The 112,212-nt window shown below is 65.3% G+C and carries 106 protein-coding genes and 1 riboswitch (2 of these 107 only partly in view); of the genes, 41 read left to right on the forward strand and 65 right to left on the reverse strand.

Annotated elements, in window-relative coordinates:
• Positions 1–603, forward strand: the end of a protein-coding gene (locus U1R88_RS08010) for a PAS domain-containing sensor histidine kinase (protein ID WP_322430770.1). The gene continues 2,430 nt to the left of window position 1, outside the view; the window shows 603 of its 3,033 coding nt (coding positions 2,431–3,033); its start codon lies off the left edge, out of view; its stop codon occupies positions 601–603.
• A gap of 7 nt (positions 604–610) precedes the next feature.
• On the opposite strand, the gene U1R88_RS08015 is transcribed toward U1R88_RS08010, so the two are convergent.
• The 11 genes from U1R88_RS08015 to U1R88_RS08065 form a co-directional block, all read right to left on the reverse strand.
• Positions 611–922, reverse strand: coding sequence for a type II toxin-antitoxin system RelE/ParE family toxin (locus tag U1R88_RS08015; protein WP_322430771.1), 312 nt, complete (start codon positions 920–922; stop codon positions 611–613).
• On the reverse strand, positions 922–1,200 hold the full coding sequence (locus U1R88_RS08020; RefSeq protein ID WP_322430772.1) for a ribbon-helix-helix domain-containing protein: 279 nt from the start codon (positions 1,198–1,200) through the stop codon (positions 922–924). The genes U1R88_RS08015 and U1R88_RS08020 overlap by 1 nt, the downstream gene beginning before the upstream one ends.
• Before the next feature lie 91 nt (positions 1,201–1,291).
• On the reverse strand, positions 1,292–2,563 hold the full coding sequence (locus tag U1R88_RS08025; RefSeq protein WP_322430773.1) for a Zn-dependent hydrolase: 1,272 nt from the start codon (positions 2,561–2,563) through the stop codon (positions 1,292–1,294).
• Positions 2,560–3,402, reverse strand: a complete 843-nt coding sequence (locus tag U1R88_RS08030) for a BtpA/SgcQ family protein (protein WP_322430774.1) — start codon at positions 3,400–3,402, stop codon at positions 2,560–2,562. Before U1R88_RS08030 ends, U1R88_RS08025 begins: the two co-directional genes overlap by 4 nt.
• A complete protein-coding gene (locus tag U1R88_RS08035) occupies positions 3,399–4,313 on the reverse strand; it encodes a PfkB family carbohydrate kinase (RefSeq protein ID WP_322430775.1) in 915 nt (304 codons plus the stop codon). Before U1R88_RS08035 ends, U1R88_RS08030 begins: the two co-directional genes overlap by 4 nt.
• Before the next feature lie 3 nt (positions 4,314–4,316).
• Positions 4,317–5,105: a glutamine amidotransferase gene (locus tag U1R88_RS08040; RefSeq protein WP_322430776.1), complete on the reverse strand. Its 789-nt coding sequence runs from the start codon at positions 5,103–5,105 to the stop codon at positions 4,317–4,319.
• A 32-nt stretch (positions 5,106–5,137) separates the two neighbouring features.
• Positions 5,138–6,226: a phosphotriesterase family protein gene (locus U1R88_RS08045; RefSeq protein ID WP_322430777.1), complete on the reverse strand. Its 1,089-nt coding sequence runs from the start codon at positions 6,224–6,226 to the stop codon at positions 5,138–5,140.
• Positions 6,227–6,242: 16 nt separating this feature from the next.
• Positions 6,243–7,250: an ABC transporter permease gene (locus U1R88_RS08050; RefSeq protein WP_322430778.1), complete on the reverse strand. Its 1,008-nt coding sequence runs from the start codon at positions 7,248–7,250 to the stop codon at positions 6,243–6,245.
• On the reverse strand, positions 7,247–8,047 hold the full coding sequence (locus U1R88_RS08055; protein ID WP_322430779.1) for an ATP-binding cassette domain-containing protein: 801 nt from the start codon (positions 8,045–8,047) through the stop codon (positions 7,247–7,249). Before U1R88_RS08055 ends, U1R88_RS08050 begins: the two co-directional genes overlap by 4 nt.
• 85 nt (positions 8,048–8,132) lie before the next feature.
• Positions 8,133–9,074: an ABC transporter substrate-binding protein gene (locus U1R88_RS08060; protein WP_322430780.1), complete on the reverse strand. Its 942-nt coding sequence runs from the start codon at positions 9,072–9,074 to the stop codon at positions 8,133–8,135.
• A 302-nt stretch (positions 9,075–9,376) separates the two neighbouring features.
• Entirely contained in the window at positions 9,377–9,997 is a 621-nt protein-coding gene (locus U1R88_RS08065; protein ID WP_068286621.1) for a cupin domain-containing protein, read from the reverse strand.
• A 137-nt stretch (positions 9,998–10,134) separates the two neighbouring features.
• Positions 10,135–10,315, forward strand: a riboswitch (cobalamin riboswitch).
• A gap of 43 nt (positions 10,316–10,358) precedes the next feature.
• On the opposite strand from U1R88_RS08065, the gene bluB reads away from it, so the two are divergent.
• Both bluB and U1R88_RS08075 read left to right on the forward strand, forming a co-directional pair.
• The gene (gene bluB, locus U1R88_RS08070; RefSeq protein ID WP_322430781.1) at positions 10,359–11,096 is read left to right on the forward strand and encodes a 5,6-dimethylbenzimidazole synthase; all 738 of its coding nucleotides are present in this window, start codon (positions 10,359–10,361) and stop codon (positions 11,094–11,096) included.
• Between the two features lie 68 nt (positions 11,097–11,164).
• Positions 11,165–11,800: a TerB family tellurite resistance protein gene (locus tag U1R88_RS08075; protein WP_322430782.1), complete on the forward strand. Its 636-nt coding sequence runs from the start codon at positions 11,165–11,167 to the stop codon at positions 11,798–11,800.
• Here the strand turns inward: U1R88_RS08075 and U1R88_RS08080 are convergent.
• Together U1R88_RS08080 and U1R88_RS08085 are read right to left on the reverse strand one after the other, a co-directional pair.
• Entirely contained in the window at positions 11,793–13,052 is a 1,260-nt protein-coding gene (locus U1R88_RS08080) for a hypothetical protein (protein ID WP_322430783.1), read from the reverse strand. The two genes, U1R88_RS08075 and U1R88_RS08080, sit on opposite strands and share 8 nt — an antisense overlap.
• A 134-nt stretch (positions 13,053–13,186) precedes the next feature.
• A complete protein-coding gene (locus U1R88_RS08085; RefSeq protein ID WP_322430784.1) occupies positions 13,187–14,047 on the reverse strand; it encodes a DUF975 family protein in 861 nt (286 codons plus the stop codon).
• A gap of 383 nt (positions 14,048–14,430) precedes the next feature.
• On the opposite strand from U1R88_RS08085, the gene U1R88_RS08090 reads away from it, so the two are divergent.
• Complete coding sequence (locus tag U1R88_RS08090; protein ID WP_322430785.1) at positions 14,431–15,084, forward strand: tetratricopeptide repeat protein; 654 nt, start codon at positions 14,431–14,433, stop codon at positions 15,082–15,084.
• Between the two features lie 61 nt (positions 15,085–15,145).
• Here U1R88_RS08090 and U1R88_RS08095 read toward each other — a convergent pair whose 3' ends face one another.
• Both U1R88_RS08095 and U1R88_RS08100 read right to left on the reverse strand, forming a co-directional pair.
• The gene (locus tag U1R88_RS08095; RefSeq protein ID WP_322430786.1) at positions 15,146–17,323 is read right to left on the reverse strand and encodes a malate synthase G; all 2,178 of its coding nucleotides are present in this window, start codon (positions 17,321–17,323) and stop codon (positions 15,146–15,148) included.
• Positions 17,324–17,586: 263 nt separating this feature from the next.
• Positions 17,587–19,035, reverse strand: a complete 1,449-nt coding sequence (locus tag U1R88_RS08100) for a DHA2 family efflux MFS transporter permease subunit (protein WP_322430787.1) — start codon at positions 19,033–19,035, stop codon at positions 17,587–17,589.
• A 196-nt stretch (positions 19,036–19,231) separates the two neighbouring features.
• Between U1R88_RS08100 and U1R88_RS08105 the strand changes: the two genes are divergently transcribed.
• On the forward strand, positions 19,232–19,504 hold the full coding sequence (locus tag U1R88_RS08105; protein ID WP_245314682.1) for an ArsR family transcriptional regulator: 273 nt from the start codon (positions 19,232–19,234) through the stop codon (positions 19,502–19,504).
• Between the two features lie 137 nt (positions 19,505–19,641).
• Here U1R88_RS08105 and U1R88_RS08110 read toward each other — a convergent pair whose 3' ends face one another.
• From U1R88_RS08110 to U1R88_RS08160, 11 genes are all read right to left on the reverse strand, one after another.
• Positions 19,642–20,679: an alpha/beta hydrolase gene (locus tag U1R88_RS08110; protein ID WP_322430788.1), complete on the reverse strand. Its 1,038-nt coding sequence runs from the start codon at positions 20,677–20,679 to the stop codon at positions 19,642–19,644.
• Positions 20,680–20,756: 77 nt separating this feature from the next.
• Positions 20,757–22,052 carry a glycolate oxidase subunit GlcF gene (gene glcF, locus U1R88_RS08115; protein WP_322430789.1) on the reverse strand — a complete coding sequence of 432 codons (1,296 nt, stop codon included), beginning with the start codon at positions 22,050–22,052 and terminating at the stop codon, positions 20,757–20,759.
• 2 nt (positions 22,053–22,054) lie between these two features.
• Positions 22,055–23,233: a glycolate oxidase subunit GlcE gene (glcE, locus tag U1R88_RS08120; protein ID WP_322430790.1), complete on the reverse strand. Its 1,179-nt coding sequence runs from the start codon at positions 23,231–23,233 to the stop codon at positions 22,055–22,057.
• Positions 23,230–24,696, reverse strand: coding sequence for an FAD-linked oxidase C-terminal domain-containing protein (locus tag U1R88_RS08125; RefSeq protein ID WP_322430791.1), 1,467 nt, complete (start codon positions 24,694–24,696; stop codon positions 23,230–23,232). The genes glcE and U1R88_RS08125 overlap by 4 nt, the downstream gene beginning before the upstream one ends.
• A 221-nt stretch (positions 24,697–24,917) precedes the next feature.
• A complete protein-coding gene (locus U1R88_RS08130) occupies positions 24,918–25,631 on the reverse strand; it encodes a type 1 glutamine amidotransferase (RefSeq protein WP_322430792.1) in 714 nt (237 codons plus the stop codon).
• 90 nt (positions 25,632–25,721) lie between these two features.
• On the reverse strand, positions 25,722–26,381 hold the full coding sequence (locus U1R88_RS08135; protein WP_322430793.1) for a hypothetical protein: 660 nt from the start codon (positions 26,379–26,381) through the stop codon (positions 25,722–25,724).
• 73 nt (positions 26,382–26,454) lie between these two features.
• Entirely contained in the window at positions 26,455–27,336 is an 882-nt protein-coding gene (copD, locus tag U1R88_RS08140) for a copper homeostasis membrane protein CopD (RefSeq protein ID WP_322430794.1), read from the reverse strand.
• A complete protein-coding gene (copC, locus tag U1R88_RS08145) occupies positions 27,336–27,725 on the reverse strand; it encodes a copper homeostasis periplasmic binding protein CopC (protein WP_322430795.1) in 390 nt (129 codons plus the stop codon). Before copC ends, copD begins: the two co-directional genes overlap by 1 nt.
• 90 nt (positions 27,726–27,815) lie before the next feature.
• The gene (locus U1R88_RS08150) at positions 27,816–29,186 is read right to left on the reverse strand and encodes a PepSY-associated TM helix domain-containing protein (protein WP_322430796.1); all 1,371 of its coding nucleotides are present in this window, start codon (positions 29,184–29,186) and stop codon (positions 27,816–27,818) included.
• Between the two features lie 87 nt (positions 29,187–29,273).
• Entirely contained in the window at positions 29,274–29,675 is a 402-nt protein-coding gene (locus U1R88_RS08155; protein ID WP_068286580.1) for a DUF2946 family protein, read from the reverse strand.
• A 156-nt stretch (positions 29,676–29,831) separates the two neighbouring features.
• Positions 29,832–31,904: an acetoacetate--CoA ligase gene (locus U1R88_RS08160; protein ID WP_322430797.1), complete on the reverse strand. Its 2,073-nt coding sequence runs from the start codon at positions 31,902–31,904 to the stop codon at positions 29,832–29,834.
• 254 nt (positions 31,905–32,158) lie between these two features.
• Here U1R88_RS08160 and U1R88_RS08165 point away from each other — a divergent pair, with 254 nt between their 5' ends.
• Both U1R88_RS08165 and U1R88_RS08170 read left to right on the forward strand, forming a co-directional pair.
• On the forward strand, positions 32,159–32,833 hold the full coding sequence (locus U1R88_RS08165) for a polyamine aminopropyltransferase (protein WP_322430798.1): 675 nt from the start codon (positions 32,159–32,161) through the stop codon (positions 32,831–32,833).
• 278 nt (positions 32,834–33,111) lie between these two features.
• The gene (locus U1R88_RS08170) at positions 33,112–34,977 is read left to right on the forward strand and encodes an AsmA family protein (RefSeq protein WP_322430799.1); all 1,866 of its coding nucleotides are present in this window, start codon (positions 33,112–33,114) and stop codon (positions 34,975–34,977) included.
• Between the two features lie 6 nt (positions 34,978–34,983).
• Here the strand turns inward: U1R88_RS08170 and U1R88_RS08175 are convergent, their stop codons facing one another.
• The 7 genes from U1R88_RS08175 to U1R88_RS08205 form a co-directional block, all read right to left on the reverse strand.
• The gene (locus U1R88_RS08175) at positions 34,984–35,889 is read right to left on the reverse strand and encodes a carbohydrate ABC transporter permease (RefSeq protein ID WP_322431355.1); all 906 of its coding nucleotides are present in this window, start codon (positions 35,887–35,889) and stop codon (positions 34,984–34,986) included.
• A 62-nt stretch (positions 35,890–35,951) separates the two neighbouring features.
• Positions 35,952–37,247 carry an ABC transporter substrate-binding protein gene (locus tag U1R88_RS08180; protein ID WP_322430800.1) on the reverse strand — a complete coding sequence of 432 codons (1,296 nt, stop codon included), beginning with the start codon at positions 37,245–37,247 and terminating at the stop codon, positions 35,952–35,954.
• A gap of 56 nt (positions 37,248–37,303) precedes the next feature.
• Positions 37,304–38,128 (reverse strand): carbohydrate ABC transporter permease, encoded by an 825-nt coding sequence (locus U1R88_RS08185; RefSeq protein ID WP_322430801.1) that lies wholly within the window; start codon positions 38,126–38,128, stop codon positions 37,304–37,306.
• A gap of 5 nt (positions 38,129–38,133) precedes the next feature.
• Positions 38,134–39,282: an ABC transporter ATP-binding protein gene (locus U1R88_RS08190; protein ID WP_322430802.1), complete on the reverse strand. Its 1,149-nt coding sequence runs from the start codon at positions 39,280–39,282 to the stop codon at positions 38,134–38,136.
• Positions 39,283–39,732: 450 nt separating this feature from the next.
• On the reverse strand, positions 39,733–40,551 hold the full coding sequence (locus U1R88_RS08195; protein WP_068286557.1) for an ABC transporter permease: 819 nt from the start codon (positions 40,549–40,551) through the stop codon (positions 39,733–39,735).
• A complete protein-coding gene (locus U1R88_RS08200) occupies positions 40,548–41,486 on the reverse strand; it encodes an ABC transporter permease subunit (RefSeq protein WP_322430803.1) in 939 nt (312 codons plus the stop codon). Before U1R88_RS08200 ends, U1R88_RS08195 begins: the two co-directional genes overlap by 4 nt.
• 9 nt (positions 41,487–41,495) lie before the next feature.
• Complete coding sequence (locus U1R88_RS08205; protein WP_322430804.1) at positions 41,496–42,683, reverse strand: ABC transporter ATP-binding protein; 1,188 nt, start codon at positions 42,681–42,683, stop codon at positions 41,496–41,498.
• Positions 42,684–43,152: 469 nt separating this feature from the next.
• Here U1R88_RS08205 and U1R88_RS08210 point away from each other — a divergent pair, with 469 nt between their 5' ends.
• From U1R88_RS08210 to U1R88_RS08220, 3 genes are all read left to right on the forward strand, one after another.
• A complete protein-coding gene (locus tag U1R88_RS08210; protein WP_322430805.1) occupies positions 43,153–44,586 on the forward strand; it encodes a glutamine synthetase family protein in 1,434 nt (477 codons plus the stop codon).
• A gap of 91 nt (positions 44,587–44,677) precedes the next feature.
• Positions 44,678–45,967, forward strand: coding sequence for an NAD(P)/FAD-dependent oxidoreductase (locus U1R88_RS08215; RefSeq protein WP_322430806.1), 1,290 nt, complete (start codon positions 44,678–44,680; stop codon positions 45,965–45,967).
• Positions 45,968–46,356: 389 nt separating this feature from the next.
• A complete protein-coding gene (locus U1R88_RS08220; RefSeq protein WP_322430808.1) occupies positions 46,357–47,574 on the forward strand; it encodes an SGNH/GDSL hydrolase family protein in 1,218 nt (405 codons plus the stop codon).
• A gap of 67 nt (positions 47,575–47,641) precedes the next feature.
• Here U1R88_RS08220 and U1R88_RS08225 read toward each other — a convergent pair whose 3' ends face one another.
• Genes U1R88_RS08225 through U1R88_RS08235 form a run of 3 tightly spaced genes read right to left on the reverse strand, consistent with a single transcriptional unit; the run spans position 47,642 to position 50,161 of the window.
• Positions 47,642–48,889: a Zn-dependent hydrolase gene (locus tag U1R88_RS08225; RefSeq protein ID WP_322430809.1), complete on the reverse strand. Its 1,248-nt coding sequence runs from the start codon at positions 48,887–48,889 to the stop codon at positions 47,642–47,644.
• Complete coding sequence (locus U1R88_RS08230) at positions 48,886–49,416, reverse strand: L-2-amino-thiazoline-4-carboxylic acid hydrolase (RefSeq protein ID WP_322430810.1); 531 nt, start codon at positions 49,414–49,416, stop codon at positions 48,886–48,888. The genes U1R88_RS08225 and U1R88_RS08230 overlap by 4 nt, the downstream gene beginning before the upstream one ends.
• Before the next feature lie 25 nt (positions 49,417–49,441).
• The gene (locus tag U1R88_RS08235) at positions 49,442–50,161 is read right to left on the reverse strand and encodes an aspartate/glutamate racemase family protein (protein WP_322430811.1); all 720 of its coding nucleotides are present in this window, start codon (positions 50,159–50,161) and stop codon (positions 49,442–49,444) included.
• A gap of 184 nt (positions 50,162–50,345) precedes the next feature.
• Here U1R88_RS08235 and U1R88_RS08240 point away from each other — a divergent pair, with 184 nt between their 5' ends.
• Entirely contained in the window at positions 50,346–50,810 is a 465-nt protein-coding gene (locus tag U1R88_RS08240) for an Lrp/AsnC family transcriptional regulator (RefSeq protein WP_068286529.1), read from the forward strand.
• Between the two features lie 9 nt (positions 50,811–50,819).
• Here the strand turns inward: U1R88_RS08240 and U1R88_RS08245 are convergent, their stop codons facing one another.
• From U1R88_RS08245 to U1R88_RS08265, 5 genes are all read right to left on the reverse strand, one after another.
• Entirely contained in the window at positions 50,820–51,377 is a 558-nt protein-coding gene (locus U1R88_RS08245; RefSeq protein ID WP_322430812.1) for a TetR/AcrR family transcriptional regulator, read from the reverse strand.
• On the reverse strand, positions 51,378–51,851 hold the full coding sequence (locus U1R88_RS08250; protein WP_068286526.1) for a nuclear transport factor 2 family protein: 474 nt from the start codon (positions 51,849–51,851) through the stop codon (positions 51,378–51,380).
• Between the two features lie 171 nt (positions 51,852–52,022).
• Positions 52,023–53,093 carry an Ldh family oxidoreductase gene (locus tag U1R88_RS08255; protein WP_322430813.1) on the reverse strand — a complete coding sequence of 357 codons (1,071 nt, stop codon included), beginning with the start codon at positions 53,091–53,093 and terminating at the stop codon, positions 52,023–52,025.
• Positions 53,090–53,305, reverse strand: coding sequence for a DNA gyrase inhibitor YacG (gene yacG / locus U1R88_RS08260; protein ID WP_322430814.1), 216 nt, complete (start codon positions 53,303–53,305; stop codon positions 53,090–53,092). The genes U1R88_RS08255 and yacG overlap by 4 nt, the downstream gene beginning before the upstream one ends.
• The gene (locus tag U1R88_RS08265) at positions 53,302–53,925 is read right to left on the reverse strand and encodes a Maf family nucleotide pyrophosphatase (protein ID WP_322430815.1); all 624 of its coding nucleotides are present in this window, start codon (positions 53,923–53,925) and stop codon (positions 53,302–53,304) included. Before U1R88_RS08265 ends, yacG begins: the two co-directional genes overlap by 4 nt.
• Before the next feature lie 301 nt (positions 53,926–54,226).
• On the opposite strand from U1R88_RS08265, the gene U1R88_RS08270 reads away from it, so the two are divergent.
• On the forward strand, positions 54,227–54,721 hold the full coding sequence (locus U1R88_RS08270) for a hypothetical protein (RefSeq protein ID WP_322430816.1): 495 nt from the start codon (positions 54,227–54,229) through the stop codon (positions 54,719–54,721).
• Positions 54,722–54,800: 79 nt separating this feature from the next.
• On the opposite strand, the gene U1R88_RS08275 is transcribed toward U1R88_RS08270, so the two are convergent.
• The 4 genes from U1R88_RS08275 to U1R88_RS08290 form a co-directional block, all read right to left on the reverse strand.
• Positions 54,801–55,652 (reverse strand): oxidoreductase, encoded by an 852-nt coding sequence (locus tag U1R88_RS08275; protein WP_068286510.1) that lies wholly within the window; start codon positions 55,650–55,652, stop codon positions 54,801–54,803.
• A gap of 127 nt (positions 55,653–55,779) precedes the next feature.
• Positions 55,780–56,775 (reverse strand): Gfo/Idh/MocA family protein, encoded by a 996-nt coding sequence (locus tag U1R88_RS08280; RefSeq protein WP_322430817.1) that lies wholly within the window; start codon positions 56,773–56,775, stop codon positions 55,780–55,782.
• Positions 56,772–57,062, reverse strand: a complete 291-nt coding sequence (locus U1R88_RS08285; RefSeq protein ID WP_322430818.1) for a hypothetical protein — start codon at positions 57,060–57,062, stop codon at positions 56,772–56,774. The genes U1R88_RS08280 and U1R88_RS08285 overlap by 4 nt, the downstream gene beginning before the upstream one ends.
• 108 nt (positions 57,063–57,170) lie before the next feature.
• Positions 57,171–57,740, reverse strand: coding sequence for a Gfo/Idh/MocA family protein (locus U1R88_RS08290; RefSeq protein WP_322430819.1), 570 nt, complete (start codon positions 57,738–57,740; stop codon positions 57,171–57,173).
• Between the two features lie 89 nt (positions 57,741–57,829).
• Between U1R88_RS08290 and U1R88_RS08295 the strand changes: the two genes are divergently transcribed.
• From U1R88_RS08295 to U1R88_RS08330, 8 genes are all read left to right on the forward strand, one after another.
• Positions 57,830–58,570 carry a FadR/GntR family transcriptional regulator gene (locus U1R88_RS08295; protein ID WP_322431356.1) on the forward strand — a complete coding sequence of 247 codons (741 nt, stop codon included), beginning with the start codon at positions 57,830–57,832 and terminating at the stop codon, positions 58,568–58,570.
• A gap of 49 nt (positions 58,571–58,619) precedes the next feature.
• Positions 58,620–60,197: an ABC transporter substrate-binding protein gene (locus U1R88_RS08300; RefSeq protein ID WP_322430820.1), complete on the forward strand. Its 1,578-nt coding sequence runs from the start codon at positions 58,620–58,622 to the stop codon at positions 60,195–60,197.
• Positions 60,198–60,415: 218 nt separating this feature from the next.
• Entirely contained in the window at positions 60,416–61,375 is a 960-nt protein-coding gene (locus U1R88_RS08305; RefSeq protein WP_322430821.1) for an ABC transporter permease, read from the forward strand.
• 1 nt (position 61,376) lies between these two features.
• Positions 61,377–62,258: an ABC transporter permease gene (locus U1R88_RS08310; protein WP_322430822.1), complete on the forward strand. Its 882-nt coding sequence runs from the start codon at positions 61,377–61,379 to the stop codon at positions 62,256–62,258.
• A gap of 18 nt (positions 62,259–62,276) precedes the next feature.
• On the forward strand, positions 62,277–63,206 hold the full coding sequence (locus U1R88_RS08315; RefSeq protein WP_322430823.1) for a dihydrodipicolinate synthase family protein: 930 nt from the start codon (positions 62,277–62,279) through the stop codon (positions 63,204–63,206).
• An 8-nt stretch (positions 63,207–63,214) separates the two neighbouring features.
• Entirely contained in the window at positions 63,215–64,225 is a 1,011-nt protein-coding gene (locus U1R88_RS08320; RefSeq protein WP_322431357.1) for an ABC transporter ATP-binding protein, read from the forward strand.
• A 1-nt stretch (position 64,226) separates the two neighbouring features.
• Positions 64,227–65,207, forward strand: a complete 981-nt coding sequence (locus tag U1R88_RS08325; protein ID WP_322430824.1) for an ABC transporter ATP-binding protein — start codon at positions 64,227–64,229, stop codon at positions 65,205–65,207.
• Positions 65,204–66,121: a dihydrodipicolinate synthase family protein gene (locus tag U1R88_RS08330; protein ID WP_322430825.1), complete on the forward strand. Its 918-nt coding sequence runs from the start codon at positions 65,204–65,206 to the stop codon at positions 66,119–66,121. Before U1R88_RS08325 ends, U1R88_RS08330 begins: the two co-directional genes overlap by 4 nt.
• 149 nt (positions 66,122–66,270) lie before the next feature.
• Here the strand turns inward: U1R88_RS08330 and hisG are convergent, their stop codons facing one another.
• The 3 genes from hisG to hisS form a co-directional block, all read right to left on the reverse strand.
• Positions 66,271–67,257, reverse strand: coding sequence for an ATP phosphoribosyltransferase (hisG, locus tag U1R88_RS08335; protein WP_322431358.1), 987 nt, complete (start codon positions 67,255–67,257; stop codon positions 66,271–66,273).
• Positions 67,257–68,372: an ATP phosphoribosyltransferase regulatory subunit gene (locus U1R88_RS08340; protein ID WP_322430826.1), complete on the reverse strand. Its 1,116-nt coding sequence runs from the start codon at positions 68,370–68,372 to the stop codon at positions 67,257–67,259. Before U1R88_RS08340 ends, hisG begins: the two co-directional genes overlap by 1 nt.
• Positions 68,373–68,541: 169 nt before the next feature.
• The gene (hisS, locus tag U1R88_RS08345) at positions 68,542–70,017 is read right to left on the reverse strand and encodes a histidine--tRNA ligase (protein WP_322430827.1); all 1,476 of its coding nucleotides are present in this window, start codon (positions 70,015–70,017) and stop codon (positions 68,542–68,544) included.
• Between the two features lie 193 nt (positions 70,018–70,210).
• On the opposite strand from hisS, the gene U1R88_RS08350 reads away from it, so the two are divergent.
• The 3 genes from U1R88_RS08350 (at position 70,211) to U1R88_RS08360 (ending at position 73,098) form a co-directional block, all read left to right on the forward strand.
• Positions 70,211–71,212: an ABC transporter substrate-binding protein gene (locus U1R88_RS08350; RefSeq protein ID WP_322430828.1), complete on the forward strand. Its 1,002-nt coding sequence runs from the start codon at positions 70,211–70,213 to the stop codon at positions 71,210–71,212.
• A gap of 166 nt (positions 71,213–71,378) precedes the next feature.
• Positions 71,379–72,209: an ABC transporter ATP-binding protein gene (locus U1R88_RS08355; RefSeq protein WP_322430829.1), complete on the forward strand. Its 831-nt coding sequence runs from the start codon at positions 71,379–71,381 to the stop codon at positions 72,207–72,209.
• Between the two features lie 13 nt (positions 72,210–72,222).
• A complete protein-coding gene (locus tag U1R88_RS08360) occupies positions 72,223–73,098 on the forward strand; it encodes an ABC transporter permease (RefSeq protein ID WP_068296404.1) in 876 nt (291 codons plus the stop codon).
• Between the two features lie 101 nt (positions 73,099–73,199).
• On the opposite strand, the gene U1R88_RS08365 is transcribed toward U1R88_RS08360, so the two are convergent.
• Both U1R88_RS08365 and U1R88_RS08370 read right to left on the reverse strand, forming a co-directional pair.
• Entirely contained in the window at positions 73,200–74,594 is a 1,395-nt protein-coding gene (locus tag U1R88_RS08365; protein WP_322430830.1) for a sensor histidine kinase, read from the reverse strand.
• Positions 74,584–75,258, reverse strand: a complete 675-nt coding sequence (locus U1R88_RS08370; RefSeq protein ID WP_068296399.1) for a response regulator — start codon at positions 75,256–75,258, stop codon at positions 74,584–74,586. Before U1R88_RS08370 ends, U1R88_RS08365 begins: the two co-directional genes overlap by 11 nt.
• 202 nt (positions 75,259–75,460) lie before the next feature.
• Between U1R88_RS08370 and U1R88_RS08375 the strand changes: the two genes are divergently transcribed.
• The gene (locus U1R88_RS08375; protein WP_322430831.1) at positions 75,461–76,372 is read left to right on the forward strand and encodes an arginase family protein; all 912 of its coding nucleotides are present in this window, start codon (positions 75,461–75,463) and stop codon (positions 76,370–76,372) included.
• 548 nt (positions 76,373–76,920) lie between these two features.
• Positions 76,921–78,402, forward strand: coding sequence for a sulfatase-like hydrolase/transferase (locus tag U1R88_RS08380; protein ID WP_322430832.1), 1,482 nt, complete (start codon positions 76,921–76,923; stop codon positions 78,400–78,402).
• Between the two features lie 38 nt (positions 78,403–78,440).
• On the opposite strand, the gene U1R88_RS08385 is transcribed toward U1R88_RS08380, so the two are convergent.
• Positions 78,441–78,884 (reverse strand): nucleoside deaminase, encoded by a 444-nt coding sequence (locus U1R88_RS08385; protein ID WP_322430833.1) that lies wholly within the window; start codon positions 78,882–78,884, stop codon positions 78,441–78,443.
• A gap of 131 nt (positions 78,885–79,015) precedes the next feature.
• Here U1R88_RS08385 and U1R88_RS08390 point away from each other — a divergent pair, with 131 nt between their 5' ends.
• The 8 genes from U1R88_RS08390 to mutL all read left to right on the forward strand — a co-directional run bounded on the left by U1R88_RS08390 (position 79,016) and on the right by mutL (position 88,357).
• Positions 79,016–81,352 (forward strand): pseudouridine synthase, encoded by a 2,337-nt coding sequence (locus tag U1R88_RS08390; protein ID WP_322430834.1) that lies wholly within the window; start codon positions 79,016–79,018, stop codon positions 81,350–81,352.
• Positions 81,353–81,362: 10 nt separating this feature from the next.
• Positions 81,363–81,920 (forward strand): 16S rRNA (guanine(966)-N(2))-methyltransferase RsmD, encoded by a 558-nt coding sequence (gene rsmD / locus U1R88_RS08395; protein WP_322430835.1) that lies wholly within the window; start codon positions 81,363–81,365, stop codon positions 81,918–81,920.
• A gap of 114 nt (positions 81,921–82,034) precedes the next feature.
• The gene (locus U1R88_RS08400) at positions 82,035–82,442 is read left to right on the forward strand and encodes an OsmC family protein (RefSeq protein ID WP_322430836.1); all 408 of its coding nucleotides are present in this window, start codon (positions 82,035–82,037) and stop codon (positions 82,440–82,442) included.
• Positions 82,439–82,699 carry a TfoX/Sxy family protein gene (locus tag U1R88_RS08405; RefSeq protein ID WP_322430837.1) on the forward strand — a complete coding sequence of 87 codons (261 nt, stop codon included), beginning with the start codon at positions 82,439–82,441 and terminating at the stop codon, positions 82,697–82,699. Before U1R88_RS08400 ends, U1R88_RS08405 begins: the two co-directional genes overlap by 4 nt.
• Before the next feature lie 125 nt (positions 82,700–82,824).
• On the forward strand, positions 82,825–84,132 hold the full coding sequence (locus U1R88_RS08410) for a M16 family metallopeptidase (protein ID WP_322430838.1): 1,308 nt from the start codon (positions 82,825–82,827) through the stop codon (positions 84,130–84,132).
• A gap of 176 nt (positions 84,133–84,308) precedes the next feature.
• Entirely contained in the window at positions 84,309–85,550 is a 1,242-nt protein-coding gene (locus U1R88_RS08415) for a M16 family metallopeptidase (protein ID WP_322430839.1), read from the forward strand.
• Positions 85,551–85,802: 252 nt separating this feature from the next.
• Positions 85,803–86,228, forward strand: a complete 426-nt coding sequence (locus tag U1R88_RS08420; protein WP_322430840.1) for a hypothetical protein — start codon at positions 85,803–85,805, stop codon at positions 86,226–86,228.
• Between the two features lie 290 nt (positions 86,229–86,518).
• Complete coding sequence (gene mutL / locus U1R88_RS08425; RefSeq protein WP_322430841.1) at positions 86,519–88,357, forward strand: DNA mismatch repair endonuclease MutL; 1,839 nt, start codon at positions 86,519–86,521, stop codon at positions 88,355–88,357.
• Between the two features lie 80 nt (positions 88,358–88,437).
• Here mutL and U1R88_RS08430 read toward each other — a convergent pair whose 3' ends face one another.
• The 3 genes from U1R88_RS08430 to ileS all read right to left on the reverse strand — a co-directional run bounded on the left by U1R88_RS08430 (position 88,438) and on the right by ileS (position 92,829).
• The gene (locus tag U1R88_RS08430) at positions 88,438–89,067 is read right to left on the reverse strand and encodes a hypothetical protein (protein ID WP_311944690.1); all 630 of its coding nucleotides are present in this window, start codon (positions 89,065–89,067) and stop codon (positions 88,438–88,440) included.
• 123 nt (positions 89,068–89,190) lie between these two features.
• Complete coding sequence (gene lspA, locus U1R88_RS08435; protein ID WP_068286387.1) at positions 89,191–89,745, reverse strand: signal peptidase II; 555 nt, start codon at positions 89,743–89,745, stop codon at positions 89,191–89,193.
• 3 nt (positions 89,746–89,748) lie between these two features.
• Positions 89,749–92,829, reverse strand: a complete 3,081-nt coding sequence (gene ileS / locus U1R88_RS08440; protein ID WP_322430842.1) for an isoleucine--tRNA ligase — start codon at positions 92,827–92,829, stop codon at positions 89,749–89,751.
• 310 nt (positions 92,830–93,139) lie between these two features.
• On the opposite strand from ileS, the gene yghU reads away from it, so the two are divergent.
• The gene (yghU, locus tag U1R88_RS08445) at positions 93,140–94,015 is read left to right on the forward strand and encodes a glutathione-dependent disulfide-bond oxidoreductase (protein ID WP_322430843.1); all 876 of its coding nucleotides are present in this window, start codon (positions 93,140–93,142) and stop codon (positions 94,013–94,015) included.
• A 217-nt stretch (positions 94,016–94,232) separates the two neighbouring features.
• Here yghU and U1R88_RS08450 read toward each other — a convergent pair whose 3' ends face one another.
• The 8 genes from U1R88_RS08450 to U1R88_RS08485 form a co-directional block, all read right to left on the reverse strand.
• On the reverse strand, positions 94,233–95,138 hold the full coding sequence (locus U1R88_RS08450; protein WP_322430844.1) for a S1C family serine protease: 906 nt from the start codon (positions 95,136–95,138) through the stop codon (positions 94,233–94,235).
• 161 nt (positions 95,139–95,299) lie between these two features.
• Entirely contained in the window at positions 95,300–95,971 is a 672-nt protein-coding gene (locus tag U1R88_RS08455; protein WP_322430845.1) for a spermidine synthase, read from the reverse strand.
• Between the two features lie 51 nt (positions 95,972–96,022).
• Positions 96,023–97,747, reverse strand: a complete 1,725-nt coding sequence (locus tag U1R88_RS08460; RefSeq protein ID WP_322431359.1) for an acetyl/propionyl/methylcrotonyl-CoA carboxylase subunit alpha — start codon at positions 97,745–97,747, stop codon at positions 96,023–96,025.
• A gap of 5 nt (positions 97,748–97,752) precedes the next feature.
• Positions 97,753–99,390, reverse strand: a complete 1,638-nt coding sequence (locus tag U1R88_RS08465) for a 5-oxoprolinase subunit B/C family protein (protein WP_322430846.1) — start codon at positions 99,388–99,390, stop codon at positions 97,753–97,755.
• The gene (locus tag U1R88_RS08470) at positions 99,390–100,166 is read right to left on the reverse strand and encodes a LamB/YcsF family protein (protein WP_322430847.1); all 777 of its coding nucleotides are present in this window, start codon (positions 100,164–100,166) and stop codon (positions 99,390–99,392) included. Before U1R88_RS08470 ends, U1R88_RS08465 begins: the two co-directional genes overlap by 1 nt.
• 47 nt (positions 100,167–100,213) lie before the next feature.
• Positions 100,214–100,897, reverse strand: coding sequence for a pyroglutamyl-peptidase I (gene pcp, locus U1R88_RS08475; protein WP_322430848.1), 684 nt, complete (start codon positions 100,895–100,897; stop codon positions 100,214–100,216).
• 124 nt (positions 100,898–101,021) lie between these two features.
• A complete protein-coding gene (locus U1R88_RS08480; RefSeq protein WP_322430849.1) occupies positions 101,022–101,975 on the reverse strand; it encodes a DUF979 domain-containing protein in 954 nt (317 codons plus the stop codon).
• Between the two features lies 1 nt (position 101,976).
• A complete protein-coding gene (locus U1R88_RS08485; protein WP_322430850.1) occupies positions 101,977–102,711 on the reverse strand; it encodes a DUF969 domain-containing protein in 735 nt (244 codons plus the stop codon).
• 420 nt (positions 102,712–103,131) lie between these two features.
• Here U1R88_RS08485 and U1R88_RS08490 point away from each other — a divergent pair, with 420 nt between their 5' ends.
• Positions 103,132–103,827 (forward strand): GntR family transcriptional regulator, encoded by a 696-nt coding sequence (locus U1R88_RS08490; protein WP_322430851.1) that lies wholly within the window; start codon positions 103,132–103,134, stop codon positions 103,825–103,827.
• Between the two features lie 25 nt (positions 103,828–103,852).
• On the opposite strand, the gene U1R88_RS08495 is transcribed toward U1R88_RS08490, so the two are convergent.
• Together U1R88_RS08495 and U1R88_RS08500 are read right to left on the reverse strand one after the other, a co-directional pair.
• Positions 103,853–104,167, reverse strand: a complete 315-nt coding sequence (locus U1R88_RS08495; RefSeq protein WP_322430852.1) for a DUF6665 family protein — start codon at positions 104,165–104,167, stop codon at positions 103,853–103,855.
• An 82-nt stretch (positions 104,168–104,249) separates the two neighbouring features.
• Complete coding sequence (locus U1R88_RS08500) at positions 104,250–105,902, reverse strand: FAD-binding dehydrogenase (protein ID WP_322430853.1); 1,653 nt, start codon at positions 105,900–105,902, stop codon at positions 104,250–104,252.
• A 173-nt stretch (positions 105,903–106,075) separates the two neighbouring features.
• Here U1R88_RS08500 and U1R88_RS08505 point away from each other — a divergent pair, with 173 nt between their 5' ends.
• From U1R88_RS08505 to U1R88_RS08515, 3 genes are read left to right on the forward strand one after another with little or no spacing between them, the layout of a single operon-like run.
• The gene (locus tag U1R88_RS08505; RefSeq protein WP_322430854.1) at positions 106,076–106,684 is read left to right on the forward strand and encodes a hypothetical protein; all 609 of its coding nucleotides are present in this window, start codon (positions 106,076–106,078) and stop codon (positions 106,682–106,684) included.
• On the forward strand, positions 106,681–107,244 hold the full coding sequence (locus U1R88_RS08510; RefSeq protein ID WP_322430855.1) for a hypothetical protein: 564 nt from the start codon (positions 106,681–106,683) through the stop codon (positions 107,242–107,244). Before U1R88_RS08505 ends, U1R88_RS08510 begins: the two co-directional genes overlap by 4 nt.
• On the forward strand, positions 107,231–107,851 hold the full coding sequence (locus tag U1R88_RS08515; RefSeq protein ID WP_322430856.1) for a hypothetical protein: 621 nt from the start codon (positions 107,231–107,233) through the stop codon (positions 107,849–107,851). The genes U1R88_RS08510 and U1R88_RS08515 overlap by 14 nt, the downstream gene beginning before the upstream one ends.
• Here U1R88_RS08515 and U1R88_RS08520 read toward each other — a convergent pair.
• Entirely contained in the window at positions 107,826–109,091 is a 1,266-nt protein-coding gene (locus U1R88_RS08520; RefSeq protein ID WP_322430857.1) for a hypothetical protein, read from the reverse strand. The two genes, U1R88_RS08515 and U1R88_RS08520, sit on opposite strands and share 26 nt — an antisense overlap.
• 307 nt (positions 109,092–109,398) lie before the next feature.
• Here U1R88_RS08520 and U1R88_RS08525 point away from each other — a divergent pair, with 307 nt between their 5' ends.
• From U1R88_RS08525 to U1R88_RS08535, 3 genes are all read left to right on the forward strand, one after another.
• On the forward strand, positions 109,399–111,228 hold the full coding sequence (locus U1R88_RS08525) for a glycoside hydrolase family 15 protein (RefSeq protein ID WP_322430858.1): 1,830 nt from the start codon (positions 109,399–109,401) through the stop codon (positions 111,226–111,228).
• Between the two features lie 45 nt (positions 111,229–111,273).
• A complete protein-coding gene (locus tag U1R88_RS08530) occupies positions 111,274–111,672 on the forward strand; it encodes a VOC family protein (RefSeq protein ID WP_322430859.1) in 399 nt (132 codons plus the stop codon).
• Between the two features lie 92 nt (positions 111,673–111,764).
• Positions 111,765–112,212: the 5' portion of a TetR/AcrR family transcriptional regulator gene (locus tag U1R88_RS08535; protein WP_322430860.1), read on the forward strand. It continues 128 nt past the right edge of the window; only the first 448 of its 576 coding nucleotides appear in the window; the start codon lies at positions 111,765–111,767; its stop codon lies beyond the right edge, outside the window.

Genomic DNA, 112,212 nt, shown 5'->3' on the forward strand with positions numbered 1-112,212 from the left:
CGCTTCGGCCCGATGGGCAACGAGCGCTATCGCTCCTATGCTCGCGACATCCACACCTCCGGCGAGCATGTCATCAGCCTGGTCAACGACCTGCTCGATCTGTCCAAGATCGAGGCCGGCAAGCTCGACCTCAGCTTCTCCAGCGTCAATCTCAACGAGGTCGTGCAGCAATCCGTCAGCCTGATGCAGCCCCAGGCCAGCCGCGATCGCATCATCATCCGCATGGCGTTGGCTGGCAACCTGCCCAATGTGGTGGCCGATGGCCGCAGCATGCGCCAGATCGTGCTGAACCTGTTGTCGAACTCGATCAAATTTACCCAGGCCGGCGGCCAAGCGATCATCTCCACCACGCTGTCGGAGCGCGGTGAGGCCGTCTTGCGGGTGCGCGATACCGGCGTCGGCATGACCGAGCGCGAACTCGCCATCGCCATGGAGCCCTTCCGCCAGGTCGCCTCGACCACTTTGGGCGGCACCGGCCTCGGCCTGCCGCTGACCAAGGCGCTGGTGGAAGCCAACCGGGCCGCCTTCACCATCCAGTCCACCAAGAATTCGGGAACGCTGGTCGAGGTTACCTTCCCGTCGACGCGGGTACTGGCGGAGTAGGGCTACGTCAAAACAGTGCCGCCAGGTCGCGCCTTCCGTCGACGCCGCGGACAATCTCGACTTCGCTAACCGGCGCAATCTCGTCATCCGGCTTGAGCCGATAGATGATGAGATAGGGTGCAACGACGAGAATTCTCGCAGACTCTCGGATGTCCGGGCGTGCAGTGCCAAGGCGCGGGTTGTCGCGCAGCAATTGCGCCACATCCTTCAAGCGGTCATAGGCCTTGTCTGCTGCGGCTGGACTGTCGAGCCCGATAGCCACATAGATATCGAGCAGATCCTCTTCCGATTGCGGCGTCCAGATCAACGCCGCAGGCATCAGGACTTGGCTTTGATTGCCGCGAGACGGCGACGTCCTTCGGCCCTTACAGCCTCAAAATCGATGCTTCGACCAGGGCCGCTGGCGACACCATCGTCCCAGGCCCGGCGCAGGCGCTCGATCTCGTTGCGACGAGTCTCTCTCTTGGCCTCCCAGTCGCGCAGGGCTTCTCGGACGATTTCCGATGTCGAGGCATATTCGCCGGCTTCGACTGCCCCTCGAAGGCTGGAAATCTGCTTAACCGTCAGGGCAATGCTGACTTTTTCCACGGCGGCCATCAGGCGCGTCCCTCTGTTGGAAACCATGATCTTACTACTTCTTCCTACCATGGGGCCAATAAAGGTGCAAATTTGGCTACCAGTTGCAGATTTACGGTCGCTTTCCTCGCGCTATCATCGCAGCCCCATTCGCCGCCGCGATCGTGGCTTCGAGCAGGAGGCGGGCGCCGTCCCTTATGCTCGCGGGCTCGACATGTTCGGCCTCGTTATGGCTGACGCCGTCCCGGCAGGGCACGAAGATCATCGCCGTCGGCGCCACCTTGGAGACGAACAGGGCGTCGTGGAAGGCGCCCGAGACCATCCTCTTGCCGGGCAGGGACAGGCGGCGTGCGGCGGCCTCGATGATGTCGATCATCCCAGGTGCGAAGACACCGGGCGGCATGTCGAAGGCGGTGGTGATCTCGACCGAGCAGCCCTGCTTCCCGCCCTCGGCACGGCAGATCGCCAGCACCTCGTCGACGATGGCATCGAGCCGGGCAGCCGAGGGGTGGCGAATGTCGAGGCTGAAGGTCACGGCCTTGGGGATGGCATTGACCGAACCGGGGATGGTGGCGATCCGCCCCACCGTCAGCCTTGCATCGGCGTCGGAGGGCATCACGCTGGTTTGGAGTTGATGCATCATGCCGACAGCCGCCACCATCGGATCGCGGCGATAGGGCAGGGGCGTGGTGCCGGCATGGCCAGCCTCGCCGGTGACGGTGACCTTGAGCCAGCGCGTGCCCTGGACCCCCGTCACCACGCCGATGGCAAGGCCCTCTTTTTCCAGGGATGGTCCCTGCTCGATATGGAGTTCGATATAGCCGGAGACGGGTGTGCCGAGCGGGCGCATCACCGCTTGGGGCAGGGCTGCGAGCGTTGCCGCCAGCTCGTCCGCGAAGGAGGCGCCGTCGCTGCCGGCCAGGGATCGCCATTGCGCCGGATCCACCACGCCCGCAAAGGCCATCGATCCCATCACGCCGGGCGCGAAGCGGCTGCCTTCCTCGTTGGTCCAGGCCACCATCTCGATGGGCCCCGGCGTCTGCACGCCCGCATCCTCCAGCGCCTCGAGCACCTCGAAGGCCGAGAGCGTACCGAGGGCCCCATCGAAGCGCCCGCCGGTCGGCTGGCTGTCGAGATGACTGCCGATCAGCAGGGGCGGCAGGTTGTCGTCACGGCCGTTGCGGCGGACGAAGAGATTGGCCATGGCGTCCTGGAAGACTTGGAAACCGCGAGCCAGCGCCAGTTCGGCGAGCAGGCGCCGCGCCGCCCGGTCTTCCGGGCTGAGGGCCTGGCGGTTGACGCCGCCCCCAGGCGTGGCGCCGATGCGGGCGAAGGCTTCCAGGCGCTGCTGCAAACGCTCGGCCTTGATTGCCGTAGATGTCATCGCGCCAGCCCGGCGATGAAGGCGGTCACGCGGGCGGGATCGACTGGATTCCACCACACGCCGTCATGCTTGAGCGCGCTGGCGATGATCACGCCGTCGACGATGCCGAGGATGTCATTGGCATTGTCGGGCGTGACGCCGCTGCCCACCAGGGTCGGCAAGCCGGCTGCCTCCTTGATCATCTGGATATAGCCGAGATCCGCGGCATGGCCGGTGCGCTGGCCGGTGGCGATGATGGCATCGGCATCGAAGAAGACGAGATCCTTGACCAATTCCTCCACAGGCCGGTCGGCGACGATGGCGTGGGCGCCGTGCTTGACATGGGCGTCGGCGAAGATGCGGATGCCATGGGCGCGCAATTTGGCCCGGAAGCGCATGGCGCGGGCGGCCTCGCCCTCAATGAAGCCTTCATTGGCGACATAGGCATTGGCCCATTGATTGACCCGGATGAAACCGGCGCCGGCGGCGCTGGCGATGGAAAGGGCGGGGATGGCGGCGTTGGCCAGCACGTTGATGCCGATGGGACGGCCGAGTTCGCGCCGGATGCGGTCGGAGATCACCGACATGTAGGCCGAGGTTTCCGGGCCGATGTCATCGGGCTTGGCGAAGGGAACGTCGCCGTGATTCTCGACGATCACGCCGTCGCAGCCGCCATGCAGATAGGCCTTCGCATCGTCGAGGCCGCGCTGGTAGATCGCCTCGACGGCCTCGCCCTGATAGCGCGGTGAACCGGGAAGGGGGGCAAGATGCACCACGCCGATGACGACCTTGGATCTGCCATAGAGGCTCGTCAGCGCGTCGCCGGCAGCCTGGCCGATGGGTTTGGAGGAGGTTGTCATGGCTTTTCCATTTCCAATGTCCTGATGAGGTCCCCGATCTCCGCCGTGCTGGGGCAGGAATCCGAGGTGCCGTTGCGGCTGACAGCGATGGCAGCCGCGGCGATGGCGAGACTGGCAGCCTCCGTCGGCGTCATGCCGAGGTCGATGCACCCGGTGAAGATGCCGCAGAAGACATCCCCCGCGCCGCTGGTATCGACGGCGGTCACCACTGGGGCCGGCAGGTGGCGAATGCTTCCCGTCCTGCCCTCGGCAATGAGGCAGCCCCGGCGGCCGAGGGTGACGAGAACGATGCCGGCTCCCTGGCGGAGAAGTTCAGCGGAGGCCTGCTCAGGGTCCTCGCAGCGGGTCAGCGCCCGGGCTTCCCCCTCATTGACGATGACGATATCGGCCGGCGGCAGTGCGGGGCCTGCTGCGGCGGGCAGCGGGCTGGGGTTGAGAATGGTGCGGGCGCCGCGATGCCGGGCCAGATCCAGGCAGGCCGCGGTGGCCCGGGGCGACAAATTGCCCTGCATCACCAGGATGTCGCCTGCAGCGATCCTGCCGGCAATATCCGTTTCCGCGAGCGGATCGAAGGCTTCCGCACACAGGCTTCCGGTGACGATGATGTTCTCGCCGCCGGCGTCGACCAGTACCGCCGAGCGATCCGTCGGCAGGGGCTTGGCCGTGAGGCGGCAGGCAAGACTTTCCGCCGCGAGGCGGTCGGCGATCCAGCCTCCCGCGGCGTCACCGCCCACAGCCGCCCACAGCGTCACGTCCGTGCCGGTGCGGGAGGCGGCAATGGCCTGGTTGGCGCCTTTGCCGCCGATGCCGTCGGCGTGACCGGAGGCATTGAGCGTCTCGCCGGGAACCGGGAAGCGCTCCAGCCGGAAGGTCGTGTCGACACAGACATTGCCGACGACATGCACCGCCATGGTTCAGCCCTTCGTGGTCGCCCAATTCTTCTCTGTCGCCCAAGCCAGCATCTGCTCGAACAGCGTCTTGTAGCCGTCCCAGGCGATGAAGCCCGGCGGCAGCCAATGCGGGCCGACATCGGAGGTCCAGGCCACGGTGCGGCCCTTGCCAAAGGTGCTGGTCACCAGCAGCGGCTGGGAGCCGTAGTCGGTCGAGACGGTGGCGAGCACCTCGGCACCCGGCTTGAGCGTCACCTCGTTATAGCCGAGCAGGATGGGCCATTGCGTGCCTAGGCCCTGCAGGATCGGGTGATCGGCTGCGCCCGTGACGACGGGAGCATAGCCCTCCGGCACTTCCACGCGGTCGTCGAAGGCGAGGCATTCGACCGGCAGCACGTCTTCGACCGGCGTCTTGCGGTAGCGGGCGCCGCCATTGATGCCCTGGAAGCTGAAATAGCCGCCGAACATCAACAGGCCGCCGCCGTTCCGGACATAGTCGCGCAGGAGGCGCAGGCGGTTCGGCGTGGGCTTGGAGTGGATCCAGGTATCGGGATGCAGCAACAGCGTGTTGGCGCCGATATCGGACAGGACCACGGCGTCATAGGCCGAAAGCGCCTCGATATCCTGCGGAAAATGGCGCTGCGCCTCATGCGCGGGCATGAAGGTGATGTCGAAGGCGCTGTCCTTCAGGGCGGCGAGAAGCTCGTCGGCGCCGGTGTGATAAGTCGCGGTCGGGAACTGGTCGAAGCCCTTGATATGGGTCGAGGTCGAGACCCAGGATTCGCCGGCGAGCAGGATCTTCTTCTTGGACATGGTCACTCCTTGGAAAAGTGGGAGGCGTGGGCTCACGCTGCAGCGGAGAACACGGATTTGGGATTGTCGACGAGCATGCGGTCGATGGCTGCCTGCTCCACGCCGTGGCGCAGGAGGCGGGGCACGAAATGCTTGAGGATGAAGCCGTAGCCGAAGCCGCCATAGCGGGTGAGCATGATCTTCAGGAAGACGTCCTGCGACAGCAGCAGGCGATCGGTGAAGCCCATGTCGACCAGCGCGCGGATCGCCGTGGCGTTCTGTTCGTCGGAAGGGGATTGGGCGTCCTGGTCGGCAAAATAATAGTCCATGCCGATCATGTCGTATTCCAGGAAGGCGCCACGCTCGGCCAGGGCCCGCTGATAGGGCAGGTCCGCGTGGCTCGGATTCATGTGGCAGAGCACGGTGTGCCTGAGATCGGCGCCTTCGGCCTCGACGATGTCGAGCACGCGATGGCCGAGACGCTCCCAGCCGGGCAAGTGGATGGAAAGCGGCAGGCCGGTGATCCCGGCAGCCCGCGCCGAGGCGCGCAGCGACTTTTCCTCCTCGGCCGTGAAATCCTTGCTGACGCCGACTTCGCCGATGATCCCCGCCATGATGTCAGGCTGCTCCTCGCCGCCGCCGACATCGTCGACGATGAACTGCGTCACCGCCTCGACATCCATCGCCTTCAGCCAGTCCGGATGGGTCGGCTCCAGGTAGAAGCCGGTGCCCATGATGATCTTCATGCCGGAGGCGCGGGAGATGCGTGCCAGCTTCTCGGGCGCCCGGCCGATGCCGATATTGGTGGCCTCGATCACCGTATGGCCGCCGAGCGCCTGGAAGCGCTTGAGCTCGGACAGGGCGAGGTCGCTGTCATCGAGCGAGACATTGTCGCGGTTCATATAGGGGTTCATCCGCAATTCGCCGATGATCTCGATATTCACCGCCTGCTCGGCGATCGCCTTCTCGTCCGGGTGGCACGGGCATTTCCAGGTGCGCGCCCCGTCGAGCAGGATGTGCTCGTGCATCAGGGTGATGCCGAGATCATCCACTGCGACCGGGCCGAGCACGGTCATGGCGGTGCCGGATTGGATGCCGATCGGCTTGCGCTCCGCCGGGCGGGGCTGGAACAGGTGATCCATGCTCAATGGCTCCGGTTCAGTGGCTTCTCATGGCGCCCTTGAACAGGCGGAAATTGAGCCAGATGGCGATCAGGATGATCGAGCCGGTGACGATGGGTGTCAGGAAGGGCGACATATGCGCCAGCACCAGGCCATTGGCGATCACCGCCACCGTCAAGGCGCCCAGCACCGTGCCGACAACCGTGCCGCGCCCGCCGAACAGGCTGGTGCCGCCCAGCACCACGGCCGCGATGACGTCGAGCTCGAAGCCCTGGCCGGCATTGGAGGAGCCGGAGCCGAGGCGCGCCGCCAGGATCACGCCGGCGGCGGATGCGGCCATGCTGGAGAGGATATAGACGCACAGCACCACGAAGCGGGTGTTGATGCCGGCGCGCCTGACCGCCTCGGCATTGGCGCCCACGCCGGTGACGTAGCGGCCGAAGGGTGTCCGGGTGAAAACGAGGAAGGCGATCACCAATACCACGAGGGCGATCAGGGCCGGCACGGGCACGCCGACGAACCAGGCCCGGCCGATCGCGGTGAAGGGGCTCTGGGCCTCGACCGGGATCGAATAGCCGGCGGTGATCAGCAAAGCGAGGCCGCGGATCACCGACAGGCCGGCCAGGGTGACGATGAAGGCGGGAATGCGTTCATAGGCGATGAAGAAGCCCTGGATGGCGCCGATCACCCCGCCCATCGCCAGCATCAGCACGATGACGAGGGGCCAGGGAATCCCGGCTTGGAGGGAGGCCGCCGACAGTGTCGCCGCGAGCGCCAGCACCGAGCCGACCGAAAGATCGATGCCGCCGGTGGTGATCACGAAGGTCATCGCGGCCGCCACGATCAGGAGCGGAGCCGACTGGCGCACGATGTTGAGCAGGTTGGGGGCCGTGAGGAAGGCGTCGGTCCAGATCGAGAAGACCAGGCAGACGAAGATGAAGAACAGGGCGATCGAGATGATGCTGCCGTTCGCCATCGCCTTGTCGCGCCAGCGGGCCTTGTGGACGCGGGGGCGATGGGCAGGGGTGGTGGATGAGGCCGTCATGCGCGGGCTCCATTGTCCTTAGGAGCGCCGGCGGAGCGGGCGCTGAATTTGCGGCCGACGATGAGGTTGACCACCTCCTCGATATTGGTGTCCTCGATCCGCCGCTCGGCGACGTTGCGGCCCTCATACATCACCTGGATGCGGTCGCAGACGAGGAAGAGGTCCTGCAGGCGGTGGGTGATCAGGATCACGCTGACGCCGCGGGCGCTGACGGTGCGGATCAGTTCGAGCACCGCCTCGACCTCGGCGACGGCCAGGGCGGCCGTAGGCTCGTCCATGATCAGCACGGAAGGGTTGAAGGAAGCGGCGCGGCCGATGGCGATCGACTGGCGCTGGCCGCCGGAGAGATTCTCGACCTTCAGCCTGGTATCGGCGATGACAATGCCGAGCTTGTCGAGCATGTCGCGGGCCTCGCCATGCATGCGACGCTGGTCGAGGAAGGGGACGCCGAGGATGCGGTGCCTGGGCTCGCGGCCGAGGAAGAGATTGCCGGCGACGTCGACGCTGTCGCATAGCGACAGGTCCTGATAGACCATCTCCACCCGCGCGGCGCGGGCGTCGGCGGGCGAGGCGAAGGACTGCACCTTGCCGTCGATCTCGATCGTGCCGGAGTCGGGGATCACGGCGCCGGAAAGCACCTTGCTCAGGGTCGACTTGCCGGCACCGTTGTCGCCGACCAGCCCGAGTACCTCGCCGGGCCTGAGCATCAGCGATACGTCGTCCAGGGTCTGGATCGTGTTGTATCGCTTGGAGATACCGGTCATCTTGACGCGGTAGGGTTCGCCACTGTCCATCATGGTTCCGCCTGGCAATGAGATGCCCTGCCCGCTGCTCAAGGAGCAGCGGGCTTGGGCCAACTATGCGTGGGGGCCTGTCGGCCCGTTACTTGAACATGCCCCGGAACTTGTCGACGTTCTCCTTGGTGACGATCGTCACGGGAACGTTGATGATCGGCTCGATCTTCTCGCCCTTCTTGAGCTTGGCCAGGGCTTCCACCGCGGCCTTGCCTTCGCCGGCCGGATCCTGCTGGATCACGCCGGTCACCCAGCCCTGGTCGATGCCCTCGATGGCCTGCTTGGTCAGGTCCCAGCCGAAGACCTTGACGCCGTCCGTGCGCCCCTGGCTGGTCACGGCGGAGACGGTGCCGAGCAGGGCAGGTTCGCCGGTGGCATAGAGCGTGGTCATGTCGGGATTGGCCGTCATCAGGTTCTCGGCGGCGCTCAACGCCACGTCCTGCACGTTCTGGCCGTCGACGGTATCGAGGAAGGTGACCTTGAGGCCGCTGGCCGTCACCGCCTTCTTGAAGCCATCCAGCCGCTGGTTCTGGATGTAGGAATTGAGGGCGCCCACCACGCCGATCTTGGCGGTGCCGTTGAGCTTGGACTTGACGTAGTCGGCGTAGAATTTGCCGATGTCCTCGCCCGCCTTGAGATTGTCGACGCCGACGAAGGAGACATTGTCTCCGTCGGGGATCTGGGCGTCGATGGCGATGACGGGAATGCCGGCCTTCTTCGCGGCGGTGATGGCGGGCTTCACACCGTTGACGTCGATGGCGATCAGGATGATGCCGTCGACCTTCTGGGTGATGTAGTTCTCGATGGCGTCGTTCTGCGCGCTCGGAACATTGTTGGCGTTGAAAATGACGAGCTTGGCGCCGGCTGCCTTGGCGGCGGCTTCCGCGCCTTCGTTGATCTGGTTGAAGAACAGGGCCTGCTGGTTGATGGTGACCAGGGCGAAGGTGTCGGCCAGAGCGGACACCGATCCGAGGGACAGCGTCAGGGCTGCCGCTGCCGCGCAACCGGCGAGATGTTTTGAAAGCCGCATTTCAGTTCCCTTCATGGATGGCCCGTGTCGGGCTCATTCTCAGTTCTGACATCCGCATCATTCAAGAGACTTGAATTCATGTCAAGTTACTTGAATGGCGGTTTCAGGGATTCTTGAAACGCCGACGGCGGAGAGCTTTGAAGAGGCTAGAGAAGAAACGCTTCTGTCATCCCCGGCGGGGCCAGAGGCCCCGGGAAGGGGAACCAGAGCCAGGGGCTCCGTTTTGCCCCTGGATTCCCTTCCCGCCGCCTGCGGCGGCGCCGGGAATGACAGAAGCGTCTTATTTGCTCCTCGAGGTTTCCTCAGAAAGTGGCAGGCGTGTTGACCCAGAAGATGCTGGCGCGCTCCGTTCCGGTGTTGCGATACCAGTGCGGCAGTTCCGACTTGAACACGAAGGTGTCGCCGACGGAGAGCTTGAAGGTGCGCTCGCCGACCATCAGCTCCACGGTTCCGGCCAGCACATAGCCGACCTCCTCGCCCTGATGCTGGATCGGCCCGGCGCTCTCGCCGCCGGCTTCGATGTGGTGAATGTTGCACTGAAGGAGATGGCCGGAGGAATAGGGGATCACCCGTTCCAGCGAAATGCCTTCGCCGCGCCGGAGTGGGTCCAGCGAGATCAGCGGGCGCGTGCCGGCGCGAAAGACGATGCCCTCCTCGCTGTCCGTCTCCTCGAACATCCAGCCGATATTGGTGCCCAGCACTTCGACCAGGCGGTGCAGCATGGGCAGGGAAGGGGAGGCCTTGCCATTCTCGATCTTGGACAGGAGGCTTTCCGAGCAGTCCGCGGCCGTCGCCAGGGCCTTCAGCGTCAGCCCCCTTGTCTGCCGCGCCAGGCGAAGGCGCGTGCCGAGGCGCACCGGATTGGCCTGTTCCAGGGGATCGGGCTGATCGCCGGCGCGTCGTTTGAGGTCGATCTTGTTCATTGCGCGATTGCCAGGATGCTTGATTGCCCGAGAGCCTAGCCGACGATTCTAGGCCACAAGCCCGCACCCTGTCCACTTCGCCGCCGGCCGACTGGCATCGACGTCCCGGATGGCTGGGCAGCCGCCACCTCCCATGCTACATCCGCAAGACCTTCGGTGCCCGCTTGCGGGAGAATCGGGAACGCGGTTCGAAGCCGCGACGTGCCCAACGCTGTAAGGGGGACTATCCGGGCAGGTTTCAGGCCACTCGCTCTGCGGGGAAGGCGTCCGGATGGGTGGATCCCAAGTCAGAAGACCGGCCGGAGGCGATAGATCGGCGTGCGCGGACGGCGCGGCGATTGCCATCGTAAGGGGAACAGCGATGGAGCCTTCCAAGCAGGCGCTTGCGCCTTCGGGTCCGTTTTCGCCGGCCGAACGCGAAGCCGTCTATCGCGCCATCTTCACCAGGCGGGATGTCCGCAGCCAGTTCAGTTCGCAACCCGTGCCGGACGACGTCCTCGCCCGCATCTTGCTCGCCGGGCATCACGCCCCCTCGGTCGGCTTCATGCAGCCCTGGAGCTTCCTGGTGCTGCGCTGCCCCGAGACCCGCCACAAGGTGCAGGCCCTTTTCGAAGAGGCCAATGCCGAGGCGGTGGCGATGTTCTCGCCTGAGAGGCAGGCGCAATATCGTTCGCTGAAGCTGGAAGGCATCGTCGATGCCCCGGTCAATCTGTGCATTACCTGCGATCCCGACCGGGCCGGACCCGTGGTGCTCGGCCGCACCCATGACATGGCCATGGACCGCTACTCCACCGTCTGCGCGGTGCAGAACATCTGGCTTGCGGCACGGGCCGAGGGCGTCGGGGTCGGCTGGGTCAGTATCGTCGATCCCATGCGCCTGCGCGAGGCGCTGGGCATTCCCGAACGCGTGGTGCCGGTCGCCTATCTATGTCTTGGCTATGTGCACGAAGCCTATGCCCGGCCGGAGCTGGAGGTGAAGGGCTGGCGCCAGCGTTTGCCACCGGAGGCCGTACTGAGCTTCGATAGCTGGGACGGGCGGCAGCCCGACCATCCCTTGCTCGCCGCCATGCGGGCCGCTATGGGAGATGCAGCTTCATAGAGCAAAGCGCAAAATGCTTTGGAGTGGCCGGCGCAGATAAGCGCCGTCCCGATCGGATGACACGGGCGATGGATTTCCTGCGTAAGAATGCGATCTGGATCATCGCGCTGCTGATCGCCAGCCTGGTTCTGCTGGAGGGGCCGAGGGCGATCCTGATCGGGGCTTTCGCGGCCGTTGTAGTCGGCCTGTTCTGGCTTTTGCGTGGCAAGGCCCGCAAGCCGGCGGCTGCCCGCCGGCTCGAGGCCGGGCCGAAGGTGGTTCCCCTCCCGCTCGACCGCGGCGCCGATACCGTCCGCCCGCAGGCGCTCGAGCGCGTTTCTCTCAAGACCATCGACGATCCCAGGCTTGCCGCCGTCGTCCTGATGATCCAGCTCGTGCGCACCAATGGTCTGCTGACCCAGGCCGAACGGAACACGATCCTCGCGCTGATGGCGGACCCTCTCGGTATCGACGACCGCGAGCGTGTCTATGAGCAAGCCCTGCTGCTGACGGACCGGGGCCGGGTGTTCACGCCGGTCGCCGAGGAATTGGTGCCGCTTTTCCGCGCCCGCCTGTCCCTGTCCGAGCGCCAGCAACTCGTCGACATGCTGGGCAAGGTCGCCAATGCCTATGGCGAGGCCAGCGATTTGCAGCGCGAGGCGATCGTCCGGCTGAAGCGGCACCTTCTGGCGCCGGATGCCGCGGCCGGGCGCTCGCTCAATTGAAGTAGAAGGCGTAGCTCGCGACGTCGCCGCCGAAGATGCGGGTGGCCTGTCCCCAGGCCTCGGCGTCCATCACCTTGCCATCGTCGAGGTAGGGCAGGGCGCCCGGGCCGGTGATCCACAGCACCAGGTCGAAATTGCCGGGCTGCTCGAAGACCCTGGCGAGATTGACGCCCTTGGTGAAACGCCAATGCGGCATCAGCAACTTGCCGTCCAGCACCTGCTCGACCTGGCCGAGCAGCGCAAGCCATGAGTCGATACGCTCCTGCGTTACTTCGAGGGAGGGCAGGACGCCACTCTTCTGCCGCGGGCCGGGCAGCCATTCGTGATCGTCGTCGGTCTCCTTGCCGATCAGCGCCCAGGTCTCACGGTTGAGCCGGATTACCGTCTTGAAATGGCCGCGGACTTCCAGCCACATCGCCTTGTCGGCCACCGGCCAGTCGATGGTATGCACCAGGCTGATCAGGTCGGCGATGGCGTCGGTGTCGCGCTTGCTGGTGCCGAACAGCGTCATGCCCAATCCGTCGCCGTCTTCAGCGCCATTGGCCTTGGCAAGGCCGCTGACGGGGCGCGGAAACAGGCTGCCGAAGCCAGCGTCCCAGCTGCGCGACATGTCGTGCGACAAGAGGGTCTTGGTCAGGGCCATCAGGAAGTTGCAATAGCCGCGCAACCATTTGGCGTCCGCCGTGTCGAAGGCGACGATGAAGGGCTTGGGCTTGCCGGCATCGTCGAGGTCGGAGATCGCGGCGCCGATATGGTCGCGCTCGTCGATGATGCCGTCGCCGTTCCAGTCGAAGCGGGTGACGGAGAGATCGACCGTGAGCTTGGCCTCGATGTCGCCGACCTCTGCCAGGGTTTGGTCCGCCTTTTCGAGGTCGGCCACGAAGGTGGTGAGGATGCCGCGAAAATCCTGATAGGTGATGGGCTGCGGATCGGGATTGGTGCTGAAGACGGTACCTGACAGGCCGAGCAGGCGCATTGCCGGGATTTCGGTTGCAAAGCCATATTTGTAGAGGGCTTGCGACAGATGTTCGAGCGCCCGTGCCGTGCGTACCATGCCGAGGCCGAGTCTGGCGTCGGCATTGCCGCTGGCCTTGGTGGCGAGGGCCAGCATCTGCTCGTCCGCCTCGCTGATGCGGCCCTTGCCGAGATAGCTCTGGAACAGGGCCGAGGCCGCATTGTCGGCCCTGGCCGGCGCGAGAGAGACCGCCACCGTCAGCGCGGCGGCCATGGCCCATGTCAGCAGATAGCGCATCGTCATTCCCGTCGGGGCACGGCATACACCGGGAATCGGAGGGAGCCTGCCTGAAAGATCGTTGGATAGGGCATAGGCCGCGAACGCCGCAACGACTTTGCGGCGCCGAGGAAAGAGCTCCCTCAGTACAGGTCTCAGTCGAACACACCAGCCACGCTGCCGGTCAGGTCGACGCCATCCTTGAGCACCCGCAGGCGATAGGCGGCAATGGAATAGACCCCGATCAGCCACGCATACATCAGCGGCAGGACGAGCAGCATCATGATCAGGGCTGCGATGCCGCCACCGGGCCCGAATATCCGTGCCAGAACATTCACGACCAGGAGATAGGCGAACCAGATCACCCAGGTCAGCAGCATCATGCCGAACAGAGGCCAGCGAAACCCCGCGCTCAGATAGCGGCTGCGGCCGAGTGCGCGGATCGGCCCGACATCCTCGTTGATGCAGATGACGAAGGAAAGCAGATAGGGAAAGACCAGATAGAGGGCGAAAATACCGGCGATCAGCATGGCGACGATGACGAAGCCGGGTGGGGCGCCAATGCCGAAGAAGACCAGGCCGAGCAAGGCGGCAACCAAATAGAGCGCGATATAGGCAAGCAAATAGATCAGCAGCAGGCCAAGGGCTGGCAAGAACCTCTTGGCACCGGCGATGCAGGCCGCCAGCACGGGTTTGGCCGGATCGACGTGGCGATCATGGATCAGACGGATCAGTGCACAATAGAAAGCGAGCGACAGGAAACATGCGGCGAGGAGCAAGAGGTAGAATATGCCGATGCTTCTTGCGATGGCCGACTCGACAGCGAGCTGATCGCCATACAAGGCGGACCAGAAGAACGAGCCAAGCAAGCCGAAGAATATGGCGAAGACCGCCAGCTGCAGCAGGAGAGACCAGCCGTAGTTGCGCAGGCTGACGCCGAAGGCATCGGAGATGATCTGCCCGATGCCCAGGGGGCTGCTTCCTGGATGTTCGGATGATGGCGAGGCGACTGACATGAGAGCTCCCCCTTGCTCATGATCAACACAATCGGATCTTCGATCCGGCCGGCACGATTGAAAGGTCAAGGCTCCAACAGAAATGGCTATCTGTTTCGGCAAGTAGAGTGCAATGACGCACGCTATCCTAGCGGCTTCGATTCAGAAACGGAGTCCCGTGCGTCACACCTGATACTGCGGGGAAAACCGATCCACGTCGTCATGGCAAGACGCGCTCGAACGTTAGCGCCTGTCCGCTCCAATGCCTTGCTTGGCTATGCCTTTGCGTTTCTCAGGGAATCCGCCAGATCGCAAAAGGTCCTGATGCGGGCTTGGATTGACCTTTGTAGCCCGATCCGCCACAAGGTCCGGCAATCTCTCCTGCCCCATCCGGACAACGCAGCATGGCCGCCGAAGCAAAGTTGAAGAAAGCCGTCGAGCATCATCGCGCAGGCCGGCTCGATGCCGCCGAGGCCGCTTATCGCGAGATCCTGGCCGGTCGCGCCGGGGACTTCAACGCCCTGAACCTGCTCGGCACGCTCCTGCTGCAGCGGGGCGCCAATGACGAGGCCGAGAAGGTGCTTCGCCGGGCGGTCGAGGTCAATCCCGGCAGCGCCGACGCTCAGATGCGGCTGGGGCTCGCCAATCGTGGCCTCGGCAATGAGTCGCGTGCGGAATATTGCTTCCGCTCCTCCCTGAAGCTCGACCCCAAGGCGGCCGATACCCATTATAATTATGGCAATCTGCTGGCTTCGCTCGAGCGCGGTGACGAGGCGCTGCAGGCCTATCTGGCCTGCCTGAAGCTCGAGCCGAGCCATGTCGAGGCCCATATCGGCCTAGGCGACCTCCTCCTGCACAACCAACGGGCCGAGCCGGCCGCTGCCCATTATCAGCAGGCCGTGGCCTTGAGGCCCTCCTCGCCGGAGGCCCTTGTCGGCCTTGGCCGTTCGGCCCGCGCTCTCGGTAAAACCGAGGAGGCCCGCAAGATTTTCGAAAGACTGGTCGAGCTCGATCCCGAGCATGCCGAGGCCAGGCAGACCCTGGCCGAACTGGGGTAATCGTCGTTCCTCACCCTCCCTTTCAGGGGAGGGTGAGTTCTCATTTTACAGCTCGACGGAACTAGGCCTGCGCCGCCTTGAATTCGCGCCGGCGCGCGTGGAGCAGCGGTTCGGTATAGCCCGATGGCTGCGAGCGGCCCTCGAAGACCAGATCGCATGCCGCCTGGAAGGCTATCCCGTCGAAACCAGGAGCCATCGCACGATAGTGGGGATCGCCGGCGTTCTGGCGATCCACGACCTCCGCCATACGCCGCATGATCTGCCTGACCTCATCTGCGCTCACGATGCCGTGGTGGAGCCAGTTGGCGACATGCTGCGCCGAGATGCGGCAGGTCGCGCGGTCCTCCATCAGTCCGACGTCGTTGATGTCGGGCACCTTCGAACACCCGATGCCCTGGTCGATCCAGCGCACCACATAGCCGAGGATGCCCTGCGCATTGTTCTCGACCTCGCGGCGGATCTGCTCGGGCGTCCACTTCTGGTAGCTTGCGACCGGGATTTCGAGGATCGTCTCGACATAGGCCCGCCTGCCGCCTTTCGCCAGCGCGGCTTGCACCGCGAAGACGTCGACCTTGTGGTAATGCAGGGCGTGGAGCGTGGCAGCCGTCGGGCTGGGGACCCAGGCGCAATTGGCGCCCGCCTTGGGATGCTCGATCTTGGCTTCCAGCATGGCCGCCATCTTGTCCGGCATCGCCCACATGCCCTTGCCGATCTGAGCCTTGCCCGAAAAGCCGCATTGCAGGCCGATGTCGACGTTCTGGTTCTCGTAGGCGCCGATCCAATCCTTGCGCTTGATGAAGTCCTTGCGGCTGAACGGGCCGGCCTCCATCGAGGTATGGATCTCGTCCCCGGTACGATCGAGGAAGCCGGTATTGATGAAGACGATGCGATGCTTCGCCGCTCGGATGCACTCCTTGAGGTTGACGCTGGTGCGGCGTTCTTCGTCCATCACCCCCAGCTTGACGGTATGCTTGGGCAGGCCCAGCACCGCTTCGACATGGGTGAAGACCTCGTCGGCGAAAGCGACCTCGTCGGGACCGTGCATCTTGGGCTTGACGACATAGACCGAGCCGGCGACCGAATTGCGCAGGCCCTCGGACTTCTTCAGGTCATGCATGGCGATCAGCGTGGTCACCATCGCATCCATCAGGCCTTCGAAGATCTCTCCGCCATCCTGGTCGAGGATGGCCGGATTGGTCATGAGATGGCCGACATTGCGCACCAGCATCAGCGCCCGGCCCTTGATCGAGACTTCGCCGCCATTCGGTGCGGTGAAGGTCAAGTCTGGGTTGAGCTTGCGCGTCATTTCGGCACCATCCTTGCGGAAGGTCTCCGTCAGCCCGCCCTGCATCAGCCCCAGCCAGTTGCGATAGGCGACCACCTTGTCCTCGGCATCGACGCAGGCAACCGAATCCTCGCAATCCATGATCGCCGAGATAGCGCTCTCCAGCCGGATGTCGGCAAGGCCTGCCTGGTCGCGGCTGCCGATCGAGTGGGCCCGATTGAAGATCAGCTGGACATGCAATCCATTGTTGCGAAGGAGCACGGCGTCGGGCGCGCGCGGGTGGCCGCGATAGCCGATGAATTTCTCCGGTTGGAGCAGCGGCAGGTCGTCGACCAGAAGCGCGCCGTTGCGGATATGATAGCGCCGGGCATCCGCATGGCTCGTACCCTCGAGCGGGAAGGCCTCGTCGAGGAAAACCCGCGCCCTTGCCACGACGCGCGCACCGCGGCCGCGGTTGTAGCTGCCGGCGGGCGGCGGGCCACCGCCTGCGTCGGTGCCGTAGAGGCTGTCATAGAGGCTGCCCCAGCGCGCATTGGCGGCGTTCAGCGCGAAGCGCGCATTGGTGATCGGCACCACGAGCTGGGGACCTGCAACCGTGGCGATCTCCGGATCCACATTCTCGGTCGCGATGGTGAAATTGTCGCCCTCGGGTAAGAGATAGCCGATCTCGGTGAGGAAAGCCTTGTAGGCTTTGCGGTCATGGGGCTGGCCGTGGTGGGCGAGGTGCCAGGCATCGATCTGGGCCTGCAATTCGTCGCGCCGCTGCAAGAGCGCCTTGTTGCGCGGTCCGAAGTCACGGACCAGGGCAGAGAAGCCATCCCAGAAGGTCTGTGCCCCCACTCCCGTGCCGGGCAGTGCTTCCTGCTCCAGAAAGGATGCAAGCTCGGGCGCGACGAGCAGGCCGCCGCGTGCCACGCGTGTGGCCGAGTGTCCGGCTTCAGCCTTATCGTTCATGGTGATCCCTTATCAGTCAGCAATTGTCGTGATCATGGCGAGTCTGGTTGTGGATACGCCAAACATCCCCGGTTGGGTATCGAATTTCCATCTGATGGCAATGCTGAGACGGTCACACTCTCCCAGAGCCAGAACAGCGAGCGTTGCGGCGAAACCGCAGTTTGGCAACGGATTCGAGGAGGGCTTCATCCAGGTTGCCCACCCTTTTCTCATGGCTTGCCGGCGCGGCGGGACGCTCGCCGTCGCACATGCCTGGAGTCTCCTTATGACGTGGGCATTCGTTTGATGCACGACGCGCCGAGCAGCAGGGCGATGAAGAGACCGAAGGCGGCGACCCACATGGCCGTGCTCATGCCGGAAAGGGAACTGCCGCCTGCACCGATCACGCCGAACACCGCAACGCCGACCGCGCCTCCGGTCTGGCGGAGGGCGTTGAGAACGCCGGAGGCGATACCGGCCCGGGTCTTCTCCACCGTGGCGAGCAGGGCGCCGATCATGGCGGGCACGGCGAGTGCCATGCCGAAGCCGATGAGCAGCAGCGGCCACCAGATATGGGCGTAGCCGGCATCTCCCCGTAGCTGCAGCGCCAGGGTGACGAAACCGAAGGTGTCGATGGCGAGGCCGAGCACGATGGGCAGCCGATTGCCCCAGCGCACGGCCACGCGCCCGGACATGATGTTGGTGATCGCGATGAGGCCGGTCATCGGCAGGAAGGCCAGTCCGGCGCTGAGAGGCGACATGCCGAGCCCATCCTGGAAATACAGGCTGAGCAGGAAGATGGCGCCGTAGAAGCTGACATTGAGCAGGGTGCCGATCAGAGCCGCGGCCGTGAAGATCGGGTTGCGGAACAGGCTGAGCGGCATCATGGGCTCGGCCGTGCGGGCTTCTACCGCCAGGAATAGCGCGCCTGCCAGGAGAAAGACGACGATGGCGCCGAGAATGGCGGGATGGCTCCAGCCCAGGGGCTCGCCCTCGATGATCGCTGCCGTCAGCGCCACGACGGTCAGGATGCCGAGGATCTGGCCCGGCAGGTCGATGGCGCGCGCATGGCGCTCGGTTGTCTCCTCGGTGAAACGCAGTGCCATCCACAGTGCGAGCAGGCCGACGGGCAGATTGATCAGGAAGATGCTGCGCCAGCCGAACAGGGCGATCAGCAGGCCGCCGAGCACGGGACCTGCCACCATGGCCAGGCCGCCGACGGAACCCCAGACACCGATGGCCTTGGCGCGCTCGGACGGGTCGCGATAGGCATGGACCACCAGGGCCAGCGACGGCGGCATCAGCAGGGCGGCGCCGATGCCTTGCAGCACGCGCGCGGCAATCAGGGCGGTGCCGCTCGGCGCAAGGCCGCAGGCGAGCGAGGCGAGGGTGAACAGCGCCAAGCCGAGAAGGTAGAGACGCTTGGCTCCGAAGCGGTCTCCGAGCGCTCCGCCGGTGAGCAACAGGCCGGCGAAGGCCAGCGTGTAGCCGTTCACCACCCATTGCAGCCCGGCGACGCCGTCCGCCATCAGGCCACGCATCTGGTCGAGCCCGACATTGACGATGCTGACGTCGAGCTGCACCAGTGCGACGCCGAGGCTGAGCGCGGCCAGGCGAGCCGCCGGGCGGACCGGCCTTCGCAGGCCGGAACCGGCCGGTTCCGTTGCGGATGCCCAAACCGGCTCGCTTCCGGTCCCGCATGGTTCCGGTACAGCAGGCTGCAGACTGGTCATGATGAAAATCTCTTCTTGAATAATTATCGCGTCGGCGATGTCATTTGAGTATGATATTATTCATACCTAGAAGTGGTTCGATTGGCAATCGACCAATGCGGGATCCAGTCTCGGCAGGGGGCGGATTGCAAGGGAGGCGGTAATACTCGACCAGGACGATCACCCCAGCCGGGAGGAGATCACTCTCGGCCCCATCTTGGCAGCGCTTGCCGATCCGCATCGGCGGCGCGTGGTGGCGACGCTCGTGCTCGCCCCCGACGGCACGGAGATCGGCTGTTCGTCGTTCGGCCTGCCGGTGACCAAGGCCACGCGCACCTATCATTTCCGCATGCTGCGCGAGGCGGGCCTGATCGGCATGGTCGATTACGGCAATTGCCGCAAGACCTATCTGCGCCGGGCGGACATCGAGGCGAAATTCCCGGGCTTGCTCGCCTGGGTGGTTGCCGAGGCGGAAGCCGCATCGGGTTGAGAATTCGCCTTCGAATGCGGGACAGATTTGAGATTTGGTCATCCATGGGCAGCTCCGAGAGCATGATGCTCTTGAGACACCCGATTTTAGCGGGATGAAGACCAGGATGTTTCGGCGGCAGCCGAAACATCCTGTCGTCAGGGCGAGCCCTTCGCCGTCGGGCAGCCCGGCCGGTCGAACAGGGCGGCGAGCCCGCAGGACGAGGTCAGCATCTTGTCGCCGTTGTGGCCCACGCCTTCCACCAGCCAAAGGCTGTGGCGGGGCGTGCCTCCGTCGCGCTGGCGCATCGCCGAGACATAGGCCTCACCGCGGGCCAGGCGGTAGGGGCCCTGGGCTTCGGCCATGCAGGTCTTGTCGAGCGCGGGGTGGTTGGGATCGGTGTCCTCAGTCCCGAGCAGGTAGATCACGCGCCGGGCGGTATAGGTCTTCTCCAGCGCATCCGGTGAAGGGGAGGCGAGGTAGGACGGGCGGGCCTGCATGCCATATTTCCAGTCGTCGAAGCCGTGGCAGGAAGCGGCGATATCAGGCGCTGGCCGCTCGGCCGAGAAGTAGGCATAGGAAGAGGGATTGGCGACGACATAGCGTACGCCGATGCCTGCGGCAGCCAGCGTGCTTTCGCCCTTGCCGGCGATGGCGTAGCGCTGCACGACCTGCCCGCCGCCGGAATGGCCGGCGACCACCACTTCCCGCAAATGCGGGAACAAGCGGCGATCGGCAAGGCGGGCCAGAATGGCATCGAGGGCGGCAAACGAACTCACCGGCTTGGGACCGAGGGCATTCTCGCCCCCCTGCCAGCTCGTCAAAGTCCAGCGCAGGATGCCGGGCGGCAGGTCGAAGGCCTTCGCGTCCACCTTGGCGAGGAATTGCGGTGCGATCATCAGGCTGGTTTGCCCGGCGGTGCCTGCAGCGGCCTGGGCCTTGAGGGCCGAGCGGAAATAGACGTCGGCGTCGCGCAGCCTGCCATGCAGCACCAGGACGGCGCGATCGACCTGCGGCAAAGGCTTGGACCAGTCGGCGGAGACATAGAGCGGCAGTTCGCCGCCACCGGGAACGGCGATGCGACCGTCGGCGATGACCTTGACCGGCTTCTCGTTGGGAGCCCGCTCGTCCTGGGCGAAGGCACTGCCGGTCAAGGCAAGGAGCATGGCGAGGAACAGGCTGCCGAGCTTCGTCATCGAGTTCTCCTTTTTTGGGAGCGCGGACATCTCAGCGACATGCATTCATGTCGCTGAGATGTCCGCGCTCCCAGAAATTACAGCCCCTTCGGTTTCGGCCCTCCGGTCGCCCAATCCAGCAGTTCCACCGTGTGCACGATCGGCGTCGTCGTTCCCTGCGCCAGCTGCGTCATGCAGCCGATATTGCCGGCGGCGATGATGTCGGGCCTGGTAGCGGCGATATTGCCGAGCTTGCGCTCGCGCAGGCGCTCCGAGATCTCGGGCTGCAGCATGTTGTAGGTTCCGGCCGAACCGCAGCACAGATGGGCTTCCGCCGCCTCCTTCACCACGAAGCCGGCGCGCTTGAGCAGGGTCTTGGGCGCTGTCTTGATCTGCTGGCCGTGCTGCAGCGAGCAGGCGGCGTGATAGGTGACGGCCTGGCCCGTTGTCACCGTCACCGGCAGCGGCTGCAGGGTCTCCAGATATTCGCTGATGTCCTTGGCGATGGCGGAGACGGCGGCGGCCTTGTCGGCGTAGGCGGGATCGCCGCGCAGCATGAAGCCGTAATCCTTGATGGTGGTGCCGCAGCCCGACGTGGTGATCAGGATGGCATCGAGCCCTTTTGCCATTTCCGCCGTCCAGGCGTCGATATTGGCCTTGGCATAGGCGAGTGCGGCATCCTCCTTGCCCATATGATGGACGAGTGCGCCGCAGCAGCCTTCGCCCTTGGGCAGCACAACCTCGATGCCATGGCGATTGAGCAGGCGGATGGCGGCCTCGTTGATGCCGGGGGCCAGCTCCGCCTGGGCGCAGCCGGTCAGCAGGGCGATGCGGCCCTTCCTGGCCGTCTTCGGTGCGAAGCTGCCGGGGCGCGTGGCTGTTGAGGCTGATGGCAGGGAGGCGGGTGCAAGCGCCAGCATGGCGGCAAGGCGCTTGCCCTGGGGCAGCCGCGCCGCCAGGCCTGCGAAGGGGCGGCCGAGCCGCGCCAGCGCCATGCCCCAGCGAAAGGCTCGCCGATTGGGCAGGACCTTGGCCATCAGCGTGCGCAGCAGGGCCTCGCTGGCCGGGCGGCGATAGGTCTTGTCGATATGGGCTCGGGCATGGTCGACCAGATGCATGTAATTGACGCCCGAGGGGCAGGTCGTCATGCAGGACAGGCAGGACAGGCAGCGGTCGACATGCTTGACCACCTCGGGGGTGGCCGGCTTGCCGCCTTCCAGCATGTCCTTGATCAGGTAGATGCGCCCGCGCGGGGAATCGAGCTCGTCGCCGAGCAGCACATAGGTCGGGCAGGTGGCGGTACAGAAGCCGCAATGCACGCAGGTGCGCAGGATCTGCTCCGATTCCTTCATATGCGGGTCGGCGAGCTGGGCCGGGGAGAAATTCGTCTGCATGGTCAGCCTCCCAGGCGCCCGGTATTGAGGATGTTGGCGGGGTCGAAGGCCTGCTTCACCCTGGCACTCAGAGCGGCGAGCGGCCCCTCCTGCGCACCGAAATGAAAGGAACCGGCCCGGAAATCGGCGCTGGCCTTGATCAGCATGGCATGACCGCCCTCGGCCTTGGTGGCCGAGACGATCGCCTTGGCGAATTCTGCCGTCTCGGGTGCCAGCAGCCAGATCAGGCCGCCGCCCCAATCGTAGAACAGCCTGATCTCGCCGAGCCAGCGCAGCGAGGCGCCCAGGGCGGCGGCCTTGGAAGGCGCCACTGAGAGACGCCAGATCATGCCGTCCTGCTGGGCCAGCGGCGCGACGTCGGCGATGTCGAACCAGAAGCTGCGGCAATCCTGCTGCCCGAGCACGGCATGGTCGCCGAAGCGCTTGAGCAGGCTGCCGAGCTGTTCCTGCCGATAGGCGATCGAGCTTTCGAAATTTTCCAGCCGCAGCACCGTCAGGGCCGTGCCGGAGGCAAGATCGGCCGGCACATGCGCGGCCGCCGAAACCTCGAAGGGACTGCCGAGGCCCGCGGACATCAGGGCGACGGCCTGGCCATCGTCGAGGCCCTGCCAGACCAGGCTGGTGCTGGCCTCGGGCTTGGGCAGCACCTTGAAGATCGCCTCGGTCAGGATGCCGAGCGTGCCCCAGGAGCCCGCCATCAGCTTGGTCAGGTCGTATCCGGTGACGTTCTTCATCACCCGTCCGCCATTCTTGATGGTCTCGCCCTTGCCGTTGACGAAGCGCACGCCGATCAGGCTGTCGCGGCAGGCCCCGGTAACGATCCGGCGAGGCCCTGAAAGATTGGCGGCGACCAGGCCGCCGACCGTGGGCTCGTGCGGAGCGGTATCGAGCAGTCGCCGCCAGTCGCCCGGCTCGAAGGGCAGCATCTGGCCGCGGGCGTCGAGGGTTGCGGTAAGCTCCGCCAGAGAGGTGCCGGCCCGAGCACCGATCACCATCTCGGCCGGTTCATAGAGCGTGATGCCGGTGAGGCCCCGCGTCTCCAGGGTGGCGGTGGCGGCCACGGGCCTGCCGATGCCCGCCTTCGAGCCGCCGCCGGTCACGGCGAGGGGAATCTTGTTCCGGAAGGCTTCGGCGACGATGCCGGCCATTTCCGCCTCGCTGGTGGGGGAGAACACCGTCATGCCGCCCAGCCTCCCGGACGCATGTCGAGCGGGAAGACCTTGGCCGGATTGAGCAGCCATTTCGGATCGAAGGCGAGCTTGAGGTCGCGCTGCTGGTGGAGGTCGGTCTCGTTGAACTGCTCGCGCATCAAATCGCGCTTCTCGATGCCGACACCGTGCTCGCCGGTCAGGCAGCCGCCGGCCTCCACGCACAGGCGCAGGATGTCGAAGCCGCAGGCCTCGGCTTTCTCGCGCTGATCGGCATCGTTGACATTGTAGAGCACCAAAGGATGTAGATTGCCGTCGCCGGCATGGAAGACATTGGCGACGCGCAGTCCGTGGGCCTCCGTGATCTCATCGATGCGCTTGAGCACCATCGGCAGCTGGCCGGTCGGGATGGTGCCGTCCATGCAGATATAGTCGGCGATGCGGCCGGTGGCGCCGAAGGCGGATTTCCGCCCCTTCCAGATCGCCGCGCTTTCGGCTTCCGATTTCGAGATCTTGATGGTGGTGGCGCCATGCTGGCGCGCCATGGTGGAGATCAGGCCGAGCAGCCGGTCGATCTCGGCATCCGAGCCCTCGACCTCGATGATCAGCATGGCGCCCGCATCGAGCGGATAGCCGGCATGGGCGAAGCCCTCGGTGATCTCGATGGCGAGCTTGTCCATATATTCGATGGCGACGGGGATGATGCCCGAGGCGATGATGGCGGCGACGCAGCGCCCCGCTTCCTCCGGCGTGGCGAAGCCCACCAGCATGGGGCGGGCGCCTTCGGCCATCGGCAGGATGCGCACCACCGCCTCGGTGACGATACCGAACTGGCCCTCCGAGCCGATGACGATGCCGAGCAGGTCATAGCCGTCGGCATCCATGGCGTCGCCGCCGATGTCGAGGATCTCGCCCGCCATGGTCACCAGCCTGACGCCGAGGATGTTGTTGGTGGTGACGCCATATTTCAGGCAGTGGGCGCCACCCGAATTCATGGCGATGTTGCCGGCGATGGTGCAGGCGAGCTGGCTGGAGGGATCGGGTGCGTAGAAGAAGCTCTCATGCGCTACGGCGCCGGAAATGCCGAGATTGGTGATGCCGGCCTGCACGCGCGCCAGCCGGTCCTCGAAACGCAGCTCCAGCACCTTGCTCATCTTGGACAGGCCGACGACCACGGCATCCGCCTGGGGCAGGGCCCCGCCGGCAAGCGAGGTGCCGGCACCGCGCGGGATGACGGGAACGCCCTCCTGGTTGAGGAATTTCAGGATCGCGGCGACTTCCTCGGTGGTCTCGGGCAGCACCACGGCGAGCGGCACCGCGCGATAGGCGGTGAAGGCGTCCGTCTCATAGGCGCGGCGCTCGTCCTCGCTGACGATCAGGTTCGCCGCAGGCACCAGCCCGGCCAACCCGTCGACGATCGCCTGCCGCCGCGCCAGGATGGCCGGATCGGGCGGCGGCATCGGAATGCCGGTGGTCGATGGGGTGCCTTCAGGCATGGTCGGTTTCCTCCTGCAGCGCCGAATCCGGCACCGCGCCGATGCATTCAGCCGTACCAGAGCAAAGCGCGTTCAAGCGTGAACGCTTATTTGCTCTAACTCCTTGTTCCAACGCGTCTTTGCGATTCGAAGTGCCTCCTTCAAATCACAAAACGCTATAGCGGCCATTTTTACGGCCTCAAGGTAGTAATCATGCATGTCCTATTGAATTTTTGCCGCCATTATCGCGCGAGCCGCATGAAATTTCGATAGACAATGGCGGCGTTGGCCTCGAAGCCCTCGGCATGGGCGGCGATGTCGGCCTGCAGACGTTCCATGGCGCCTTCGCCATTGCTGCGCTCCAGGGCGGTCTTGTATTCGGGCACGCAGCCCCATTGCTGCACGGCGGCGTTTTCGGCCTCGACATGATATTGCATGCCCCAGGCGCGCGGCGCGGCACGGATGGCCTGGACCGGGCAGAGGGGCGAGGAGGCCAGCACTTCGGCGCCCTCGGGTGGCTGGGCCACGCGTACAGAATGCCATTGCAAGGCCCGAAAGCGCGGCGCGAGGCCCTCGAACAGCGGGTCCGCCTGGCCGGCTTGCGTCACATCGACATCGAAGACGCCGACTTCGGAAGGAATCTGCGGCCCGCAGGTGCCGCCGAGCGCATCGGCGAGCAATTGGTGGCCGAGGCAGATGCCGAGATAGGGCTTGCCCAGTTCGCGCACCCAACGGCGGATGACGCGCTTTTCCTCCACCAGCCAGGGAAACGGGTCGACGTCCCAGACATCCATGGCGCCGCCCATGACCCAGAGCGCATCATACGGATCGAGCGTGGGGATGGTGCCGCCTTCGTCGAGTTCGACCGCGTCCCATTCGACGCCATCGCGGGCGAAGAAGGAGCGGAAAATGCCGGGATGCTCGGAAGCGAGATGCTGGAGGACGAGGATGCGCATGGCAGGATGAACGCCGTCGATAATCGAATGGTCAGACCATCCGACAGGCAATCACCGCTTCGTGCAAGCCCTATCGTCGCCCGCAAACTCTCATCCGGCCGGCAGGGGACCCGAAACGGGCGCGGTGCGTCGCCGCAGGCCGAGCCAGAAGGCACCGCCGATCAGAATGGCGAGTCCGCCGAAGGTCGCCAGGCTCGGCGGATGTGCAGGCACCTCGCTCCAGCGCGGCGACACCACGTCGGCGGTGTTGAACGCCTCGCCGCTGAAGCGGCAGAGTACCAGCGCAGCATTGTTCCTGGCCATGTCGAGCCCGACCTTGTCGACGAGGGCGCGCACCTCCGCGCGGTCTCCACGCGTCTGCCTGAGGTCGAGAAGCAGGGCCTGCGTGCCGGCGAGATAGGCATGGCTGCATTCGTTGAAGGGGCTTTCCTCGTCCTTCAGGCTGCCCGGCACCAGGCCGCGGAAGCAGAAGAAATACTGCCAGTCGACGAAGGCGCGCAGCCGGCGCGCGGTTTCGTCGAGGCCGGTCTGGCGATCGGCCACGGCGAGAATCGCGGCCATATTGTCGGCGATGACGGCCATCTGGCCGTGGGTGAGATTGGGAATGGGGATCCCGGCCCCGCTCCCGTCGCCGCCGGAGGACTGGCGATGGGCGTCGGCGGAGGTCACGAACAGCACCGCCAGCAGCAGGGCGCCGATCAGACGACAGGCGAAACCAGCCCCTCCGCTCCTTGCGCTGATGCCCGGCATTCCAGCCCCGCCTTTGCTCGATCCTGCCCACGGATATCCGTTTGGGAAGGCAAAGCGCGGCGCGGGCGCTCTGTCAAGCCGGCTCGATCATGCCGAACAGGCTGACGAGCCCCAGCACACCCATACCGAGCAGGAGTTCCAGGCAGGTCAGGCTGGCCAGCAGCCGCAGGGTCTCGGTGCGGGCGAGGTGGATCCGGGGCACGAGCCAATAGCGGTTGGCCGACGCGGTGGCGATCATTGCAGCGACCAGTCCGATTTTGGCTGCGAGCAGCGCCTGATAGGGCGAAGACCAATCAGCCGGCAGGTGCCCGAGCACGAAGGCCGTGTTGGCGATGCCGGTGACGACCACGAGCGAGACGGCGACGTGGCCGGCGGTCGAGAAGCGGCGCAATGCCCGGCCGGCGCTGGCAGAGGGAGGCGCCCCTCCGAGCATGGCCAGGCAGGGCAGAAGCGGGATAAGGGCGCCGAGCCACGCGCCGGCGGCCAGCAGGTGAAGCATGTGATTGCCCCTCTGCAGAAAGCCGGGCCAGCCGCTGAGCATGGCGGCATGGCCGGTCAGGGCTAGGCTGGCGAGCAGTAGGCCTGAACAGCAGGCGATAGCCGGCAGGCGACGTTCGCCGAGAAGGAACGCTGCCGGCAGGCACACCGCGAAGGCCAGCCGCCATTGCCAGGCCCGGCCGAAGCTGCTGTCGGCCAGCACCGAGGCCAGCAGGGACGGATCGAGCGTATCGGCCCAGCCATCGCCGATCTCGCCGGTCTTCAGCATGAGCCAGGCCAGCGTGGTCGCGGCGGCGAGGCCTGCCGCCGCCGTCAGCAAAAATCTCACCCGCGCCTCGAGCCGGCCGGCCAGTTCCTTCGGCGCCAGCACGGCGAGAAAGGCACTGGCGCCGAACAGGACCATCGCGGCGGCATAATGCAGGAAGCGACAGGCCTGGAGGGCGGTTTCGAGATTCATCAGGGCTTCACGTCGAAGGAATAGCTGCCCTTCACCTTGTGGCCGTCCTTGGAGAGAACGTGCCACTGCACCGTGTATTTGCCCGGCGCGAGCTTGGCGGCGACCGGCACGGAGAGGCTGGCCTCGTCATTGCCGGCATGGGCGGCATCGCCGGTCGCGATAGCCTTCTGGTCGGGGCCTGTCAGGCTGACGCCCGAGAATTTGAGATCGACGCCTTCGCTGAAATGCAGCTCCAGCGTTGCGGGCGCCGCGACCGCGCTGTCGCCGGCCGGGGCCGAGGATTTCAGATGGGCATGGGCGAGGGCCGCGCCGGTCGCTCCGAGGCCGAGGGCCGCGGCGAGTATGAGGGACGAGACCTTGCGGGTGACGGACATGATTGGAACCTTCATGGATTGCTCCGCCCGGAACGGCGGAAGGAAAGGAAGTGGCGTTGGTCGGCCAGGGCGGGGTGGCCGCCTCGAATCCGGGGCGCTCGCCGGTCAGGCGAAGGCGCGGCGCAGAGGCGGCACGGTGCGGATGACGAGGAGATCCAGCGCCACCATCGCGACGATGGCAAGGCCGGTAATCGGGAAGGCGAGGCCAACGGCGATGGCGACGATCCACAGGCCGCGATAGATGCCGGGATCGCTGGGATAGGGCGGCACGCCCAGCTTGCCGCTCGGGCGGCGTTTCCACCACATCATCACGCCGGAAACGCTGGCGAGGATGATGGCCAGGCAGGTCGCCAGCATCACGAGCTGGTTGGCAAGGCCCCATTGCTGGCCCTGATGCACGTTGATGCCGAATTCGATCGCCTTGGCGATGCCGCCGAAATCCTCGAATTTGAGGTCGACGATCGGTTTGCCCGAATATTGGTCGATATGGATGGTGCGCTCCTTGGCGAGTTCGTCCGGGAAGATCGCCGCGGTGTAGACGCCGTTTTCTTCGGTCGGCAGCGCCATTTCGAAGCCGGGTGCGATGCCGAGATCGCGAGCGACGGTGACGGCGCGGTCGAGCCCGATCGCATGGGTATAGGGCTGGGCCGATTGGGGCACCGGCGAATTCTCCACCGTCCAGCCTGCCTTGCTGACGACGTCCTGCAGCGGCACGGTGGAACTCGGCGTCTCGTCCCAGAGCTGGGTCGGGTAGCCAAGGCCCGCCTGGGTCGCGAAGCCGTTGAGCTGCTTGCCCCAGAAACCGGCCCAGGGCAGGCCGCTCGCCGCCAGGAAGAAGATCACCAACCCGGCGAAGGCGCCGGTGACGGCATGAAGGTCGCGCCACCACACCCGCCGTGCCGGCGTGCCGCGGACAGTCACCACGCCGCCGCTCTGGCCGCGCGGCCACCACAGATAGATCCCCGTCATCACCAGGATCAGAGCAAAGCCGCCGATGGCCTCGATCAGCCGGTTGGTGAAGGTGCCGAACAGTTCGAGGCTGTGGATCTTCTTGATCAGCCACATCGGCTCGCGGTCGGCGCGCAGCGTATCCAGCACGGCGCCGCTATAGGGGTCGAGGTAGACGTAATGTTTGCCGCTGTCGTCCTTGTAGGTGACCTTGGCCGAGGATGTGGCGTCGACGGGTTCGGCATAGGCGGTTGCGGCGGCCTCGGGCCGGCCGTCGAGGGCCCTGTCCACCAGCTCTTCCGGCGACAAGGCCGGCGTGCCGGGATTGGCGACGATGGTGCGATAGGCAAAGAGCGTGTGGTTGATCTCGTCCTTGAACAGATAGAGCGAGCCGGTGACGGCCAGCAGGATCATGAAGGGGACGCAGAGCAGGCCGGCATAGAAATGCCAGCGCCAGATCGCGCGCTGCAGCGACAGGCGCGTGGGCGGAGCGACCGCAAGGGTTTCCGCGCCGTGGGAGATGGTCATGGCTGTGTCCTGAATTGCCCTCCGCCCGCGCGCGCAGGGATGCGCGTGCAGCGTTAGGCCGAAAACAAAAGAGAGGTTGTTCTCAGGTCATGCCACCGGCGGACCGCGCGGCTGGGCGGCCGCGCGATGGAGGGAAGGAGGAATGCGGGTATCCGCCGTCCGGTTGGCGAGAGCCACCGCGACGGCCAGGCGCCGCGGCAGGTCGATACCGGAAGGCGCGGCAGGCCCGCCGAAGCCGGGGCAGAGGATGCAGCACTCGGCCTCATGGCCACGATGGTCTGCGGGCGGGCCCGATCCTGCATCGGTGATGCCCATGCCGTTGCCAGCGCAGACGATTTCGAGCGCGGCGAGGTTGCGGTCGAGCGTGTCGGCCCGCAATTGCGGCGCCATCAGCACGCCCATCAGCAGGGTGTTGACGAGCAGCGCATAGACGGCGAGGGCCGTGATGGCGGCCTTCGTGATGTCCCTGCCTATGCGCGAAACGTGCACCGTCGCTGGTTCCTGATGGGTCTTATGGAAGCGCGCCCGGTGGAAGCCGGCGCGATGATCATCTTGTCATTGCCGGGCTGGGCCCGGCAAGAAACAACATTGTCGCGATTTTGGACCTGCCGATGCGATCGGTCCGGAAAGCGGCAGGCCTGTTTGTCAATCCCGCAGCGCCGGCAGGTCCTTGTAGAGGGCCAGCGCCTCGGGGTTGGCCAGGGCCTCCTGGTTCTTGACGCTGCGGCCGGCGACGATGTCGCGCACGGCAAGCTCGGTGATCTTGCCGGACTTGGTGCGCGGGATGTCGGCGACGGCGATGATCTTGGCCGGCGCGTGGCGCGGCGAGGCGCCGGTGCGGATCTGGCGCTTGATGCGATCGACGAGGGTGTCGTCCAGCGCCACGCCCTCGCGCAGGCGTACGAACAGCACGATGCGTACGTCGCCCTGCCAGTCCTGGCCGATGGCGAGCGATTCCAGCACATCCGGGATCTTCTCGACCTGGGCGTAGAGCTCGGCGGTTCCGATGCGCACCCCGCCTGGATTGAGTGTGGCGTCGGAGCGGCCATGGATGACCAGCCCGCCATGGCGGGTCCATTCGGCGAAGTCGCCATGGTGCCAGACATTGTCGAAGCGCTCGAAATAGGCGGCCCGGTATTTGTGGCCGCCTTCATCGTTCCAGAACTTTACCGGCATGGAGGGGAAGGGCCGGGTGCACACCAGTTCACCCTTCTCCTCGCGCACGCTCTGGCCCTCGTCGTTCCAGACGTCGACCGCCATGCCGAGGCCCGCTGCCTGGATCTCGCCCGACCAGACGGGCGAAGTGGGGTCGCCCAGCACGAAGCAGGACACGATATCGGTGCCGCCGGAGATGGAGGCAAGGTGGAGATCGGCCTTCACGTCTTCATAGACCCAGCGGAAGCCTTCCGGCGACAAAGGCGAACCGGTCGAGGTCATCAGCCTGAGCGCGCTGAGATCATGGCTCTCGCGCGGCGTCAGCCCGGCCTTGTGGGCCGCATCGATATATTTGGCCGAGGTGCCGAACATCACGCCCTTTTCGCGGGTGACGAAATCGAACAGCACGCCGGCTTCAGGATGGAAGGGCGAGCCGTCGAACAGCAGCAGCGTCTCGCCATTGGCGAGGCCTGCGACCAGCCAGTTCCACATCATCCAGCCGCAGGTGGTGAAGTAGAAGCTGCGCTCGCCCGGTCTGAGATCGCATTGCAGGCGGTGTTCCTTGACCAGCTGCAAGAGCGTGCCGCCGGCGCCATGCACGATGCATTTGGGAACGCCGGTGGTGCCGGAGGAATAGAGGATGAACAAGGGCTGGTTGAAGGGGAGAGCCTCGAATGCCACCGGCTTGGCCCGATAGGGCGCGGTGAGAATGGCCAGCGTCGTGCCTTCCGGGATCTTGGCCGCCACCGCCTCGGCCTCGCCGAGATAGGGTACGACCACCGTCTTGCAGCCGAGCTCGGCGGCGATGGCGATCACCTTGGGACCGTTGTCGATGCGCTTGCCGGCATACCAGTAGCCGTCGATGGCGAAGAAAAGCTTGGGCGCGATCTGGCCGAAGCGGTCGAGTACGCCGCGCTCGCCGAAATCGGGCGAGCAAGAGGAGAAGATCGCGCCGATCGAGGCTGCTGCCAGCATGATCGCCACCGTCTCGGGCCGGTTCGGCATCATGGCGGCAACGCGGTCGCCCACCTGCACGCCCTCGGCCCGCATCGCCTGCTGCAGCCGGGAGACGAGGTCGGTGAGCTCGCGCCAGCTCAAGGTGAGGCTGGCCTTGTCCTCACCCTGGAAGATCAGGGCGGGCTCGTCGTCGCTGCGCGGCAGCAGGTTCTCCGCGAAGTTCAGCTTGGCGTCCGGAAAGAAGCGGGCCTCGAGCATGTCGTCGAGATCGCTGGCGAGACGCTCGCCTTTCTCGCCCTTGATGCCGCTGTCATCCCAGATCAGGTTCCAGAAATCGGCAGCGCTTTCGACCGACCAGCGGTGCAGGTCGCGATAGGTCTTGAGGGAAAGGCCGTGCCGGGCGTTCGCAGCCGCGATGAAGGCTGCAACCTGCGTCCCAGCGACACGCGCGGGCGAGGGGATCCACAAGGGCTTGTCATCGGCCGGCTCGGCAGACCCCTTGGTGGCCTCCGCCGGCGCCTCGCCGGACGCGGGGTTCTTGCGGTCCTTGGCGGTCTTGCCGGCGGTTTCCTTGGCAGTGGCTTGGGCAGTGGTTTCCTTGGCCATGTCCTGGGCTGTTTCCCTTTGCTTCGGCGCTTCCCTTTGCAGAGTTTCCGGCATTGCCGCATCGCTCTTCGCAACTGCAGTATGACGATTTCGCGCTCTAAGGAAGAGGGTAATGCACCAACGCGTCTCAACCGGGATCTGCGCTTCGGTTCGTAAGCGGCCGGTCATCCGGACGATTGCGGCCCCTTGGAAAGGCCGAAGCCTTTGCCGGCGCTCTGCTATAAGACCGTCTCGTGCGTGAGGGAGCGGGGGTGATGGAGATCTGGACGGAACTCGACAGCCTGGTGACGGCGAATGGCGACCAGATCGCCTTGCGCCGGCGCGGCGATCTCTTCGACATCCGCTTCAACGGCTGGGAACTGATGTCGAACCAGGATCCCCGCTCGGAGATCGTACTGGCCGAGACCGTCTGCCGCCATCTTGATACAGCAGCGCCGCGCATCCTGATCGGCGGCCTCGGCATGGGCTATACGCTGAGGGCGACGCTCGATGCCGCCGGTCCGCAGGCGCGCATTCTCGTCAGCGAACTCCTGCCCGAGATCGTCGCCTGGAACCGGGGCGTGCTCGCCCCGCTCGCCGGCCACCCGCTTGCCGACCCGCGCGTCGAGGTCCGCACTGGCAGCGTTGCCGAGATCATCGCCGCAGAGCCCGGCGGCTTCGACGCCATCCTGCTCGATACCGACAATGGCCCCGATTATGTCGTGCACGCGCCGAACCACTGGCTCTATTCGGGCAAGGGAATTGCCCGCATCGCCGGCGCTCTCGCGCCAGGTGGCGTTGCCGGCCTGTGGTCGGCCACCCAATCGGAAGCCTTCGAGGCCAATCTGATTGCCTCGGGGCTGCCCTGGCGGCGCGAACGAGTATCGCTGGGGGAGCCGGGACAGGAGCCGTTTCATATGGTCTATCTGATCGGGGGCCCCGCAGGATAACAGCCGAGGGATTTCACGGAAGGTTGGGCGCCGGCCTCTTGCGGCTTTCTTAACCGTGATGGTCCATGATAGGGGACTGGAGGCACGCGATTGTATCGTACCCGTCAGGGCTGGCGACCGCCGCTTTTCCCCCATGGCGGCTTTGCCACAACCAAGCCTCGCTTTTACCATGATGGACTGCCATTTATAATGGATCGAGTTTGTGATTCAGCTCCGTCGCCCGGGCGCATGGCAGAGGTCACCAACCACCTTTTGATCGAGCGAGGCGCGGAAACGGCATGAAGCGTATTGGGCTATCCCTGGCCGCTATCGCCGCTGCGCTCATCGCACTGGTGCTTACCGTGCCATGGCTGACGCCGGAAAGCGTGCTGCGCGATACCTTCACCCGTGAGATCGTCGCCCTGACCGGCCGCACGCCTGTCATCGAGGGGCAGGTGCATCTGGCCTGGGCGCCGCTGCCGACGCTGATGATCGAGAAGGTCACCATTCCCGCCGCCGAAGGCCTGCCGCCGCTGCTGGTGGCCGACAAGATGCAGGGCACGCTGCGCCTGACGTCTCTGGTGATCGGGCGCATCGAGATCTCGGGCCTGATGCTCAAGCGCGCCAGCATCGGCCTCACCGCGGGCAAGAATGGTATTCGCTCGTGGGACTTCAAGGAGGGCGTGCTGGCCGAGGCCGCAGCCGGGCGCTTCGACAAGCCGATGCCGGTCAAGACCATCCGGCTCATCGATGGCACCATCCGTTATGACGACAGCGCGCTCGGCCGGGCCACCTCCGTTTCGGTCGACGACGTCACGTTTGCCTGGGCCGGTCGCAGCGACGCGATGTCGGCGGCCGGCGTGATCAATTGGCGCAACCGCGAGGCCGAGATTGCCGTCGCACTCGCCGATCCCGCCAGCCTGATCGCAGGCGGCAAGTCGGACATGCGGGCGCGCATCAAGGGCGATACGCTCAACCTCGCCGCCAGCGGCACGCTGGATGGGGCGGGGCGGCTGGACGGCAAGGTCTCGGCCAGCGGCACTTCGCTGCGCGACACGCTGCGCTGGTTCGGATTTGGCCTGCCGGCCGGGCGCAGCCTTGCCGCCTATGACCTGCAATCGCCTCTTACGCTCGATCACAGTGCCATTTCCCTCAACGAGGTGCAGCTCTCGCTCGACGGCAACGAGGCCGAAGGCTCGCTCACTGTCGAATTCGGCAAGGAGCGTCCCAAGGTCAGCGGCACGCTTGCCGCCGATGCGCTCGACCTCAGCGCCTATTCCAATGAACTCCAGCTTGCCGATGGCCGGCCACGTAAATGGCGTGCCGATCATATCAGCATCAACAGCCTGCTGGTCAGCGACCTCGATCTGCGCATCTCGGCTGGCGAAACTACCATCAACAAGGTCCGTCTCGGCCGTGCCGCGGCAACCGTTTCCACCCGCAACGGTCAGCTCGAACTCGCCCTCAGCGAGGCCGTCGCCTATGGCGGCACGCTCAAGGGCAATATCGCGCTCAAGCCTTCCGACAAGATGACCGAACTCGCCGCGGCCGCCAGCTTCGAAGGCGTCGACATGGGCAGCGCACTCGGCGATCTCTTCGGTTTCCGGCGTCTGGAAGGAACCGGCACGGGGACGATAACCGTAAGCGGCACCGGTGCTTCGATCGCCGATCTGTCGCGCTCGCTGCAGGGGAGAGCCGATATCAGCGTTGCCGGCGGCTCCCTGGTCGGCATCGATCTCGCCAGCCTGATGCAGAAGATCAAACGGCGACCGCTCGCGGCGCGTTTCGAATCTTCCTATGGCGGCCGCACCACCTTCGACCTCGCCAAGGCTGGCTTCAAGATCACGGACGGCATGGCCAAGACCGCCGACTGCCGCATGGAGAACGGATCCCTTTCGGTTTCGCTGACCGGGGATGCCAATATCGCCCTGCGCAGCCTCGACATGGCCGGGGTCGCCAATTGGAATGACTCCGATGTCGCCAATCCCTTTCGGCTTCCCTTCCGCGTTTATGGGGGCTGGGAGGTCCCGGTGATCGAGCCCGATACCGAGGCCTTGATCCGTCAATCGGGTGCCGCCGCGCCGCTGCTGCGCAGCTTCATCCAGCCGGGCCGTGACGTCACGCAGGACACCGGCAAGGCTCCGCCGGCCTCGGCGGCGCAGTAGGGCGGTTTAGCGTCCGCTTTCGCCGGCCTGCGAGCGTTCCAGCACGGCAAAGAAGATCACCGTGAGAGCGAGCACGATCACCAGGAGCACGAAGGCTGCCGCCGCTCCCTCATTGAGCGACAGGCCGAGAAAGGCCCGGCGATAGGCGAAGAAGCTCAGCACCTCCGTGGCATTGCCGGGGCCGCCTTTTGTGAGCACATAGGGCAGGTCATAGGTGCGGAATTCGTTGATCAGCTGGATGATGACGGTGATGGCCGCCACCGGCCGCAGCATCGGCAGGGTGATATAGAAGAATTGCTGCCAGGCCCGCGCGCCGTCGACCTCGGCAGCCTCGTAGGGGTCGCGCGGCAGGGCGGCGAGGCCAGCGGCCAGGATCAGCACAACGAAGGACATCTGCTGCCAGATGTCGATGGCCGCCATCGTCCACAACGCCATGCCCGGCGTGCCCAGCCAGTCGAGCCGGGGCAGGCCGAAGCTCTCCATCAGATGGTTGGCGATGCCGAGATTGGGCTGCAGCAGCATGCGCCAGATCAGGGCGACCGAGATCGGCGACATTGCCATCGGGATGGTGAGGATGGCGAAGTAGACGGGCTTCATGTGCACGGTGCGGTTGAGCATCAGGGCGATGCCGAGGCCAATAACGAACTCGCCGATCACGGTGATGGCCGAATAGCGTACCGTAAGCCAGAGGGCATTCCAGAACAGCGGATCGGCCAGCATCGACGCGAAGTTCTTGAAGCCGACCAGGGGCATCAGGCTGGGCTTGATCAGCGTCATCGACGAGATCGACAGGATGCAGGCATAGACCAGCGGAAAGCCCATCACGATGGCGAGCAGCAGGAGGCCCGGCAGGGCGAAAGCCCATCCGATCCGCCATTCCCGGCTGCGTCCTGCCAATCCCATCACGCTCATCTGTTGCACCGCTGGTTTCTAGGGCAGAACCGGCGCGGCCCGAAGACCGCGCCGGGGCAAATTCACTTGTCGAGCAGTTGCTGCAAGCCGTCCGAGGCTGCCTTCAGCGCCGCCTCGGAGGCCGCCTGGCCGCCGGCAGCGAGCGAGAGCTGCGTGCCGAGCACGTCTTCGTACTGGGCCGAATAGGTGAAGATCGGGAAGGACTTGCCGCTCGCCACCACGGATTCGGCCGTCGCGTAGAAGGGGTACTTCTTCAGCACTTCGGCATCCTTGTAGACGTCGGAGCGCACGGGTGCGTGGCCCTGCAAGGCGCGCTTCACCGAGATCTCCTTGCTCTGTACCCACTGGATGAAGGTCCAGGCCGCTTCCTGCTCTTCCGGCGTGGTGTTCTTGGGAATGCCCCAGCCCCAGCCGCCGCTCTCGCCATGGCCGCCGGGCATCACCGCAAGGCCGACCTTGCCGGCGACCGTCGGGCATTTGGCGGCATCGTCCATTTGCGGCAGCATCCACCAATAGGTCACCATGGAGAAGGCGGCGCCCGAGCACATCAGCCGCATGGTGTCGTCGAGCGTGGCCGAGGTCGCGCCCTGCTGGGCGCCGTTCTGGATGTTGTCGACATAGAGGTCGAGCGCCTTCTTGGCCTCCGGCGTGTTCAGAGAGGCCTTGCCGGAGGCGTCGCGATAGGCACCGCCCGCCGAGAACAGGTAGTTGGAGAATTCCATGCTGTTGGGATCGCCGCGCTGGCCCTGCATCGCCGCGCCGGCGACCTTGGCGTTGGCCTTCATGAATTTGGAGATCGCGACATAATCCTCCAGCGAGGTGGGCAGAGCGAGTTCCTTGCCGGTGGCACTCTTATAGGCAGCCTTCAGCTTCTCGTCGGCGAGAAGGTCCTTCCGATAGAGCAGGCCCATCGAATAATTGTACATCGGCACTAGGTTGAGCTTGTCCTGGCTGCCGCCGAGCAGCTCGATGGTGGAGGGGATGAAGGCTCCGAGGTCGTATTTGCTCTTCTCGGCCAGGGGCTTGAGATCCAACAGCCAGTTCGCCGCCGGGAACTCGCCGGCCCAGAGGAAGTCGACTTCGAGCAGATTGTAATAGCTTTGCGGCCCCGTGAGCTGGGCGACCAGCTTGTCGTGCATGTCGGGATAGCCGATCTTCTCGAACTCGACCTTGATGCCGGTCTTCTGCTCGAATTCCGGCAGCAGTGCCTCGATGATCTTGGTCTCCGGCACGTCCTCCATCAAAGCGCGCAAGGTGACCGTCTCGGCGGCGGCCGACGACAGCGATGCCCCCAGCAGCATCGCCGTGCCGGCAGCCGCCAGCAGGGTTCTTTTCAAGCGGTTCTCGTTCCAGATCATGGCTCTATCCCTCTCTCATAATGCGCGGCTTTGTCGCCGCTCTACGTATTGCCAGCCTATTTGACGCTGCCGAAGGTCAGTCCCTGGACGATGAAGCGCTGGATGAAGCGCGAGGCGACCACCAAAGGCAGGATGGCGAGGATGACGCCGGCCGAGACCTTGGCGATCTGCACGCCGTTGGAGGTCTGCAGCGCGGCGAGCGCCACCGGTATGGTTGCCGTGGTCGGGCCGCTCAGCACCAGGGCGAACAGGAATTCGTTCCAGGCCAGGATGAAGCCGAGCACGCCGGCGGCGGCGATGCCGGGCAGCGACACCGGCAGCACGATGCGCCAGAACGCGCCCCAGGCCGTGGCGCCGTCGGTCATGGCGGCCCATTCGAGATCGATCGGTATGCCTTCGAAGAAACCCATCAGGATCCAGGTCAGGAAGGGCAGGTTGAGGGCGGCATAGACGATGATCAGCCCAGTCAGCGAGTTGGAGAGTTCCAGGCTGCGGAACAGCGTGAAGGTCGGCAGCACCAGCGCCACCGGCGGCAGCATCTGGGTGGCCAGTACGATGAAACGCGCCCAGCGCCCGCCGGTGCGGAAGCGGGCGAAGGCATAGCCGGTGGTTGCTGCGAAGGGCAGGGCGACCAGCACCGAGCCGAGGGCAACGACCAGGCTGTTGAGATAGGAGCCGCCGAAGCGGCTGGAGATCAGCGCGGCGTAGTTCTCGGTGGTGAAGGCAGGCATCAGCTCGCTGCTGTAGGAAAGCTGCTCGGGCAGGAAGCTGGTCCGGAGCACCCAGAGCGGGGGCAGCAGGATGAGGGCGCAGACGAGGCAGAGGCCGAAATGCAGGCCGAAGCGCCGGCGGAAGGGGATGGTCTCGCTGTCGCTGCGCATCGTCGTCAGGCTCCTCCCGTCAGCGCCGGTCTGGCGATCACCTGCTCGGTTTCGGGATCGAACAGGTGCATCGGCAGCGCGTCGACATAGAGCTCGACGGTCGAACCGATCGGCGCCGTGAACTTCCGCCCGAGCCTCGCAGCAATCTCCAGCGGCTTGTCGCCGGTGCCGCCTGCGCCCGCGATCTGGCCTATCAGGATGTTCTCGGCGCCGAGGGCCTCGATGGCGACGACGCGGATCGCGATTTTCTGCCAGTCGGGATGCTGCGGGGTTTCGTAGAAGTCCTCGGCCCGGATGCCGAGGATAACCCGCCGCCCGGCCCGGCCGCCATAGGCGTGGTTATGGCGGGCCGGCACGCTCAGCCTTGCACCGGCATCCGTCACCACCGCGAGGCTTTCGGCGGGCGCGGCTTCGAGCCTGGCCGGGATCAGGTTCATCGGCGGCGTCGCCAGGAAGCGGGCAACGAAGGTGTTGGCCGGATTGGCATAGACCTCGAGCGGTCGCCCAGCCTGGACCAGGCGGCCCTCGCGCATGATGCAGATGCGATCGCCCATCGTCATTGCCTCGACCTGGTCATGGGTGACATGCACGATGGTGCGGCCGAGGCGGCGATGGAGCTTGATGAGTTCGAGTCTCATCTCGGCCCGAAGCTGGGCATCGAGGTTGGAGAGCGGCTCGTCGAGCAGGAAGGCGGCGGGCTCGCGCACGATGGCCCGTCCCAAGGCGACGCGCTGGCGCTGGCCGCCCGACAGCGCCGCCGGCTTGCGGCCGAGCAGGTTCTGCAGGCCGAGCAACTGTGCGGCATCGGCGATCTTGGCATCGATGGTGGAGGCGTCGACGCCGCGCATCTTCAGGCCGAAGGCCATGTTCTGGCGCACGCTCATATGCGGATAGAGGGCGTAGCTCTGGAACACCACGGCGATGTTGCGGTCGCGCGGGGCGACGCTGGTCATGCTCTTGCCGCCGATACGCAGCTCGCCGGAGGAAATGCCTTCGAGCCCGGCAATCATGCGCAGCGTGGTCGATTTCCCGCAGCCTGAAGGGCCGAGAAAAATGACGAACTCGCCGTCCGGGATGGTCAGGTCGACGTCGCGCACGCCATAGGCGCCATTGGCGTAGAGCTTGGAAACGTGGTCGAGTTCGATGGACGCCATGGTGCTTCCTAGCGCGCTGGCAGAGAGGCGAGCGTCGAAATGTGGAAAAGAACAGAATCAAACATGATCAATAACGGTTTCCATCGCCAGTGTTCAGTTTCCCCATGGCGGACCAACTCGTCATCCCTCCGCATGATTACGACAATTCTGATAAGAATGGCAATAATCACTAAAAAAGAGGCGGATATGGTCTCTATTTTTTGGGTCGGACTCAAATGCGCCTACGGAAAGGCCTGCCGATTCCGTCGACTGAACAGCATGCTATTCAACAAAATATAACATCGCAAGAGCGATTGTGTTAGAAAATGTTTGATTTGTATCTTTTAATTGACAGATGCCCCGAGGTGTGTGCCGGGCACGGCCCACATGCCAGGAAGGCGCAAATGAGAAGGCCCCCGCCCCGTGGACGGGGCGAGGGCCTGAAGCTTTCAGACAATTGGTCGGGGCAGGTCAGCCAGCGGCGGCCAGCCGTTCCGCGCGCTCGCGCTCCCTTTCGGCCCGGCTGGTATAGATGGCGGCGGCCACCACGCCGAGGGCGACCACGGCCAGCATCAGGGTACAGGCGGCGTTGATCATCGGCGTCACGCCCAGGCGTACGGAGGAATAAATACGCATCGGCAACGTGTTCCAGCCCGGCCCCGAGGTGAAGCTGGCCAGGACCAGATCGTCGAGCGACAGGGTGAAGGCCAGCATCCAGCCCGAGATCACCGCCGGTGCGATGATCGGCAGGGTGATCAGAAAGAAGGCCTTGAAGGGGCGGCAGCCCAGATCCAGTGCCGCCTCCTCGATCGAGCGATCGAAGCTGACCAGGCGCGACTGCACCACCACGGTGACGAAGCACATGGTGAGCGTGACATGGGCGATGGTGATGGTCCAGAAGCCGCGGTCCATGCCGAGCGAAATGAAGAACAGCAGCAGCGACAGGCCGATGATGATCTCAGGCATCACCAGCGGCGCATAGACCATGGCGGAAAAGGTCATGCGGCCGGGGAACCGGCCCATGCGGATCAGCACCACGGCGGCAAGCGTGCCGAGGATGGTGGCGATGGTGGCGGAGACGGTTGCGACGATCACTGTGATCTTCGCCGCATTCATGAAGGCTTCGTCGCGGAAGAGTTCGGTGTACCAGCGTGTCGACCAGCCGCCCCAAACCGTCACCAGCTTGGAGTCATTGAAGGAATAGACCACCAGGACGACGATCGGCAAATAGAGGAAGGCAAGGCCGAGGGCGACCGAAGTCATGTTGAACCAGGAAGAACCTTGTTTCATCGGTCGGTCTCCAGCGCCTTGGCTTGGCTATGCTGATAATAGGTGATCGGCACGACCAGGATGATCAACAGGATCACGGCGACGGCGGAGGCCGCCGGCCAGTCGCGGTTGGAGAAGAACAGGTCCCACATCTGCTTGCCGATCATCAGCGTGGACGAGCCGCCGAGCAGGTCGGGGATGACGAATTCGCCCACCGCCGGGATGAAGCAGAGCATGCAGCCGGCGATCACGCCGGGCAGGGAGAGCGGGAACGTCACCAGCCAGAAGGCCTTGATCGGCTTGCAACCAAGATCCGCCGAGGCTTCCAGCAAAGTGTGATCCATCTTCTCCAGGGTCGAATAGAGCGGCAGGATCATGAAGGGCAGGTAGGAATAGACGATGCCGATGAAGATCGCCCAATTGGTGTTGATGATCTGCAGGGGCTCGGAGATGATGCCGAGCTTGATCAGCGCCAGGTTGAGCAGGCCCTCGGGCTTGAGAATGCCGACCCAGGCATAGACGCGGATCAGGAACGAGGTCCAGAACGGCAGGATCACCAGCATCAGCAGGATGGGGCGCAGGCTCTTGGGTGCGCGTGCCATGCCATAGGCGACCGGATAGCCGACGATCAGCAGGAGGATCGTGGAGATGAAGGCGATCATCACGCTGGACAGATACGCCTTGAGATAAAGCGTGTCGCCGTCCTCGCCCCAGATGTTGAACATCGTCCAGTAATTGTCGAAGTTCAGCTCGGAGACGAAGCCCTGAATGCTCTGCCAGGTCCCGTCGAAGTCGAAAACCGGCAGATAGGGCGGCTGGCCGAGCGCCGTCTGGCTGAGCGAGATCTTCAGCACCATCAGGAAGGGCAGGGCGAAGAAGATCGTCAGCCACAGATAGGGAACGGCGATCACCCCGGTGCGTCCGGAGAAGAAGCCCTTGCGGGTCTTGTCAGCCATGTCGCCCTCCTATTTGGTCAGGACGACGCCGGCATCCGGCGCAAAGCTGACATGGACCTTGTCTTCCCAGGTGATCGGGCGCTCGACGAAGCGGCTCATATTGGCCTGCGACACCCGGATGCGCTGGCCGGTGCCGGTGACGTCGACCAGATAATTGGTCCAGTCGCCGAGATAACCGATGTCGAACACTTCGCCCACCAGCGAATTGCCCGGCGTGGCGGGCGCATCGAGCGAGATGCGCATCTTCTCGGGCCGGATGGCCAGGAAGACGTTCTGGCCGAGGGAGCAACGTTCGGTGCTGTCGACGCTGAAAGCCTGGTTGCTCGACGAGGTGATGGTGAGCGAACTGCCGTTCTGCGACGAAACCTTGCCCTCGAGGATGTTGATGTTGCCGATGAAGTCGGCGACATAGCGCGAATTGGGCTGCTCGTAGATCTCGCCGGGCGGAGCGACCTGTACCAGCTTGCCATGGTCCATCACGGCGATGCGGTCCGACATCGTCATCGCCTCTTCCTGGTCATGCGTGACGATGACGAAGGTGATGCCGAGTTCGACCTGGATGTCCATCAGCTCAAACTGGGTTTCCTCGCGCAGTTTCTTGTCGAGGGCGCCGAGCGGCTCGTCCAGCAGCAGCACCTTGGGCTGCTTGGCGACGGCACGGGCCAGGGCGACGCGCTGGCGCTGGCCGCCCGAGAGCTGGTGCGGCTTGCGGGTGGCGAACTTCTCCAGCTTGACCAGCTTCAGCATCTGGCTGACGCGGGTCTCGATCTCCGCCTTGGGCATCTTGTCCATCTTGAGGCCGAAGGCGATGTTGTCGGCTACGCTCATATGCGGAAACAGCGCGTAGGACTGGAACATCATGTTGACCGGCCGCTCATAGGGCGGCACGCCGGCCAGATCCTTGCCCGCCAGGGTGATGCGCCCCGATGTCGGCTGCTCGAAGCCGGCCAGCATGCGCATCAAGGTGGTCTTGCCGCAGCCCGAGGGGCCGAGCAGGGAGAAGAATTCGCGCGGATGGATATCGAGCGAAACCTCATTCACTGCCACGAAATCGCCGAAGCGCTTGGTGACGTTCTCGAAGCGGATGAGGGGAACTTCTTTTGGATCGGCCCAGGGCTGGAATTTGCGGCGAACGCCGCCGATCGCCTTCTGCGATTTCACGGGCGCCGTGGCGCCGCCCCCGCCTGTATCAGACATGGTATCCCATCTGTTTGTGGTGATTGGTTCCAGCCTAAACCGGGAAGTCGGCGGCGGTCTACAGGGGAAATGCGATTCTGCGCAAAAATGTGATCACATTTTTTGTGATCACATTTTTTGGCCGTTCCGATTGACTTTTACATGCCGCTAAAGGCAGTGTGGCGCCAGCGTCGGTCCACCGATGCCTCTTTTGCGCGTCTTCCCCGATGCGCGGCGCGTGCGCCTCCGCCCTCCTAAACCAAGGGCCCGAACCGGAGGTTAGTCGCGTGATGGCTTCCTAGGCAGAGTTTCCCGGTAAGGCCCTCGGATGGGCCTTGCCGGGAAACTCTGCAAATATTTGATATCTTGCAGATTTCTCTCGATCGGGCTGCTGACTCGATCGAGAGAAATCTGCCTGGTGGGCCGTCAAACAGGTCGCCGGCGCGTGTTTCGGGTCGCCGCTCCGCACTTCCTGCGGGGTGGAAGCCGCATGTGTGCGACGATGAGCAAAAAGAAGAAGTCAGACAAGCCCGAGCATTCTGGCGCGCCGGATATCGAATCCGCGCGCGGCATCTCCGGTGTCGAAAGCGCGAAGGACTGGTTCCGGGCGCGGGACATCGAAGAGATCGAGTGCCTGGTTCCCGACCAGGGCGGGGTGGCCCGCGGCAAGATCATGCCGGTGTCGAAGTTCCTGACCTCCCCGGTGATGAACCTGCCGCTTTCGATCTTCTACCAGTGCATTACCGGTGAATATCCGGCCTATGACGGGCTGGTGGACGCGGTGGAAGCCGATACCGACATGTTCATGCAGCCGGACTGGTCGACCCTGACCTCGGTGCCCTGGGCGATGGACCCGACCGCGCAGGTCATCCACGACGCCGTGACCCGCGACGGCCGCCCCGTCGAGCAGGCGCCGCGTCAGGTGCTGCGCCGCGTCCGCGAGCTCTATCGCAAGAGGGGGTGGCAGCCCGTGGTGGCGCCGGAGATCGAGTTCTATCTCGTCGAGCCCAACACCGATCCGGATTATCCGCTGAAACCCCCGATCGGCCGCTCGGGCCGCCCGGAACTCGGTCGGCAGGGCTATTCGATCTCGGCCGTCAACGAATTCGACGCCCTGTTCGAGGACATCTACAAATATTCCGAGCATCAGGGCCTTGAGATCGACACGCTGATCCACGAGGACGGCGTGGCGCAGATGGAGATCAATCTGCGTCATGGCGACCCGCTGGAACTGGCCGACCAGGTCTTCCTGTTCAAGCGCACCATCCGCGAAGCCTCGTTGCAGCACAAGATCTACGCCACCTTCATGGCCAAGCCCATGTCGGGCGAGCCGGGCTCGGCGCTGCATATCCACCAGTCGATCGTCGATGCCGAGAGCGGCCAGAACATCTTCTCCGATCCGGAGACTGGCGGGCCGACCCCGCTGTTCTTCTCCTTCCTGGCCGGCCAGCAGAAATATCTGCCGGCGATCATGTGCATGCTGGCACCCTATGTGAACTCTTATCGCCGGCTGACGCGGGATTCCATGGCGCCGATCAACGTGCAATGGGGTTACGACAACCGCACAGCCGGCCTGCGGGTGCCGCCCTCCGGGCCCGATGCGCGGCGCGTCGAGAACCGGGTACCTTCCTCGGATGCCAATCCCTACCTCGCCATCGCCGCCAGCCTCGCCGCAGGCTATCTCGGCATGAGCGAGGAACTCGAGGCAACTCCGCCGATCGAGTCGGATGCCAAGAACCGCGATTTCGAGCTGCCCCAGAGCCTGCTCGAGGCGGTCGCGGAAATGGATGAGAGCGAGGCGATCCGGCAGGTGATGGGCTCGTCCTTCGTCACCGCCTATGCGGCGATCAAGCGCCAGGAGCACGAGACCTTCATGAAGGTGATCAGTCCCTGGGAACGCGAGCATCTGCTCCTGAACGTGTAGTTGGGGGGCGGGTCTTCGGATCCGCCTCTTTGCCGGAAATCGCCCAAGGCTGCTGGAAAGGCGGGTCTGAAGACCCGCCCCTCGAGAGATCATGACCGACAATACCGGCCATCCGGCCAATTCCTATTATACGGCGACGGCCCGCAAGCTTCCCGCCCAGCCTCGGCTTCTGGGTGAGGAGCGGGCCGATGTCTGCATCGTCGGTGCCGGCTATACCGGGCTTGGCGCCGCGCTGGCCTTCGCGGAAAAAGGGCTTTCGGTCATCCTGCTCGAGGCAGCCGAGATCGGCTCGGGGGCCTCGGGGCGCAATGGCGGCCAGGTTCACTCCGGCCAGCGCCGCGACCAGGACTATCTGGAGAAATTGGTCGGCCTGGATGGCGCCAAGGCGCTGTGGCGGATGGCCGAGGACGCCAAGGCCCATCTCAAGGGCCTGATTGCCCGGCACCGGATCGCCTGCGACTACAAGCAGGGCATCCTGATCGCCGACCACAAGCCGTCTTATGTGGCGATGTCGCACGCCTATGCCGAAAAGCTCAGGACCGTCTATGGCTATGACAAGGTCGAGGCGATCGGCAAGGCCGAGCTCGATGCCATCCTTGGCGCGAGCGGCTATCATGGCGGCTTCCTCGACCATGATGGCGGCCACCTCCACCCCCTGAACCTGGCTTTGGGGCTGGGGGCGGCGGCACTTGATGCCGGGGTCCGGGTCTTCGAGCGCTCGCGGGCTGTCAGCTATCGGGCGGAGGGGGCGAAGGCGGTGATCCGCACGGCGCAAGGCAGCGTTTCCGCCGACTGGCTGATCCTCGCCGGCGACGGCTATCTCTCGGGGCTCGACGCCTATACCGAGGCTCGGGTGATGCCGATCAACAATTTCATCCTGGCGACCGAGCCGTTCTCGGACAATGAAGCCAGGGCCTTGATCGCCAACGACTATGCCGTCGCCGACAGCCGCTTCGTGGTGAACTACTATCGCCTGTCGGCGGACCGGCGCCTGCTCTTCGGCGGTGGCGAGAACTATCGCTCGGGCTTCCCCTCGGACATGAAGGCCTTCGTGCGCAAGCGCATGCTCAAGGTCTTCCCGCAACTCGAAAACAAGCGCATCGACTATGCCTGGGGCGGCACGTTGGGCATCACCACCACGCGCCTGCCTTTCGTGCGGCGGCTGGCGCCGAACGTGCTGACGGCCTCGGGCTATTCGGGGCAGGGCGTGATGCTCGCGCCTTATTTCGGCAAGATCCTGGCGGATGTTACCGCCGCCAGCCTCGGCGAGTTCGATCGCCTCGCCGCCCTGCCGACGCCGCCCTTCCCGGGCGGCCGTCTGCTGCGCTGGCCGACCCTGGTCGCCGGCATGAGCTACTACGCGCTAAGGGACCGGCTCTGAACCCTTGCTAAACGCGCTCGAGCGGCGAGCTTGTCTGCGTGAGCTCCCCCGTTCTGAAGCGTCTTCGCGGTTCTCGTCGAGCCAATTCTCAAGCCGGCTTTAACCGGTTGGGTTCGCGCGAGCAGGCTGCTCGGCATCCGGCTTGCAAGATCCAGGAAAAAATCACACTCTCCTGCTGCTTCGGAAGTCTTCTGCCCCACGATGCGGGACACTTCCTTTCTATACGCAATCAAGACAACGTCATTTTACAATATTGTCAAAGCGGGATGGAAAGCACCATGGTTTCCTATTTGGATTATTATGAGCCTGGATCGAGTATGCGCCGGATTGTGCCTGCGCGATTGATCGGATGGGCTGTCAGGACTTCATTTGTCGTGGGGACATTGACCTTGGCCGCGGTCCCGGCAAGTGCGGGAGGTGTCGAGCCCTGGATCACGACATGGGCGGCCACGCCTGCTCCGCGCTGGGCAGAGGAACTGCCGGCCCCCTTCGACGTGCCGGAAGTGCTGGGAGACCAGACAGTCCGCCAGATCGCCCGCATCAGCGTTGGGGGCGAGCAGGTCCGCGTGGTCATCTCCAACGAGTTCGGCACGCGCCCGGTAACCATCGGTTCGGCCAGCGTGGCCCTGTCCAAGGGCGGCAGCGCCGTGGATGAGGGGTCCGTCAAGGCCTTGACCTTCGGAGGCAAGCCATCGGCCGTGATTCCTCCCGGCGCTCCCCTGGTCAGCGACCCCGTGGACCTGCCGGTCAAGGCCCTGTCGAATCTCGCGGTCAGCTTCTACCTGCCCAAGCGCGCCGGCATCACCTCGGTCCATTGGGACGGCGTCCAGACCGGCTATGTCTCCGGCCCAGGAGACAAGACCAAGGAGGCCGATTTCGCACCCGCCAGCACCAACAAATCGCGCCTGCTGCTCAGCCGCATCCTGACCACGGCCAAGCCGGAGTCGAAGGCGATCGTGTTCTTCGGCGATTCCATCACCGACGGGGCCTGCTCCACGCCGGACAAGAACAATCGCTGGCCCGATCATGTCGCCGAGCGCCTGCAGGCCGAGGGCCATGCCGATGTCGCCGTGGTCAACGAGGCCTATTCGGGCAATCGCGTGCTCTCCAACGGCATGGGCACCAATGCCCTCAGCCGCTTCGACATGTCGGTGCTGAGCCATCCGCGGGTTTCGACCGTGGTGATGATGATGGGCATCAACGATATCGGCTGGCCGGGCAAGGACGCCATCACCCCGGCTGATCCCGAGCCCACGGCCGAAGACGTGATCGCCGGCTACAAGCAGATCATCGACCGGGCCCACGCCCATGGCATCCGTTTCGTCGGCGTGACCCTCACGCCCTTCGTCGACACCTTCAAGGGGCTGCCGACCTCCGGCTACTACACGCCGGAGAAGGAGAAGATCCGCCAGGAGGTCAATGCCTGGATCCGGACCAACAAGATGGCGGACGGGCTGATCGATTTCGACAAGGTGCTCGAGGATCCCGCCAAGCCCGACAATATCAATCCCGCCTATGATTGCGGCGACCACCTGCATCCCAACGACGCCGGCTATCAGGCCATGGCCAAGGCGGTCGATCTCGGCGTGCTGGTGCCCAAGCCGTAGCAGGGCAAACGGCATCCCCGGCATCGGCCTTGCGCCGGGGATGCTCCATGGAGTTCGATAGATGGCGTCAGGCCAATCGGCGGTCGAGTTCGAGAAGGGTGCGCAAAAGCACCACGGCGCCGTCGGCGCATTGCCGGGGCGATGAATATTCCTGTTCGTTGTGGGAGAGCCCGTCGCGGGATGGGATGAAGATCATCGCCGTCGGCGCGAGGGTCGCCAAGTGGGCGGCGTCGTGGCCAGCGCCGGAGGCGATGTCGCGGCAGGACAGCCCGCAATCGGCAGCCGCTTGGCGGACAGCTTCGATGCAGGCGGGATCGAAGGCCACCGGCTTCTTGGCCCAGATCCGCTCGATGCGGCTGTCGGCCTGGCCGGCAACGGCCTGCCGCAGTGCCGCTTCCATGGCGTCCAGCCCGGCTTCGCTGGGATGGCGCATGTCGATCTGCAGGCCGACCCTTCCCGGAACGACATTGCGCGAATTCGGAAAAACGTCGGCATGGCCGGCCGTCAGCACGCCGGGCACATGGGCGCGGCCGATCGCTTCGATATCGAGGATCAGGCGGGCGGCGGTGGTCAGAGCATCCCTGCGGTTCGTCATCGGCGTCGAACCGGCATGAGATTCGGTGCCCTCTATCTCCACGTCGAACCAGCGCAGGCCCTGCACGCCGGTGACGGCGCCGATCGCGATGCCCTCGGCTCCCAGAACAGGTCCCTGTTCGATGTGGAGCTCGACATAGGCGGCGGGAGCCTGCCTATGGACGTAGCTGCCGCGATAGCCGATGGCTTCGAGGGCCTGGTCGACGCTGATGCCGGCGTGGTCGCGGACCGCGAGTGCCTCGTCGAGCGCGATGGCGCCGGCATGCACGCCCGAACCGAACATCGCCGGGGAAAAGCGCGAGCCTTCCTCATTGGTCCAGTTCACCACGGTCAGCGGGTGTTCGGTGACGAGGCCCGAGCTCTTCAGGGCACGAAGAACGGCAAGTCCGGCCAGCACGCCCAGGATCCCGTCATAGCGCCCGCCGCCCGGCTGGGTGTCGAGATGGCTGCCTGTCATGATGGCGGGCAGGGCGGCGTTGCGCCCGGGATAGCAGGCGAACAGGTTGCCGATCGGATCGATGCCCACGTTGCAGCCAAGCTCGAGGCAGCGGGCCGTAAACCAGTCCCGGACGGCCTTGTCTTCCGGCGTGAGCGTGAGTCGAGAGACGCCGCCATTTCCGGCGCCGCCGAAATGCGCGGTGGCCTCGATGTCGGCGTTGAGCTGTGCCGCATCGATGCGAGGCATCGAGCCCGGCCGGCTGGCGAGAGGCTGGTCCATCATTCCGCCTTGGCGGTTTCTTGCAGCTTGTAGCGGAAATTGCAGTGGCTGGAACCGTCCATGATGGTCTGCGTACGCTCCAGCGTGATGCGCGGATCATAGCCGGTGCAGAACACCCCGTCGCGGTTGCAGGACAAGAGGTGCCCGATCTTGCCCAGCCCCATTTCCTTGTAGGTCTCGGCATAGCGGCAGCGATGGACGTTGTAGTCGAACTCGGTGTCGGTGGCCTTGACCACTTCGATCACCAGTGCGTCGTCCTGGGTCCACAGCGCCTGCAGATCCTGGAAGCTGCGCAGATCGGTGCCACCCGGGGTCTTGGCGGCAAAGCTGCGCCCGGCCGCGATGGCGGCCTTGCGAATGGCGGAATCGAGGATCGATTGCGCCACCTCCTCGCCGAGGCGCTCGCGCATTTCCTCGTAGATGGGGGCGATGATGCCGGCTTCGATCCGGCGGCGGGCGAGAATGCCGATCTCACCCTCCATGACCGCCCTTGCATTGTCTTTCCGGCCGGGATCTCCTGCCTGGCTCATGGCCTGCCTCCTGCTCGCTGATCGATCATGCTGCCAGTTGGGCAGCGTCCGGGCCGGAGGCAAGCGAAAAATCGACGGCGGCTGCCGCATGGATCGCCGTGGAGTCGAAACCGGGCAGGGTCAGGCCATCGGGGGAGAGGATCAGGCAGATCTCGGTGCAGCCGAGAATGACGCTGTCGGCACCTTCGGCCTTGGCCTGCTCGATCAGCGCCTCGAGCTTTTGGCGCGAGCTATCCTTCACCAGCCCGGCGCAGAGTTCGGAGAAGATGACGTCATGCACGATGGTCCGCCCCGCGGCGTCGGGCACCATCACCTCGATGCCGTGGCTGCGCATGCGATCGGCGTAAAAGCCCTGTTCCATGGTGTAGCGGGTGGCGAGCAGGAGAGGGCGGTTGCGGCCGGCTGCAGCCAGGGCCTTGGCGGTTTCGTCGATGATGTCGATCAGCGGACAGGCGATCGCCGTCTGCACCGGCTGGGCCACTAGATGCATGGTATTGGTGCAGATCAGCACACAGCCGGCACCGGCATTCTGGAGATCGCGCGCCACGCTCGCCAGCCGTTCGGCGGCCGCATCCCAGCGTCCGGCCTTCTGCATGTCGACGATGTCCTGGAAATTCACCGAATGCAGCATGACCTCGGCCGAATGCAGCTCGCCGCGCCGGGCGCGCACCGCCTCGTTGATCAGCTTGTAATAGATCGCCGAGCTCTCGAAGCTCATGCCGCCGATCAGGCCGATTTTCCGCATGTCCGTCTCCCATCCCAGGGCTTGGTTTCCATGTCGGAATAATGCCTCGAAACCCGCGAAAATAGATTGCATTGTTTGGGCGCAGTGACTGCTGTTTTAACAAATATATTGCGATATTTTCATATATTCGCAAAAATCTTGCGTGATAGGTTTTTCATGCACAAGATGGATGCGCGGAGAAATCATGAAGCTCGATCAGCGCGACAAGCAGATCCTGGCAATGCTCCAGCTTCAGGCGGATCATCCGCTCGCTGATCTCGCCGAGAAGACCCATTTGTCGCCTTCGGCCTGCTGGCGGCGCATCAAGCGGCTGGAGGAGGAGGGCTACATCCTCCGGCGCGCGGCCCTGCTCGACCGCAGGAAAGTGGGAGTGCCGACCACCGTCTATGTCATGATCCGCACCGCGAACCATTCGCTCGACTGGCTGGAGCGCTTTCGGGCTCTCGTCGCCGATACGCCGGAGATCGTCGAGATGCACCGGCTCACCGGGGATATCGACTATCTGCTCAAGATCGTGCTGCCCGATGTCGAAAGCCTCGACCTGGTCTACAAGAAGCTGGTGGCCAAGCTGCAGTTCAACGACATCTCCTCCTACATCTCGATGGAGATGTTCAAGGACACCACGGTGCTGCCGCTCACCAATGCCTGACGGCAGGCCTCAGGCCAGGGGGATGAGCGCCTTCAGCCGTGCCATCCGCCGGCCGAACAGGGAGGGATCGCCGAGGGCGCGTGCGGTGACCAGCGCACCCTGGATGCCGGCGACGATATCCTCGGCAAGTGCGTCGGCGAGATCAGGCGCCTTGCCGAGGCGCCGCAGTGCCTCCGCCAGGGCGTCGCACCATTCGGCGAAATAGGCGTTGATGGCGTCGGCAAAACGGTCGCGCACATCCGACAGGGCGAACACGCCGACGATGCAGACCCGTCCGCCCGAGTGGAAATAGCGGTCCGTCGCCTCGAACATGGCCGAGATCGCGGCAGCCGGATCCGTCGTGGCGCGCAGCGGTTCGAAGACATGGCTGCGGAACCAGCCGTCGATATGATCGAGCACGGCAGCCGCCATCTCCTCCTTCCCGCCCGGGAAGAAGTTGTAGAGGCTGCCTTTGCCCAAGCCCGTCCGCTGGCCGATGAGGGCGAGGCTGGCGCCCTCATAGCCGTGGCTGCGGAAGACCTCGGTGAGGGCCGGGATGATGTCGGCGCGCTCGCGAATTGTCTTCATCTAAAGGCCGAGATCGTTGAGACCCGGGTGGTCGGCGGGGCGGGGAGCGGAGCGATCCCAGTGGAACTTGCGCTCGCTCTCGGCGATCGGCAGGTCGTTGATGGAGGCGTGGCGCACGGCCATCAGGCCGTTTTCGTCGAACTCCCAGTTCTCGTTGCCATAGGAGCGGAACCAGTTGCCCTCGGCGTCGTGCCACTCATAGGCAAAGCGCACGCCGATGCGGTTGTCGCCATAGGCCCACAATTCCTTGATCAGGCGATAATCCTGCTCGCGTTGCCATTTGCGGGTGAGGAAGGCGACGATCTCGGGCCGCCCCCTGAGGAACTCCGAGCGGTTCCGCCAGCGGCTGTCTGGCGTGTAGGCGAGCGAAACGCGCTCGGGATTGCAACTGTTCCAGCCATCCTCGGCGGCACGGATCTTCTGGATCGCGGCCTCACGGGTGAAGGGGGGAAGCGGCGGGCGTTGTTCGGGCATGACGACATCCTCTTTGTACCGATCGTTCCATTATGGACCGATCGGTACAGGAGTCAAGCCCTTCCTTGGAGCGCAGACATCTCAGCGACATGCAGGCATGTCGCGATGTCCGCTCTTGGAAATGCCCCGTTCTCAGGAAAGCAAGAGCGGACAGGATGTCCGCGCTCCGCCTCACGCCTTCTGCGGCAAAGTCAGCCCATATTTGCTGCCGAGTTCGACGAAAGCCTCTTCGCTGACGGGGTCGACGGGCACGCCCTTGCGTGCCCGCTCTTCCTCCACCGCCCATTCGCGGTCGCCCGGCGCCATCGGCTTGCCGGTCGCGCCTTCGGCCGGCACGGCGGCGCGGATATTGGCGAGATAGCGCGTCATGATCGCACCGTAGATCTCGGGGGCGATGAAGGCCGAGGGGTTGATGGCGAGGGCAAAGCCGCCCATGTCGCGCGGGGCGCCGGTTGAAGGCTGGCCATACATCGGCACCAGTTCGGTGGAGAGCGCCATGCCGGTGAGGGGAGCGGACAGGATCTCCACCAGCCCGGCGAGCGCCGCGCCCTTGAAGCCCTGCTCGCCGCCCACCGGCGAGAGCACGCGGGCAGCTTCCGGATCGGTGGTGTTGACGCCCTTTTCGTCCACGGCCACGCCCTGCGGCAGAGTGAGGCCGAGCGAACGATAGAGCAGCACGCGGTTCTGCGGAATTGCGCTGGTCGCCATGTCCATCAGCCAGGGGCGCTGGCCCGGCACCGGTGCGCCGATGGCGATCGGGCTGGTGCCGTGGAAGGCGTCGCGCCCGTCGAACAGCCGCACGGCCGCGTCGGAATTGGCTGTGAGCAGGCCGATGAAGCCCTGTTCGGCTGCCCACATCGGATAGGCGCCGGCCGCGCCCATATGGGAGGAACGCCGAATGGTGACGGCACCGATGCCCTGCGTCCTGGCGATATCGACGGCCACTTCCATGGCCCGGTAGCAGGCCAGGTGTCCGATGGCACCATCGGCATCGAGAACGGCGGTGGCGCCTTCGCCGCGCTGCACTTCGAGTTGGGGATGGCCGTTGATCTCGCCACTGGCCAGCACCGAGAGGTAATAGGGCAGCAGCCGGACGCCATGGCTGTCCACGCCGAGGCGCGAGGCATGCATCATGGCGCGGGTAGCGGCCTGTGCCGAGGGGGCATCGGCCCCACCGGCCAGGAGGGCGGATTCGAGAAAGGCTTCGAGGCTGCTACTCGTATAACGCTGCGGTTGGCTCATCGGTCACGCTCTGTCTTCGGATAATCATCCCGGTCATCGGGATCGATCTGGTCGGCTTCTTCGCCGGGAATGGCATAGACACCCTTCAGCCAGCGCGACAGATCGATGTCGGCGCAGCGCTTGGAGCAGAAGGGCTTGCTGGCCTCGACACTGGGCTTGCCGCAGATCGGGCATTTGCGCTTGACGAGAGGGGTCGGGCTCGGTTCGCTCACAATTCGTCCCTCCAACTGCCGCGGACCGGAAAGCCCGCACCTTCGAGAAGGCTCACCGTCTCATAGAGCGGCAGGCCGACGACATTGGTGTAGGACCCGACTAGTCGCAGCACGAATACGCCGGCCAGGCCCTGGATGGCGTATCCGCCCGCCTTGCCGTGCCATTCGTTGGAGTCGAGATAGGCATTGAGTTCGTCGAGCGACAGATGCTTGAAGCGTACCCGCGTCTCCACCAGCCGGGTCCGGATGGTGCCGTGCGGATCGGCGACGGCGACGCCCGTCATCACGATATGGCTGCGGCCCGACAGCAGGCTGAGGCAGGCCTCGGCATCTTCCCGCGTTTCGGCCTTGGGCAGGATGCGCCCGGTGCAGGCCACCACCGTATCGGCCGACACCGTATAGGCACCTGCGAGATCGGGCCGGCTTGCAAGGGTCGTCAGGGCAGTTTCGAGCTTGCCCCTGGCGAGGCGCTGCACCAGCATGCGCGCCGCCTCGCCGCGCCTGGGCGTTTCATCGATATCGGTGGGCAGCAACGCATCCGGTTCGCAGCCTGCCTGCTCGAGCAGGGCATGGCGGCGCGGGCTGGCGGAAGCGAGCACGAGCTTGGGACGTTCAGTCATGACAGGCGCAATAGCAGGATTCGTCGTGTTTGGACCAGAGTCGGCTGAGAAATAGAACCGATCCCGTTGGATCGCGGCCTGCCTCCAGGAGGAGGGCATCCTTCGAGAGGCGTCGCCGGCTTGCAAAAAGTTCCGTAGGGAACACAAGTTGATGTCGCATCTATATTAACGCACCCGGCAAATATAAATGCCGTGCTATGTATTTCATTGCGAGGGGCCGAGGACAATTTGCGCGGCATGTCAACATGCCCGAATGACCTCCAATGATTTCGATTGAATCGTGGATGGGGAAGGGGCTGGCATGCAGCATAGAGGTTGTATCGCTTTGGCGGCGGCGAGTATTGCTCTGCTCGCGGCCGGAAGCGCGAGAAGCGAGGTCATCGGCCGTTACGACATGGGGCAATGGGTGATCGAAGCCAATGCCAGCAATGGCCGCTTTGAATATTGTGCTTCCAGCGGCAAGTATTCGAGGGGCGCGGCGGTGCATTTCCTGCTGACGCGGGAAGCGGCCTGGGGCATGGTCATCGAGAATCCCAACTGGAACTGGGTCAGGGATTCGCGAGGCGACGTGACCTATTGGGTCGACAATTACCGTTCGCGTGCCAGCGGCGCCAAAGCCACGGCGCCGACCCGGCTGCTGATTCCGCTGGCCGATTCCACGCAGCTCTTCCAGGAGATCCGGGCCGGTCGGGTTCTCTATTTCCAGCCTCGCGGCAACAAGTCCTTCTCGGTTACCCTGAATGGTACGTCGTCAGCCCTGAGTGCGCTGATGCAATGCGTGACACGCTACCGCTAGATCGTCGAGAAGGCGCGTCCGGCTTCGACGCGTCTTCGCCATTCAAGGCTGGCGGCGAAACGTGGCGCTACCGTTTCGCCTATTGCCCTTCAGGATAGTCGGCACCCTCGGTCACTGCCGCCCAGGCGTCGAAGTCCTGTGCGAGCTGGGACAGCTTGATGCGGGCGCCTTCGAGAGCTGCCTTGCCGAGCAGCAGCCGCAGGGGCGGATTCTCGGCCTCGACGGCCTTGACGATCGCCTGGGCGGCGCGAACCGGATCGCCCGGCTGCTTGCCGCTATTGCCCCGGATCTGGCCCTGACGAACGCCCGCCGTTTCGCGATAGGCCGCGATGGTCTGCGGTGCCTCGTTGGCGGAACGGCCCGCCCAGTCGGTCCGGAACGGGCCGGGTTCGACGATCAGCACCTTGAGGCCCAGGGGCGCGACTTCCTGCGACAGCGATTCCGACAGGGCTTCGACCGCGAATTTGGTGGCGGTGTAGAAGCTGACGGAGGGCGGGGCGCGCAGGCCGCCGATCGAGGAGATGTTGACGATGGTGCCCGAACGCTGCTGGCGCATTGCCGGCAGCACCGCGCGCGTCATCGCCGTCAGGCCCCAGACATTGATGTCGAACATCTTGTGGACTTCGGCCATGTCACTCTCTTCGAGCGAGCCGAAATAGCCGATGCCGGCATTGTTCACCAGGACGTCGATGCGGCCGAACCGGTCCAGCGCCACGGCCAAGGCAGCATCGATATCGGCCTGTTTCGTCACGTCGAGCTTGAGCACAAGCGCCGTATCGCCGAACTCCATGACGAAGTCCTCGAGTTGGGCGGGATTGCGGGCGGTGACGACGGTCGGATAGCCCAGCGAAAGCGTGTGGCGCGCCAGTTCGCGGCCAAAGCCGGTGGAGCAGCCGGTGATGAACCAGACGGGCTTTGCAATTTCTGACATGACAATCTCTTTGGAAAGCAAAGGTAAGGCATCTTACATAGAACCAACACTCTTGCTCAATAACCTGGGTAAAAACATACAGGCCGTATAGCCTGCCTGATGAATAGCCGGCTCTTTATCGCATTTTTCAGCTTGGTCGGGCCAGCGTGATCTCCCGCCTTTCGGCATTGGCTCGGCTGGCGGCGTCGAGGCAGGCGATCAGATGGCGTGCATAGGCTCCATCGACGGGAACCGGCGCGCTTGCCTCGATGGCGGCTGCCATGGCCCGCCATTCGGCCTCGACCGCGCGCTGCATCCAATCCGGATCGGCGGAATGGGCGATCGGTGTCCAGCTGCCGCCGCGCCCGATCGAAACGCCGTTTTCGAAATCGATGCGCAGGGTGCCGTCCTCGCAGACGAGGTCCATGGCAAAGCTTACGGTGCCGTCGCGATAGCCGACGCTGGCGACCTGGCCGATGCGCCCATCCGCAAAGCGCAGCAGCATCAAGGCACTGTCATCGGCTTCCTGCTGGTGGAACCAGGTGCCGGAGAGAGCGCTCACCGCGGCCACTTCGCTGCCCATCAGCCAGACGAGGCGATCGAGAGCGTGGATGCCGGCCGTCATCAGCATGCCGCCACCCGTGACGTGGGAAAGATGCCAGGGACGCCGATTGGCTTCCATCCACAATTTGATCATCCAGCTCGAGCCGAGCACCGGCCGGCCGAGCGTGCCGCCGTCGAGGATCTCCCGGGCGATGAGGCAAGGACGAGCGAAATGCATGACATGACCGACCATCAGCCGGATATCGGCCTGTCGCGCGGCAGCATTGATGGCGTCGCATTCGGCGAGTGTCGGTGCCATCGGCTTTTCCAGGAGGATGTGCTTGCCGGCCCGGGCCGCCGCCACCGCCATTTCAGCGTGGAGATGATGAGGGGTGGCAATGACGACGGCGTCGACCGCGGGGTCGTCGAGCAAGGCGCGCCAATCGGTGTGGGCATTGCCGCCATGTTCGTGGGCGAACACCCGGGCGGCTGCGGCGTCTTCCCGGCATATGGCCGCGACACGAAGGCCCCGCATCGCCGCAATAGCCCTGGCATGGACCGCGCCGAAATGGCCGGCCCCGATGATGCCGATACCGATCATGCCGTCGCCCTCCGATAGGCCTCGTCGATCAGCGTCATGGCCCGCCAATAGTCTTCGATGCCGACGAGAGGGGCTGCGCCGCGTGCCAGCCGGGCCAGCGTATCCGCCATGAAGGCCTTGTAGCGCTCACCGGGCAGCAGGGGCGGTTCCCCGCGCACGGCCGCATCGTCGAGCGTCGTGGTGCTGCAATGATCTCCGCGGTCGACGAGATAGGCGTTTGCACTGGAGACACGCCATTCGAAGTCGCCGCCCGGTGCCATCGAGGCATAGGTATAGCCGGCCTCCACCGTGACGATCAGTCCCCGGTCGCTGCGCAGGGTGAGGACGGCGTAGTCTTCGACGGCCTCGCCATGGAGATGGCCGAGGGAGGCGGAAACCAGTTCCAGCCCGTCATCTCACGCTAGGGCCAGCGCGGCGTCGACGCCATGGATGCCGAGATTGCGCAGGGCGCCGCCGCCGCTGGTCTGCGGTGCCAGTAGCCAGGGCACGCCGTCGATCCGGTAGCGCTCCGGCGGTCCGTTCACGATGCGGAACTGGGCGTGGGAAAGCCCGCCGAGCCGGCCGGCGGCGGCGAGTTCGGCAATACGCGGCCAGATCGGGCTGCAGCGATTGGGAAGCGGCACGGCGATGAAGGCGCCCCGCCGGCCGCGATCCCTGAGCGGTTCGAGTTCGGATGCTCCCAGTGCAGCCGGCTTTTCCAGCATCACGGCGAGCCCCGCATCGACAAGCGAGATTGCGCGCTCGACCAGACCCGCTGGCCTGCCCATCAACACCACCAGGTCCGGCCGGGTCGCGGCAAGGCCCTCGAAGGAGGCGTGCAGTTCGAGGCCGTTCGCCGAGGCAAAGCGCGCCGCGACGTCGGCATCCTCGTCCCACACCCCGGTGATGGTTGCGCCGGCCTGGTGGGCGGCCTCCCGGTGCATGGCCGCATGCCAATGTCCGACGCCGGCCAGGGCGATGCGCATGGCCATTTCCTCCGCGGTTTAAAGATTGACTTGACAGATATCCTACAAGTCAATCACTATCAAGCCACGGACAACGAGGGCTGGTGGCTGTGGATGCGGCAGGGGCAGGCAAGGTGAAGTCGATCAAGCCGCTCGACCGGCCGCCGCTCCTGCATGTCTCTGTGCAGGAGAGCCTGAAGAGCTATATTGCCGACAACCAGCTCGGGCCCGGCTCGGCGCTGCCGCCGGAAGGTTTCCTCGCCCAGCAATTGGGCGTCAGCCGCAATTCGGTGCGCGAGGCGATCAAGGCGCTGGAGTCGGTCGGTATCCTGGAGACGCGCCGTGGCATCGGCGTCTTCGTCAAGGCCTTTTCCTTCGCGCCGCTGCTCGACAATCTCGCTTATGGCCTGGGTGGGGCCCTGCGCGAGGTCGAGGAGGTGCTCGAGATTCGCCGTGTGCTCGAGGTCGGCCTGATCGCCAAGACGGTCGCGCTGATCGGTGAGGATGACATCGAGGAATTGCGCCAGACGGTCGAGCAAATGCGGCAGGCTGCCGAGCGCAACCAGAGCTTTGCCGCCGAGGACCAGCGTTTCCACAATCTGCTGTTCCGCTGCCAGGACAATCGCATGCTGACCAGCCTGATTGATGTGTTCTGGCTCGCCTTCTACAAGGCATCTGATTTCGTCAACCTGGCCAATATCGATCCAATGGCCACCTGGCAGGACCATTACGACATCTATGCCGCCGTGGCGGCGCGGGACGTCGAGGCTGCTCGCAGCCGCCTCGACCAGCATTATGACGGCATCGCCCGCCTGCTCGCGACCAGGAAGACCACGCCGACGCCCGATTGAGAGGCTTGCGGTACGACCAAACAAGAAGAGACAGACGAGGGGAGAGATCATGGCACTGAGGAAGATTGCGTTCGCGCTTTTGGCCGCGACGATCATGGCGATGCCCGCCGCCAAACCGGCCCTGGCTGCGGATGGCGCTGCGATAACCGGGGCCTTCGACGTCGGTCCGGGTGGGTTCCAGGGCAATTTCAACCCGCTGGCGGCCACCGGCGGCTTCACCTGGCTCAATCTCTATTTCGAGCCTCTAGTCATCTATGACGGCAAGCTGGAGAAGATCGAGGGGGCGTTGGCCACCAAGTTCGATGTCAGTGCCGACCGGCTCTCCTACAGCTTCACCCTGGCCGACACCAAATGGCATGACGGTCAGCCTTTCACCTCGGCAGATGTGAAGTTTACCGTCGAAACCGCCAAGAACGGCGCCAGCGGTTCGGTCTTCGCCGCCCGCCTGGCGGCGATCCAGGCGGTCGAGACCCCGGATCCCCGTACCGTGGTCCTCAAGCTGTCGGGCCCCAATGCCGGCCTGCTCGACACGCTGACCCAGTTGATGATGCTGCCCCAGCACGCGCTCAAGGACATTCCGGCGGAGACGCTCGCCAAGAACCCCTGGTGGTCGAAGACGCCTGTTGGCACCGGCCCCTATAAGTTCTCGCGCTATGTCACCGACCAATATGTCGAGCTCGCCGCCAATGACGAGTATCGCGGCGGCAAGCCGGTGACGGGACGCATCATCAACCGCTATTTCGCCAATACGGCGGCGGCGGTGGCGGCCCTGCGCGCCGGAGAGATCAGCTTCAGCTATGTGGAGGCCGACGACGCAGCCTCCTTCAAGGGCAACGATGCCTATCGCGTCATCGACGGCAATTCCTTCGTGGTCAATTATCTCGGCTTCAACCAGGAGGCGCCCCTGTGGAAGGACCTCAAGGTGCGCCAGGCCGTGATGCATGCCATCAATCGCGACGCGATCGTCCAGAGCCTGTATGGCGGGGCCGCCAAGACAGCCAATTGCGGCTATGTCGCCGACCGGCTCCAACCCGCCGGCCTCGATCCCTATGGCTATGATCCCGAAAAGGCCAAGCAATTGCTGGCCGAGGCGGGCTGGGACAAGATCAATGGCGACAAGCCGATCACCCTGCTGACCTATTACAACACGCCGCAGGCCACCAACGTGCTCGCCGCCGTGCAGGCCATGCTGTCCCAGGTCGGCATCAATGTGGTGCCGCGCGCCGTCGATACGCCAACCTATAACGGCACCATCTATGCGCAGAAGCCGGATTGGTCCCAGTTCCCGCTCGTCTATGCCGGCCTGCGCAACGGTCCGGATCCCGGCGGCCTCAACATGGGCCTCAACGAGAAGCAGATCCCGCCGCAGGGCGCTAATTTCCTGCGCATCAAGATGGCTTCGGTGAGTGGGGCCTTCGATGCGGCCTTGAACGAGGCCGACGACGCCAAGCAGGCCGAGCGTTACCAGGCGGTGTGCAAGGCGATGAATGCGGACCTGCCCTGGGCGACGCTCTGGGTCGCCAACCGCTATGGCGTGGCTTCGAGCAAGCTCAAGAATTTCGTGTGGCTGCCCGCTCCCGGTGGAGGGCCGTATGCGGCTCACCCGGAGAAATGGGCGGTGGAATAGAGAGGCGAGAATCCCTCCCCGACTTCGGGGAGGGTGGGCCGGCAGAGCCGGCTCGGGTGGGGTAGGGTGGTGCGGTCTCGCCTTCTTCCGATCACCTACGCCACTCTCCCCCTTCCGTCGACGCTACGCGTCGACACCTTCCCCGAAGTCGGGGAAGGATTCTCGCGCGCCATCCTGGAACCTCGATAGATCAAACCCCGCTCCCAACGAGGAACGCCATGCTGCGCTATTACCTCAATCGCCTGCTGGTCGGGGCCGCCATGCTCGTCGCCCTCAGCCTGCTGGTCTTCGTGCTGCTACGCCTGGCGCCGGGTGATCCGATCGACGCCTATATCAATCCGAATGTCGCGATGTCGCAGGAGGAAATGGCAGCCGTGCGCAGCCGGCTCGGGCTCGACCGGCCTTTGCCGGTGCAATACGCCGCCTGGCTCGCCAGCGCCGCCAGGGGGGACCTGGGTTTCTCGCTGCAGCGCAATGGCGACACCGTGCTGGGCCTGATCGGCGACCGTATCGGACCGACACTGCTGCTGATGGGAGCAGGCCTGGCGATCGCCATCGTCGTCGGCATCGCCACCGGTATTCTCGGCGCCGTCAGGCGCAACTCGCCGACGGATGTGGGCCTATCGATCGCCGCCTTCTTCGGCATCTCCAGTCCCGCCTTCCTGACGGCCCTGGTCGGTCTCTACGTCTTCTCGGTGCTGCTGCGCTGGGCGCCGTCGGGCGGCATGCTCACCCCGGGCGCGCCCTTCTCGGTAGCGGACCTCTTGCGCCACCTTATCCTGCCGGCTCTCCTGCTCTCGATCGGCCATGCCGCGCTGATCATGCGCTACATGCGCGCCTCGCTGCTGGAGGTGCTTAACCAGGACTATGTGCGCACGGCCCGCGCCAAGGGCGTCAAGGAGTTCTGGGTCATCGTCAAGCACGCGCTGCGCAACGCCTTGCTGCCGGTGGTCACGTTGATCGGCTCCACCATCGGCATCGCCGTGGGGGGCGCGATCTTCCTGGAAAGCGTGTTCAACTGGCCCGGCATGGGGCTGCTGCTCGTCAATGCGGTGTCGACGCGTGACTATCCGGTGATCATGGGTGCGACCCTGGTGGTGGGCGCCTGCGTCATCGTCGTCAACATCCTCACCGACGTCGCCTACGCGGCCGTCGATCCGCGCATCAAGGTTGCCTGAGATGGCGCTTTCGACACAGCTCCGGTCCCGTGGCAACGGTCCGCTCGCGCGGGCGATGAGGCGCTTTGCCGCCAACAATGTCACGCTTGTCGGCCTGGCCATCCTGCTGGTCATGCTGGCGCTGGTGGTCTTCCATCCCTGGCTGCTGCGCTACAAGCCCAACGACATCGACCTCCTGGCCATCAACAAGGGGCCCAGCGCCGCCCATTGGTTCGGAACGGATGGTGTCGGACGCGACATTCTCGCGCGCGTCCTGCGCGGCGGCCGCATCTCCCTGCTGGTGGCAGGCAGCTCGGTGGTGATCTCGCTGGTCATCGGTTATGTCATCGGAGCGCTCGCCGCCATGGCGGGGCGTGTCGCCGACGCGGTGATCATGCGCCTGGTCGATCTCGCCATGACGCTGCCGCCGGTGATCCTGCTCCTGGTGATCGCCTCGATCACTGGCGCCGGCATCGTCTCCACCATTGCCGTGATCTCGCTGCTGTCCTGGCCGATCCTGGCGCGCATGGTACGGGCCAGGCTGATGGAACTGCGCGAGCGCGACTTCGTCATCGCCGCGCGCGGCATGGGTGCCTCGCTCGGCCATCTGCTCTGGCGGCATGGCCTGCCGAACACGATCGACATCCTCGTCGTCTATGCCGCCCTGCAGTTCGCCGCAGCCATCCTGCTGGAAGCGGGCCTCTCCTTCCTCGGCCTTGGCATCCCGCCGCCGGAAGCGAGCTGGGGCAACATGCTGAATGCGGCCCGCAGCACCGTGGTGCTGGAGCAATACCCCTGGCAATGGCTGTTCGCCGGCGGCGCCCTCGTCCTCACCGTGCTCGCCATCAATTTCGTCGGTGACGGCCTGCGCGACGCCTTCGATCCTCGCTCCGAACTCAACTGACTGCAGAGAAGGTTCTCCATGTCCTCCGCATCCCCCCTGTTCCACGGCGTCGTGCCGCCGGTCGTTACGCCCCTGACCGCCGATCTCCAAGTGGACTATCCCTCCTTCGCGCGGGTGATCGAGCACCTGATCGCCGGCGGCGTGCATGCCCTGTTCGTGCTGGGATCGACCAGCGAGGTGGTTTTCCACGACGAGGCCACGCGCCGGAAGGTGCTGGAATTCGCGGTCGAGACCGTCAATGGCCGGGTGCCGGTGCTGGCCGGCGTCGTCGACCCCACCACCGATCGCGTCATCGCCCATGCCAGGACGGCGCAGTCGATCGGAGCGAGTGCGGTGGTCGCCACCGCACCCTTCTATGCCCGCACCAGCGCGCCCGAGGTGATCGATCATTTCCGCTATCTGCGCCAGGCAATCGACGTGCCGGTGGTCGCCTATGACATCCCGGTCTGCGTGCATTTCAAGCTCGACCGCCACACGGTGGTGACGCTGGCCCGCGAGGGCAGCATCGTCGGCCTGAAGGACTCCAGCGGCGACGACGGCAATTTCCGCTATGCCTTGATGGATCTCGCCGACCGTCCCGAGATCATGATGATGACCGGCTCGGAAATCGTCTGCGACAGTGCCCTGCTCATGGGCGCCCACGGCATCGTGCCCGGCCTCGCCAATGTCGATCCCGCCGGCTATGTCCGGCTCTACGACCTCTGCCGCAAGGGGGACTGGGCAGGTGCGCGCCAGGAGCAGGAGCGCCTCTGCCGCCTGTTCGAGATGGTCTGGGTCGCCGCGCCGCGCGTCAGCGCCGGCTCGGCCGGCGTCGGCGCCTTCAAGACGGCGATGCGCCGGCTCGGCATCATCGAGACCAATGAGATGGCGCGTCCGCAGCGGGCGCTGAACGAAGCCGAGGCGGCCACGATCGAGACAATCCTGCGCCAGACCGGCCTGTTGAGCTGAGCATGGCGATGGCCGCGCAGCCTATCCTCGCCATCGAAGGCCTGAGCACGGTGTTCCGCGTCAGTGGGCGCGAAGTGCCGGCGGTGTCGGATCTCGACCTCGCCATCGGCATCGGCGAAACGCTGGCGCTAGTGGGTGAGTCCGGCTCCGGCAAATCGGTGACCGGCCAGTCCATCATGGGGCTGCTGCCCGGCAAGATCGCGCGGGTGGCCGGCGGCAGCATGCGGTTCCGAGGCAGGAGCGGTGCCCTGCGCGATCTCACGACGCTCGATGCCGAGGAGCGTCGGCACATCCGCGGCAACGAGATCAGCATGATCTTCCAGGAGCCGATGACCAGCCTCAACCCGGTCTACACCATCGGGGACCAGATCGCCGAGCCCATCCGTGTGCACAAGGGCCAGCCGCGCAAGGCGGCCATGGCTGCCGCTGTCGGGCTGCTCGACAAGGTGGGCATCCCCGATCCCGCCCGGCGGGCCCGCCAATATCCGCACGAGCTCTCCGGCGGCATGCGCCAGCGCGCCACCATCGCCATGGCGCTCGCCTGCGATCCGGTATTGTTGTTCGCCGACGAGCCGACCACGGCGCTCGACGTCACCATCCAGGCCCAGATCCTCGATCTCCTGCAGCGCCTGCAGGCGGAGAACGGCATGGGCGTGCTGTTCGTCACGCATAATCTCGGCGTGGTCGCCGAAATCGCCCATCGCGTTGCCGTGATGTATGCCGGCCGCATCGTCGAGCAGGGCCCCGTTCGCGAGGTCTTCCGGCGTCCGCGGCATCCCTACACCAAGGGCCTGCTCGCCTCGGTGCCGCGGCTGGGCGAGGCGACCCGGCTCAAGAAGGCCGGTGGGCGCCTCGCCGCCATCCCCGGCGCCGTACCGAGCCTCGCGGCCATGCCGCAAGGGTGCGCCTTCGCCGCCCGCTGCTCCCTGGCACTACCGGCTTGCCGGGAAGCCATGCCCGCTCTGGCGAAAGTCGGGCCTCATCATGCCAGCCGCTGCATCCGTTCGCAGGAGTTGTGAGATGGAGACGTCCCCTTCCGGCTCACCGCTTCTCAGCGTGCGCGGCCTCGCCAAGCAGTATGGCGGCGGTTTCGGCCGCGCCGCGCCCGTCCGGGTGCTCGACGACATTTCCTTCGAGGTGAAGCGCGGCGAGGTCGTCGGGCTGGTCGGCGAGTCCGGTTCCGGCAAGACCACGATCGGGCGCTCGATCCTGCGGCTGATCGAGCCGAGCGCCGGCGAGATTATGTTCGACGGCAGCGACATCGCGCGCCTCTCGCCTGGGGATCTGCGCCGCCAGCACCGGCGCATGCAATATATCTTCCAGGACCCCTTCGCCAGCCTGTCGCCGCGCATGACCATCGGCGAGATTCTAACCGAGGGGCTCAACATCCAGGCGATCGGCACGCGCCGCGAACGCCTCGACAAGGCCCGCGCCGCTCTCGAAGCCGTCGAGCTGCCGCCCGATGCCCTCGACCGCTACGCCCACGAATTCTCCGGCGGCCAGCGCCAGCGCATCGGCATTGCCAGGGCGCTGATCCTGCAGCCGGACCTGATCGTGGCCGACGAACCGGTTTCGGCCCTCGACGTTTCGATCCAGGCCCAGATCGTCAATCTCCTGCGCGACCTCCAGGCCCGCCTCGGCCTGACCATGCTGTTCATCTCGCATGATCTTGCCGTGGTGGAATTCATCGCCGACCGCGTCATCGTGCTCTATCTTGGCCGCATCATGGAGATCGCCCCCTGCGACCGGCTCTATGAGGCGCCCAGGCACCCCTATACGAAGGCGCTGCTCTCGGCGATTCCAGAGCCGGATCCCGATCGGCCGCGCGAACGCCAGATCCTGAAGGGCGATATTCCCAGTGTCGCCAATCCGCCGTCGGGCTGCGTCTTCCGGACCCGCTGCCCCCACGCCATCGAGGCCTGCGCCCGTGAGATCCCACAGCTCGAGGAAGTCGAGCCCGGCCATTTCAAGGCCTGCATCCGACAGGACATCAGCCTATGACCCTTCGCGGCAACTGGGCCACGCTGCTGCTACCGATCACACCGGACGATGCTATCGATTTCGGCGGCCTTGGCGAGGAGATCGACATCCTCATCGCTGCTGGCGTCGACGGCATCTATTCCAACGGCACGGCCGGCGAATTCCACAACCAGACCGAAGCCGAATATGAGGCGATCCAGGCTCTGCTGGCCGAAAAATGCCGGGCGGCCGGCATGCCCTTCGTGATCGGCGCCTGCCAGGGCGACCCCCGCCAGTCGCTGGAGCGAGTGCGGCGGGCGGCCGGGCTGCAGCCGGCGGCGATCCAAATCATCCTGCCGGACTGGTGGCCGGTGACCGACGGGGAGGCGATCGATTTCCTGGCGATGATGGCGGCGGCGGCGCGGAACCTGCCGCTGGTGCTCTACAATCCGCCGCATGCCAAGCGGGTCCTGTCGCCGGAGTCACTCGGCGGGCTGGTGCGGGCGATCCCGGCCGTCGAGGCGATCAAGCTCGCCGATGGGGACGAAGCCTGGTACGCGGCTGCGCGCCAGCATCTGGCCGGCGTCGCGCTTTTCGTTCCCGGTCATTATCTCGCCACCGGGGTCAAGGCGGGCGTGGCAGCCGGTGCCTTTTCCAACGTCGCCTGCCTCAGCCCCTGCGGTGCCCAGGCCTGGACCGACGGCATGGCTGAAGACATCGAGGCGGCACTCGATCTGGAGCGTCGGCTCTGCCGCTTCATGGACGAGCACATCGTGCCGTTCCGGCGCGATCACGGCTATTCCAACGCCGCGCTGGACAAGCTCCTCGCCGCGATCGGGGACTGGGGCCCCGTCGGCCCGCGCCTGAGGCGACCCTATCGCTGGATTCCTCACAGCGAGGCAGAGAGGCTGAAGCCTGTCGCCAGAGCCCTTCTGCCGGAACTGTTCGAGGCGTAACTTCCTGGGGGAGGGCCGGATATCTCGGTCAGCCGCCAACATTTGCTGGGACTAGCGCGGGATTGGAGGGTCGATCTCCAGATCGACCATCTTGGAAACTTAGCGTTTGCGAGGAAGGAAGATGCCGATCTGGAGATCGGCTCCCCTATCTATCCAAGCTTCTTCTCCAGCTCCGCGTAAAGCGCACTCTGCGGCTCGAAAACGAAATCGAGGCTGGTCACCGCGATCGAGGCCGCGCCTTGCGCCGTGAGCCAGGCCGCGAAGTCGAACACCTGTCCGGCCGGGACCAGGAAGGTAAGGGGCTGGCCCTGCGCCGGCAGGCTGAAAGGAGCACTGGCGCCGAAGAGATCGCCGGCATCGCGCAGATGCTGTTGGTTGACGCCGCGCAGGATGCAGCGGATCTCGCGCTGGGCGCTGCCCTTGGCCTTGGCGGCGAGGCGGCCAAGCATGGCAGCCGCACCGGCACGGGCCCGCTCGTTCCAGTCGGCACCGAGCGAAGCCACCAGATTGGCCTGGCTCTTCAGCATGACGCCGTCCTCGATCACCTTCAGCGCATTGGCGGTGAGGGTGGAGCCGGTGGTGGTGATGTCGACGATGAGGTCGGCCGCCCCGGAGGCCGGTGCACCCTCGGTGGCGCCCAGGCTCTCGACGATCAGATAGTCGGCGACGCCATGCGCCGAGAAGAAGGCGCGGGTCAAATTGATATATTTGGTCGCGACCTTGAGGCGACGGCCATGGCGTTGGCGAAAGCTCGCGGCGACGTCCTCGATGTCGGCCATGGAGCGCACGTCGATCCAGGCCTGCGGCACCGCGACCACGACATTGGCCTGGCCGAAGCCGAGCGGCTGCAGCAGGGTGACGCGTTCATCGGCGCGCGCAATGTTCTCGCGCACCAGGTCCTCGCCGGTGACGCCGAAATGGATGGCGCCCGAGGCGAGCTGGCCGGCGATCTCGGAGGCGGAGAGGAACAGCACCTCGACATCGTCCATGCCGGGCACGGAGCCGCGATAGTCGCGCGCGCCGCGTTCCTGCACGAAGCGGATGCCGGCGCGTTCGAAGAAGGACGTGCAGTTTTCCTGCAGCCGGCCCTTGGACGGAATGCCCAGAAGCAGCGGGGAAAGGGCAGGGTTGGTCATCATGCGTCTCCGCCAAACCGGTCGAGCCAGATCGAGCAACCGACCGCCGGCACGGCCTCGGCGGCGCCGAGCTGCGCCATCAACTGGTCGTAGCGTCCGCCGCCGACACGGGCAGCCGTTTCCGGTTCGGCTGGATCGGTGAGCTCGAAGACGAAGCCGGTATAGTAGTCAAGGCGGCGGCCGAAGCCGGTGGCGAACTTGATGGCGGCCACGTCGATATCGCGGGCGGCGAAGAAGCCGGTGCGTTCGTCGAAGGCATCGAGGGCCGCGTTGAGGTCGAGCCTCGCTTCATCGGCGATGGTGCGCAATTGCGCGCTGGCGCTGTCGGGATCGCCGCTGACGGCGAAGATCCGCCGGGTGATCGCCACCTTGTCGGCATCGACGCCGAGGCCGGAGGACAGCGCCGCCTGTTCCAGGAAGCGGTCGGCGATCTCGTCGACGCTGCGTCCGCCGATCGGCTGGATGCCGGCGATCGACAGGAGATCGGCGACGGCGGCGCGGGCCGAGCCGGGGTCCGAGCCTTCGAGGGCCGCGAGGAAGCCGGCATAGGCGGCGGCGCCGTTCTTGGGGGCGGCGCTGCCGAGGCGGGCGAGATCCTCGTCGAGATCCTTGGAACGCCTGAGGTCGCTGGCCAGCCGCCGCCGCCAGACCGGCGGCAGGTCGAGGGCATCGAGCATGGCGGTGACGATGCCAGCATCGCCCATGCGGATGTCCGGCTGGGCAAGGCCGAGATCGCCGGCCGCCTCCAGGGCGATGGCCAGCATCTCGGCATCGGCGGCCGGCTTGTCGTTGCGGCCGAAATTCTCGAAGCCGGCCTGCAGGAACTCGCTCGGGCCGTCGGTGCGGAAGCGGAAGACCGGACCGCGATAGGCATAGGCGCCGACCCCGCCGGCCTTCACGGCCTTGAGATGATGCAGCGACACCGGAATGGTGAAGTCCGGCCTGAGGCAGAATTCCTGCCCCTCGGCATCGGTGGTCAGGAAGGCGCGGCGGCGCATGTCCTCGCCGAGGAGATCGAGGAACAGGCCCGCCGGCTGCAGGATCGGCGGGTCGACCAGCTGATAGCCCGAGCGCGAGGCAAGCGCATCGAAGGCTTCATAGGCGGGATGGGGCATGCCGGCGGTCCATGTTGAGTGTCGGGGGTCTTCTAGCAGGGCAGGGCCCGGGGTGCGACTGGAAAGGGCAAACGAGGTTTATGTCGCGGGTGCGCGGACGTCTCGTCCGCTCTTGGAAATGGAGCAATGCAGAAAGGAAGAGCGGACGAGACGTCCGCGCACCCGGGAACTACCCCAGCATCTCCTTCACGACCTTCACCAGCTCCGCCCGCGGCACCAGGCGCTGGGCGACCCTCGCCTCGCGCCATTCGCTGTTGTCCGCAATGGCCTTGGCCATTTCGGCGCCCAGTGCCAGGTCCTTGAGCTGGACCTCGCCCTTCTCGGCCTCGTCCGAGCCCTGGATCACCGCGATCGGCGCCTTGCGGCGGTCGGCATATTTGAGCTGGGCCTTCATGCCGGAGCCGCCGAGATAGACCTCGGCGCGGATGCCGGCCTGGCGCAATTCGCTGGCCATCGTCTGATAGTCGGCGAGGCGCGACTGATCCATCACGCAGACCACGACGGGCCCGGCGACGCCGGTAGTGTCGACGCGGCCGAGGGCGGTCAGGGCGGAGAGCAGGCGCGAGACGCCGATGGAAAAGCCGGTTGCCGGCACGGGCTCGCCGCGGAAGCGGGCGACCAGGCCGTCATAGCGTCCGCCGCCGGCGACCGAGCCGAAGCGCACCGGCCGGCCCTGGTCGTCCTTGACCTCGAAGGTGAGCTCCACCTCATAGACGGGGCCAGTGTAATATTCGAGCCCGCGCACGATCGAGGTGTCGATCAGGATGCGGTCGGTGCCATAGCCAGACTTCTCGACCAGTTCGGCGATGCGGGCGAGTTCCTCGACGCCCTCGCTGCCCGCAGTCGAGCCCGAAACCAGCGGGCGGATGCGCGCCAGCGTATCGGCGTTGGAGCCGCTCTGTCCCGCCACATAGTCGAGGATGGTCTGCGCCTGGCTGTCGTCGAGCCCGGCACCCTTGGTGAAATCGCCGGACTCGTCCTTGCGGCCGGTGCCCAGCAGCGCCCTGACGCCCTCCAGGCCGAGCCGATCGAACTTGTCGATGGCGCGCAGCACGGTGAGGCGGCGGCCGGCATTGTCGTCACCGGCGAGGCCGATCGCCTCCATGATGCCGTCGAGCACCTTGCGGTTGTTGACGCGCACCACATAGGAGCCGCGCGGAATGCCGAGCTTTTCCATGGTGTCGGCGGCCATCATGCAGATCTCGGCATCGGCCGCGACCGAGGCCGAGCCCACGGTGTCGGCGTCGAACTGCATGAACTGGCGGAAGCGGCCGGGGCCGGGCTTCTCATTGCGGAAGACATAGCCGGCGCGGTAGCTGCGATAGGGCTTGGGCAGGGCGTCGAAATTCTCGGCGACGTAGCGCGCGAGCGGCGCGGTCAGGTCATAGCGCAGCGACAGCCATTGCTCGTCATCGTCCTGGAAGGAGAACACGCCCTCATTGGGCCGGTCCTGGTCGGGCAGGAACTTGCCGAGCGCGTCGGTATATTCGACGAAAGGCGTTTCGACCGGGTCGAAGCCATAGCGCTCATAGACTTCCTGGATCACCGAAACCATGGCGCGCGTGGCCGCGATCTCGCCGGCATTGCGGTCGATGAAACCGCGTGCCTGCCTTGCCTTCAATTTCTGCTTCTTCTCGCCGGACATCGCTGCAAACCTTCAAAATTCTTGCCGCTGTTTAGGCAGCAAAACCGGTTGGGGCAAGAATGGAATGCAGGATTGTCATTGTTGCGCCGATTGTAAGCTGGCTGAAAGCTGGCTGCTTTATGCCTAGGACCGAGCCCTCCCGCACATCCGCTTGCGAGAAGGAGGAGGGACAGGAAACGCAACAGGAGAGATCATGCCGAGCAGACGCACCTTGCTTGCCGCCGCCGCCTTTGCCGCCATCATGGGCTTGGCACCTGCCGCCCAGGCGGCCGAGAAGATCGTCATCGTCGTCGGCGGTTATGAAAAACAGATCTACCTGCCGGCCAAGCTCGCCGAGAGCCTGGGCTATTTCAAGGACGAGGGCCTGGACGTCGAGCTTCTCAACGATACCGCCGGGGTCGACGCCGAGACGGAGATGCTTGCCGGCACGGTGCAGGGCGTGGTCGGCTTCTACGACCACTGCGTCGACCTGCAGGGCAAGGGCAAGTTCGTGCAGTCCGTGGTGCAGTTCAGCCAGGCGCCGGGCGAGGTCATCCTGGCTTCGAGCAAGTATCCGGATTTGAAGTCGGCGGCCGATTTCAAGGGCAAGGATGTCGGCGTCACCGGCCTTGGCTCTTCCACCAACTTCCTCACGCTCTATCTCGCCGAGAAGGCGGGCGTGAAGGCGAACGAGTTCACCACGCTGCCCGTGGGCGCCGGCGCCACCTTCATCGCCGCCATGCAGCAGGACCAGATCCAGGCCGGCATGACCACAGAGCCGACCATCGGACGCATGCTCAAATCGGGTACCGCTCGCGTGCTGATCGACATGCGCACGGTCAAGGGCTCGGAAGAAGCCCTGGGCGGCACCTATCCGGCCGCGTCGCTCTATATGCCCACGGCCTGGGTCGAGAAGAACAAGGATGAGGTCCAGAAGCTCGCCAACGCCTTCGTGAAGACCCTGCGCTTCATCAACACCCACACGGCCGCCGAGATCACCGAGAAGATGCCGAAGGAATTCTACGGCGACGACAAGGACGGCTACATCAAGGGCCTGGAAGCGGGCAAAGGCATGTTCACGGCCGATGGTGTGATGCCCGAGGACGGCCCGAAGACGGTGCTATCCGTGCTGCAGAGCTTCAAGAAGGAACTGCAGGGCAAGCAGATCGACCTCTCCAAGACCTTCACCACCGAGTTTGTGAAGAACGTGAAATAGCCGGACGGCATTTCCCGGGAGCGGCGGCCGCGAACGGACTGCTGCTCCCCGGCTCCGGCACGCGGGCCGCTGCGGTCCCGCCAAGGCGTGCCGAGCCTTTGGGCCGTTCTGGCCAATCACAAATCGCCTCGTCCTATCCCGTGGCTTTTCCCTCAAGGAGGAAAGCATGAGTCAAGCTGTGCCCACGGCGTCGGCCTCCTCGCCCGCCATCGAACTCATCAATGTCACGCGCCGCTTCGTCACCCCGACCGGCAAGTCGATGACCGCGATCCGCGATTTCTCCATGACGGTCGAGCGTGGCGAGTTCGTCGCCGTGGTCGGGCCGACGGGTTGCGGCAAGTCGACCACGCTCAACCTCGTCACGGGCCTCGCCCGACCGAGCGCCGGCGAGGTCCGCGTGATGGGCGGGGCGGTCAACGGCATCGACCCCAGCGTCGGCTTCGTCTTCCAGGCCGATGCGGTCTTTCCCTGGCGCAACGTCATCGACAATGTCGCAGCGGGACCGATGTTTCGCGGCGTGCCGAAGGGCCAGGCCTATGCCCAGTCGCGGGAATGGCTGGCGCGCGTCGGCCTGCAGCGCTTCGAGAACCATTATCCTCACCAGCTCTCTGGCGGCATGCGCAAGCGCGTCGCCCTGGCACAGACCTTCATCAACCAGCCCAAGATCCTCCTGATGGACGAGCCCTTCTCGGCGCTGGACGTGCAGACCCGCGTCGTCATGCACGATGTGCTGCTGAAACTGTGGGACGAATCCAAGGCCTCCGTCGTGTTCGTGACCCATGACCTCGACGAGGCCATCGCACTGGCCGACAGGATCTATGTGCTCACCGCCGGCCCCGCCACGGTCAAGTCCGTCTACACGGTCGACCTGCCGCGCCCGCGCATCGTCGAGGAGATCCGCTACGACCAGCGCTTCATCGACTATTCCCGCCTGATCTGGAACGACCTGCGCGAGGAGGTTCAGACCTCCAACCGTCGCGCGTCCGAAGCTGCCTGAGAGGAGATGGACGATGAGCGATGCAGCACTTTCTCCCAAGGCTCCCGAATTCCGCCCCGGCACCTCCGACGCGGAAATTGAGGCGGCCGCCGCCAAGGCCGCGCGGGCCCGCCGCGCCTGGGTCCTGTTCTGGCGCCTGGTGCTTCTCGTCGCCCTGCTGGGCCTGTGGGAAGTTGCGGTCCGCCTGGAATGGATGACCGACCTCGCTTTGGGCATGCCGAGCACGGTGGTGGTGCGCCTGTGGCAGTGGATCACAGAGGGGGCCAATGGCACGCCGCTCTGGTACCATTTGTGGGTGACCGTCGAGGAAGCCACCATCGGCTTCGTGTTCGGCTCCATCGCCGGCGTGCTGGTGGGCGTGGCGCTCGGGCGCAATGCCTTCCTGGCCGATATCTTCTCGATCTACATCAAGGTCTTCAACTCGATCCCGCGCGTGGTCCTGGCCCCAGTCTTCATCATCATCTTCGGCCTGGGTATCGGTTCGAAGGTGGCGCTGTCCTTCGTGATGGTGTTCTTCCTGGTCTTCCAGAATGCCTTCCAGGGCGTGCGCGAGGCCGATCGTTCGCTGATCGCCAATGCCCAGATCCTCGGGGCGAGGCCCTGGCAGCTCACGCGGGCGGTGATCATTCCCTCGGCCATGAGCTGGATCTTCGCCAGCCTGCATGTCAGCTATTCCTTCGCCATCACCGGCGCGATCGTCGGCGAGTTCGTCGGCGCCCGGCTCGGCATCGGCCAGTTGATCGCCATTGCCAAGGGCTCGTTCGACGGGCCGGGCGTGGCGGCCGCGATCATCATCATCATGCTGGTGGTGCTGGCCGCCGGTGCGCTGATGGGACGTGTCGAGCAGAGCCTGGCCAAATGGCGGCCCAAGCCTCTGTCCGATCACTGAGCCGGACACGCGGGCCTCTTAGATACGATGTTGCGGAAAGCGGGCGGGGAGATTTCTCCGCCCGCTTTTTTGTCCATCCCCGGGGGCGAACGCTGTCGGCATCATCCGTCGAAAGCGGGCAGCAGGACCACCACGGCCAGGCCCGGCGACGGTACTCGGTCCTGCAGGGTGATGGTGCCCTCATGGGAGGAGACGATCTCCTTCACCACCGCCAGCCCCAGTCCCGTGCCTTCGACGCCGCTGGTCAGTCGCCGGTAGAAGCGTTCGAACACCTTTTCGCGCTCCTCCGGCGGGATGCCGGGGCCGCTGTCCTCGACCCGCAAGGCCACGCGCGCGCCGCCCGCTGCGCGCAGCCTTACCGTGACCGTGCCGCCCCTGGGCGTGTAGCGCAGGGCGTTTTCGATCAGATTGGTCGCAAGCTCGCGCAGCAGCGTGGCATGGCCGCTGACAGGCAGCGCGGCGGGAGCGCCGTCGAAACCGAGATCGATGTCGCGCTCCATGGCCATGATCGCGAGATTTTCCACGGCCTCGCGGCAGATGACGTTGAAATCGACCTTTTCGCGATGAAGCAGCGTGCTTCCCTGTTCGGCGCGTGCCAGGCTGAGAAGCTGGTTTGACAGGCGCGTCATGCCCTCCACGGTCGTGCCGATGCCGGCCAGGGCCTCATGGGCGGCCGCCACGTCGGAACCGCGTTTGCCGACGCCGATCTGCGCCTTCAGCAGCGTCAGCGGGGTCCGTAATTGATGGGCGGCATTGGCGATGAAGCGGCGTTGTGCGGCGACCTGGCGTTCGACCTGCGCCAGGGCCTCGTTGAGGGCCAGGACCAGGGGTCTCAATTCGGTCTGGACATGGGCCGTGTCGAGCGGCTCCAGCGCCTGCGGGTCGCGGCGGCGCACTTCGTCGCGCAGGCGCAGGAGCGGCGCCACGCCCCGGTGCAGGCCGAACAAGGCAAGTAGTCCGGCGACGGCGACCAGCAGGACCTCGTCGCGCAGGGTCTTCAGCCACAGGCTCTTGACCAGCCTGTCATGGCCGCGCAGCGTCTGCCCGACGACGACCAGGGCCTCGCCGCCCCTGGTGGAGACCACGGGCTGCGAAAGGGCGACGGCCTGCACGGGTTCGCCACGATGCATGCCGGTGAAGTAGACATGCTGGAAGCCGCTCGGTTGTTGCGGCGGGGGCAATGTCTCGGGATAGCCGGCCAGCAATTCGCCGCGCGGCCCGTTCACGCGGTAGATCACGCGATCGCGGTCCTCGCTCGCGAACATTTCCAGGGCCGCCGGCGGAATGGGAGCCTGGAAGATGCCGTCGCTCTCGCGGACGTTCTCCGCGATCATTCGCGCTGAGGCAAGCAGCATGCGATCGGTGACGAGGTCGGCGGTCTGGCGTGCGTTGCGGTAGGTGGTCCAGACATTGAACGCCACCACGGCTGCCAGCGGCAGCAGCAGCCAGCCGAGCAGTTCCCGGCGCAGGCTGCGCGAATGCCAGCTAACCGGCATGGATCTGCCGCAGCATATAGCCGAGCCCGCGCAGGGTGACGATGCCGACATCGCTGCCCTCGAGCTTGCGACGCACGCGATGGACATAGACCTCGATCGCGCTGGGGCCGCCTTCGTCGTCGAAGCCGAAGACGTTCTCCACCAGCCGCTCCTTGGGCACGGGGCGCCCGGCACTCAGCAGCAATGTCTCCAGCACCACATGCTCGCGCGGCGTCACCGGGAAGCTGGCGCCGGCCAGGCTGAAGCTGCGCGACTGGGTATCGAAGGAGAGTGGGCCGAAGCTGACGACCTGCTCCAGCGTGCTGCGGCCCCGTCGCAATTGCGCGCGTATCCTGGCCTCCAGCTCCTCGACCTCGAAGGGCTTGACGAGGTAGTCGTCCGCCCCGCTGTCGAGGCCGCGCACGCGGCTGGAAAGCGCGTCGTTGGCCGTGAGGATCAGCACGGGAGTCCGGTTCCCCCGTCCCCTCAGGCGCCTGAGGACCTCGATGCCGTCGATCTCGGGCAGGCCGAGATCGAGAATGACGAGAGCGTATTCCTGCGACTGCAAGGCCACGTCGGCCTCGTCGCCGCGATAGACGCAATCCACCGTATATTTGCTCTGGCGCAGCAACCGGCTCACCCATTCGGAGAGATCGCGATTGTCTTCCGCCAACAGAATGCGCATGGGCCGGGTCCGAACGGCTGAAAAGAAGAGCCGCAACTCTATGGGGTCTGCCGAGGCAAGAGCAAATGCTTCTCGGCTCGGCAGACCGGCATTCGCATTCGGTACGGCATTGGCTGCTGCCGGGGGGCTCTTGCCCGGATCCGAAAAGCAGGGGAGGGTATCGGCCGAGAAGACGGCCAAACACACAACCGCGGGATCCGGCATGGGGAAGACGACGAGGCGCCTGGTCATCATCGAGGCGCCCAGCAATCTCGGGCTGATGCCGCTGGGTGGCGATGTGGAACCGGGAACGCGCCATGCTCCGGCGACATTGCGCCAACTCGGGCTGTACGACCGGCTGACCGTGGAGCGTGTCGTCGCGGTGGAGCCGCCGCCTTATCGACGCGATGACGAACGCAGGGTCAACATCCGTAACATCGATGCCATTGCCGACTATTCCATCCGGCTGGCGGATGCCGTGGAGGAAGTCGTCGAGGCCGGGTGCTTTCCTCTCGTCCTTGGCGGCGATTGCAGCATCCTGATCGGCTCGATGCTCGGCCTGGCGCGGCAGCGCGAGGCAGCCCTCCTCTATGTTGACGGCCATACGGATTTCTACCTGCCCGAGCAGTCGGCCACGGGCGGCGGCGCCGGCATGGATCTCGCATTGGCGACGGGATGGGGGCCTTCGGCCCTGACGGATCTGGAGGGACGCTGGCCCTATGTGACCACACGGCGCGTTGCGGCCCTCGCCAATCGCTATCGGGAAGGGGCGCCTCCGGCTCCCATTCCCGATATCGCCGAGTCCGGCATGGTCTACAGGCCTCTGGAGCGGCTTCGCAGCGAAGGGATTGCAGCCTGCGTCGACTCGGCCCTGAAACAGATCGATGCCGACAGGGAGGGATTCTGGATCCATTTCGATGTGGATGCCATCGACAGCAGGCTGATGCCGGCGGTCGACTCCCCGCAGGCGGACGGCCTCGACTGGCAGGAGGCGGCGGCGCTGCTCACCGTTGCCCTGAAACGCCGCGCTCTGGGCCTGCAGGTGACGATCTACGATCCCAGCCGCGATCCCGGATATGTCGCCGGAAAGGCCTTGGTCGAATGGCTCGTCGAGGCTCTGACGGCGGAAATCTGAATCCCGCGGAGCTGCGCGGCGGCTCAGCGACGTCGCGTGACGATGCGTACGACATAGATGAACACGACAAGCAGCGCGATCAGGATGAGCCAATGTATGATTCCAAATCCGCCCACGATGATCTCCGGAGTTTGACGGACTGAAGGCTAGCAGGCGTAGCGCCGAGGCGACAGCTCGTTATTGCCGTCTGGACGTCGCGCGAAACAGTTCCTATTTTTGTCATTATTGTTCTGTTTTTAAGCAATCTGGATTAAATCTTCGATCGGACCGATACAGATGCTCTCGGCCGGTGCCTTGAGCCTAAGAACATAATTTCCATTTATGCGGTTTACATGACTTTATTTTCGCGAATTTTTGCTAAGAAGGTGCTAGAAATTGCCTTGATTGCGGCGATTCTGAGTATTCCTGATGTAATGTTTTCTTGTTTTGGGTGGGATATTTCTCCATTCAGAACGAAGGAATATTTTGTAACATTATTGTCATTTTCGGTGCTTTTCGCCCTCTCGGCTGGGACTTGGTTCAGAATACTCATTATCGCCCTGGTGTTCTTGAACCAGGCGATTTGGCTGAGCTCGCTGGTATATTTCGGAGCGCCGCTCACGCCCGAACAGGTCAGGCTGTTTTTCAGCGATACGGCCGATTCTGTTTCGACCGGTTTGCAGGTACAGAGCGAATTCCTCCTGCCTTTGCTCCTGGCGTTGGCAACGGCTGTCCTGCTCGCGGTGGTCACGCTGATCCGCCCGCTGCGGAGCGGTCGATCCTGGGCTTTTTCTCTCTTGCTCGTTGCGGCCCTTGGTGGTGTCGCGGCACGTTGGGAACTGCACAAACTGCCGAGCGTGGTGCAGGCCAATGCCTATTCCGCCTCCTTCATTTCCAGCGCCAATGCTGGCGTCCTGGCCTATCGTGCGAGCCGGGCGCCCGCGCCGCCGGCTTCCCTGAATGGCCTGGCCGATCATGTGTTCGGCAAGGCCGAGGTGCCGGAGGGCCGGGCGACCGTCGTGTTCGTGATGGGTGAATCCATCAATCCGGTGCGGATGTCGCTGTTTGGCGCGGCGCGGCAGACCACGCCGCGCCTCGATCATCTGTTCAGGGAGCCGCCGGCAGGCTGGCGGATGTTCGCCAAGATCGGCTTTTCCGGCGGCGTGGCGACGCTGGCCAGTGTTCCCTCGGCCCTCAGGCTCGTCTACTTTCCCAATCTGGCGGAACGGCAGCCGGTGAACATTTTCGACATCGCCAAGGATGGCGATTTTGCCAGCTATTACTATTCCGCTCAAGCCATCCACACCATGCAGATCGCCGGCGGAGCCCGGTATGCCCGGCAGTCCAAGACGGTGGAGACTTATGACGAGACGGCCGAAAAATCGGCCGAGGAGTCGCTTGCCGACGACGTCAAGGATGTGCCGCCGGCGGAGCGGCGCTTCATCTATGTCCATCAGCGGGCCGATCACGAGCCTTATCTCGACAATTGCAAGAAGTATGCGGGCGAGTTCCAGGTGTTCACGCCATCAGACGGGAGCGCGGACGAAGCCCGGCGCGCGCGCTATGACACCGGCCTGCAGTGCTGGGACCGCAGCACCAGCGACATCATCGCCACGATGCTGGCCGAGAAGGACCCAGTCTATATCTTCGTCACGTCCGACCACAACGAGCTGATGGGCGAGGATGGGTTGTGGGGACACCTGATCCGTCACCTGCGCACGGCGGTGGTGCCGGTGATGCTGATGACCAACAGGCCGGATTCGGCGATCGCCAATGCCTTTCGCCAGCTCGACCGTCCCACCCAGTTCCAGCTCATGCAATTGACGGCCCAGGCGATGGGCAAGACGGTCGCAACCAAGCAATATGATCCGTCAATTTTCTATGTGAACGGTACCATGCCCTTCGGCCAGGCCAAATATATGAAGGTCGAGCGCCTGCCGGACGACCAGTATCAGATCTCCCACTATGCCAGCGACGGCTCGCCGGCCGAGCTGCCGGAACATCTCTCGCTGAAAGGGGTGCCCAAGGAACCCGGACATCTGGGGTCCTGAAGGATATCCCAAGGTGTGGACCGGAAAGGGGACGCCGGCTAGCGCCGCAAGCGGAAGAAATCCTGCAGCAGAGTCCGCGAGGCCGTGGCGTGGATGCCGGAATAGACTTCGGGACGATGGTGGCAGGTGGGGGAAGCGTAGAACTGCACCCCATTTTCCACTGCGCCCCCCTTAGGATCGTCGCAGCCGAAATAGAGGCGCCGGATGCGGGCGAAGGAGATGGCGGCGGCACACATCGGGCAGGGCTCGAGGGTGACATAAAGGTCCGCGCCGATCAGGCGCTCGCTGCCCAGTACCTGGGCGGCGGCGCGGATGGCGAGCATTTCCGCATGGGCGGTGGGGTCTTTCAGCGCCAGGGTGCGGTTTCCTTCGCGCGAAAGCACCACTCCGTCCTTGACGACAACCGCGCCGACGGGTACCTCCCCGCGACCTGCGGCAGCATGGGCCTCCTCCAGCGCCAGTTCCATGATCGAGCGCTTCATCTCGTGACATGCCGCCTTTTCTGCTAAAGCGTTTCCCGATCCCTGTGGATCGGAAAGACGCCCCTCTTTTCAAGGAGTTTTGGAATACCCGCCGATACGATGGTAGCGGGGGGCCGTTCCAGCAACAATCAATGTCCGACGATAAACGATCTGGCGGCGGCGGCCGCAAGCCCCCAAGCGGGGGCAAGAAGCCATTTGGCCCCAAGAAGACCTCTGCGGGCGCTGGACCTCGTCGGCGTGGCGTGGATGGTGACGCACCTCCGCGCCGTTCCTTCCGGGACCGTGACGAGAGCGGCGAGACCCGCCGGGAGCGTCCGGCCCGTTCCTTCGCCGAACGCCAGGACGGCGAGCGTCGTCCGGCGCGTTTCAAGCCGCGCGAAGGCGGGGATCCCGAGACCCGTCACGCTCGCCGACCGTTCCGCGAGCGTGACAGTGGCGAGGAACGCCCGTTCAAGCCCCGCCGCGCCGAGGAACGTGGAGAAGCACGCCGGCCGTTTCGATCGCGCGACGAGGGCACCGAAGGCGGTTTCCGGCCGCGCCGTGATGCGGATCGCGGGGAGGGCGCTGAGCGTCCCTTCAGCCGCAAGCCTCGCCGCGAGGGTGAGGACGGTGGGCGCTCCTTTGCACCCCGTCGTTTCGACACCTCTTTCGAGCCGCGCGAGGGCGGCCGCAAGGCCTTCGAGCCGCGTTTCGACGATCGCCAGGAGGAGCGCGGCCCCAAGCGCGCCCCGCGGCGCGCCGAGGCCAAGGCTGAAGCGGTGGCCAAGCCGGATGCCGAGGCCAAGACCGGCGCCTTTGCCGGGGAGCGTGTGGCCAAGGTGATCGCGCGGGCCGGGCTGGGATCGCGCCGCGATGCCGAGACCTGGATCGAGGAAGGCCGGGTCGCCGTCAATGGCGAGGTGCTGACCAGTGCGGCGCTCAATGTCCAGATGGATGACAAGATCACCGTCGATGGCAAGCTACTGCCGCGGCGCGAGCGTACGCGGCTGTGGCTTTACCACAAGCCCCGCGGCCTGGTGACCACGGAGAAGGATCCGGAAGGACGCCCGACCGTGTTCGAGAACCTCGATCCGTCGCTGCCGCGCGTGATGTCGGTGGGCCGGCTCGACATCAACACCGAGGGCCTGCTGCTGCTCACCAATGACGGCGGTCTGGCGCGCCAGCTCGAACTGCCCAAGACCGGCTGGCTGCGGCGTTATCGCGTGCGGGCTTTCGGCGAGACCGATCAGGTCCAGCTCGACAAATTGTTCGAGGGGCTGACGGTCGACGGCGTCGACTATGGTCGCATCGAAGCGCGCCTCGACAAGGAACAGGGTTCCAATTCCTGGCTGACCCTTGGCTTGCGCGAAGGCAAGAACCGCGAAGTCAAGAACGTGCTGGGCTCCATCGGCCTGGAGGTCAACCGCCTGATCCGCGTGTCCTACGGGCCGTTCCAGCTCGGCGACCTGGCCGAGGGCGCCGTCGAGGAAGTGAAGACCCGGGTTCTGATGGACCAGCTCGGCCCCGAGCTGGTTGCCGAGGCCGGCTGCGAGTTCGAGGCGCCAATCCACGAGGCCGCCGGCGAAAAGCCGGTCAAAGCTGCGGCCAGGCCCGCAAAGGGTGGCCCGGCGCGCGGACTGCGTGTCAAGTCGGAGGAAGACGGCAAGGAACGCGTGATGCGTGGCAGCCTGGTCGAGGATCGCCATGGCCGGCGTGTGCTGGTCCAGCGGGTCGCTGACGTGGCCGAGGAAAAGCCGGCTCGGCGCAAGCCCTTCCGTTCCCGCGACGAGGAGGGCGGCGACCGCCCCTTCAAGGCCCGCGCGCCTTTCCGGGATCGTGACGAAGGGGGCGAGCGCCCGCGCAAGCCCTTCCGTGCACGTGCCGAGGAGGGCGGAGACCGTCCCTTCAAGCCACGCCCGTCCTTCCGCGACCGCGACGAAGGGGGCGAGCGTCCGCGCAAGCCGTTCCGGCCGCGCGACGAAGAGGGGGGAGACCGTCCGTTCAAGCCCCGTCCCTCTTTCCGCGACCGCGACGAAGGGGGCGAGCGCCCGCGCAAGCCGTTCCGGCCGCGTGGCGAGGAGGGCGGCGACCGCCCGTTCAAGCCCCGTCCCTCTTTCCGCGACCGCGACGAAGGGGGCGAGCGTCCGCGCAAGCCGTTCCGGCCGCGTGGCGAGGAGGGCGGCGACCGCCCGTTCAAGCCCCGTCCCTCCTTCCGCGACCGCGACGAAGGGGGCGAGCGTCCGCGCAAGCCGTTCCGCCCGCGTGGCGAGGAGGGCGGCGACCGCCCGTTCAAGCCCCGTCCCTCCTTCCGCGACCGCGACGAAGGTGGTGATCGTCCGCGCAAGCCGTTCCGTCCGCGCGATGGAGAGGGCGGCGACCGCCCGTTCAAGCCGCGTCCTTCCTTCCGCGATCGCAATGATGGCGGTGAACGTCCCTCGCGTCCACGCCCAGGCGGCAAGCCGGGCGGTGCGCCGCGCCGGGGGCGTTGACGGCTGACCGATGCGCATCATCGGCGGGCAATTTCGCGGCAAGCAACTGGCTACACCGAAGTCGGACGCGATCCGGCCGACTTCGGACCGCTTGCGGGAGACCTTGTTCAACATCCTCGCGCATGGCTATGACGATCCCGTGCGCGATGCACGCGTGATCGATCTGTTCGCCGGCACGGGCGCGCTCGGTTTCGAGGCCCTGTCGCGCGGAGCCCGCTTTGCCACCTTCGTCGACGAGGGCGCGGAGGCGCGTGGGCTGATCCGCTCCAATGTCGAGGCGATGTCCCTGGGCGGACGCACCCGCCTGTTCCGCCGGGATGCGACCAAGCTGGGCATGGTTGGGCCGGGCGAGCCCTTCTCGCTGGCTTTTCTCGACCCTCCCTATGGCAAGGGGCTGGCATCACAGGCACTCGTCAGCCTTGTCGATGGCGGCTGGCTGACCAAGGGAGCGCTCTGCGTGGTCGAGGAGGCGACGGACGCCCCCCTCGAAGCGCCGCCCTCCTTCGCTCTGGCCGACCAGCGCGACTATGCGGGCACCAGGCTCAGCTTCTTCCATTACGAGCCCTGATGTCCGACGCCGGGGCGCATTGATCGAGCGACGGCTTCAGCCTCCGCTTGGCATCGCTTTCGCCTTTGCCGCCTTGCTGTCATAGTCGGTCGTATCTAAAACGGGGGGGCAGGCATGGCGACGGTAACGGTCGAACTGCGCAATGTCGGTGAGACGCAGGCAGCCATGGGCTGGGCCGGCGGACATACCATCGTGGTGGACCGCCCCGAGGGCAAGGCTGGTGGCATGGGGCTCGGCTTCAATGGCGCCCAGCTGCTCGCTCTGTCGCTTGGCGGCTGCTTCTGCAACGACCTGCGCTACGCTGCGGAAGAAATGGGTGCCGCCGTCGATACCATCGCGGTCAGCGTCGCGCTGGAGCTCGAGGGCAAGCCGCTGCTGGCGACTGCTGCAAAGCTCAAGGTGCGCTGCCGCATGTCGGACGGGTCAGACCCGCAGCCGGTGATCGAGCGCGCGAAAACGATCTGCATGGTGGCCAATTCCCTGCGCAGCGGCGTACCGGTTGGCATCGAGATGGTCGCGTGAGCGGGCGCATCCGGGACATGCGCAATCTTGGCCCGGCCACCGAGCGCATGCTGGTCGAAGTCGACATCTGCAGTCCGGAGGATCTCCGGCAACTGGGAGCCGTCGCCGCCTATCGACGCCTGAAGTTCCGGTTCGGGCGCGGCGTCAGCCTGAACGCCCTTTATGCCATGGAAGGAGCCTTGAGCGATCGGGAGTGGCGCGAGATCGACCGAGGCTTGAAGGAATTGGTCGACCGGAAGGAGGAAGGGAGCCGGTAGGGATTGTTTTCTTCGGACCTATGCCTTGCTAGGCTCATGCTCCAGGGGGTAAGGGATACTTCACTTCCCGCGTTTCCTACCCATATTGGGTGGATCTTTCGCTTTCCCTCCCGATCGGACCTTTCATGACGCTTGCGCTTATCCCCGGTCTCGGCGGTGCTTCCCATGCCCAGGGCCCGGCGATCACGGATTTCACGCTTCCCAACGGCTTGCATGTGGTGGTCATTCCCGACCGCCGTGCGCCGGTTGTCACCCACATGGTCTGGTACAAGGTGGGCGGGGCGGACGAGCCGAAGGGCAAGTCGGGCATCGCGCATTTCCTCGAGCATCTGATGTTCAAGGGCACGGAGAAGAACCCGGGCGGCTTTTCCAAACAGGTTGCCGAGCTGGGTGGCCAGGAGAATGCCTTCACCTCCTATGACTACACCGCCTATTTCCAGCGGGTGGCCAAGGAGCATCTCGGCACCATGATGGCCTTCGAGGCCGATCGCATGACCGGGCTCGCCCTTACCGACGAGGTCGTCAATCCCGAGCGCAACGTCGTGCTCGAGGAACGCAAGATGCGGGTCGACAACGATCCTAATTCGCAGCTTGCCGAAGAGATCGCCTCGACCCTGTTCACCCACCATCCCTATGGCACGCCGATCATCGGCTGGGAGAACGAGATCGAAGGCCTGAGCCGGCAGGACGCCATCGATTTCCATAGCCGTTTCTACACGCCGAATAATGCCAGCTTGATCGTGGCTGGTGACGTCACGGCCGACGAGGTGCGCGAACTGGCCGAAACCCATTACGGCCCCGTGGCCAGGCGTGCCGACCCGCCGCCGCGTCTGCGGCCGCAGGAGCCCAGGCAGCGCGCCGACCGCCGCGTCCGGCTGGCCGACAAGCGGGTGGAGCAGCCGATCTATCAGCGCCATTGGCGTGCGCCTTCCTATATCCAGGCCCGCAATGGCGAGGGCGAGGCGCTCGACCTCCTGTCGCAGATCCTTGGCGGCGGGCAGACCTCGCGGCTTTATCGTGCCCTGGTGGTCGACAAGAAACTGGCTTCGGCCGCCGGCGCTTTTTATGGCGGTTCCGCCGTGGACGAGACGCGTTTCGGCGTCTGGGCCATCCCGATGCCCGGCGTCAGCTTCGAGGCGTTGGAGGCAGCCGTCGACGAGGAGATCGGGCGCATCGTTGCAGAGGGCGTGAGCGAGGCAGAATTGGAGCGCGCCAAGACGCGCCTCGTCGCCGACGCGATCTATGCCCAGGACAACCAGTCGACCCTGGCGCGCTATTACGGCGCCACCCTTTCGGTCGGCGGCAAGGTGGAGGACCTGCAGCTCTGGCCGCAGCGCATCGCCGCCGTGCCGTCCGGAAGACTGCCAGAAATGGGCCGGGCCGTTCTGCTGGAGGGCAAGTCGGTGGTCGGCCTGCTCGAAGGGCAGGCTTGATACGTTTCGCACGTCATGACGGATGCAGCCAGGCAGACCGGCGGCGCCGTCTATGATTGTCTGGATTGCTGCGCCGCGCTTTTCCTGCTGGGAGTCTTGCAGCGGCGTATCAGTCTCCTGCCGTCATCGCCGGCCTTGCCGGTTGTGACGATCGGTTTTTGTGAACGAGTGTTTTCATGATCCAGAAGATCGTCTCGCCTCTTGGCATCGAAGCCTGGCTGGTCGAGGACTATGCCGTGCCTGTCATCGCCATCGACTTCGCCTTCAAGGGCGGAGCGGCGCAGGATCCGCCCGATAGGCCAGGCCTTGCCCACATCATGTCGGCGCTGTTCGACGAAGGGGCCGGTCCGCATGACGACGAGGCCTTCCAGCGTCTGATGGAGGAGAATGCCGTCGAGCTTTCCTTCCATGCCGCTCGCGACCAGATCAATGGCTCGTTGCGCACGCTGGCCGATCGCAAGGCCTTCGCCTTCGATCTTCTCCACTATGCCGTCAGCGAGCCGCGTTTCGAGGAAGCCGCGGTGGAACGCGTGCGCCAGAGCCTGCTGGCCAGCTTGCGCCGTGAGGCCAGCGATCCCAACGCCATGGCATCGCTGGCTTTTTTCGCCGGGCTTTTCCCCGACCACCCCTATGGCCGTCCGACGCGCGGCACGCTGGAGAGCATCGGTGCCGTCAACCGGGACGAAATCGCGGCCCAGCACCGCCGCCTGCTCGCCAAGGATGGGCTGACGGTGTCCATCGTCGGTGCCATCGATGCCCATGATGCCGAGGAGATGCTGGATAAGGTGTTCGGCTCGCTGCCGACCACGGCCCTGCTGCAGCCGGTGCCGGAGGCGGAGCTTGCGGGCCTGGGCACCCGCAAGGTGATCGATCTCGACGTGCCGCAGACCGTGCTGCAATTCGCCACCCCCGGCGTGAAGCGCGACGATCCCGACTTCATGGCCGCCTTCCTGCTCAACCACATCTATGGCGGCGGCAGCTTCTCCTCACGCCTGTTCCAGAAAGTGCGGGAGGAGAAGGGCCTGGCCTATTCGGTCTCAACCCAGCTCGGCGCATTGGCCCGCGCCGCCTTTGTCGGCGGCGGTGTCGCCACTCGAAACGACCGGGCGGCCGAAAGTCTCGCCATCATCGAGGCGGAGATGGCCGAGCTCGCCCGCAACGGGCCTGGCGCTGCCGAATTGGAAAGCGCCAAGAAATACCTCACCGGCTCCTATGCGCTGCGCTTCGACTCATCGACAAAGATCGCCAACCAGCTGACCATGATCCAGATCGAGCGGCTCGGCATCGACTTCATCGATCGCCGCAATGGTTTGGTCGAAGCGGTGACGCTGGACGATACCAAGCGCGTGGCCCAGCGGATGTTTGGAGGTGGCAAGCCCTTCGTCGTGGCTGTCGGGCGCCCGGAAGGGCTGTCCTAGGATCGCAGGAGAACGCTCGATGCCAACCCACGTCATCCCGGCGATGACCGGGTAAAGGCGTTGCGTCACAAAGAACACGGCGAAGAGCGGCAAGAAACGACGAGAAGATCGAGCTCGATCGAACGTTTTCTTCTCGCCGGACAAGGTTAAATCGTTCTGCTTACGTCACACTGACTATTGCACGAAGGGGCCGACTGCATCACCCTGTCGCTCGTCGAGAAGCGGCGGGGGTCGCTCAAGCGGGAGGATGTCATGAAGCTTTGGGGTGTTTCGGCTGTCGTCCTTGTTGGTCTCATGGCGGCAGGCTGCGTGAGCACCGGTCTAGGCACCTCGCGCGGGCCTGGCGCCAGCGGCGCTGCCGTCGCGGTGCAATCCGGGCTCGTCAGCAAGATCGATCAGTTTTCCTATATTACCCCAGCCTGCCGGGAAGTGCCGGGCGTCGCGGCTAGCGTCACCAAGCAGGCGGGCTATGGCCGGGTGAATATCCGCAGGACCCGCGACTTTTCTCCTTATGAGGCCGGCAATTCCAGCGCCGCCTGCAATTCACGGCGCGTGCCGGTCTGGCAGGTGCTCTATACTTCCGCACCCGGTTATCGCGGTCCGGACCAATTTGCCTATCGCAAAGCTTTCCCCGATGGCAAGGTGCTCGACGTCATCGTCAATGTCGATGTGCAATAGGGCAAACAGGCGTTCATGACCGGACGCTTCCTTGCTCGCGCTCTTTGCTTCCAGCCGGTCCAACGGATCGGCTAGAGTGTCTCTGCGATTTGCAGTGCTTTCGCCAAATCGCAAAACGCCTTGGAGCTTGAGGCTTGCCTGCCGGCCGTTCCGATGGCCGGCCCCATGGTGTATTGTTTCCGGCACGTGACGCATTCGTTCTCCACCCGGGAGAGCGAATGCGTCAAGCCCTTGATTTTGCGTCCGATTTCTCTCTGGTGGAAAGCAGGCGCTGATGGACGATTCGCCCCATGGCCATCCGTGCTCTCCCCCAGATCCTGATCGACCGCATCGCCGCCGGCGAGGTGGTGGAGCGGCCGGCGAGTGCCGTGAAGGAATTGGTGGAGAACGCCATCGACGCCGGCGCTCGCCGCATCGAGATCGTCACCGAGGGCGGCGGGCAGCGCCTGATCCGCATCGTCGACGACGGTTCAGGCATGTCGCCCGAGGACCTGGCTTTGGCCGTGCAGCGCCACGCGACGTCCAAGCTGCCGACCGAAGACCTGCTCGCCATCGACACGCTGGGTTTTCGCGGCGAAGCCTTGCCATCCATCGCCTCGGTGTCGCGCCTCAGCATCACCACGCGCGAGCGTGGCTCGTCCACAGGCGCCGTGATCGCCATTGAAGCCGGCGAGCACCAGGCAATCCGCCCGGCAGCGATCGGGGAGGGCACGCGCATCGAGGTGCGCGACCTTTTCTATGCCACTCCGGCTCGCCTGAAATTCCTCAAGACTCAGCGTACCGAAGCGGCTGCGATCGGCGATGTCGTCAAGCGCCTCGCGATGGCCAACCCCGCCATCGCCTTCACTTTGGCCGGCGAAGACCATTCTCCCTCGACCTGGCCGGCCGGTGACGAGGAGACGCGCCTCGGCACCTTGCTGGGTGCCGACTTCATCGACAATGCGATTGCCATCGACCTGACGCGCGGGGATGTCCGCCTGCATGGCCATATCGGTCTGCCGACCTTCAATCGCGGCACCGGGCAGCACCAATATCTGTTCGTCAACGGGCGGCCGGTGCGCGACAAGCTGTTGCTGGGTGCCGTACGCGGTGCCTATGCCGATCATCTGCCCAAGGACCGCTTTCCGGTTCTGGCCCTCTTCCTCGACATCGCCTCGCAGAATGTCGACGTGAATGTCCATCCGGCCAAGGCGGAGGTCCGCTTCCGCGATGGCGGCCTGGTTCGCGGCCTGATCGTCTCGGCGATCCGCTCCGCGCTGGAGAGGGAGTCAGGCCGCAGCTCAAGCGGCAATGCCGATGTCGCCCTCGGCCTGCTCGCCCGCAACCTCAACCGCCCTGCCGATCTCGACTGGGATTGGCGGGCGTCGCCCGCGGCGCCTCATCTTGCCGGTATGGGAGACGGCGGCCTGGCTGGCGGTGGCATGGGCAATGGTGGCTTGGCTGCAGGAAGCGGTTTCGCGGCGCCCGCCCAGGCCGGATTCGACGCGCTGGTGATGCCTTCCGCGGATGCGCGTGCCACGGTAGCGCCTCCCGCGCCCGACAGTCTCGACCGGCCGCTCGGCGCGGCCCGCGCGCAGCTGCACGAGACCTATATCGTGGCCCAGACCCGGGAGGGCGTCGTCATCGTCGACCAGCACGCCGCCCATGAACGCCTGGTCTATGAGCGCCTGAAGCGCGAGCGCGCGGCCGCCGGTGCCAAGTCGCAATTGCTGCTGATTCCGGAAGTCGTCGACCTTGATCCTGCCGATGTCGAGCGCTTGACTGCGGCGAGCGAGGATTTGGCGGCTCTCGGCTTGGTCGTTGAGCCATTCGGGCCGGGTGCCCTTCTGGTGCGCGCCACCCCGGCTGCGCTCGGCAGCACCGATCCGGCCGCGCTGATCCGCGACCTCGCCGATGGCTTTGCCGAATGGGGCTCGGAGATCGTACTGGAGCGGCGCCTCGACCATGTCGCTGCCACCATGGCCTGCCACGGCTCCGTACGGGCTGGGCGGCGCCTGTTGCCGGCGGAGATGGATGCGCTCCTGCGCGAGATGGAAGTCACCCCCAATTCAGGCCAGTGCAACCACGGCCGGCCGACCTATGTGACGCTGAAGCTCGGCGACATCGAGGCCCTGTTCGGGCGACGGTAAACCCGAAACGGGAATGCACAAACGAAAGGGCCGATCTTGCGACCGGCCCCATTGGCATTCTGCTTGTTCGACCGCTTTTCTTACTTCACCCGCGGGGTCTTGAAGACCCGGTCGAACCAGGATTCACTCTTGTTGCCCTCGGAAGGCAGGGGCTCGTTGCCGGCAAGCGGGGCCGAGGCGAGCGGCTTGCGGTAGCCAACCGGCGGCTCGGTCAAGGAACGGCGTGGCGGTTCGACGCCGGCGGCGAGTGGCGTGTTGTCCTCGCCGAGGTTGAGGCGCTTCTGCAGTTCGCTGGGCTTGAGCGGAACCGAACTGGCCTTGGCCGCGTCGAACGGCTCCGGCGCGTCGACCCGACCGGCACCCGGCACGCGGCCTGCCGCCATCTCGTCAGGCGAGAGCCGGCCATCGCCGTGCTCGGCCTTGCTGCGCGGCATGACGCCGGCGGCCTTGCGTTTCTTGTAGTCGGGATCCACCGGCCAGTTCGGGTCATTGTCCGAAGTCGCAGCCGTGCCGGGCGGCGGCAAGTCTAGCTTGCCCGGCTTGGCCAGCGGTGCACGGTCGGAATAATTGATCGCCGGCGCATCGTCACCGGTGCCGAGCATCTTCTGGAAGAAGTTCTGACCGAGGGACTGCGCATTCGCCGCACCCGTCGGCGCCAGGGCAACCAGTGCCGTCGCCGCAGCCAGGCCAAGCCAAATCTTTGTCCGCATCCTGTATCCCAATCACTGCTAGATTTCGGTGCAAATTCCGGGAGAGACCTTCTCTCTACTGCCCGGAAAATGCGTCAAAACCAAGAAACCACCGCTCCTACGGGCAACCAGTACCTGAAAAAGTCAGGAAGACCCGTGCGTCTGTGGTTCTTTGTTCACCACCATGTCATACAACAGCAGGGCCACGCCCGCAACGATGGCGACATCGGCCAGGTTGAAGACATACCAGGAAAAATCGCCGGCATGGAGCAGGAAGAAATCGGCAACGCCTTCCCGCTGCAGCCAAGTGGGGGCCAACGGTCCCTCTATCGCCAGCAATCCGTCGACGGCATTGCCGATGGCGCCGCCTATGATCAGGCCGATGCCGATCGCCGATGATTTCGTGTGGATACGGGCAAGCCAGGCGAGAAGAAGCACGGTGGCAATGAGGCGAAAGGCGACGAGCAGGATGAGGCCGATCTGGCTTTCCTGCTGGAACAGGCCGAACGATACTCCCCGATTCCAGACCAGGGTGAACTTCAGGAACGGCGTCCAGTCGACGGCCTCCTGATACATGATCAGTTCACCGATCTGGAAAATGTGGAGCGCCCAATATTTGAAGCCCTGATCGATGATGATGGCGAGAACCGCCACCATCACCCCGATAAAGGTGTAACGCCCGAAAAACACCGACTTCATCCCTCAGGCTCCCGCCGCCTGCCATTCGCGCATCGCCGCCGCGTCGCGCGGGGTGATGTCCGGGAAGGCGGGGTCGGCGGTCTTCGGATCGAAATAGCGCCAGGACCGCGCGCATTTGACACCGTCGGCCCGGCCGGGAACGACGGCGATGCCGGAAACGCCATCAAGGCGATAGGCCTCGGCCGGACCTTCGCCGGCCTGCAGCGTCAAGCCGGAGACGATGCAGACATCCTCGAAATCGACGCTGCGCAGGACCGCCAGCGTCGCTTCGTCTGCGACATGGACGGTCGGTGCAGCCTCGAGCGAAGAGCCGATACGCTTGGCCGCGCGCTCATGCTCCAGTGCGCCGGTGACCACGCGCCGTGCCTCGCGCACGAGCTCCCACTTCTGCGCAAGCGCCGGGTCGAGCCAGGCAGGGTCGGCCGCCGCGAAGGGCTGCAGATGCACCGAGCTCTCCTCGCCGAAGCGGGAGGTCCAGGCCTCCTCCATGGTGAAGCACAGCACCGGCGCCAGCCAGGTCGTCAGGCAGGTGAAGAGCCTGTCGACCACGCTCAGCGCAGCCCGGCGGCGCAGGGACGATTTCGGATCGCAATAGAGCGCGTCCTTGCGCACGTCGAAATAGAAGGCCGAGAGGTCTGCCGTCATGAAGGTCGCCAGTAAGGCGACCACGCGCTTGTAGTCGTAGCTTTCATAGGCGGTACGGACCTCGCCATCGAGCTCGGCCAGCCGATGCAGCATCAGCCGTTCGAGTTCCGGCATCTGCCCGGCGGCGACACTGTCGCCTGCCTCGAAATGGGCGAGCGTGCCCAGCATCCAGCGGATGGTGTTGCGCAGCTTGCGATAGGTGTCCTCGACCGTCTTCAGGATCTCGGGCCCAATGCGCTGGTCATCGGCATAATCGGTGGTGGCGACCCAAAGGCGCAGGATATCGGCACCGGAACGCTTGATCACGTCCTGCGGTGCGACGGTGTTGCCGATCGACTTCGACATCTTGCGGCCGTGCTCGTCGAGCGTGAAGCCGTGGGTGACCACGATGTCATAGGGCGCCCGCCCGCGCGTGCCGCAGCTTTCCAAGAGCGAGGAATGGAACCAGCCGCGATGCTGGTCGGAGCCTTCCAGATACATCACGGTGTCGTCGCCGCCATCGACCTTGCGCTTGATGCCGGCCAGGCCGGGGAAGTGCTTGGGATCCTCCAGCGTGAAGGCATGGGTGGAGCCGGAGTCGAACCAGACGTCGAGGATATCGTTGACCTTGACCCAGCCTTCACCGGCGCGCGCGCCGAGGAAACGCTCGGCGGCACCCTTCTGGTACCAGGCGTCGGCGCCTTCGGTTTCGAAGGCTGCCGATATGGCCTGGTTGACGGCCTCGTCCTTGAGGATCTCGACACCGCCGCCCGGCTTGTCGCGCATGAACACGGCGATCGGCACGCCCCAGGCGCGCTGGCGCGACACCACCCAGTCCGGGCGGTTGGCGATCATGCCGGTGATGCGGTTCTCGCCGGCCGCCGGCACCCATTGGGTCTGCTGGATGGCGTTGAGGGCGAGCTCGCGCAGCGACGAGCCGTCACCGAGCGTCGGCCCGACATCGTTGCGCAGGACGCCCTCCTCCGTACGGGCCGGCGTCGCCGCCGGCACGGTGCCCGGCGCCACCTCGTCGATGGGCTTGTCCATCGCGATGAACCATTGCGGTGTGTTGCGGAAGATCACCGGCTTCTTCGAGCGCCAGGAATGGGGGTATTGGTGCTTGATACGGCCACGGGCCACCAGATTGCCCTGGGCTACCAGCGCCTTGATCACGGCGTCATTGGCATCGCCCTTGTCGCCCTTCTCGGTGATCACGCGCTTGCCGGCAAAGCCCGGTGCGTCGGCCGTGTAGAAGCTGTCGCCATCCACGGGATAGGGGATATGCGTGTTGATGCCGCGCGCGTTCAGTTCGCGTTGATGCGCCGTCCAGACGTCGAAGTCCTCGCGGCCATGGCTGGGGGCGGTATGCACGAAGCCGGTGCCGGCTTCGTCGGTGACATGCTCGCCCTCGAGCAGCGGCACGTCGAAGCCGTAGCCGGGGTCGAAGCCCGCCAGCGGATGGGCGGCGGTGAGGCGCGCCAGCTCGCCGGGCTCGACGCCGCCGAGGCGCTCATAGGCTTCCACCTTGGCGGTCTTGAACACCTCCTCGGCCAGCTTGTCGGCCAGGATGAAGCTGTCGCCCACCTTGGCCCAGTTGTTCTCGGGCGCTGATGTGACGCGATAGAGCCCATAGGCGACGCGGCTCGAATAAGCGATGGCGCGGTTGCCCGGGATGGTCCAGGGCGTGGTGGTCCAGATCACGAAGGCGGCCTTGGCCAGCTCGTCGCGCGTGGCACCCGAGCGCACCGGAAACTTCGCCCAGATCATGTCGGAGGTATGGTCCTCATACTCGATCTCGGCCTCGGCCAGCGAGGTCTTCTCCACCACCGACCACATCACCGGCTTGGAGCCGCGATAGAGCTGGTCGCTCATGGCGAATTTCATGATCTCACGGGCGATCTGCGCCTCGGCCGCATAGGCCATGGTGAGATAGGGATGCTCCCAGTCGCCTTCGACGCCCAGGCGCTTGAACTCCTCGCGCTGCACGCCGACCCAGTGCTCGGCGAAGGCCCGGCATTCGCGGCGGAACTCGACCAGCGGCACCTCGTCCTTGTTCTTGCCCTTGGCGCGGTACTGCTCCTCGATCTTCCATTCGATCGGCAGGCCGTGGCAGTCCCAGCCCGGGACATAGTTGGAATCGAAACCGAGCATCTGCTGCGAGCGCGTCACCAGGTCCTTCAGGATCTTGTTGAGCGCGTGGCCGATATGGATGTTGCCATTGGCATAGGGCGGGCCGTCATGCAGCACGAATTTCGGCCGGCCGGCCGAGGTGTCGCGCAGGCGCTGGCGCAGATTCTGGGCCTGCCAGCGGGTCAGGATCTCCGGCTCCTTCTGCGGCAGGCCGCCGCGCATGGGGAAGGCCGTCTGCGGCAGGAACAGGGTCTTGGAATAGTCGTAAGCCCCAGAGCTCGCCTTCGAGCTCTCGGCGGTCTCGCTGGAGGGGGACGCAACATCGGTCATGAACAGGGATCCGTCGATACGGAGGAAAGGGAAAGCGGCGCAAACCCGGACCTTCCGCGGAGCTCAGCCGAGCCCGCACGCGGAAGCCGGGACGATAATTCGGGCAATGCGCAGCATATATGTCATGCGGGCGTGAATAGCAGGCTCTGCGCGCGGGATAAAGCGGTGAGGGGAGGAGAGATCGGGATTTTCTGGGGGAGAGCCACCTGTCTTGCCCTAGCATGAGCTTCCGCCTCACCCTATCTGCCATGAAGGCAGCCCCTGCACTCGCTGGCCCTTTCACTGATAGGCTCTGACCTGGAGTTCGAGAATGACCGGTTCGTCCGACTACACGCCCCCGAAGATCTGGACCTGGAACAAGGCGAATGGCGGTGCGTTCGCCAATATCAACCGGCCGATCGCCGGCCCCACCCACGACAAGGAGCTGCCGGTCGGCCGCCATCCCCTCCAGCTCTATTCGCTGGGCACGCCGAACGGCGTCAAGGTCACCATCATGCTGGAGGAATTGCTGGCTCAAGGCCACAAGGGCGCCGAATATGATGCCTGGCTGATCGAGATCGGCAAGGGCGACCAGTTCGGCTCGGGCTTCGTCGATGTCAATCCGAACTCCAAGATTCCGGCCTTACTCGACCGCAGCGGCCCCGAACCGATCCGGGTGTTCGAATCCGGCTCGATCCTGTTCTATCTCGCCGAGAAGTTCGGCGAGTTCCTGCCGAAGGACCCGGCCACCCGCGCCGAATGCATGTCCTGGCTGTTCTGGCAGATGGGGAGCGCGCCCTATCTCGGCGGCGGCTTCGGCCATTTCTACGCCTATGCGCCGACCAAGATCGAATATGCCATCGACCGTTTCGCCATGGAGGTGAAGCGCCAGCTCGACGTGCTCGACCGTCGCCTGGGCGAGGTCGAATATCTTGCCGGCAGCGACTACACCATCGCCGACATGGCCGTCTGGCCCTGGTACGGCGGCCTCGCCAGAGGCTGGCAGTATGGCGCGGCCGAGTTCCTGCAGGTCGAAGACTACAAGAATGTGCAGCGCTGGGCCGAGGCGATCTTCCAGCGGCCGGCCGTGCAGCGCGGGCGCATGGTCAACCGCACCTCGGGCGAGCCGTCGAGCCAATTGCGTGAGCGCCATGACGCCAGCGATTTCGAGACCAGGACCCAGGACAAGCTGGAGGCCGCGGGCTGATGGTCATCCCGGACGCGCTGCAGCACGTAGTGATGCGGCGCAGATCCGGGTCCGCGAGCAGGATGAAGCATAATACCAGCGGCGGCGATGTTTGACTCGTGCGTCATTGCGAGCGCAGCGAAGCAATCCAGGAGCCGCGGCCGCCACGTTTTCCAGCACTGGATTGCTTCGCTGCGCTCGCAATGACGATGCTGATCCAGGACAACCTTTTGTCTCGTCACTGCAAAGGCGGCTTGCGCAGGAAGGCGTTGCGATCGGCCGATTTGACGCGCAGCCAGCTCTCCCGGCCATCGCGCAGGACCCGCATCGGCACCTCGACGCCGGCCGGGCCGCCGCTCCACACCTTGCGATAGAAATCGGCGAGGCCCCGGACTTCCTCGTTGCGGATGTCGGAGATGATGTCGCCCGCCTTCAGCCCCGCCTTGGCGGCCGGTGATCCCTTGGCCACGCTGGCGACCACGACCTTGCCATTGCTTTCGGCCGAGAAGGCACCGAGCCAGGGGCGCGGTGGCTGGTCGACCTGGCCTCGTGTCAGGAGATCGTCGAGAATGGGGGGCAGGAGGTCGATGGGCACGACCATGTTGATATCTAAATCCTCGCCGCTGCGTTCCATCTGCAGGAGCAGGGATCCGATGCCGAGAAGCCTGCCGTCTTCGCCGACCAGGGCCGCGCCTCCCCAGCCGGGGTGGGCAGGCGCGATGAAGATCGCCTCGTCGAGCAGATATTCCCAATAGCCGGCGAATTCCTGCTTGGCCACGATACGGGCGTCGACATGACGCCCCGTACCGTCGACGAACACCGCCTCGTCGCCGACAGCCGCCTTGCCGGAGCTGCCGAGCCCCAGCGCCGGCAGGCCGAGCCGGCCGAGCGCCTGTACCAGGCCGAAGCCCGTCGCTTGGTCATAGGCCACGACATGGGCGGGAACCACGCGCCCATCCTGGGTGGTCAGCCAGATCTCGTCGGCTTCGGTAACGAGATAGCCGATGGTGAGCACCAGCCCGTCATCGCGGATGACCACCCCGCTGCCCTCCCGCTCGGTGCCGAGCGCAGTTGCGGTGAAGGCGTCCTGTGGAATCTTGGCACGCACGGCCACGACCGAGCGCATGATCGAACGAAGTGTCATGGCATTCATCTTGATAAAGAGCGCCCGTAGCAAAGTAGGATGCGCAATACCCGCCAAGCGGGCAATGAAGATCTAGAGTTATGCAGCCGGATGGCGTGCTGCAAGAGCATAGGCGGCAAGAGTGGCGATCGTGAAGAGACCGGCCGCCGGCCGGATCGCGGTTAGCTTTTCTTGGCAAACCAGATCACATGCCGGGCGCCGCTTCGCCCCTTGTTGGCTCGGACGCGGACCTCGTCTACCGCGAAGCCTGCCTGGCGCAGCCGCCTGTCGAAGGCCGAAGAGGGGCCTTGCGACCATACGGCCAGCAGGCCGCCCGCCGTCAGCGCTCCCCGGGCCGCCGCGAGGCCTTCCAGGCTGTAGAGGCGGTCATTGCCGGCATGGGTCAGCCCTTCAGGGCCGTTATCGACGTCGAGCAGGATCGCATCGAAGCGGTGCCCGGCGCGGATCACGCCGTTGACGTCGCCGAGCTCGATGCTGACGCGCCGATCATCGAGGCTGCCCGCGAAGATCTCGGCCATCGGTCCCCGGGCCCAGGTCACGACGGCTGGCACCAGTTCGGCGACCACGATCTCGGCATCGTCCGGGAAACTTGCCAGCGCGGCGCGCAAAGTGAAGCCCATGCCGAGGCCACCGATCAGGATGCGAGGATGCCTGCGCGCCGCCAGGCGTTCGGCGGCCATCGTTGCCAGCGCTTCTTCCGAGCCGCTCAACCTGCTGTTCATCAGCTCGTTGCTGCCGAGCATGATCGAGAATTCGCTGCCGCGCTGCTTGAGGCGCAGTTCCCCGCCGCCATTGGGGATCGTCGCGGTGTCGAGGTGTTTCCAGGGAATCACGGCAGGCTCTTTCCAGAAAGGCGCGGATAGCCTTTCTTATAGATCGTTCTCCTATCCAATGCGCGCCAACACCATGCCGGCGGTAACGGTGGCGCCGGCTTCGGTCTCCTGCGCCAGCTTTCCGGCCCGATGGGCCTTGACCTGCATTTCCATCTTCATCGCTTCCATCACAGCGACGACATCGCCCTCCGCGACTTCGGCGCCGTCTTCCACTTGCCAGGAGCGCAGCGTGCCGGCCATCGGCGCGACCACCGCATCGGGCGGAGCCTCGGCTGGTGCCGCCGCGGCCGGCGCCGCTGATGGCACGGCCTGAAGGCCGCCCAGCAAGGCGGGGGGCAGGCCGAGGGTGACGCGCCTTCCGTCGATCTCCACGGCGGTGCGCAGCAATGCCGCCGCCGGCAGCGGTTCCGGCCGCGTGGCGGCTGCAAGGGTGGCGGCAAAGTCGGTCTCGATCCAGCGGGTATGAATCTTGAAATCCCGCTCGCCCGCAAAGTCGGTATGGCCGATCACCGTGCGATGGAAGGGCAGCACCGAGGCGACCCCCTCGATGCGGAACTCGGCGAGGGCGCGCCGGGCGCGTGCGATGGCCTCACCTCGCGTCGCACCGGTGACGATGAGCTTGGCCATCAGGGAATCGAAGTTGCCGGGGATGGTCGAGCCGGTCGCGACGCCGGTATCCAGGCGGATGCCCGGGCCGGAGGGCGGCTCGAAGGCGGTGACGAGACCCGGGGTCGGCAGGAAGCCGCGCCCGACATCCTCGGCATTGATGCGGAACTCCAGGGCGTGGCCTCGCGGCGCCGGTGTCTCGGTGATGCCGAGGGGATGGCCATCGGCGACGCGCAACTGCTCGACCACCAGATCGATGCCGGCGGTCTCCTCCGTCACCGGATGCTCCACCTGCAGGCGGGTATTGACCTCCAGGAAGGAGATTGCGCCCGAGGCGCTCAAGAGGAACTCCACCGTGCCGGCGCTGACATAGCCGGCCTTGGCGCAGATATCGTGCGCGGCCTGGTGAATGCGGGCGCGCTGCTCGTCGCTCAGGAAGGGGGCCGGCGCTTCTTCCACCAGCTTCTGGTTGCGGCGTTGCAGCGAGCAGTCTCGGGTGCCGAGCACCACGACATGGCCATGGCTGTCGGCGATCACCTGCGCCTCGATATGGCGGGGGCGGTCGAGATATTGCTCGACGAAGCATTCGCCGCGCCCGAAGGCGGTCACCGCCTCGCGCACGGCCGAGTCATAGAGCTCGGCGACCTCGTCCATGCGCCAGGCGACCTTCAGCCCGCGCCCGCCGCCGCCGAAGGCGGCCTTGATGGCGATTGGCAGGCCATGCTGCTCGGCAAAAGCGAGGACTTCCTCGGGGCCGCTCACCGGATCGGCGGTGCCGGCAACCAGGGGGGCGCCGACCGCCAAGGCGAGCTTGCGCGCCTGCACCTTGTCGCCCAATTGCTCGATGGCGGACGGAGGCGGGCCGATCCAGGTCAGTCCGGCATCGATCACGGCCTGCGCAAAGGTGGCGCGTTCGGAGAGGAAGCCATAGCCCGGATGCACGGCGTCGGCGCCGCTGCGACGGGCGATGGCAATGAGCTTGTCGATGTCGAGATAGGTTTCGGCCGGCTTGTCGCCACCCAGGCCATAGGCCTCGTCCGCCATGCGGGCATGCAGGGCGTCGATGTCGGCATCGGCGTAGACGGCGACGGAGGCGACGCGATGGTCGGCGCAGGCCCGTATCACGCGCACGGCAATCTCGCCCCGGTTGGCGATCAGGACCTTCTTGATGGGCATTATAGTCCCCCTGGAAACTGGGTGATCGGCCGGAAACGGATCTGCGCTCCGATGGGAATCTGGCCGGCGCGATCGAGATGGTACGGGGCGACGGCGGCGATGACGGGATAGCCGCCGGTCAACGGATGATCGGCGAGGAACAGTACTGGCTGCCCCGACGGCGGTACCTGGATCGAGCCCTGGATCGTGCCTTCGCTCGGCAGTTCCTTGCCTTCGCTTGCCGGCGCGCGCTTCAGCGCCCGCTCGCCGGCGAGGCGGATGCCGATGCGGTTGGACTGGGGCGTCACCGACCAGGATTGGCTCTCAAAGTCCTCGAGAGCCTGTTTGGAGATCCAGTCGGAGCGCGGACCCATGACGACGTCGAGAATGACGGGTTCACCCGGCTTTGGCAGCGTGGGCTGGACGTCCGGCAGCCCCGTCACGGCACCGAAGGATGGCGCGAGCGCGCGCAGGTGGTCGCCGACTGTAATGGCCGGCGGCCCGATCTGGGCCAGCGTATCGGTGGCGGCGCTGCCCAGTACCGGGGCAACGGCGAAGCCGCCGCGCACGGCGAGGTAGGAGCGCATGCCGGCCTGCGGCTCCCCGAAATGCAGCTTGTCGCCGGCAGTGAGTGCAATGGCGGCGTAGCGCGGCACCGGGTAGGCAGACCCTACGGCGGTCGTCAGGGTGAGCGGTCCCTCGGCGCCGGTGACGGCGACCACAGTCTCGCCGAGGCAGAGGAGTTCGCAACCGCCATAGGCGATCTCGATGCCTGGCAATGGGCTGGGGTTACCGACCAGCCGGTTGGCGCTGCGCAGGGCAGCGCGGTCCATCGCGCCGGAAACGCTGACGCCCTGCCGCGCTTGGCCGGGGCGGCCCAGATCCTGGAACAGCATCTGGGGACTTGGCTTGACGACGTCGAAGAGGGGCGAGGCGGGGTTGCCTCCCTCACCCCCGGCCCTACTCCCCACAGGGGAGAGGGGAGATCGCGCCACTTGCCCCCCTCTCCCCTGTGGGGAGTGGGGTTGGGGGTGAGGGCTCTTGCCTTTGCCGGCTTCGACGAAACGTACGCGGTCGCCAGGCTGCAGCAGAGCGGGGCGTTCGCGCGCAAGGTCCCACATCGGCAGGTCCGTCACGCCGATGATCTGCCAGCCACCGGGGCTGGCCTGCGGGTAGACGGCGCTGAAATGCCCGGCAAGACCCACGGAACCTGCGGCCAGGCGTGGACGCGGCGTGGCGCGCCGGGGCAGGTCGAAGCTCGGATGGCCGCCGCTGAGATAGGCAAAGCCCGGTGCGAAGCCGGTAAAGGCCACGGTGTAGTCGCTGCCAGTATGGCGCCGGATCACCTCCTCGACCGAAATCTTGAGGAGATCGGCGACCTCGGCGAGATCCTCCCCGTCATAACGGACCGGGATCTCGATCAGGGTACCGCTCTGCTCGACCTTGGCATCGAGGCGACGCCGGCTGATGGCGCTGATCAGCTCTCGTTGTGCGATGGCGGCCGGACGATAGCGCACCAGCAAGGTCCTGGCCGCCGGCACGATGTCCTCGATGCCGGCGATGGGCTCGGTGCGCAGGGAGGCCTGCAGGGCCAGGGTCTGCGGCAGGTCGGGCAACTCCACCATGAGGGCATCGAGATTGACCGGCAGGAAGCGCATCAAGGCTCTCCGTCCGCTGGCGTCATGAAGGAGCGCACGGCCACCCCCGACCGTTCCAGCAAGGCTCGGATTTCGCGGGCCATGGCGACGGCACCGGGGCTGTCGCCATGGACGCAGATCGAATCCGCTTCGATGCGGACCGCGCTGCCGTCGATGGCGGGAACCGTGCCTTTGGTGACGAGGCGCAGCATGCGTGCTGCCACCTCTTTGGGATCGTGCAGCACCGCGCCGGGCTCGCGGCGCGACACCAGCGAGCCGTCGGGCATATAGCCCCTGTCCGCAAAGGCCTCGGCGACCACGGTGAGGCCGGCGGCCCGGGCCCAGCCGATCAGGGGAGAGCCGGCCAGCGCTACCAAAGTGAGCCCCGGATCGATCTGCCGGATCCCCTCGATGATGGCCTCGGCCTGCCGCCGGTCCTTGGCGATGGTGTTGTAGAGGGCGCCATGCGGCTTGACGTAGGACACGCGGGTGCCGGCGGCGGTGGCCAGGCCCTTGAGAGCGCCGATCTGGTAGATGGTGTCGGCGATGAGATCCTCGCCGGCGACATCCATATTGCGCCGTCCGAAGCCGCCGAGATCGGGGTAGGCGATATGCGCGCCGACGGTCACGCCCTTGGCCGTGGCGGCCCGCAGCGTGGCGAGGATGCCGGTGGGATCGCCGGCGTGAAAGCCGCAGGCGACATTGGCGCTGGAGACGATGGTGAGCATCGCCTCGTCGTCGCCCATGCGCCAGGCGCCGAAGCTCTCGCCGAGATCGCTGTTGAGATCGATGTTCATGGCACGAAGCTCCCGATGACGTCACGCCGCCCGGCTTGCCTGGCGGCTCAATGGATCTGCCCGCCGCTCTCCCGTACGTCGTCCTGGACGGTGAGGGCGGTGCGCGTGAGGTGCCTGATCGCCTCCACCTGCGTCGCCAGCCCCAGGCTTGGCAGCCCGGACCGGCGCGCGGCATGCTCGGGCAGGCAGGGCATATGGACGAAGCCGCCCCTCGTGCCGGCAAGTGGGCGGTGCGTCGCCAGCCGATGCATCAGGGCGAAGAAGACATGATTGCACACGAAGGTGCCGGCTGAGTTGGAGAGCGAGGCCGGGAGGCCCGCCGACCGGAGGTCGCGCACGATCGCTTTGACCGGCAGCGAGGAGAAATAGGCAGCCGGCGCCCCCGATATCACTGGGATATCGATCGGCTGGCGGCCCTCATTGTCGGCAATGCGCGCATCGTCGAGATTGATCGCCACGCGCTCTGGCGTGATCTCGGCGCGTCCGCTCGCCTGTCCGAGGCTGATGACGAGGCGAGGCCGCCATTGCCTCAGGGCCTCGTCCAAGCGCTCGATGGCGGCCCCGAACACGCAGGGCAATTGCACCGCGCGGACCAGGGCACCCTCGCAGATCCAGCCATCCAACGCCCGGGCAACCTCCCAGGAAGCGTTGGTCTCATCGTTTTCGAACGCTTCGAAGCCGGTGATCAACACGGTTGGCGGCGTCTGGTCTGGCGGCTTTTTGGGGCTCATGGCTGCTTTCCGCGAATGATGTCCTGGAGTGTTTTGCGATTTGACGAAATCGCCTGGAATCGCAAAGACGCGTCGAAACAGAGAGTTAGAGTAAATAAGCGTCCACACTTGAGCGCGTTTTGCTCTAGAGAGGCATCAGGACATAGAGCAGTACGACATTGGCGGCGAGCAGCGCCAGCGCCGTCGGAATCTGGGCGCGGATCACCGCATTCTTGTCGATCTCCAGCAGAGCGGCCGGCACGATGTTGAAATTGGCGGCCATGGGGGTCATCAGCGTACCGCAATAACCCGACAGCATGCCAACGGCGGCGATCACCGCCGGATTGCCATGATAGACACCGATCAGGACCGGCACGGCGACACCGCCCGTCATCACCGGAAAGGCGGCAAAGCCATTGCCCATGATCACGGTGAACAGCGCCATGCCGACGACATAGAGAGCGACCGCCACTAGGCGAAGGTCCATGTTGACATAGCTGGTGGTGAGGTGGGCGACCGCCTTGCCGACACCGGCATCGGAAAAGACCAGGCCGAGCATGCCCAGCATCTGAGGCAGGACCAGGGCCCAGCCGAGCGCATCGGTGAGACGGCGGGATTCGCGCAGGCCCTGGACGGGTGTTTCGCGCGTCAGCCAGCAGGCGAGGACGAGCGCAACGATGCAGGCGATGCCGAGGGCGACCAGGGTGGTGTTCTTGGGATCGAACAGCGGCGTGCCGCCGATGGTGACGTAGTGGCCCGAAAGCGTGATCACCACGGTCAGCAGCGGAATGGCAAGCGCCGGTACGAACAGCTTGTTGCCGAGCCGTTTTGCACTGGCCACCGCTGTGGCGACGCTGGGAATGTCGTGACGGCCGGCACCGACCCCGCCGAGCCCGGCAATCAGCGCCAGCACGACGACGCCCACGCCGACCACGGCCGGCGGCAGGAAGTCCCCGATCAGAAAGGCCAGTGCATAGAGGCCCCAGAACAGGGCGCTGCTGAAGCGCTTGGGATGGTTGCGGTCGGCCAAGGTCATCACGGCGGTGACGGCCAGGATCGCCCCGACTAGATAGAACAGGTGCGAAAGGGAGAGGATCATGTCAGCCCTCCGACTGCACTTCAGGCCGCAGGCCGGCATCGGACGGAGCCTCGGCTAGATCGCGGGCAATGGCCGCATCGAGGCGAGACAGCCGGAAGGCATGGATGGCGAAGGCCGTCAGTGCCGTCGGGATGCCCCACAAGGCAACATGAAGCGGCTCGACCTCGACGCCGGCTTCCCGGAGGAATGTCGTCATCAGGACGATGGCGCCGAAGGCGACGAAGATGTCCTCGCCGAAGAACAGGCCGACATTGTCGGTGGCAGCGGCAAAGGCCCTGAGCTTATGGCGGACCCGCTCGGTGAGCGAGCCATGCCGGACCTCGGCCGCGCCTTCCGCCATGGGGGCGATCAATGGGCGCACCATCTGGGGATGCCCGCCGAGGCTGGTCAGGCCCACCGCTGCCGTCAGCTGCCGGGCGGCGAGATAGACGATAAGCAGGCGGCCCGATGTCGCCGAACGGATCCTGCTGATCCAGGCTTGGGCATGCTGGCGCAGGCCATGGCGTTCGAGCAGGCCGACCACGGCGAGCGGCAGCAGCAGGATCACCGCCAGATTGCGCGTCTTCAGGAAGCCGGTGCCGATGGCGGAGAGAACCTGCTGCGGAGGGAAGCTCGCGGCGAGGGCCGTGCCGATGGCGGCAACGATCACGACGAGCATGGGATTGAAGCGCAGGACGAAGCCCGCGACGATGATGGCCACGCCGATCAGGGGCCATAGGCTGATGTCACTAGGCACGGTGTTCGCTCCCCGGGGACATTGAATGGTCTGGATAAGTGATCGGTTCTTGTAGGGCGATATTGCCCGATCCACCGGCAATATCATCGAAATTGATGCCTTGATCAAGAGTTTTGATTGAACGTATATAAATTATTGTTCAACAATATGATGGTGCCTTCCGAACGATCGGAACGCGGGACCTTAAGCGATGCCTTTTGACCGGGTCCTGCCCGGGTGGCAGCCGGGTTTCCGCCCTTCAGGCGCGGACGTGGCCTGCCCGGCAGCACGCCTTCTTTTCAGCCCAGGCCGTTTGTCACCGTGAGACCCTAGGGGCTTCGTTGTGAATCCCGAGGATTGCCCTACAATCCGGCTCGTCGTCATGGACAGATGGAATGGCTACGTTGAGTGAAGATTGGACAATGGCACGAGGCACCGCCCATGACGCAACCGGGTGATCCCCGTCCGGCCTCATCCGCCCTGACGCTCGGCGAGCGTGTGGCCGAGCAATTGCGACGCAAGATCACGCAGGGCGAATTCGGCCCCGGACAGCGCCTGTCGGAGCAGGCGCTCAGCGACGATCTGGCCATTTCCCGCAACACGCTGCGCGAGGTCTTCCGGGTGCTGACCAAGGACGGCCTGCTCAGGCACGTTCCCAATCGCGGCGTGTTCGTGGCGGTGCCGAGCATCGCCTCGATCATCGACATCTATCGCGTCCGGCGCCTGATCGAATGCCAAGCCCTCGCCCAGGCCTATCCGCGCCATCCTGCCAAGAAGCGCATGCGCGATGCCTTCGAGGAAGCCCTGCGCTGCCGGACGGTGGAGGATTGGCCCGGGGTGGGCACGGCCAACATGGCCTTTCATATGGCCGTCGTGGAACTGGCCGACAGCGAAAGGCTGAACCTGCTCTTCGCCCAGGTTCTGGCGGAGCTGCGGCTCGCCTTCGGCATGCTGCAGGATGCCGAATTCCTGCACGCTCCCTTCGTCGACAAGAACCTTGCCATTCTCGAACTGGCCGAAGCGGGGCAGTTCGACAGGGCGGCCGCCTTGCTCGGCGACTATCTCATCCATTCCGAACGCCTGGTCCTTGCGGTCTATGCGCGGCGCATGGCGGATGGCAGCATCGGGGAATTGTAGGACGTCCGCTTCTCGATGGACCGTGTCAGCGCCTGACGCCCAGCCTGACCAGCACTTCGGGCGGGATCCTGAGCTCGCGGATGACACCGCCATGGGAAGCCATGCCCATCAGCTCTCGCTGGATGAAATAACCATAGACCGCGTCGACGGCGTCGGCCAGCAGGCGGGAGCGGGCGGGGTCCTCGGTTGCCGCCGCGTGCAGGGCGGCCATGGCCTGGCCGGCGGCCTCACCCGCCCGTTCCAGCGAGGCGGCCTTCTCCACGCGGATCTCGGCGCCGAGGACGTCGAGGGCCGAGCGGGCGGTGGCAGGGGAGAAATTCTGGGGCAGGCGGACGCTCATGCCGACATACTGCCGCTGCCTGGAACGCTTGTCGATATCGTCTTGGCGAGAAGCCTGCGCCCGTAGCGGCTGCGGGGCGCGGCTACAGTGCTGCAGCCGCCGCCCGTCCGGCCTGCCGCCCGCTGAACAGGCAACCGCCGAGAAAGGAACCTTCCAGCGCCCGATAGCCATGCATGCCGCCGCCGCCGAAGCCGGCGGCTTCGCCAACGGCATAGAGGCCGGGCAGGGGAGCAAGGTCCCCGCCGAAGACCCGGCCGTCGAGATCGGTTTCCAGGCCGCCCAGCGTCTTGCGCGTGAGGATGTTGAGCTTGACTGCGATCAGCGGGCCGTGGGCGTGATCGAGCAAGGCGTGCGGCCGCGCGGTACGGATCAGCCGGTCGCCGAGATAATGGCGGGCATTGCGGATGGCCATGATCTGACCGTCCTTCCCGAAGCGGTTGGCGAGGTCGCGGTCGCGTGCCTCGATCAACTGCCGTATCGCGGCGGGGTCGAGCAGGGGCTCCTGCGTCAGGGCGTTCATGCCGGCGACGAGACGTTCCAGGTCGTCGGCCACCACGAAATCGGCGCCATGCTGCTTGAAGGCTTCCACCGGCCCGGTCGCCCGCCGCCCGATGGCGCGACGCAGCGTCAATTTCCAGTTGCGGCCGGTGAGGTCTGGGTTCTGCTCCGAGCCCGAGAGCGCGAATTCCTTGCGGATGATGCTCTGGGTCAGGATGAACCAGCTATGGTCGAAGCCGGTAGCGCGCAGGTGAGCCAGCGCTCCCAGCGTGTCGAAGCCCGGATAGAGCGGGCCGGGAAGGCGATTGCCGCGCGCGTCGAGCCAGAGCGAGGAGGGGCCGGGGAGGATGCGGATGCCGTGGCCGGGCCAGATCGGATCCCAGTTCCTGAGGCCTTCGACATAGTGCCACATGCGGTCGCGATTGATCAGCCGCGCTCCCGCCTGTGCCGCAATGGCGAGCATGCGCCCGTCGACATAGGCTGGGACGCCGGTGACCATCGTCTTTGGCGGCTGGCCGAGCCGCCGCGGCCAATGACGGCGTACCAGCTCGAGGTCGCCGCCGATGCCGCCGCTGGCGATGATCGTCACCGGCGCAGTCAGGGAAAAGTGACCCACCACCTCGCGCGAGGTGGCGGCCCCGCGTGGCGCGTTGCTGGGCGCAAGCAGGCTGCCTTCCACGCCGGCGATCGCCCCACCCGCGTGGATCAGGCCGTCGACGCGGTGGCGGAACCGTAGCGCGAGCAGGCCTTCCGCCTCGGCTGCCAAGGCGAGCCGTTCGAACGGCTCGACCACGCCCGGGCCGGTGCCCCAGGTGAGGTGGAAGCGCGGCACCGAATTGCCCGGGCCGCCGGCGCTGCCGCCACCCCGCTCGGCCCAGCCGACGACCGGGAAGATCCGATGCCCCATCGCGCGCAGCCAGGCGCGTTTCTCGCCGGCGGCGAAGGCGAGATAGGCCTCCGCCCAGCGTCGCGGCCAGTAATCCTCCTCGCGGTCGAAGCCGGCCGTGCCGAGCCAATCCTGCAAGGCGAGCTCGAAACTGTCCTTGATGCCAAGGCGACGCTGCTCGGGGCTGTCGACCAAAAAGAGCCCGCCGAGCGACCAGAAGGCCTGGCCGCCCAGATTCTGGCGAGGCTCCTGGTCGAGCAGGATGACCCGCTTGCCGGCGGCGGTGAGCTCGGCGGCCGCGACCAGCCCGGCCAGGCCCGCCCCTACGACAATGGCATCCGCGTCGGCCATGGCCTCTCCCGCGACTCGCGATGTCAGGCATCATGCAATGAATGCCCCAGTGGCAGAACCCGGTGAATGTGACGATCGCGACACGGGCATGATGCAGAAATTGCGCGTGGGTGCGATGTCGTCCCCGCCTGCGGCATCTTGCCCGGGCGGCGTTCAGCGACTAAGTCGGTTTCATGGCCGATGCGAATGGGACATTGTCGAAGCTGCGCGCAGGATTATCGCGCCAGAGCCTCAAGACGAAGGTGCTGACCGGCATCGGCGGGTTTGCAGCCGCCGCGATTTCGCTGGGCGCCTCGCTCTATCAGCTGCGCAATCCCGACCAAGTGCCGAACAGGGCGGCCGGACAGACGATCGAGGCGGGGCGCTGGCTCGTCACGCTGAACGCGGCCGCCCCGGCCTCGGTGCTGCCGGATGGCCGCCCGGTCAAGGCTGGCCGCCGCGCGGTGGTGCTCGAACTCACGCTTGCCAACCGCACCGAAGGCACCTCCAATGCCGTAACCGGTATCCTGAAGCTCGCCAATGTCGCTGGCGCCGAAGGGCCTGATTTCTACCTCGTCCGGGACAGGGAGCGGCTGATGGCGCTGCAGCCCCGCCTGCCGGAGCGCCTGCAGGCCGTCTGGACCCTGCCGGCCGATGCCGCCTTGCCCAAGACGCTGGAGCTCACCGTCGCCGGTGTGACCTTCAAGCCGAAGGACAATCTCTATGGAGCGCCGGGCTGGTTCAATCCGCATGATGTCGCCCGCGTGAGCGTGCCCCTCGATGCCGCTGGGGCTCCGGGATGAAGAATGCCGCCATCACCGTGATGATCGTGCTGACGGGCATCGTCCTGCTGGCGCTGCTGCGCTGGACGACACCTGGCTATGCCGTCCTCACCGGGCCGATCGAGACGTCGGGCAGACAGGGAGCACTTGCTCAAGCCGCAGGGTTCAGCCTGAAAGTCGACAAGCTCATCCTCTCGGAACTGCTGGTCTTCCAGCGCTATGGCAAGAAGGTCGAACGCAGCACCGGCGGCGTCTGGGCCGTGGTCACTGCGGATGCGTCCGCCACCAATCGCACACTCATGCTGGCGGGCGTTTCGCTTCGCGGGGCCAGCGGGCGGACCTATATGCAGAGCCCGCGGGTGGACGGCATGTCCCAATTGCTGTCCGGCAAGGAATTGCAGCCGGGCCTGCAGCAGCCGGGCCTCTTCATATTCGAGCTGCCGGCCGACGAACTCGCAGGTGCGGAATTGGTGATTTCGCGGGAGGCCTTTCCGCGGCTTACAGCCCAACTCGCCATCTCCCTCAACGAAGGTTCCGCCATCCGTCGCACCGTCCTGGAGATCGGCCGTGACCCCCTCTGAGCAGGCACGCCCGGAAAGCCGGCCCGCCTCGCGCTGGTACTGGCGCAGCCTGATCGCGATACCCCTGCTCCTGCTGGCCGTCTTTGCCTTCGGTGCCCGGGTCGACATCATGGACTATGTCGCCTCGCACGAATTGCGCATCACCACGGTCAAGCCCAGGGAGGCTGCCCTCTATGCGCGTGCCGACTGGTCGCTTGTTTCGGCCCGGTTCGCCGATAGCGGCGAGGGTACGCGCCTGCCCTTGCCGAAGGATCGCAGGCTTCTCATCGTCCGTCTCAAGGCGGTGCCCGAGGAGAAGATCGTCGATGAGGCGCAGCGGCAGGCCATCTGGCTGGGCTGCAGCCTGACCCTGCTCGATGGCCGGGGGCAGCGCTGGAGCCCGTTGTCCTTCGTGTTGTCCCGCGACATCAGCCGCGCGCTGGAGCCCACGGCGACGCCCGTGGCGGGGTGTTTCGAGGCCGCCCGTTCCATCGGCCTCGATGGCCAGCCGACGCTGGTCGAGGAGAAGTTCCTGCTTCCGTCCAAGGTCGCTTCGGACCTTTCCGTGCGGCTTTCCTTCCGTTCGGCCCTGCCGGACGCCCTCAACTTCCAACTGGAACCGCGCTGATCGGCCGGCGCGCGCTGCGCCATTGTCGGCCCTGGGCAAAGCCCGTTTCCAGCCCAGCGGCGAGCAACGTGATCTTCAGGGGCATGATCAGGGCGCCGCTGCCGGGTGCGCTCGGACTGCCCAGCAGGATGGAGAGGCCGTGGGCGATGATCTGCCACAGGCCGATCTCATGAGGACCTATCAGGCGCGTGGCGCCGTACCAGGCCCAAGCCGAGCCCCAGTCTAGGAGACGGAAGGCGACGAGAACGACGACGATCAGGCTGAGACCCGTGCCGAATGTCAGGCCGACACCCTCCGCCAGCGCGCGATAGCGCCTGGCCGTACCGGCCACGAAATGGGTGAGAAAATCGCGCAGGAACTTGGGGAGCCCGTCCCAGCGTGCGATCGCCCTGCTCCAGCGGCCCTGTGCGGAAGCTCCCGTCCGCCCGATGTCATAGCCGTAGACCAGTGCTGCCAGGGTCAGCCAGACAGCGGGGTAGAGCGCATAGGAGAACAGGGCCGACAGCATGTCCCACCAGGAGGCAGACGCGGCCTCGACGGGCGGGGCGACGCTTGCCGCGCGAGCGGCCGATAACAGCGAGGGGTTCAGGAATTCCGGCAGACGGGCAATCCAGGCCATGATCTTGTCATGCCAGGCCTGCAGCACATAGAGCGCGATAAAGGCCCAATTGGCTTCACACACCACGATCAGGAAAGGCCAGAGCACGCGCTTGGAGCGCTTGTGCATATATTTGGCACCGAGCCTCACCAGCCAGGCAATCGCCACCAGCAACAACAGCAGCCCGCCGCCGCTGACTTCGAGAATGCGGGCATTCTCGCCAAAGGGAGTCAGATCGAGGGCAAGCTTGGAATATTCACGTATCGTATCGCTGAGGAAACCCCAGGCCGCATAGAAGGCGAAGAACGGCACCAGGGCCAGTGACAGGGCCATGGTGAAGCCGGCAGGCCCGCCCTCCCGAGGTTGGCTCTCCGGTGATTCGGCCGCCCTTGCCGCCGCCTGCAGGGAAGGCAATCCCGGCCGGACGAGTTCGAACAAGGCGACGATCACCACCAGCTTGACCAGAACCACCAGCGTAAGCGTCGAGAGGCCAGCCAGGCGATTGAGGAAGCCGATGCGCACGGCGATCTCGGTCAGCACGTCCTCGGCCAGCATGCCGATCAGCCAGATTGCCATCAATTGCGGCCAATAGCGCCAGAGCAGGACCATCCAGGTGGAAAGGAGACGGGTGAACGCCGACAATGTGCTGGAGGCCTTCTGCTGGTGGCAGCGCGGTTGCGGCGCCGGATTTCGGTGCGGACCATAGCAATCGAAAGTACGATGGACCAGATGAGAGCCAGGTCGATCGTTCCTCCAGGGAGAGATCTTCGCCGCTCTCGGGCTGCAACCTCCGGTTTCGGCACTAAATCGCCGCATTCCGGAGGAGAAGATAGGGGTGAATCACCCGGGCTCCGGTCGAAATGCCGCCTATGAGCCAATTCCGCGAAAAGGCGCTGCAGATGCTCCGTCATGGGCATGCCGCGTCCCGGCTGTCGAAAGGAGAGATCCCTTGACGTCTCGGATTGAAGATTATGCCCTCATCGGCGACTGCGAAACGGCGGCCCTGGTGTCACGCGACGGGTCCATCGACTGGCTGTGCTTTCCCCGTTTCGATTCGCCCGCCAGTTTCGCGGCCCTGCTCGGCACGCCGGAGAACGGGCGCTGGCGCATTGCCGCCACCGACAGGAAGGCGCGGATCAGCCGTCGCTATCGGCCCGACACCCTCATCCTGGAGACGACCTACGAAACGGATGAGGGTGTCGCCACCCTGATCGATTTCATGCCGCTGCGCGATGGCACCAACGACCTCATCCGGCTGGTGGTGGGCCGGAAGGGCACCGTCGCCTTCAGCACCGATTTCGTGGTGCGCTTCGACTATGGCCGCACCGTGCCCTGGGTCACCCGCACCGATGACGGCACCATCACGGCCGTGGCCGGACCGGATCGGTTGATCCTCTCGACGCCGGTGCCTCTGGAGGGCGAGGACCTGCACACCGCAGGGTCTTTCAAGGTCAGCGCCGGTGAGCAGGTGCCCTTCGTGCTGACCTACGGCCCTTCCACGACGCCACGGCCGACCCAGCCCGATGTCGAGGCTGCGCTGGCCAATACGGAAAGCTATTGGCGCGATTTTGCCGCGCGCTGTCCATCGGTCGGCCCCTGGACCGATGTCGTCAAGCGCTCGCTGATCACCCTCAAGGCGCTCACCTATATGCCGACGGGCGGCATCGTGGCCGCTGCCACCACCTCGCTGCCCGAACAGATCGGCGGTCCGCGCAACTGGGATTACCGCTATTGCTGGCTGCGCGATGCCACCATGACGCTGCAGGCTTTCATGAAGCTCGGCTATTACGAAGAGGCGTCCGCCTGGCGCGAATGGCTGATGCGGGCCATCGCCGGAGCCCCCGAGCAGATGCAGATCATGTATGGCCTGTCGGGCGAGCGCAATCTCCTGGAATGGGAACCTCATTGGCTCAGCGGCTATGAGGGATCGCGGCCGGTGCGGATCGGCAATGCCGCTGCCGAGCAATTCCAGCTCGATGTCTATGGCGAGGTTGCCGATGCCATGATGCAGGCCGCTGCCGGCGGCCTGCAGCGCCATCCCCGCACGCGGGCGCTCAGCGAAGTCATCATGAACTTCCTCGAAACCGCCTGGCGCCGTCCCGACGAGGGGATCTGGGAGGTGCGCGGCGGAGCGCAGCATTTCACCCATTCCAAGGTGATGGCCTGGGTCGCCTTCCACCGTGCCGCCAATATGGCCATCAAGTCCGGCGACAGGCCTGCTTTTGCCGAGCGCTGCCAGCGCGTGGCCGACGAGATCCACGAAGATGTCTGTCGCAGGGCCTTCGATACCGATCTCGGCAGCTTCGTGCAGGCCTATGGCTCCAAGACGATTGATGCCAGCCTGCTGCAGATCCCGCTGGTGGGTTTCCTGCCGGCGGACGATCCCCGGGTGATCGGCACGGTCAGGGCCATCGAGACCATGCTCATGCGCGACGGCTTTCTGCTGCGCTACAACACCGACCATGTCGATGATGGCTTGCCGCCGGGCGAGGGGGCCTTCCTGGTCTGCACTTTCTGGCTGGCGGATGTCTATGTGCTGCAGGGCCGCGAGGAGGATGCGCGGCACCTCTATGAGCGGCTGGTGGGCCTTTGCAACGATGTGGGGCTGCTGTCGGAAGAGTACGATCCGATCGCGGAGCGCATGCTCGGCAATTTCCCGCAGGCCTTCAGCCATATCGGATTGATCAACACCGCCCTCAATCTGGCGCGGCGGACCGGTCCCGCCGAGGAGAGGGTGGAGGCGAGCGGCCAGCCGGTGGCGCAAGCGGATCCCGTCTGATCGCCGCCAGCGAAACCTTCACGCACGATTCCTCGGGAACCCGCCATGTTGCATCACATTTCCTTCGGCGTCGGGGACATCGAACGCTCCGCCGCTTTCTACGACGCGGCCCTGGGAGCGCTCGGTTATGTGCGCGTGTGGGAGGATCTGCAGCCCGATGACCCGGACCAGGCGGTGGGCTACGGCCTGCCCGGCGGCGGCGACAAGTTCACGATCAAGCTGAGGGGCAAGCGGGCGCGATCTCCCGGCGCCGGTTTCCATCTGGCCTTTGCCGCATCCAGCCGGCAGGCCGTTGCACAGTTTCACCGGGCGGCGCTCGCGCATGGCGGCGTCGACAACGGCGCGCCCGGCCTTCGCGCCCATTACGGTCCGACCTATTTTGCCGCTTTCGTGATCGATCCGGATGGCCATCCCATCGAGGCCGTCTGCAAGTCGGAACAGTAGGCGCTCGAAGCCGTTCCATCTCGCCCACGGGAAGGGGCTTGACAGACGACTTGATTAGGTAGATCGGTCTACCTAATCAAGGAGCCAGGAACGTGACGGATCGCATGCCAGCCAGGGAGCGCCTGCTGAAGGCCGCAGCCGAACTGTTCTACAGCGAGGGCGTCGGCGCCACCGGCATCGACGCCATCACGGCAAGGGCCGGGGTCGCCAAGATGAGCCTCTACAATAATTTCTCGTCCAAGGCCGATCTTGTGAATGCCTATATCCAGGGTAGGCGCACCGAATGGCAGGCGATCTATCAGGAGCGGCTCAAGAGCGCGGCAACGCCGCATGAGCGGGTGCTGGCGATCTTCGATTCCTATCTGGATCACGCCGATGCCGCCTATGAATGGGGTTTTCGAGGTTGCGGCCTGCTCAACGCCGCGGCGGAACTGCCGGTCGGCGATCCGGGCCGCGCGTCGGTCGCCTCGCAGAAGGAAGAAGTCGAGCGCCTGTTCAGGGCCTATCTCGGCGAGATACGGCCGGACGCGGGCACGGCGA

Origin of the sequence: Labrys sedimenti (assembly GCF_034424805.1) — a bacterium.
Lineage (GTDB): Bacteria > Pseudomonadota > Alphaproteobacteria > Rhizobiales > Labraceae > Labrys > Labrys sedimenti.

Excerpts from the sequence above, each read along its gene's own strand:
- U1R88_RS08055 (WP_322430779.1), bottom strand. The coding sequence starts at position 8,047 with ATGATGGACAGTGGCGAACCCTACCGCGTCAAGATGACCGGTATCTCC.
- U1R88_RS08265 (WP_322430815.1), bottom strand. The coding sequence starts at position 53,925 with ATGACTGAACGTCCCAAGCTCGTGCTCGCTTCCGCCAGCCCGCGCCGC.
- U1R88_RS08490 (WP_322430851.1), top strand. The coding sequence starts at position 103,132 with ATGACGCAACCGGGTGATCCCCGTCCGGCCTCATCCGCCCTGACGCTC.
- U1R88_RS08020 (WP_322430772.1), bottom strand. The coding sequence starts at position 1,200 with ATGGCCGCCGTGGAAAAAGTCAGCATTGCCCTGACGGTTAAGCAGATT.
- glcF (WP_322430789.1), bottom strand. The coding sequence starts at position 22,052 with ATGCAGACGAATTTCTCCCCGGCCCAGCTCGCCGACCCGCATATGAAG.
- U1R88_RS08130 (WP_322430792.1), bottom strand. The coding sequence starts at position 25,631 with ATGCGCATCCTCGTCCTCCAGCATCTCGCTTCCGAGCATCCCGGCATT.
- lspA (WP_068286387.1), bottom strand. The coding sequence starts at position 89,745 with ATGAAGTCGGTGTTTTTCGGGCGTTACACCTTTATCGGGGTGATGGTG.
- U1R88_RS08410 (WP_322430838.1), top strand. The coding sequence starts at position 82,825 with ATGACGCTTGCGCTTATCCCCGGTCTCGGCGGTGCTTCCCATGCCCAG.
- U1R88_RS08275 (WP_068286510.1), bottom strand. The coding sequence starts at position 55,652 with ATGTCAGAAATTGCAAAGCCCGTCTGGTTCATCACCGGCTGCTCCACC.
- U1R88_RS08025 (WP_322430773.1), bottom strand. The coding sequence starts at position 2,563 with ATGACATCTACGGCAATCAAGGCCGAGCGTTTGCAGCAGCGCCTGGAA.
- U1R88_RS08185 (WP_322430801.1), bottom strand. The coding sequence starts at position 38,128 with ATGCGCAGCGACAGCGAGACCATCCCCTTCCGCCGGCGCTTCGGCCTG.
- rsmD (WP_322430835.1), top strand. The coding sequence starts at position 81,363 with ATGCGCATCATCGGCGGGCAATTTCGCGGCAAGCAACTGGCTACACCG.
- U1R88_RS08255 (WP_322430813.1), bottom strand. The coding sequence starts at position 53,093 with ATGAGCCAACCGCAGCGTTATACGAGTAGCAGCCTCGAAGCCTTTCTC.
- copD (WP_322430794.1), bottom strand. The coding sequence starts at position 27,336 with ATGAATCTCGAAACCGCCCTCCAGGCCTGTCGCTTCCTGCATTATGCC.
- U1R88_RS08040 (WP_322430776.1), bottom strand. The coding sequence starts at position 5,105 with ATGTCCAAGAAGAAGATCCTGCTCGCCGGCGAATCCTGGGTCTCGACC.
- U1R88_RS08300 (WP_322430820.1), top strand. The coding sequence starts at position 58,620 with ATGGCACTGAGGAAGATTGCGTTCGCGCTTTTGGCCGCGACGATCATG.
- U1R88_RS08415 (WP_322430839.1), top strand. The coding sequence starts at position 84,309 with ATGATCCAGAAGATCGTCTCGCCTCTTGGCATCGAAGCCTGGCTGGTC.
- U1R88_RS08330 (WP_322430825.1), top strand. The coding sequence starts at position 65,204 with ATGACCCTTCGCGGCAACTGGGCCACGCTGCTGCTACCGATCACACCG.
- U1R88_RS08230 (WP_322430810.1), bottom strand. The coding sequence starts at position 49,416 with ATGAGCCAGGCAGGAGATCCCGGCCGGAAAGACAATGCAAGGGCGGTC.
- U1R88_RS08065 (WP_068286621.1), bottom strand. The coding sequence starts at position 9,997 with ATGAACAAGATCGACCTCAAACGACGCGCCGGCGATCAGCCCGATCCC.
- pcp (WP_322430848.1), bottom strand. The coding sequence starts at position 100,897 with ATGAGCCCCAAAAAGCCGCCAGACCAGACGCCGCCAACCGTGTTGATC.
- U1R88_RS08245 (WP_322430812.1), bottom strand. The coding sequence starts at position 51,377 with ATGAAGACAATTCGCGAGCGCGCCGACATCATCCCGGCCCTCACCGAG.
- bluB (WP_322430781.1), top strand. The coding sequence starts at position 10,359 with ATGGAGCCTTCCAAGCAGGCGCTTGCGCCTTCGGGTCCGTTTTCGCCG.
- mutL (WP_322430841.1), top strand. The coding sequence starts at position 86,519 with ATGGCCATCCGTGCTCTCCCCCAGATCCTGATCGACCGCATCGCCGCC.
- U1R88_RS08180 (WP_322430800.1), bottom strand. The coding sequence starts at position 37,247 with ATGATCTGGAACGAGAACCGCTTGAAAAGAACCCTGCTGGCGGCTGCC.
- U1R88_RS08310 (WP_322430822.1), top strand. The coding sequence starts at position 61,377 with ATGGCGCTTTCGACACAGCTCCGGTCCCGTGGCAACGGTCCGCTCGCG.
- U1R88_RS08495 (WP_322430852.1), bottom strand. The coding sequence starts at position 104,167 with ATGAGCGTCCGCCTGCCCCAGAATTTCTCCCCTGCCACCGCCCGCTCG.
- U1R88_RS08400 (WP_322430836.1), top strand. The coding sequence starts at position 82,035 with ATGGCGACGGTAACGGTCGAACTGCGCAATGTCGGTGAGACGCAGGCA.
- U1R88_RS08325 (WP_322430824.1), top strand. The coding sequence starts at position 64,227 with ATGGAGACGTCCCCTTCCGGCTCACCGCTTCTCAGCGTGCGCGGCCTC.
- U1R88_RS08470 (WP_322430847.1), bottom strand. The coding sequence starts at position 100,166 with ATGAACATCGATCTCAACAGCGATCTCGGCGAGAGCTTCGGCGCCTGG.
- U1R88_RS08355 (WP_322430829.1), top strand. The coding sequence starts at position 71,379 with ATGAGTCAAGCTGTGCCCACGGCGTCGGCCTCCTCGCCCGCCATCGAA.
- U1R88_RS08205 (WP_322430804.1), bottom strand. The coding sequence starts at position 42,683 with ATGTCTGATACAGGCGGGGGCGGCGCCACGGCGCCCGTGAAATCGCAG.
- U1R88_RS08170 (WP_322430799.1), top strand. The coding sequence starts at position 33,112 with ATGAAGCGTATTGGGCTATCCCTGGCCGCTATCGCCGCTGCGCTCATC.
- U1R88_RS08110 (WP_322430788.1), bottom strand. The coding sequence starts at position 20,679 with ATGACGAAGCTCGGCAGCCTGTTCCTCGCCATGCTCCTTGCCTTGACC.
- U1R88_RS08095 (WP_322430786.1), bottom strand. The coding sequence starts at position 17,323 with ATGAACGATAAGGCTGAAGCCGGACACTCGGCCACACGCGTGGCACGC.
- U1R88_RS08165 (WP_322430798.1), top strand. The coding sequence starts at position 32,159 with ATGGAGATCTGGACGGAACTCGACAGCCTGGTGACGGCGAATGGCGAC.
- yghU (WP_322430843.1), top strand. The coding sequence starts at position 93,140 with ATGACCGGTTCGTCCGACTACACGCCCCCGAAGATCTGGACCTGGAAC.
- U1R88_RS08175 (WP_322431355.1), bottom strand. The coding sequence starts at position 35,889 with ATGAGCGTGATGGGATTGGCAGGACGCAGCCGGGAATGGCGGATCGGA.
- U1R88_RS08225 (WP_322430809.1), bottom strand. The coding sequence starts at position 48,889 with ATGATGGACCAGCCTCTCGCCAGCCGGCCGGGCTCGATGCCTCGCATC.
- ileS (WP_322430842.1), bottom strand. The coding sequence starts at position 92,829 with ATGACCGATGTTGCGTCCCCCTCCAGCGAGACCGCCGAGAGCTCGAAG.
- U1R88_RS08215 (WP_322430806.1), top strand. The coding sequence starts at position 44,678 with ATGACCGACAATACCGGCCATCCGGCCAATTCCTATTATACGGCGACG.
- hisG (WP_322431358.1), bottom strand. The coding sequence starts at position 67,257 with ATGACCAACCCTGCCCTTTCCCCGCTGCTTCTGGGCATTCCGTCCAAG.
- U1R88_RS08135 (WP_322430793.1), bottom strand. The coding sequence starts at position 26,381 with ATGCCGGGCATCAGCGCAAGGAGCGGAGGGGCTGGTTTCGCCTGTCGT.
- U1R88_RS08320 (WP_322431357.1), top strand. The coding sequence starts at position 63,215 with ATGGCCGCGCAGCCTATCCTCGCCATCGAAGGCCTGAGCACGGTGTTC.
- U1R88_RS08150 (WP_322430796.1), bottom strand. The coding sequence starts at position 29,186 with ATGACCATCTCCCACGGCGCGGAAACCCTTGCGGTCGCTCCGCCCACG.
- U1R88_RS08480 (WP_322430849.1), bottom strand. The coding sequence starts at position 101,975 with ATGATCCTCTCCCTTTCGCACCTGTTCTATCTAGTCGGGGCGATCCTG.
- U1R88_RS08125 (WP_322430791.1), bottom strand. The coding sequence starts at position 24,696 with ATGCCTGAAGGCACCCCATCGACCACCGGCATTCCGATGCCGCCGCCC.
- U1R88_RS08370 (WP_068296399.1), bottom strand. The coding sequence starts at position 75,258 with ATGCGCATTCTGTTGGCGGAAGACAATCGCGATCTCTCCGAATGGGTG.
- U1R88_RS08305 (WP_322430821.1), top strand. The coding sequence starts at position 60,416 with ATGCTGCGCTATTACCTCAATCGCCTGCTGGTCGGGGCCGCCATGCTC.
- U1R88_RS08530 (WP_322430859.1), top strand. The coding sequence starts at position 111,274 with ATGTTGCATCACATTTCCTTCGGCGTCGGGGACATCGAACGCTCCGCC.
- U1R88_RS08015 (WP_322430771.1), bottom strand. The coding sequence starts at position 922 with ATGCCTGCGGCGTTGATCTGGACGCCGCAATCGGAAGAGGATCTGCTC.
- U1R88_RS08505 (WP_322430854.1), top strand. The coding sequence starts at position 106,076 with ATGGCCGATGCGAATGGGACATTGTCGAAGCTGCGCGCAGGATTATCG.
- U1R88_RS08270 (WP_322430816.1), top strand. The coding sequence starts at position 54,227 with ATGCAGCATAGAGGTTGTATCGCTTTGGCGGCGGCGAGTATTGCTCTG.
- U1R88_RS08315 (WP_322430823.1), top strand. The coding sequence starts at position 62,277 with ATGTCCTCCGCATCCCCCCTGTTCCACGGCGTCGTGCCGCCGGTCGTT.
- U1R88_RS08375 (WP_322430831.1), top strand. The coding sequence starts at position 75,461 with ATGGGGAAGACGACGAGGCGCCTGGTCATCATCGAGGCGCCCAGCAAT.
- U1R88_RS08240 (WP_068286529.1), top strand. The coding sequence starts at position 50,346 with ATGAAGCTCGATCAGCGCGACAAGCAGATCCTGGCAATGCTCCAGCTT.
- U1R88_RS08390 (WP_322430834.1), top strand. The coding sequence starts at position 79,016 with ATGTCCGACGATAAACGATCTGGCGGCGGCGGCCGCAAGCCCCCAAGC.
- U1R88_RS08195 (WP_068286557.1), bottom strand. The coding sequence starts at position 40,551 with ATGAAACAAGGTTCTTCCTGGTTCAACATGACTTCGGTCGCCCTCGGC.
- U1R88_RS08235 (WP_322430811.1), bottom strand. The coding sequence starts at position 50,161 with ATGCGGAAAATCGGCCTGATCGGCGGCATGAGCTTCGAGAGCTCGGCG.
- U1R88_RS08365 (WP_322430830.1), bottom strand. The coding sequence starts at position 74,594 with ATGCCGGTTAGCTGGCATTCGCGCAGCCTGCGCCGGGAACTGCTCGGC.
- U1R88_RS08030 (WP_322430774.1), bottom strand. The coding sequence starts at position 3,402 with ATGACAACCTCCTCCAAACCCATCGGCCAGGCTGCCGGCGACGCGCTG.
- U1R88_RS08350 (WP_322430828.1), top strand. The coding sequence starts at position 70,211 with ATGCCGAGCAGACGCACCTTGCTTGCCGCCGCCGCCTTTGCCGCCATC.
- U1R88_RS08045 (WP_322430777.1), bottom strand. The coding sequence starts at position 6,226 with ATGGATCACCTGTTCCAGCCCCGCCCGGCGGAGCGCAAGCCGATCGGC.
- U1R88_RS08360 (WP_068296404.1), top strand. The coding sequence starts at position 72,223 with ATGAGCGATGCAGCACTTTCTCCCAAGGCTCCCGAATTCCGCCCCGGC.
- U1R88_RS08450 (WP_322430844.1), bottom strand. The coding sequence starts at position 95,138 with ATGACACTTCGTTCGATCATGCGCTCGGTCGTGGCCGTGCGTGCCAAG.
- U1R88_RS08085 (WP_322430784.1), bottom strand. The coding sequence starts at position 14,047 with ATGTCAGTCGCCTCGCCATCATCCGAACATCCAGGAAGCAGCCCCCTG.
- hisS (WP_322430827.1), bottom strand. The coding sequence starts at position 70,017 with ATGTCCGGCGAGAAGAAGCAGAAATTGAAGGCAAGGCAGGCACGCGGT.
- U1R88_RS08090 (WP_322430785.1), top strand. The coding sequence starts at position 14,431 with ATGGCCGCCGAAGCAAAGTTGAAGAAAGCCGTCGAGCATCATCGCGCA.
- U1R88_RS08465 (WP_322430846.1), bottom strand. The coding sequence starts at position 99,390 with ATGCGCTTCCTGCCGGTCAATCTCGATGCCCTCATGGTGGAGTTGCCC.
- U1R88_RS08035 (WP_322430775.1), bottom strand. The coding sequence starts at position 4,313 with ATGGCGGTGCATGTCGTCGGCAATGTCTGTGTCGACACGACCTTCCGG.
- U1R88_RS08050 (WP_322430778.1), bottom strand. The coding sequence starts at position 7,250 with ATGACGGCCTCATCCACCACCCCTGCCCATCGCCCCCGCGTCCACAAG.
- U1R88_RS08340 (WP_322430826.1), bottom strand. The coding sequence starts at position 68,372 with ATGCCCCATCCCGCCTATGAAGCCTTCGATGCGCTTGCCTCGCGCTCG.
- U1R88_RS08200 (WP_322430803.1), bottom strand. The coding sequence starts at position 41,486 with ATGGCTGACAAGACCCGCAAGGGCTTCTTCTCCGGACGCACCGGGGTG.
- U1R88_RS08500 (WP_322430853.1), bottom strand. The coding sequence starts at position 105,902 with ATGGCCGACGCGGATGCCATTGTCGTAGGGGCGGGCCTGGCCGGGCTG.
- U1R88_RS08510 (WP_322430855.1), top strand. The coding sequence starts at position 106,681 with ATGAAGAATGCCGCCATCACCGTGATGATCGTGCTGACGGGCATCGTC.
- U1R88_RS08210 (WP_322430805.1), top strand. The coding sequence starts at position 43,153 with ATGTGTGCGACGATGAGCAAAAAGAAGAAGTCAGACAAGCCCGAGCAT.
- U1R88_RS08080 (WP_322430783.1), bottom strand. The coding sequence starts at position 13,052 with ATGCGCTATCTGCTGACATGGGCCATGGCCGCCGCGCTGACGGTGGCG.
- copC (WP_322430795.1), bottom strand. The coding sequence starts at position 27,725 with ATGAAGGTTCCAATCATGTCCGTCACCCGCAAGGTCTCGTCCCTCATA.
- glcE (WP_322430790.1), bottom strand. The coding sequence starts at position 23,233 with ATGACGGTGTTCTCCCCCACCAGCGAGGCGGAAATGGCCGGCATCGTC.
- U1R88_RS08250 (WP_068286526.1), bottom strand. The coding sequence starts at position 51,851 with ATGCCCGAACAACGCCCGCCGCTTCCCCCCTTCACCCGTGAGGCCGCG.
- U1R88_RS08160 (WP_322430797.1), bottom strand. The coding sequence starts at position 31,904 with ATGGCCAAGGAAACCACTGCCCAAGCCACTGCCAAGGAAACCGCCGGC.
- U1R88_RS08430 (WP_311944690.1), bottom strand. The coding sequence starts at position 89,067 with ATGCGGACAAAGATTTGGCTTGGCCTGGCTGCGGCGACGGCACTGGTT.
- U1R88_RS08100 (WP_322430787.1), bottom strand. The coding sequence starts at position 19,035 with ATGACCAGTCTGCAGCCTGCTGTACCGGAACCATGCGGGACCGGAAGC.
- U1R88_RS08075 (WP_322430782.1), top strand. The coding sequence starts at position 11,165 with ATGGATTTCCTGCGTAAGAATGCGATCTGGATCATCGCGCTGCTGATC.
- U1R88_RS08290 (WP_322430819.1), bottom strand. The coding sequence starts at position 57,740 with ATGCGCATCGCCCTGGCCGGCGTCGGACATTGGCATGCGGCCATGCAC.
- U1R88_RS08420 (WP_322430840.1), top strand. The coding sequence starts at position 85,803 with ATGAAGCTTTGGGGTGTTTCGGCTGTCGTCCTTGTTGGTCTCATGGCG.
- U1R88_RS08280 (WP_322430817.1), bottom strand. The coding sequence starts at position 56,775 with ATGATCGGTATCGGCATCATCGGGGCCGGCCATTTCGGCGCGGTCCAT.
- U1R88_RS08190 (WP_322430802.1), bottom strand. The coding sequence starts at position 39,282 with ATGGCGTCCATCGAACTCGACCACGTTTCCAAGCTCTACGCCAATGGC.
- U1R88_RS08385 (WP_322430833.1), bottom strand. The coding sequence starts at position 78,884 with ATGAAGCGCTCGATCATGGAACTGGCGCTGGAGGAGGCCCATGCTGCC.
- U1R88_RS08060 (WP_322430780.1), bottom strand. The coding sequence starts at position 9,074 with ATGCGGCTTTCAAAACATCTCGCCGGTTGCGCGGCAGCGGCAGCCCTG.